This is a genomic window from Acidovorax sp. Root568 (assembly GCF_001427445.1).
In the GTDB taxonomy this organism is placed as follows: Bacteria; Pseudomonadota; Gammaproteobacteria; order Burkholderiales; family Burkholderiaceae_C; genus Acidovorax; species Acidovorax delafieldii.
Window position 1 is genome coordinate 113605 of the sequence record NZ_LMGP01000016.1, and the last position, 113564, is coordinate 227168.

104 protein-coding genes and 1 tRNA gene (2 of these 105 only partly in view) are annotated in these 113564 nt (G+C 65.3%); 47 read left to right on the top strand and 58 right to left on the bottom strand.

Annotated features, from left to right (window positions below; all coding sequences use genetic code 11):
• Positions 1–282, bottom strand: the 5' portion of a protein-coding gene (locus ASD75_RS15100) for a hypothetical protein (RefSeq protein WP_056746808.1). Its footprint begins 462 nt before the window's first position; only the first 282 of its 744 coding nucleotides appear in the window; it begins with the start codon at positions 280–282; the stop codon falls past the left edge of the window.
• Positions 224–1012 (bottom strand): SURF1 family protein, encoded by a 789-nt coding sequence (locus ASD75_RS15105; RefSeq protein WP_056746809.1) that lies wholly within the window; start codon positions 1010–1012, stop codon positions 224–226. Before ASD75_RS15105 ends, ASD75_RS15100 begins: the two co-directional genes overlap by 59 nt.
• Positions 1013–1027: 15 nt before the next feature.
• Between ASD75_RS15105 and ASD75_RS15110 the strand changes: the two genes are divergently transcribed.
• Positions 1028–1249, top strand: coding sequence for a twin transmembrane helix small protein (locus ASD75_RS15110; RefSeq protein ID WP_056746810.1), 222 nt, complete (start codon positions 1028–1030; stop codon positions 1247–1249).
• Positions 1250–1373: 124 nt separating this feature from the next.
• Here the strand turns inward: ASD75_RS15110 and ASD75_RS15115 are convergent, their stop codons facing one another.
• The 8 genes from ASD75_RS15115 to ASD75_RS15145 all read right to left on the bottom strand — a co-directional run bounded on the left by ASD75_RS15115 (position 1374) and on the right by ASD75_RS15145 (position 7742).
• Entirely contained in the window at positions 1374–2255 is an 882-nt protein-coding gene (locus ASD75_RS15115; protein WP_056065990.1) for a cytochrome c oxidase subunit 3, read from the bottom strand.
• A 65-nt stretch (positions 2256–2320) separates the two neighbouring features.
• Positions 2321–2548: a DUF2970 domain-containing protein gene (locus tag ASD75_RS15120; protein ID WP_056065993.1), complete on the bottom strand. Its 228-nt coding sequence runs from the start codon at positions 2546–2548 to the stop codon at positions 2321–2323.
• Positions 2545–3180, bottom strand: coding sequence for a cytochrome c oxidase assembly protein (locus tag ASD75_RS15125; protein WP_056746811.1), 636 nt, complete (start codon positions 3178–3180; stop codon positions 2545–2547). Before ASD75_RS15125 ends, ASD75_RS15120 begins: the two co-directional genes overlap by 4 nt.
• A gap of 17 nt (positions 3181–3197) precedes the next feature.
• Positions 3198–3308 carry a cytochrome oxidase small assembly protein gene (locus ASD75_RS24155; RefSeq protein WP_225581085.1) on the bottom strand — a complete coding sequence of 37 codons (111 nt, stop codon included), beginning with the start codon at positions 3306–3308 and terminating at the stop codon, positions 3198–3200.
• 11 nt (positions 3309–3319) lie between these two features.
• Entirely contained in the window at positions 3320–4951 is a 1632-nt protein-coding gene (gene ctaD, locus ASD75_RS15130; protein ID WP_056066001.1) for a cytochrome c oxidase subunit I, read from the bottom strand.
• Positions 4952–4981: 30 nt separating this feature from the next.
• On the bottom strand, positions 4982–6151 hold the full coding sequence (gene coxB, locus ASD75_RS15135; RefSeq protein WP_056746812.1) for a cytochrome c oxidase subunit II: 1170 nt from the start codon (positions 6149–6151) through the stop codon (positions 4982–4984).
• 59 nt (positions 6152–6210) lie between these two features.
• Positions 6211–6687, bottom strand: coding sequence for a DUF2244 domain-containing protein (locus ASD75_RS15140; protein WP_056066007.1), 477 nt, complete (start codon positions 6685–6687; stop codon positions 6211–6213).
• 152 nt (positions 6688–6839) lie between these two features.
• Positions 6840–7742: a hypothetical protein gene (locus tag ASD75_RS15145; RefSeq protein WP_056746813.1), complete on the bottom strand. Its 903-nt coding sequence runs from the start codon at positions 7740–7742 to the stop codon at positions 6840–6842.
• Between the two features lie 35 nt (positions 7743–7777).
• Here ASD75_RS15145 and ASD75_RS15150 point away from each other — a divergent pair, with 35 nt between their 5' ends.
• Together ASD75_RS15150 and ASD75_RS15155 are read left to right on the top strand one after the other, a co-directional pair.
• Positions 7778–8500, top strand: a complete 723-nt coding sequence (locus ASD75_RS15150; RefSeq protein WP_056066011.1) for a ComF family protein — start codon at positions 7778–7780, stop codon at positions 8498–8500.
• Between the two features lie 116 nt (positions 8501–8616).
• Positions 8617–9144 (top strand): tRNA (cytidine(34)-2'-O)-methyltransferase, encoded by a 528-nt coding sequence (locus tag ASD75_RS15155; protein WP_056066014.1) that lies wholly within the window; start codon positions 8617–8619, stop codon positions 9142–9144.
• Here ASD75_RS15155 and ASD75_RS15160 read toward each other — a convergent pair.
• From ASD75_RS15160 to ASD75_RS15175, 4 genes are all read right to left on the bottom strand, one after another.
• Positions 9137–10078 (bottom strand): LysR family transcriptional regulator, encoded by a 942-nt coding sequence (locus tag ASD75_RS15160; protein WP_056746814.1) that lies wholly within the window; start codon positions 10076–10078, stop codon positions 9137–9139. The genes ASD75_RS15155 and ASD75_RS15160 overlap by 8 nt on opposite strands.
• 32 nt (positions 10079–10110) lie before the next feature.
• On the bottom strand, positions 10111–10575 hold the full coding sequence (locus ASD75_RS15165; RefSeq protein WP_056066019.1) for a MaoC family dehydratase: 465 nt from the start codon (positions 10573–10575) through the stop codon (positions 10111–10113).
• A 96-nt stretch (positions 10576–10671) separates the two neighbouring features.
• Positions 10672–11289 (bottom strand): ParA family protein, encoded by a 618-nt coding sequence (locus ASD75_RS15170; protein WP_056746815.1) that lies wholly within the window; start codon positions 11287–11289, stop codon positions 10672–10674.
• Positions 11290–11418: 129 nt separating this feature from the next.
• On the bottom strand, positions 11419–12057 hold the full coding sequence (locus ASD75_RS15175) for a LysE family translocator (RefSeq protein ID WP_056066027.1): 639 nt from the start codon (positions 12055–12057) through the stop codon (positions 11419–11421).
• 257 nt (positions 12058–12314) lie between these two features.
• Here ASD75_RS15175 and kefC point away from each other — a divergent pair, with 257 nt between their 5' ends.
• The 8 genes from kefC (at position 12315) to ASD75_RS15220 (ending at position 21706) form a co-directional block, all read left to right on the top strand.
• Complete coding sequence (kefC, locus tag ASD75_RS15180) at positions 12315–14225, top strand: glutathione-regulated potassium-efflux system protein KefC (RefSeq protein ID WP_056746816.1); 1911 nt, start codon at positions 12315–12317, stop codon at positions 14223–14225.
• A gap of 785 nt (positions 14226–15010) precedes the next feature.
• Entirely contained in the window at positions 15011–17209 is a 2199-nt protein-coding gene (locus ASD75_RS15190; RefSeq protein WP_082565039.1) for a TonB-dependent siderophore receptor, read from the top strand.
• Positions 17210–17240: 31 nt separating this feature from the next.
• The gene (locus ASD75_RS15195) at positions 17241–18386 is read left to right on the top strand and encodes a PepSY domain-containing protein (protein WP_056746819.1); all 1146 of its coding nucleotides are present in this window, start codon (positions 17241–17243) and stop codon (positions 18384–18386) included.
• Between the two features lie 36 nt (positions 18387–18422).
• Positions 18423–19259 (top strand): hypothetical protein, encoded by an 837-nt coding sequence (locus tag ASD75_RS15200; protein ID WP_056746820.1) that lies wholly within the window; start codon positions 18423–18425, stop codon positions 19257–19259.
• Positions 19256–19624 (top strand): hypothetical protein, encoded by a 369-nt coding sequence (locus ASD75_RS15205; protein ID WP_056746821.1) that lies wholly within the window; start codon positions 19256–19258, stop codon positions 19622–19624. The genes ASD75_RS15200 and ASD75_RS15205 overlap by 4 nt, the downstream gene beginning before the upstream one ends.
• A 181-nt stretch (positions 19625–19805) precedes the next feature.
• Positions 19806–20453, top strand: coding sequence for a trimeric intracellular cation channel family protein (locus ASD75_RS15210; RefSeq protein WP_056746822.1), 648 nt, complete (start codon positions 19806–19808; stop codon positions 20451–20453).
• Positions 20454–20558: 105 nt separating this feature from the next.
• Positions 20559–21245: a transglutaminase family protein gene (locus tag ASD75_RS15215; RefSeq protein WP_056746823.1), complete on the top strand. Its 687-nt coding sequence runs from the start codon at positions 20559–20561 to the stop codon at positions 21243–21245.
• Positions 21245–21706, top strand: a complete 462-nt coding sequence (locus tag ASD75_RS15220) for a PaaI family thioesterase (RefSeq protein ID WP_056746824.1) — start codon at positions 21245–21247, stop codon at positions 21704–21706. Before ASD75_RS15215 ends, ASD75_RS15220 begins: the two co-directional genes overlap by 1 nt.
• 75 nt (positions 21707–21781) lie before the next feature.
• Here the strand turns inward: ASD75_RS15220 and ASD75_RS15225 are convergent, their stop codons facing one another.
• Positions 21782–22669, bottom strand: a complete 888-nt coding sequence (locus tag ASD75_RS15225) for a LysR family transcriptional regulator (protein ID WP_056066055.1) — start codon at positions 22667–22669, stop codon at positions 21782–21784.
• Between the two features lie 132 nt (positions 22670–22801).
• Between ASD75_RS15225 and ASD75_RS15230 the strand changes: the two genes are divergently transcribed.
• Positions 22802–23404, top strand: coding sequence for a short chain dehydrogenase (locus tag ASD75_RS15230; RefSeq protein WP_056746980.1), 603 nt, complete (start codon positions 22802–22804; stop codon positions 23402–23404).
• Between the two features lie 97 nt (positions 23405–23501).
• Here ASD75_RS15230 and ASD75_RS15235 read toward each other — a convergent pair whose 3' ends face one another.
• The 5 genes from ASD75_RS15235 to ASD75_RS15255 form a co-directional block, all read right to left on the bottom strand.
• Positions 23502–24506 (bottom strand): tripartite tricarboxylate transporter substrate binding protein, encoded by a 1005-nt coding sequence (locus ASD75_RS15235; protein WP_056746825.1) that lies wholly within the window; start codon positions 24504–24506, stop codon positions 23502–23504.
• 162 nt (positions 24507–24668) lie between these two features.
• Complete coding sequence (locus ASD75_RS15240) at positions 24669–25412, bottom strand: SDR family NAD(P)-dependent oxidoreductase (protein WP_056746826.1); 744 nt, start codon at positions 25410–25412, stop codon at positions 24669–24671.
• Positions 25409–26620: a 3-oxoadipyl-CoA thiolase gene (gene pcaF, locus ASD75_RS15245; RefSeq protein ID WP_056746827.1), complete on the bottom strand. Its 1212-nt coding sequence runs from the start codon at positions 26618–26620 to the stop codon at positions 25409–25411. The genes ASD75_RS15240 and pcaF overlap by 4 nt, the downstream gene beginning before the upstream one ends.
• Positions 26621–26655: 35 nt before the next feature.
• Positions 26656–27306, bottom strand: a complete 651-nt coding sequence (locus ASD75_RS15250) for a 3-oxoacid CoA-transferase subunit B (protein WP_056746828.1) — start codon at positions 27304–27306, stop codon at positions 26656–26658.
• A gap of 29 nt (positions 27307–27335) precedes the next feature.
• Positions 27336–28037, bottom strand: coding sequence for a 3-oxoacid CoA-transferase subunit A (locus tag ASD75_RS15255; RefSeq protein WP_056746829.1), 702 nt, complete (start codon positions 28035–28037; stop codon positions 27336–27338).
• A gap of 91 nt (positions 28038–28128) precedes the next feature.
• Here ASD75_RS15255 and ASD75_RS15260 point away from each other — a divergent pair, with 91 nt between their 5' ends.
• Entirely contained in the window at positions 28129–28929 is an 801-nt protein-coding gene (locus tag ASD75_RS15260; protein ID WP_056746830.1) for an IclR family transcriptional regulator C-terminal domain-containing protein, read from the top strand.
• Between the two features lie 139 nt (positions 28930–29068).
• On the opposite strand, the gene ASD75_RS15265 is transcribed toward ASD75_RS15260, so the two are convergent.
• On the bottom strand, positions 29069–29290 hold the full coding sequence (locus ASD75_RS15265; protein ID WP_199170782.1) for a hypothetical protein: 222 nt from the start codon (positions 29288–29290) through the stop codon (positions 29069–29071).
• A 207-nt stretch (positions 29291–29497) separates the two neighbouring features.
• Between ASD75_RS15265 and ASD75_RS15270 the strand changes: the two genes are divergently transcribed.
• On the top strand, positions 29498–29932 hold the full coding sequence (locus tag ASD75_RS15270; RefSeq protein ID WP_010459392.1) for a DUF1841 family protein: 435 nt from the start codon (positions 29498–29500) through the stop codon (positions 29930–29932).
• A gap of 105 nt (positions 29933–30037) precedes the next feature.
• Here ASD75_RS15270 and ASD75_RS15275 read toward each other — a convergent pair whose 3' ends face one another.
• The 8 genes from ASD75_RS15275 to ASD75_RS15310 form a co-directional block, all read right to left on the bottom strand.
• Entirely contained in the window at positions 30038–30913 is an 876-nt protein-coding gene (locus ASD75_RS15275) for an oxaloacetate decarboxylase (protein WP_056746831.1), read from the bottom strand.
• Between the two features lie 11 nt (positions 30914–30924).
• Complete coding sequence (locus ASD75_RS15280; protein ID WP_056746832.1) at positions 30925–32133, bottom strand: ABC transporter substrate-binding protein; 1209 nt, start codon at positions 32131–32133, stop codon at positions 30925–30927.
• A gap of 69 nt (positions 32134–32202) precedes the next feature.
• Entirely contained in the window at positions 32203–32943 is a 741-nt protein-coding gene (locus tag ASD75_RS15285; RefSeq protein ID WP_056746833.1) for an ABC transporter ATP-binding protein, read from the bottom strand.
• Positions 32927–33784 (bottom strand): ABC transporter ATP-binding protein, encoded by an 858-nt coding sequence (locus ASD75_RS15290; RefSeq protein WP_235511636.1) that lies wholly within the window; start codon positions 33782–33784, stop codon positions 32927–32929. The genes ASD75_RS15285 and ASD75_RS15290 overlap by 17 nt, the downstream gene beginning before the upstream one ends.
• Positions 33781–34752: a branched-chain amino acid ABC transporter permease gene (locus ASD75_RS15295; protein WP_056066094.1), complete on the bottom strand. Its 972-nt coding sequence runs from the start codon at positions 34750–34752 to the stop codon at positions 33781–33783. Before ASD75_RS15295 ends, ASD75_RS15290 begins: the two co-directional genes overlap by 4 nt.
• Before the next feature lie 9 nt (positions 34753–34761).
• Positions 34762–35625 carry a branched-chain amino acid ABC transporter permease gene (locus ASD75_RS15300; protein ID WP_056066095.1) on the bottom strand — a complete coding sequence of 288 codons (864 nt, stop codon included), beginning with the start codon at positions 35623–35625 and terminating at the stop codon, positions 34762–34764.
• 16 nt (positions 35626–35641) lie between these two features.
• Positions 35642–36175, bottom strand: coding sequence for a 3-isopropylmalate dehydratase (locus tag ASD75_RS15305; protein WP_056746835.1), 534 nt, complete (start codon positions 36173–36175; stop codon positions 35642–35644).
• The gene (locus tag ASD75_RS15310) at positions 36172–37440 is read right to left on the bottom strand and encodes an aconitase family protein (RefSeq protein WP_235511637.1); all 1269 of its coding nucleotides are present in this window, start codon (positions 37438–37440) and stop codon (positions 36172–36174) included. The genes ASD75_RS15305 and ASD75_RS15310 overlap by 4 nt, the downstream gene beginning before the upstream one ends.
• A 146-nt stretch (positions 37441–37586) precedes the next feature.
• Here ASD75_RS15310 and ASD75_RS15315 point away from each other — a divergent pair, with 146 nt between their 5' ends.
• Entirely contained in the window at positions 37587–38420 is an 834-nt protein-coding gene (locus ASD75_RS15315; protein WP_056746837.1) for an IclR family transcriptional regulator, read from the top strand.
• A 3-nt stretch (positions 38421–38423) separates the two neighbouring features.
• On the opposite strand, the gene ASD75_RS15320 is transcribed toward ASD75_RS15315, so the two are convergent.
• Complete coding sequence (locus tag ASD75_RS15320; protein WP_056746838.1) at positions 38424–39686, bottom strand: putative Na+/H+ antiporter; 1263 nt, start codon at positions 39684–39686, stop codon at positions 38424–38426.
• Positions 39687–39897: 211 nt separating this feature from the next.
• Between ASD75_RS15320 and ASD75_RS15325 the strand changes: the two genes are divergently transcribed.
• Entirely contained in the window at positions 39898–40380 is a 483-nt protein-coding gene (locus tag ASD75_RS15325; RefSeq protein WP_056746839.1) for a DUF3429 domain-containing protein, read from the top strand.
• Positions 40381–40448: 68 nt separating this feature from the next.
• Here ASD75_RS15325 and ASD75_RS15330 read toward each other — a convergent pair whose 3' ends face one another.
• On the bottom strand, positions 40449–41111 hold the full coding sequence (locus ASD75_RS15330) for a cytochrome c (RefSeq protein WP_056746840.1): 663 nt from the start codon (positions 41109–41111) through the stop codon (positions 40449–40451).
• Positions 41112–41217: 106 nt separating this feature from the next.
• On the opposite strand from ASD75_RS15330, the gene ASD75_RS15335 reads away from it, so the two are divergent.
• The 17 genes from ASD75_RS15335 (at position 41218) to ASD75_RS15410 (ending at position 59120) form a co-directional block, all read left to right on the top strand.
• Positions 41218–42072, top strand: coding sequence for a MoxR family ATPase (locus ASD75_RS15335; protein ID WP_055401588.1), 855 nt, complete (start codon positions 41218–41220; stop codon positions 42070–42072).
• Entirely contained in the window at positions 42073–42324 is a 252-nt protein-coding gene (locus ASD75_RS15340; protein ID WP_056746841.1) for a hypothetical protein, read from the top strand. It abuts the gene before it with no gap.
• A 20-nt stretch (positions 42325–42344) separates the two neighbouring features.
• Positions 42345–42941, top strand: coding sequence for a GNAT family N-acetyltransferase (locus ASD75_RS15345; protein ID WP_056746842.1), 597 nt, complete (start codon positions 42345–42347; stop codon positions 42939–42941).
• 24 nt (positions 42942–42965) lie between these two features.
• A complete protein-coding gene (locus ASD75_RS15350; protein WP_056746843.1) occupies positions 42966–44153 on the top strand; it encodes a VWA domain-containing protein in 1188 nt (395 codons plus the stop codon).
• Positions 44154–44297: 144 nt separating this feature from the next.
• Entirely contained in the window at positions 44298–46235 is a 1938-nt protein-coding gene (locus ASD75_RS15355) for an autotransporter assembly complex family protein (protein ID WP_235511638.1), read from the top strand.
• A gap of 5 nt (positions 46236–46240) precedes the next feature.
• Positions 46241–50629, top strand: coding sequence for a translocation/assembly module TamB domain-containing protein (locus tag ASD75_RS15360; protein ID WP_056746845.1), 4389 nt, complete (start codon positions 46241–46243; stop codon positions 50627–50629).
• A gap of 55 nt (positions 50630–50684) precedes the next feature.
• Positions 50685–50759, top strand: a tRNA-Arg gene (locus ASD75_RS15365).
• Between the two features lie 703 nt (positions 50760–51462).
• Positions 51463–51804 carry an AlpA family phage regulatory protein gene (locus ASD75_RS24200; protein WP_082565041.1) on the top strand — a complete coding sequence of 114 codons (342 nt, stop codon included), beginning with the start codon at positions 51463–51465 and terminating at the stop codon, positions 51802–51804.
• Positions 51801–52139: an ogr/Delta-like zinc finger family protein gene (locus ASD75_RS15375; protein WP_082565042.1), complete on the top strand. Its 339-nt coding sequence runs from the start codon at positions 51801–51803 to the stop codon at positions 52137–52139. Before ASD75_RS24200 ends, ASD75_RS15375 begins: the two co-directional genes overlap by 4 nt.
• 504 nt (positions 52140–52643) lie before the next feature.
• Positions 52644–52997: a hypothetical protein gene (locus tag ASD75_RS15380; protein ID WP_056746846.1), complete on the top strand. Its 354-nt coding sequence runs from the start codon at positions 52644–52646 to the stop codon at positions 52995–52997.
• Positions 52994–53140, top strand: a complete 147-nt coding sequence (locus tag ASD75_RS23750) for a hypothetical protein (RefSeq protein WP_156401031.1) — start codon at positions 52994–52996, stop codon at positions 53138–53140. Before ASD75_RS15380 ends, ASD75_RS23750 begins: the two co-directional genes overlap by 4 nt.
• Positions 53137–53862 carry a hypothetical protein gene (locus ASD75_RS15385; RefSeq protein ID WP_056746847.1) on the top strand — a complete coding sequence of 242 codons (726 nt, stop codon included), beginning with the start codon at positions 53137–53139 and terminating at the stop codon, positions 53860–53862. Before ASD75_RS23750 ends, ASD75_RS15385 begins: the two co-directional genes overlap by 4 nt.
• 10 nt (positions 53863–53872) lie before the next feature.
• Entirely contained in the window at positions 53873–56992 is a 3120-nt protein-coding gene (locus ASD75_RS15390) for a hypothetical protein (protein WP_056746848.1), read from the top strand.
• The gene (locus ASD75_RS15395) at positions 56989–57651 is read left to right on the top strand and encodes a hypothetical protein (RefSeq protein ID WP_056746849.1); all 663 of its coding nucleotides are present in this window, start codon (positions 56989–56991) and stop codon (positions 57649–57651) included. Before ASD75_RS15390 ends, ASD75_RS15395 begins: the two co-directional genes overlap by 4 nt.
• Positions 57648–58088 (top strand): hypothetical protein, encoded by a 441-nt coding sequence (locus ASD75_RS15400; RefSeq protein ID WP_056746850.1) that lies wholly within the window; start codon positions 57648–57650, stop codon positions 58086–58088. Before ASD75_RS15395 ends, ASD75_RS15400 begins: the two co-directional genes overlap by 4 nt.
• 85 nt (positions 58089–58173) lie before the next feature.
• Entirely contained in the window at positions 58174–58380 is a 207-nt protein-coding gene (locus ASD75_RS15405; RefSeq protein ID WP_056746851.1) for a hypothetical protein, read from the top strand.
• A 14-nt stretch (positions 58381–58394) separates the two neighbouring features.
• Positions 58395–59120, top strand: a complete 726-nt coding sequence (locus ASD75_RS15410) for a hypothetical protein (protein ID WP_056746852.1) — start codon at positions 58395–58397, stop codon at positions 59118–59120.
• 191 nt (positions 59121–59311) lie between these two features.
• Here ASD75_RS15410 and ASD75_RS15415 read toward each other — a convergent pair whose 3' ends face one another.
• Positions 59312–59893, bottom strand: coding sequence for a hypothetical protein (locus ASD75_RS15415; protein WP_056746853.1), 582 nt, complete (start codon positions 59891–59893; stop codon positions 59312–59314).
• Between the two features lie 163 nt (positions 59894–60056).
• Positions 60057–61577 carry a hypothetical protein gene (locus ASD75_RS15420; protein WP_056746854.1) on the bottom strand — a complete coding sequence of 507 codons (1521 nt, stop codon included), beginning with the start codon at positions 61575–61577 and terminating at the stop codon, positions 60057–60059.
• Positions 61578–61932: 355 nt separating this feature from the next.
• On the opposite strand from ASD75_RS15420, the gene ASD75_RS23755 reads away from it, so the two are divergent.
• Entirely contained in the window at positions 61933–62397 is a 465-nt protein-coding gene (locus tag ASD75_RS23755) for a hypothetical protein (protein ID WP_156401032.1), read from the top strand.
• A 7-nt stretch (positions 62398–62404) separates the two neighbouring features.
• Positions 62405–64999: a P-loop NTPase gene (locus ASD75_RS15430; RefSeq protein WP_056746856.1), complete on the top strand. Its 2595-nt coding sequence runs from the start codon at positions 62405–62407 to the stop codon at positions 64997–64999.
• Between the two features lie 94 nt (positions 65000–65093).
• Here the strand turns inward: ASD75_RS15430 and ASD75_RS15435 are convergent, their stop codons facing one another.
• The gene (locus ASD75_RS15435; protein ID WP_056746981.1) at positions 65094–66275 is read right to left on the bottom strand and encodes an integrase arm-type DNA-binding domain-containing protein; all 1182 of its coding nucleotides are present in this window, start codon (positions 66273–66275) and stop codon (positions 65094–65096) included.
• Between the two features lie 1081 nt (positions 66276–67356).
• On the opposite strand from ASD75_RS15435, the gene ASD75_RS15440 reads away from it, so the two are divergent.
• Entirely contained in the window at positions 67357–67911 is a 555-nt protein-coding gene (locus tag ASD75_RS15440) for a hypothetical protein (RefSeq protein WP_235511639.1), read from the top strand.
• Between the two features lie 24 nt (positions 67912–67935).
• On the opposite strand, the gene ASD75_RS15445 is transcribed toward ASD75_RS15440, so the two are convergent.
• On the bottom strand, positions 67936–68838 hold the full coding sequence (locus ASD75_RS15445) for an EamA family transporter (protein ID WP_056746858.1): 903 nt from the start codon (positions 68836–68838) through the stop codon (positions 67936–67938).
• Between the two features lie 100 nt (positions 68839–68938).
• Here ASD75_RS15445 and ASD75_RS15450 point away from each other — a divergent pair, with 100 nt between their 5' ends.
• A complete protein-coding gene (locus ASD75_RS15450; protein WP_056746859.1) occupies positions 68939–69430 on the top strand; it encodes an Lrp/AsnC family transcriptional regulator in 492 nt (163 codons plus the stop codon).
• A 40-nt stretch (positions 69431–69470) separates the two neighbouring features.
• Here the strand turns inward: ASD75_RS15450 and ASD75_RS15455 are convergent, their stop codons facing one another.
• The 3 genes from ASD75_RS15455 to ASD75_RS15465 all read right to left on the bottom strand — a co-directional run bounded on the left by ASD75_RS15455 (position 69471) and on the right by ASD75_RS15465 (position 72840).
• Entirely contained in the window at positions 69471–70463 is a 993-nt protein-coding gene (locus ASD75_RS15455; protein WP_056746860.1) for a 2-dehydropantoate 2-reductase, read from the bottom strand.
• Between the two features lie 228 nt (positions 70464–70691).
• The gene (locus tag ASD75_RS15460; RefSeq protein ID WP_056746861.1) at positions 70692–72056 is read right to left on the bottom strand and encodes an ATP-binding protein; all 1365 of its coding nucleotides are present in this window, start codon (positions 72054–72056) and stop codon (positions 70692–70694) included.
• A gap of 124 nt (positions 72057–72180) precedes the next feature.
• The gene (locus ASD75_RS15465) at positions 72181–72840 is read right to left on the bottom strand and encodes a response regulator transcription factor (RefSeq protein ID WP_056066148.1); all 660 of its coding nucleotides are present in this window, start codon (positions 72838–72840) and stop codon (positions 72181–72183) included.
• A 215-nt stretch (positions 72841–73055) separates the two neighbouring features.
• Here ASD75_RS15465 and ASD75_RS15470 point away from each other — a divergent pair, with 215 nt between their 5' ends.
• Positions 73056–74087 carry an ABC transporter substrate-binding protein gene (locus tag ASD75_RS15470; RefSeq protein ID WP_056746862.1) on the top strand — a complete coding sequence of 344 codons (1032 nt, stop codon included), beginning with the start codon at positions 73056–73058 and terminating at the stop codon, positions 74085–74087.
• A 51-nt stretch (positions 74088–74138) separates the two neighbouring features.
• Here ASD75_RS15470 and ASD75_RS15475 read toward each other — a convergent pair whose 3' ends face one another.
• The 10 genes from ASD75_RS15475 to ASD75_RS15520 all read right to left on the bottom strand — a co-directional run bounded on the left by ASD75_RS15475 (position 74139) and on the right by ASD75_RS15520 (position 85421).
• Positions 74139–75662, bottom strand: coding sequence for a DegQ family serine endoprotease (locus ASD75_RS15475; RefSeq protein ID WP_056746863.1), 1524 nt, complete (start codon positions 75660–75662; stop codon positions 74139–74141).
• A 266-nt stretch (positions 75663–75928) separates the two neighbouring features.
• Positions 75929–76912 carry a catalase gene (locus tag ASD75_RS15480; protein ID WP_235511640.1) on the bottom strand — a complete coding sequence of 328 codons (984 nt, stop codon included), beginning with the start codon at positions 76910–76912 and terminating at the stop codon, positions 75929–75931.
• 79 nt (positions 76913–76991) lie between these two features.
• Positions 76992–78104 (bottom strand): aldose epimerase family protein, encoded by a 1113-nt coding sequence (locus ASD75_RS15485; RefSeq protein ID WP_056746865.1) that lies wholly within the window; start codon positions 78102–78104, stop codon positions 76992–76994.
• 9 nt (positions 78105–78113) lie between these two features.
• The gene (locus ASD75_RS15490; RefSeq protein ID WP_056746866.1) at positions 78114–79043 is read right to left on the bottom strand and encodes a DMT family transporter; all 930 of its coding nucleotides are present in this window, start codon (positions 79041–79043) and stop codon (positions 78114–78116) included.
• An 83-nt stretch (positions 79044–79126) separates the two neighbouring features.
• On the bottom strand, positions 79127–80701 hold the full coding sequence (gene garD / locus ASD75_RS15495; RefSeq protein WP_233193686.1) for a galactarate dehydratase: 1575 nt from the start codon (positions 80699–80701) through the stop codon (positions 79127–79129).
• Positions 80702–80770: 69 nt separating this feature from the next.
• A complete protein-coding gene (locus ASD75_RS15500; protein WP_056066169.1) occupies positions 80771–82063 on the bottom strand; it encodes a TRAP transporter large permease in 1293 nt (430 codons plus the stop codon).
• A gap of 52 nt (positions 82064–82115) precedes the next feature.
• A complete protein-coding gene (locus tag ASD75_RS15505) occupies positions 82116–82604 on the bottom strand; it encodes a TRAP transporter small permease (protein ID WP_056746868.1) in 489 nt (162 codons plus the stop codon).
• Positions 82605–82693: 89 nt separating this feature from the next.
• The gene (locus ASD75_RS15510) at positions 82694–83671 is read right to left on the bottom strand and encodes a TRAP transporter substrate-binding protein (protein WP_056066174.1); all 978 of its coding nucleotides are present in this window, start codon (positions 83669–83671) and stop codon (positions 82694–82696) included.
• A 41-nt stretch (positions 83672–83712) separates the two neighbouring features.
• Positions 83713–84594 (bottom strand): SMP-30/gluconolactonase/LRE family protein, encoded by an 882-nt coding sequence (locus tag ASD75_RS15515; RefSeq protein WP_056746869.1) that lies wholly within the window; start codon positions 84592–84594, stop codon positions 83713–83715.
• A gap of 8 nt (positions 84595–84602) precedes the next feature.
• Complete coding sequence (locus ASD75_RS15520) at positions 84603–85421, bottom strand: NAD(P)-dependent oxidoreductase (protein WP_056746870.1); 819 nt, start codon at positions 85419–85421, stop codon at positions 84603–84605.
• Positions 85422–85543: 122 nt separating this feature from the next.
• Between ASD75_RS15520 and ASD75_RS15525 the strand changes: the two genes are divergently transcribed.
• The 7 genes from ASD75_RS15525 to ASD75_RS15555 all read left to right on the top strand — a co-directional run bounded on the left by ASD75_RS15525 (position 85544) and on the right by ASD75_RS15555 (position 95297).
• On the top strand, positions 85544–86272 hold the full coding sequence (locus ASD75_RS15525; protein ID WP_056746871.1) for a FadR/GntR family transcriptional regulator: 729 nt from the start codon (positions 85544–85546) through the stop codon (positions 86270–86272).
• A 300-nt stretch (positions 86273–86572) separates the two neighbouring features.
• The gene (locus tag ASD75_RS15530) at positions 86573–88012 is read left to right on the top strand and encodes an aldehyde dehydrogenase family protein (protein ID WP_056746872.1); all 1440 of its coding nucleotides are present in this window, start codon (positions 86573–86575) and stop codon (positions 88010–88012) included.
• 244 nt (positions 88013–88256) lie between these two features.
• A complete protein-coding gene (locus ASD75_RS15535) occupies positions 88257–88613 on the top strand; it encodes a DUF2946 family protein (RefSeq protein WP_056066189.1) in 357 nt (118 codons plus the stop codon).
• A gap of 135 nt (positions 88614–88748) precedes the next feature.
• The gene (locus ASD75_RS15540; RefSeq protein WP_056746982.1) at positions 88749–90962 is read left to right on the top strand and encodes a TonB-dependent siderophore receptor; all 2214 of its coding nucleotides are present in this window, start codon (positions 88749–88751) and stop codon (positions 90960–90962) included.
• A 19-nt stretch (positions 90963–90981) separates the two neighbouring features.
• Positions 90982–92538: a PepSY-associated TM helix domain-containing protein gene (locus ASD75_RS15545; RefSeq protein ID WP_056746873.1), complete on the top strand. Its 1557-nt coding sequence runs from the start codon at positions 90982–90984 to the stop codon at positions 92536–92538.
• A 59-nt stretch (positions 92539–92597) separates the two neighbouring features.
• Complete coding sequence (locus ASD75_RS15550) at positions 92598–94394, top strand: ATP-binding protein (RefSeq protein ID WP_056746874.1); 1797 nt, start codon at positions 92598–92600, stop codon at positions 94392–94394.
• Between the two features lie 30 nt (positions 94395–94424).
• Positions 94425–95297 carry a hypothetical protein gene (locus ASD75_RS15555; RefSeq protein WP_156401034.1) on the top strand — a complete coding sequence of 291 codons (873 nt, stop codon included), beginning with the start codon at positions 94425–94427 and terminating at the stop codon, positions 95295–95297.
• A gap of 116 nt (positions 95298–95413) precedes the next feature.
• Here ASD75_RS15555 and ASD75_RS15560 read toward each other — a convergent pair whose 3' ends face one another.
• Complete coding sequence (locus tag ASD75_RS15560) at positions 95414–97051, bottom strand: iron ABC transporter permease (protein ID WP_056746983.1); 1638 nt, start codon at positions 97049–97051, stop codon at positions 95414–95416.
• A gap of 284 nt (positions 97052–97335) precedes the next feature.
• Between ASD75_RS15560 and ASD75_RS15565 the strand changes: the two genes are divergently transcribed.
• A complete protein-coding gene (locus tag ASD75_RS15565) occupies positions 97336–98400 on the top strand; it encodes an ABC transporter ATP-binding protein (RefSeq protein WP_056066206.1) in 1065 nt (354 codons plus the stop codon).
• 84 nt (positions 98401–98484) lie between these two features.
• On the opposite strand, the gene ASD75_RS15570 is transcribed toward ASD75_RS15565, so the two are convergent.
• The 7 genes from ASD75_RS15570 to ASD75_RS15600 form a co-directional block, all read right to left on the bottom strand.
• Positions 98485–99717: a Yip1 family protein gene (locus ASD75_RS15570; protein WP_056746876.1), complete on the bottom strand. Its 1233-nt coding sequence runs from the start codon at positions 99715–99717 to the stop codon at positions 98485–98487.
• A 191-nt stretch (positions 99718–99908) separates the two neighbouring features.
• The gene (locus tag ASD75_RS15575) at positions 99909–100646 is read right to left on the bottom strand and encodes a 1-acyl-sn-glycerol-3-phosphate acyltransferase (protein ID WP_056066211.1); all 738 of its coding nucleotides are present in this window, start codon (positions 100644–100646) and stop codon (positions 99909–99911) included.
• Between the two features lie 33 nt (positions 100647–100679).
• On the bottom strand, positions 100680–101975 hold the full coding sequence (locus ASD75_RS15580) for a dihydroorotase (RefSeq protein ID WP_056066214.1): 1296 nt from the start codon (positions 101973–101975) through the stop codon (positions 100680–100682).
• Between the two features lie 79 nt (positions 101976–102054).
• Entirely contained in the window at positions 102055–103017 is a 963-nt protein-coding gene (locus tag ASD75_RS15585; RefSeq protein WP_056066217.1) for an aspartate carbamoyltransferase catalytic subunit, read from the bottom strand.
• 12 nt (positions 103018–103029) lie between these two features.
• Complete coding sequence (pyrR, locus tag ASD75_RS15590) at positions 103030–103554, bottom strand: bifunctional pyr operon transcriptional regulator/uracil phosphoribosyltransferase PyrR (protein WP_015015581.1); 525 nt, start codon at positions 103552–103554, stop codon at positions 103030–103032.
• Positions 103551–103982 (bottom strand): Holliday junction resolvase RuvX, encoded by a 432-nt coding sequence (ruvX, locus tag ASD75_RS15595; RefSeq protein ID WP_015015582.1) that lies wholly within the window; start codon positions 103980–103982, stop codon positions 103551–103553. The genes pyrR and ruvX overlap by 4 nt, the downstream gene beginning before the upstream one ends.
• On the bottom strand, positions 103979–104578 hold the full coding sequence (locus tag ASD75_RS15600; RefSeq protein ID WP_015015583.1) for a YqgE/AlgH family protein: 600 nt from the start codon (positions 104576–104578) through the stop codon (positions 103979–103981). Before ASD75_RS15600 ends, ruvX begins: the two co-directional genes overlap by 4 nt.
• A 21-nt stretch (positions 104579–104599) precedes the next feature.
• Between ASD75_RS15600 and ASD75_RS15605 the strand changes: the two genes are divergently transcribed.
• Complete coding sequence (locus ASD75_RS15605) at positions 104600–106084, top strand: deoxyribodipyrimidine photo-lyase (RefSeq protein ID WP_056746877.1); 1485 nt, start codon at positions 104600–104602, stop codon at positions 106082–106084.
• Positions 106085–106123: 39 nt separating this feature from the next.
• Here the strand turns inward: ASD75_RS15605 and ASD75_RS15610 are convergent, their stop codons facing one another.
• Both ASD75_RS15610 and ASD75_RS15615 read right to left on the bottom strand, forming a co-directional pair.
• Positions 106124–107296 carry a PilT/PilU family type 4a pilus ATPase gene (locus ASD75_RS15610; protein WP_056746878.1) on the bottom strand — a complete coding sequence of 391 codons (1173 nt, stop codon included), beginning with the start codon at positions 107294–107296 and terminating at the stop codon, positions 106124–106126.
• Between the two features lie 111 nt (positions 107297–107407).
• Positions 107408–113564, bottom strand: the 3' portion of a protein-coding gene (locus ASD75_RS15615) for an Hpt domain-containing protein (protein WP_056746879.1). 80 nt of this gene lie beyond the right edge of the window; the window shows 6157 of its 6237 coding nt (coding positions 81–6237); its start codon lies beyond the right edge, outside the window; it ends in the stop codon at positions 107408–107410.

Genomic DNA, 113564 nt, shown 5'->3' on the forward strand with positions numbered 1-113564 from the left:
TGGCACGGTGCGCTGGGGGTTGATCAGCTCGCCGTAAACGCGCCGCCCCTCCGGGCGGATCACGTAGTAGGTGAAGTACGAGGCGACCACCGGCGCGGCGCAGATCAGCAGCACGCCCAGCATCTTCCAGCGCCCATGGCGCGCACGCTGTGCGGTGGCGACCGCCTCCCCCGCCTCGGGCAAGGTGTGTACGGTCAACCCCAGCGGGTGCTCCGAACGCGCCTCAGGCGGCAGGCTGGCTGCGCGGGCGAATGAACCGTCGGACGATTTGGAACCAGACATAAAGGAGTGCTATCAGGCCGCAGAGCCCGAACCATTGAAATGCGTAACCGTAGTGTTTTTCGACACCTGCGCCGACCACAGGCCAGTCGCGTTGCAGGCCATCGCCCGCGTCGCCTGCCGGGCCTGTCTGCAACACCGTAAGGGGGGCGAACGCCAGACCGGTTTCGGTACGGAACGCTGCCAAGTCGAGATTTTGCCGGATGCGGGAAGACCCCTGTGCGCTATCGCCCCCTTGGAACTCATACAGCCGCGAGGGCGCCAGGGCCACGCGGCCTTGAACGCGCACCTCGGTATCAGCCGGCGTGGTCACGGAAGGCAGCTGGGTGCGGTCCTGAAAATTGCGCCCCGCCCATCCGCGCTGCACCAGCACCACCCCAGCACCCCCGCCAGAAAGCTGCAGTGGCGTGAGCACAAAAAACCCAGGGCGCCCCTGCATCTGCCGATTGTCCAGATACACCGTGTGTGCAGGCAACCAGCGCCCCTGCAGCACCACAGCACGGTGTACGAGGGCCTGTTGCGCCTCGGGTGTCTGGTTAGTCAGGTCGGTCAGCGTGCGTCCATCAATGGCCGGCAAGGCGGCCCGCGCATCCAGCATCGCCTGCAGCGACTCTTTCTGGGCGGCTCGCGACAATTGCCAGCGCCCCAAAGAGGCCGTGACCAGCATGCCCGCCACCGCAGCCAGGGTAATGAGCCAAAAACGCAGGTCCACAGGACGGCGAAGGGGGGTCACAGGATAATGCGCTCCATGAAATACCTCGTAGTGCTGGCGTTCCTCGCCATTTTGGCCAGCCTGGCATCGGCCCTGTTCTTCATGATGCGCAATGGGCGCGACGACAAGAGCAAGGGAAACCACATGGCCAAAGCGCTGGCGGTGCGTGTCGGGCTGTCCATCGTGCTGTTTTTGTGCATTCTGCTGGCCTGGCAGCTGGGATATATCCAGCCCACCGGCCTGCCCGCCACCCGTTGACCTGAGGGCTTGGTCCGCAGCCTGGGAGGCTTGGGCCCATCACAGGCCACCACTGGCCAGCACGCAGAGGGTGGAACAAAAAAAGCGCCGCGAGGCGCTTTTTTTGATGGCGTCAGGGTCTGACTTACATCCAGTAGACCAGCACGTACAGACCCAGCCACACCACGTCCACAAAGTGCCAGTACCAGGCCGCACCTTCAAAGCCAAAGTGCTTGTCGGCCGTGAAGTGGCCTTTTTGCAAGCGCAGCGTAATCACCAGTAGCATCAGCATGCCCAGGAACACGTGGAAGCCGTGGAACCCGGTGAGCATAAAGAACGTGGAGCCGAACACACCCGAGCTGAGCTTGAGGTTCAGGTCGGTGTACAGGTGGTAGTACTCATAACCTTGCACCAACAGGAACACGAAGCCCAGCAGCACCGTGGCCCACATGAAGCCGATGGTCTTGCCACGCTGGTTTTCACGCAGGGCGTGGTGGGCAATGGTCAGCGTCACGCCGGAGGTCAGCAGCAGCGCTGTGTTGATCGTGGGCAGCCAGAAGGGGCCCACCGTCTGGAAGGGCTCGATGATGCCGGCCGGCGAAGCGGTGGCGCCAGCGGCGAGGCTGGGCCAGACGGCCTTGAAATCGGGCCAGAGCAGCGCATTGTCCAGGCTGCCCAATGCAGGCACCGAGTGCGAGCGTGCCCACCACAGGGCTGTGAAGAACGCGCCGAAGAACATCACCTCGGAGAAGATGAACCAGCTCATGCTCCAGCGGTACGACAGATCGATCTTGTGACCATACAGGCCACCTTCGCTCTCACGCACTGCGTCGCCGAACCACTGGTACAGCGTGAACAGCCACCACACCAGCCCCACGGCCAGAGAATATTTACCCCAGTCGTGGCCATTGATCCACTGGCCTGCGCCGAGGATCACAAAGAACAGACCGGCCGCGGCCATCACCGGGTGGCGGGACTCGGCGGGCACATAGTAGTACGGGGTTCCGCCGTGGGTTGATGCACTCATTTCAGCTCCTGATTCTCAAAATCTTTGTTTTCAGTATTTGTTCGCACGAACCAGCCAACACACACTCACACAATCCAGTTCACCAGCCCTATCAGACCAATGACGAGCAAGAAAACCGCGATCAATCCCACCACGATGATGTGAATCGGATTGAGCTTTTCGACATCTTGCTGGTACTCGCTGCCTTTGCGCAAGCCAATCAGCGACCATGCCACTGCACGCACTGTGCGCAGCAACGAGCCCTTGCGTTGCGAGGGCTTGACGTCTGCCGATGGCTCCAGGGGCGCACTCATGACCCGGCTCCTTGCATGCCTGCAGAGCTGGGCGCGGGCAGCACCACCGCCGCCGTCGATTCGGGAGCTGCCGGTGTCTTGCCGCCCACCTCGAAGAAGGTGTACGACAGCGTGATCGTGGTGACGTCTTTGGACAATTTCGGATCAATCACGAACGCCACGGGCCAGGTTTTCTTTTCACCCGGCTCCAGGGTGTACTGATTGAAGCAAAAACATTCCAGCTTGTTGAAATGCGCAGCGGCCTGCCGGGGCGCATAACTGGGAATGGCCTGAGCGGCCATGCGACGGTTCTGCACGTTCTGGAACTCGTACATCACCGTCGTCAGTTCACCAGGGTGCACCTGCACAGAACGCTGCGCTGGCTTGAAGTCCCAGGGACCGCGCGAGTTCGCGTCGAACTCCACGGTGATGGTGCGCGACTTGTCCACCTGGGTGTTGGCGGGTACGCGTACATCCTTGCCAGCCACACCGTTGCCAGGCACCTGCCGCTCGGACAGCGACAGGATGTTGATGCCCGTCATCTCACAGATGTGCTTGTAGATCGGGATCAGCACGTAGCCGAAGGCGAACATGCCAGCCGCAATCACGACCAGCTTGCCGACCATCTTGGCGTTTTCGCGGTGCAGGCTCATGGGGTGGGCCAGTGGCTTCAGCGGGACAGCAACACCACCTTGACCATGAACCCGACAAAGAACACCACCGCCACGGACGCCAGAATCAGCGCCAGCCGCAGGTTGCTCTTTTTTTGCTCGGGGGTCATGGACATGGTGTTCAGCCAATCACGCGGGTTGCAGTGGCGTCCAGTTTGGGAGGATTCTCAAACGTGTGGAAAGGCGCGGGGGAAGGAACTTCCCACTCCAGGCCCTCGGCACCGTCCCATGGCTTGGCGGGGGCCTTGGCGCCGTTGCCACGCATGGCAGGCACAACGACCGCAAGGAAGAAGTACACCTGCATCAGACCGAAGCCAAACGCACCCACCGAGGCAATCGCGTTGAAGTCAGCAAACTGCATGGGGTAGTCGGCATAACGACGGGGCATGCCAGCCAGGCCCAGGAAGTGCATCGGGAAGAAGGTGATGTTGAAGGTGATCAGCGAACCCCAGAAATGGATCTGGCCACGGGTTTCGGAATACATCACGCCGGTCCACTTGGGCAGCCAGTAGTACACGCCAGCAAACATGGAGAACAACGAACCTGCCACCAGCACGTAGTGGAAGTGGGCCACCACGTAGTAGGTGTCCTGCAGCTGGATGTCGATGGGCGCCATGGCCAGGATCAGGCCGGTGAAACCGCCCATGGTGAACACGAAGATGAAGCCCACGGCAAACAGCATGGGGGTTTCAAACGTCATGGAGCCGCGCCACATCGTGGCGATCCAGTTGAAGATCTTCACGGCCGTGGGCACGGAGATCAACATCGTGGCGTACATGAAGAACAGCTGGCCAGTCACGGGCATGCCGGTCGTGAACATGTGGTGGGCCCACACGATGAACGACAGGATCGCGATGGACGAGGTGGCGTACACCATGGAGGCATAGCCAAACAGCTTCTTGCGGCTGAACGCGGGCACGATCTGGCTGATGATGCCGAAGGCCGGCAAGATCATGATGTACACCTCGGGGTGCCCGAAGAACCAGAAGATGTGCTGGTACATCACCGGGTCACCGCCACCGGCGGGGTTGAAGAAGCTGGTGCCGAAGTGACGGTCCGTCAGCGTCATGGTGATCGCACCGGCCAACACAGGCATCACAGCGATCAGCAGGTAGGCGGTAATGAGCCATGTCCAGGCGAACATGGGCATCTTCATCAGCGTCATGCCGGGGGCGCGCATGTTCAGGATGGTCACGATGATGTTGATCGAGCCCATGATGGACGAAGCACCCAGGATGTGCATCGCGAAGATGCCGGCATCCATGGAAGGGCCCATTTGCAGCGTCAGCGGTGCGTACAGCGTCCAGCCGGCAGCGGGAGCGCCGCCGGGCATGAAGAACGAGCTGACCAGCATCAGTGCGGCAGGAATCATCAGCCAGAAGCTGAAGTTGTTCATGCGCGCAAAGGCCATGTCGGATGCGCCGATCTGCAGTGGGATCATCCAGTTCGCAAAGCCCACGAAGGCCGGCATGATCGCGCCGAACACCATGATGAGGCCGTGCATGGTGGTGAGCTGGTTGAACAGCTCGGGGTTCACCAGTTGCAGGCCGGGCTGGAACAGCTCGGCGCGGATCAGCAGGGCCAGGATGCCGCCGACCATCAGCATGGTGAAGGAGAACAACAGGTACAGCGTACCGATGTCTTTGTGGTTGGTGGCAAACACCCAGCGGCGCCAGCCGGTGGGGCCATGGTGGTCGTGGCCGTCGTGTGCGTGGTCGCCAGCGTGCCCGTGGTTGTCGAGTACTGCGCTCATGGTGAATTCCTCAATACGATGGGGCGATGATTACTTGCCACGCTGGGCCACAACTTCAGCTGGCTGCACCAGCTGGCCGGTCTTGTTGGACCAGTTGTTCTTGGTATAGGTGACCACGGCGGCGATGTCGGTGTCGCTCAGCTGTGCCCATGCAGGCATGGCGCCGTTGTTCTGCCCCTTGAGCAGCACCTGGATCTGCTTTGCATGATCGGCATCCAGCACCACGGCAGCGCCGTCGAGGGGCTTGATGGGGCCAGCGCCCTTGCCGTTGGCCTGGTGGCAGGCGGCGCAGTTGGCCGCATACACCTTCTCGCCGCGCTTGAGAATGTCGTCCAGTGCCCACACTTTCGTGGGGTCGTCCAGCTTGGCTGCGGCCTTCTTCTTTTGTTCGGCCACCCAGGCGGTGTAGTCCTCAGCGGACACCACCTTCACGTGGATGGGCATGTAGGCGTGTTCCTTGCCGCACAGCTCGGCGCACTGCCCGTAGTAGTCGCCGATCTTCTCGGCGCGGAACCAGGTGTCACGCACGAAACCAGGGATCGCGTCCTGCTTGATGCCGAAGGCAGGCACCATGAAGGCGTGGATCACGTCGTTGGCCGTAGTGATGATGCGGATCTTCTTGTTGACCGGCACCACCATGGGGTTGTCCACCTTGAGCAGGTAGTTTGCGGGAGCGTCCTTGACGTTGCCGCTGTCGGACATCACGCGGTGGCTGCTGTCCAGCGTGGAGATGAACGCCAGGCCTTCGCCTTCGCCCGTGATGTAGTCATAGCCCCACTTCCACTGGTAGCCCGTGGTCTTGATCGTGAGGTCGGCGTTAGTGGTGTCTTTCTGGGCCACCAGCACCTTGGTGGCGGGCAAGGCCATCAGGATCACGATGATGAACGGAACAATGGTCCACACCACTTCAACCGTCACCGACTCGTGGAAGTTGGCAGCCTTCGCGCCTTTGGAGCGGCGATGCTTCCAGATCGAGTAGAACATCACGGAGAACACTGCAACAAAGATCACCGTGCAGATGATCAGCATCATCCAGTGCAGAAAGTGCTGCTCTTCTGCGATCTTGGTGACGGGCGGCGCCAGGTTCAGCTGGTTGACTGCAGGGCCGCCAGGCAGGTCCTGAACGGCATGGGCTGCGGAGCCCACCCATGCACCGGCAATCAGCAGCAGAGAAGCCAGCTTGTTGGAAATGCTCTTCATAGTTCTCACTTACTTCTAAGCCTCAATTTAACCAATCCCTTTCGCGCGCCTGCGTGGGGTCAGGCAGCGCGCAAGGCCATGCGGATCTCCGATGCCAAGGCCGGTCGGAGCTCTGGGCGCACATAGCGCCCCACCTCCACCGAACGGCCCTGCGCAGACAGCGTGATCAGCGAATGGTCTCCCGTCTTGGGCTCTACGCGAACCCGGCTCCGGTCAAACTCCGCGCGCTCCAGCCTGCCTGCTGTCTCCAGCTCCACCACAAGGCGTGAGCCCTGCAATGAAATCCTCTCGCCATCCGCCGCATGGCGACCGTACATGGCGAATGCAATCCCTACTGCCACGATTTCGAGCCAGGCGAAGGGCATCACCAGGTGGGCGCCGAGCATCCAGAAGAATGTCGCGATCCCCAGGGACACCACACACAGCGACAGGTACATCCAGCCCAATTGCGTCGGAGTGACCGAACAATTGCGAACCAGACGCCAGTCAATGCGCTGACCCGACACCGTGGCAAAACGAAAAACCAAGCCCGTCACCGTGAGTGCTCACAAGACTGCCGGCTGCAGCACACGTTGCGCCTTGGGCACAACAGGCACAGCCTGCCAAATTGCGCGGGAAGATGCCCGAAATCTCAATAACCAAGAATTGTAGCGTGCCTTGTTCCAAGTCATTGACACGCCGTTACAGGTTAGTTCTCAGTGCCGCCCTTGCGCAACATGGCGCGCATGTCCTGCAGCGACACCGCACTGCTGGAGCTGACGCGCACCCGGGGTGCAGGCTTGAAGGCATGGCCATAGATGATTTCAAAAGTCAGTGCCAACTGACCATCCTGGCCCGGATCGGCCAGACGCTCAGACAACACTTGGTAGAGCTTGTCGCGCCAGCGCCGTCCGCGCAATGAGGGAAAGCGATCAGGATGCAAATTGACACCCAGTTCGCGCAGCTCCTGAACCAGCCGCTCGGGAGTGGCAAATGTTAGCGTGATGCGCTCCATGTCCATGACCGGCTCTGCAAAACCTGCGTGCACCAGCATGTCGCCCCAGTCGTGCATGTCGGTAAAGGCATGGCCCGCAGGCGGCCAGCCCAAGGCGGCGTACACGCCATGCAGTTCGCGCAGCGTGTCCGGTCCGAGACACGAGAACATCAGATAACCGTCCACCGCCAGGGCGCGGTGCCAGCGGCCAATCAGGTCTTGCGGGTCGGCCGCCATGTGCAGCGCCATGTTGGACCACAACATCTGTACGCTGGCATCGGTCGGCGACCCCATTTGCAGGGCCCCAGCACCCCAGCGGGCGGGGTTCCACCAGGGCTTGGACAATGCCTGCCTCGCAACGGGTTCGCAATGCGCGCTGGTTTCGTACACCTGGCAGCGCGCCTGCGGGTAGCGAGCACTCACCAGGGCATGCGCCTGCAGACCGCCACGCACTGGGTCCCAGTGGCACCAAGACTCTGGGGCCTGGCGAATCCACTGCAGTCGGTCCTCCATGCGGCGCGCCACTTCTTCGTGCAGCCAAGGGGACGCAGCCGGGGCTGCGGCATGCCAGCGGGCGGCGGCAACAGGATCAATGGTGGGGGGACGCTCGGAGGACATGGGTGGTGCAGAAGGACGCGCGAGTATATTGATTCATGCTCTTTTTGGGTTTGCCAGGGATTTCACGCCGCCTCCACGCCTGGGTGGACAAAGTGCCCAGCCAGTGCGCCGTGTGCCACGCATGGCCATCGCAGCGTGTCTGCAACGCCTGCGTGATGCGGTTCGCCCAGCCCGCCACGCGTTGCCGGCGATGTGCACTTCGGGTGCCCGCAGGGGTTGACGTTTGCGGCGCCTGCCTGCAGAACCCGCCCAGCTTCGACGCCTGCATTGCCGCCGTGGACTACGCCTACCCTTGGGCCGACGCCCTGGCGCAGTTCAAGTTTCGCGGCGATCCGGGGTGGGCCAGGGCCTTGGCCACCCTCATGCGCAGCACACCCTGGATGGAGCCGGCACTGGACGCGGCCGACCGGGTACTGGCGGTTCCCCTGTCCACCGAGCGCCTGCGCGAGCGGGGCTTCAACCAGGCGGCCCTGCTGGCGAGGCAACTGGCTGGTGCCAAGGCAGACGGCCACACGCTGTTGCGCCTGCACGCCACCGAGGCACAAAGCGGCCTGCCCAGGGCGCAGCGGCTGCGCAACCTGCGTGGCGCCTTCGCCGTTGAACCCGCCCGCGCAGCCAGCCTGCGCGGCCAGCGGGTGGTACTGATCGACGACGTGATGACCACGGGCGCCACCCTGCATGCTGCTACGTTGGCACTGCGCGAGGCGGGTGTCGCGCACGTCACAGCCGCTGTGCTGGCGCGCACGGAGCTGGACTGAAAAGCACCAGACAGGTAGCGAACAGGAACCGAGGAGGTAGTGCACACCTACCAAAGGGATACTTTTGATTACGAGCGGTTGCTCAACTCACAGGTCCAACGATGACAATGGCGGTCATGTTCCATATCGTCCTCGTCGAACCCGAGATCCCGCCCAACACCGGCAACGTGATTCGCCTGGCGGCCAACACCGGATGTTCGCTGCACTTGATCGAGCCCCTGGGGTTCTCGATGGAAGACCGCCAGATGCGGCGGGCAGGGCTGGATTACCACGAATACGCCAGCGTGCAGGTCCATGCAGGCTGGACAGCTTTTCTGCGAGACACCCAGCCGGACCCGACCCGCATGTTTGCGATGACCACGCACGGCTCACAACCCGTGCACTCCACGTGCTTCCTGCCCGGCGACTGGATGGTGTTTGGCGCTGAAACGCGGGGACTCCCCCCCGAGTTGCGCGAGAGCTTCCCCCCGGCGCAGCGCCTGCGCCTGCCCATGGTGCCGGGTCAACGCAGCCTCAATTTGTCCAACGCGGTGGCGGTGACCGTGTTCGAGGCTTGGCGCCAGAACAGCTTTGCCATGCCCGACGGGCAGGTCATGGTCGAGCCCGAAGGCACGATCATCAGCGGGTTCGCGCAGCTCAACTGAGCTGGCCGGACTTTTCCGCCATGGCACGGGGCACGTGTTCGGTCAGGAAGTCCAGAAACACCCGCGTGCGCGCGGGCAGCATGCGGCCCGAGGGCAGCGCCGCATAGATCGTGTAACGCGAAAAGATCCAGCCGGGCAGGATGTGGACCAGTTCGCCGCGGGCCAGGTGCTCCTCGGCCAGCAGGCGCGACGTGACAGCCACGCCCGCCCCGTCCACAGCAGCACGCATCAGCAGCTCGGTGCTGACGGACTGCAACACCGCCGGCGCGTCCACTTCTTCGTCCGGCACGTCTGCCCGCAGCGACTGCAGGCGCAGCTTGCGGCCGGGCCCTGACTGCAGGCGCACGGGCGCGCTCGAATCGCGCAGGTAGTCGTGGTGAATCAGGTCTTGCGGCTCACGCGGAATGCCCCGGCGCTCCAGGTAGTCGGGGGACGCCACCACGATCGCCTCCCCCTGCACCAGGGGGCGCGCGACGATGTTGGCGTCAAAGTCCTCGCCCGCCACCATGATGGTCACATCGAACTCATCCACTCGGCTGGAGGCATAGGCGTCCATGCTGATGTCCAGCATGAGCTTGGGATAGTAGGCATGCCACACCGCCACCATGGGTGCCAGAAAGTTGGTGGCGAGCACTGGTGCCGCCACGATGCGGATGGTGCCGCGCAGATCGCGCGTACTGGCTGCGGCAGCGGCCTCGGCATCATCGATCTCGTGCAGGATGGCGCGCACCCGCTGCAGGTACGACTCGCCCGCGTCGGTCAGCGCCAGCTTGCGGGTGGTGCGTTGCAGCAGGCGCGTGCCCAGATGCTGCTCCAGCTCGGCCACCATGCGGGTGACCACGGGGGGTGACATGTCCATGGCGCGGGCAGCGGCGGCAAAGCCGCCCTCTTCCACCACGCGCTCGAAGATCTTCATGGCTTGCAGGCGGTCCATGGTTCAGACCTCCTGCCCGGTGGCGACCCGACTCAGGCCGGGGCGCCGAAGTTGCGTGCGAGCGATTCGGCCACGCACACCGGCTTGTCGCTGCCCTCGCGCTCCACGGTCACCAGCCAGGTCATCTGCATGCCATCGGGCGCCACGGGCTCGGCAGCCTGCAGCGTGAGACGCGCTCGCAAGCGGCTGCCCACCGGCACCGGCGCGGTGAAACGCACCTTGTTCAGCCCGTAGTTGACGCCCATGCGCGCACCCTCGATGGTCAGGCCCGTCTCGAAGAATTGCGGAATCAGCGACAGCGTGAGAAACCCATGCGCAATGGGCGCGCCAAACGGCCCGGCCTTGGCACGCTCGGGGTCCACATGGATCCACTGGTGGTCGCCCGTGGCCTGGGCAAACAGGTTGACCTGTTCCTGCGTGATGGTGATCCAGTCGGTCACGGCGACCTCCTGGCCCACGCAGGCGCTGACTTCGGAATAAGAGCGGAAGATTTTCATCGTTGCAATGTAGCCCTGCGCTCCGGCGCGCCTTGTCTGCCGGGTGACAGGTGTTTTCCCGGGGGATTGGATGTACGTCGTGCTTCACGCTGTCCTTCAAGAATTGAGCCACGTGCAGATCCCTTGCCACTGCTCCAGGTCGCGTGCCACGCGGCCAGGGGCCACGTCAAACAGCGTGAGGCCGTGTGCTGCCAGGTGGATGTAGTTCTGCGTGTCACGCAGATAGCCCAGCACCGGAAACCCCAGGCTGTCTACAAAATGATGCAGTTGCTCGGCCGCCTTGGTGCGCGCATCCACCCGCATGCCGACGATGCCCACGGGCACCCCGGCGGCGTGGCGGTGCTCGGCCAGCTGGTCCAGAAAGGCCCGCGTGGCAAAGATGTCGAACACGCTGGGCTGCAGCGGCACGATGACCTTGTCAGCCAGCTTGAGCACATCGTTCAGGCGCCAGCCGTGCAGGCCGGCGGGCGTGTCGAGTACCGCGTGGGTGGTGCCCTTGGGCGGGCGGCTGATGACGTCCGAGCTGGTGTCCCAGCTGCCGATGGGGCGCGCAGCGGGCGGGCGCAGGCCCAGCCACAGCCGGGCGGACTCCTGCCGGTCGGTGTCGCCCAGAATCACGGGATGCCCCTGGCTGGCAAAGTAGCCCACGATGTTGGTGGACAGCGTGGACTTGCCCACTCCGCCCTTCGGGTTGGCGACAACAACTACTGGCATGACAAGCTCCTTGGAATCTGCAGGTCCATGAAAATACAAGCCAAATCAGCCTCAAGCGCAATATTCATATGCGCTAGCAGCTATCAAATCAGAAGCACCCTCTGACACCCCAGCGGTGCCACAGCCGCCTCAGGCGTGCTGGCCGCCGCGCTTGACGAAGAACAGCCCCGCCCCCACCGCCATCAGCAAACCGCCAAACACGCGGTTCTGCGCTCGCACGGCCCGCGCACTGCGCATCAGGCGGCGCAGTGCGCTCGCCCCCGCAGCGTAGCCGTGCATGACCACCACGTCCACCGTCACCGTGGTGGCGGCCATCACCAGCAGCTGCGTCCACAGCGGGCGCGTGTCGGTCATGAACTGGGGCAGCACGGCCACCATGAAGATGATGCCCTTGGGGTTGGTGGCGTTGGTCAAGAAGCCGGTCAGGCAGCGTTTTTGCCAGGTGCCCGCCGACTCGGTCTCATCACCTTGTACCGGCGATTTATCACCAGCACGCCACTGGCAGAAGCCCACATAGATCAGATAACACGCGCCCAGCACTTTGACGATGCTGAACGCCACCTCGGACGCCAGCAGCAGCGAGCCCACGCCCGCCCCGGCAATCAGCAAAATCAGCAACAGCCCCAGCTGCAGGCCCAGGATGGTGGCGCCCGTCTTGCGCACACCGAACGACAGACCATGGCTCATCGACAACACAGCCCCCGAGCCCGGCGACACCGCAATCAGGCACGACGCCGCAAAAAAAGCCAGCCAAGTCTGCAAATCCATGGGTCACCGTGCCTGTGTGCGAAGAAGGGCCCGCATCTTAGCAACGCAGGGCTCCATGCACCATGATCTGCATAAAAACAGGCTCAGGCGCTAGATAATCATGCCTTAATAGCTATCAAATAAATAGCGCCATAGATCCAACCCACGGCACCCAACCCAACGCCTTGCAGCGGTGCCAGAATCTGCCACACCCGCCCCACTCCTCGGGGACGCGGTGTTCTGCCTCCCCACGACGACCCCCAAGCGCACGCCCATCCATGGAACACGCCCCCACCTGGCTCACCTACGGTTTCCTGTACCTCACCGCCGCCGTGCTGGCCGTGCCCATTGCCAAGGCGCTGGGCCTCGGCGCCATCATTGGCTACCTGGCAGCGGGCATCGCCATCGGGCCCTGGGGCCTGGGGCTGGTGAGCAACGTGCAGGACATCCTGCACTTCGCCGAGTTTGGCGTGGTGCTCATGCTGTTCCTGGTCGGGCTGGAGCTACAACCCAGCCGCCTGTGGGCGCTGCGCCGCCCCATTTTTGGCACCGGCACCGCCCAGGTGCTGGGCTGCGCGGCTGTGCTGTTCGCGCTGGGTGCGCTGGCCGGCCTGCCCTGGCGCGTGAGCCTGGTGGGCGCGCTGGGCCTGGCGCTGTCGTCCACCGCCATTGCGCTGCAATCGCTGGCCGAGCGCAACCTGATGCGCACACAAAGCGGCCAGGCCGGCTTCTCCATCCTGCTGTTCCAGGACGTGGCGGCCATCCCTATCCTGGCCCTGCTGCCCGTGCTGGGCGCGGCCGCCGGTGAAGGCGCAGGCCACACCCCGGGCGAGATGGTGCTGGAGGTGCTGAAGATCGTCGGCGTGATCGCCGCCATCATCCTCGGCGGACGCCTGCTGCTGCGCCCCGTGCTGCGCTGGATCGCCAAGAGCAACACCCCCGAGATATTCACTGCCGCCGCGCTGCTGCTGGTGGTGGGCATTGCCTACCTGATGGTGCTGGTGGGCCTGTCGATGGCGCTGGGCGCCTTCCTCGCCGGCGTGCTGCTGGCCGACAGCGAATACCGCCGCGAGCTGGAGGCCGACATCGAACCCTTCAAGGGCCTGTTGCTCGGGCTGTTCTTCATCGCCGTGGGCATGAGCATCGACTTCGGCGTCATCCTGCGCTCGCCCGGGCTCATGGCCGCCATCCTGGTCGGCTTTCTGGCGGCCAAGGCCGTGGTCATCTACGCCCTGGCCAAGGTGGTGGAGATTCCCTACCAGGAGCGCCCTGTCTTCACCCTGCTGCTGGCCCAGGGTGGCGAGTTTGCGTTTGTGGTGTTCCAGGCCGCGGCCGGCGCCAACGTGTTCCCGGCCGAGACTGCCTCGCTGCTGATTGGCGCCGTGGCGCTGTCGATGCTGATCAGCCCGCTGCTGCTGGTGCTGCTGGACCGGGTGCTGCTGCGCCGCTATGCCCAGCTCAAGACCGCCACGCCCCAGGCCGAGGAAATCTCCGAGCCCCAAGAGGCGCCCATCATCATCGCGGGCTTCGGCCGCTACGGGCAGATCGTCTCGCGCGTGCTGCTGGCCCAGGGCATCCCCACCACCGTGCTGGACCATAGCGTGGACATGCTGGAGGTGGCGCGCACCTTCGGCTACCGCGTGTTCTACGGCGACGCCACGCGGCTCGACCTGCTGCGCATCGCCGGGGCCGAACACGCACGCATCCTGGTGGTGGCCGTGGACGATGCCGAGCAGTCCCTGCAGATCGCCAAGCTGGCGCGCGAACACTTCCCGCACCTGCAGGTCGTGGCCCGGGCGCGCGATGTGACGCACTGGAACAAGCTGCGCGACCTGGGCGTGACGCTGGTGCAGCGCGAGCTGTTCGAGTCCAGCCTGCAAAGCGCCCACACCGTGCTGGAGCTGATGGGCCTGCCACCCGCGCAAGCCACCGCCATCACCCAGCGTTTTCGCACCCACAACATCGCCCTGGCCGACCGCATGTACCCGCACCACAAGGACCGCGCCAAGTTCATCGCCGTGGCGCGAGAAGGCCGCAACCAGTTTGCGGAGCAGATGGCGCGGGAGCGGCAGGAGAGTGCGGCGCTGGGCGCGGCCGCTGGTGCATACCCGGGCTACGGCGCAACGGAGGATGGCCCTGGCGGGGACGCCCCCTTGAACACCAGTACCTCTGACAAAAACAAACCTTAGCGCTTATCTTTATTGCCCACATTGCTATTCATTCAATAGCATCCAACAGCACCCCAGGAAAGCAGCCAACGCTATCGACGCAGGGCTGCAGCCCCTTGTGGCCTCAGTGCTTGCCCTCAACGCAGCCCGCTACCGCCGGCACAGGGGGGCGGCCTCATGGACCCGGCTGTATCCGAACACAGGGCTCAATGAAATACAGCCCGCCCCGGCATCACCGCTCGGCACCCAGGCAACGATGTCGGAGCTGCCCGGCGCTTGCTTCACAAACTCGCGCATGCGGCCATGCTCGTAGGACGCGTTGGCAGGCGATTCACAAAAGAGCTTCGTGCTCGTGTGCCGCCGTCCTTCCAAGACATACGAAAACTGCACGTCTGGTACGCCCACCCGGTTGCCTCCTCGGGGGTGCTGCCGGGGCACCACGGAGGTGAAGGTCACGGGAACGGTGTAGAAGTTGCACGCAGGTGGAGGGCCGTCGTGGAACAGCATCATGGCCGTGACCCACAGCAAGGGGCCCAGGACAAGGGTCAGTCCCAGGACTGCAGCAAAGCGTCTCACCAGACGTCCTCTCAACGATCAGCAGCCCGGGAGTTTGCCCCAATTCGCCATCCCCAAGAAAGGCTGGCGGCCGGTCGCACGCGACCAAAGCCGGAGCAAAGGAATGCAGTACCATTGTCGCAAAAGATAATCATTCGCATTACAATCCATCACCTTCAGCCAGCCAGCGTCCCGGGACATCACGCGAGCCAGTGCACTCCGCGTTTTGCCCACTCTCCAACGGGACACCCATGCCTTTCCAGCCCTCTCGCGCAGCCCTGGCGTCCAGCGCTGCCCGCACTTTGGCGCATGCCATTCCTTCGGTCTGCCAAGCCCGTCTGTTCGCCCTGACACCCCTTGCCCTCTGCCTGGCCCAGGCCGCAATGGCCCAGCAGGCTGACGCACCGGCAGCAGAGGCCGCGGCCTCTGCCCACAGCGCCACCGCGCCCCAGCTCCAAGAAGTCCGCATCAACGCCAGCACCGAAAAAGACATGGGCTTTGCACCCGTGGAGGCCCAAACCGCCAGCAAGGCGCCCATGCGGCGGCTCGAAACTCCGCAGTCCGTCAGCGTGGTCACGCGCGAGCAGATGGAATCGCGGCAGATCACCAATGTGCAGCAAGCGCTGCAGACCGTGGCGGGGGTCAGCCCTGTCAACTTTGGGCGCCGCGGGTTTGACGATCTGAATATCCGTGGCTTTCGCTCCACCGAGTCCATCCTGGTCGATGGCCTGGTGCAAAGCCCGGGCATGTGGGCCAAGCTGCAGCCTTATGGCTACGAGCGCTTCGAGGTGCTCAAGGGCTCGGCCTCGGTGCTCTACGGGCAGGTGCAGCCGGGCGGCATCGTCAATGCGGTGAGCAAACGGCCCAAGAAGGAGGCGATCAACGAAGTGGGCGTGGAAATGGGCAGCTTTGGCCAGCGCACGCTGCAGGCCGACATCAACCGGCCGCTGTCCGAATCCGGCAAGACGGCGCTTCGCATCAATGCGCAGGTGTCCAACGCCGACGACCCCACGCAGTTCGTCTACCGCAAGGACCGGTGGTTTGCGCCGTCGCTGTCCATCGACCTGGGCGCGCAGACCGACCTGGTGCTGTTTGCCACCTACAGCCAGAGCGAGTGGATGCGCCAGCAGGGCATCACGCCGTACGGCACGGTGCTGCCCAACCGCAATGGCACGTTGTCACGCACGATGTTCACGGGCGACCCGAGCTTCGGTGTGTATGACGTGGAAAGCACCACGGTGGGCTATGCGTTGGAGCATCGCCTGTCGGATGCCATGACCTTCCGCCAGAACGTGCGCTACGAGACCGAGAAGGGCACGGGCAACTTCGTCTCCAACCAGGCATTGCAGGCCAACCAGCGGCTGCAGAACCGCCAGGCCTCGCGCCAGTACATGGACTACGACCTGCTGGCCACCGACACCTCGCTGCTGTCACGTTTCGAGGCGCTGGGCGTAAAGCACCAGCTGGTGACGGGCCTGGATGTGCGCAGCGGCACCAGCCTGCTGGCCAGCCGCACCTGCCGCATCGGCGCGCTGGACTTGTTTGCGCCCGTGTACGGCATGCAGGCCACCTGCCCCGAGGCGCTGACCAGCGATGCGCCTTCCAAGCTCACCGTGGCGGGCCTGTATGCGCAGGACCAGATCAAGTTTGGCCAGGGCTGGACGGCCCTGGTAGGCCTGCGCCGCGATTGGTCCACCAACGACACCAACAACCGCGTGGCCAACACGCAGACGCGCCAGAAGGACAACGCCACCACGTTGTCGGCCGGCCTGGTGTACGAGTTCAAGCCGGGCTGGGCCGCGTATGGCAGCTATGGCGAGTCCTTCCTGCCCCAATCGGGCCTGACGTTTGGTGGATCGAACTTCGTACCCGAAACCGGCAAGCAGTGGGAGGCGGGCGTGAAGTACGAGGCCCCCGGCGGCCAGATCACCGGCGCGCTCGCCGTGTTCGACCTGGTGCGCCAGAACGTGACCACCGCCGACCCGGTGAACACGGGCTTCAGCGTGCAGACCGGCGAGCAGCGCGCGCGCGGGCTGGAGCTGGAGCTGGGTGCCGACCTGAAGAACGGCTGGAAGATCACCAGCGCCTACACCTACACACAAAGCAAGGTCACGCGCGATAACAACGCGGCGATTGTGGGCCTGCCGCTCAACCTCACGCCGCGCCACACGCTCACGGCCTGGGCCACCTACAAGCTGCCGCAGTACCAGCGGGTGACGCTGGGCCTGGGCGGACGTTATGTGAGCGAGCAGATCGGCTCGTACCCCTTCACGCTGCCGTCGTACTTTGTGGCCGATGCGTCCATCAGCTATGTGGGCGAGAACTACCGCGTGACGGCGGGCGTGAAGAACGTGTTCAACAAGGCGTACTACGACGGCGCGATCAACGCCAACGTGGTCTCGCCCGCATTGCCCCGCAGCTTCAGCCTGGGCGTGACGTACTTCTTCTGACGCAGCGCCCCTACCCCGCCGCCCACACGCCATGACCAGCCAGCGCACGCTCAACCGCCTCTTCACCCTGCACTCCTGGGCGGGCATCGTCACGGGGTTGCTGCTGTTCATCGTGTGCTTTTCGGGCGCGGTGGTGGTGTTCAAGAACGAGATCGACCTCTGGGCCAACCCTTCACTGGCCAAGCTGCCACGCTCCGAAAAGCCGGCCTCGCTCGACGCGGTGCTCACGCAGCTGCAGACCCGCTACCCAGGCGCCACGGTGGAAACCATTGCGCTGCCCGATGCCGTCAACCCCAGCTACTTCGCGTTCGTGCGCGAGCGCGGCGCGCCTGCCAACACCCGCACCAAGGTGGCCTTGCGCTCCGACACCGGCACGGTGGTGGGCCCGGTGGACAGCCAGCTCGGCCAGTACCTGCGCATGCTGCATGTATTCCTGTTCTTCGGGCCGCGCTGGATCGTGGGGTTCCTCGGCGCGGCGATGCTGGTGCTGATTGCCACCGGCATCGTCATCCATCGCAAGATCCTGGCCGAGCTGTTCACCCAGCGCTGGGGCCGCAGCTTTCGGGTGGTGATGTCGGACCTGCACAAGTCCGCAGGCATCTGGGGCCTGGGTTTTCATATCCTGATTGCCGCCACAGGCGCTTGGATGGGGCTGGCGCCGCTGTTCGAGCAGGGCTACAAGTTCATCACCACCCCTGCCGCAATGGCGCCCTCTCAGCCCGCGCGCAGGGCCGAGGGCAACGAGCCCGTGCTCATGCAGTCGCTGGATGCGATGTATGCCACCGCGCAGCAGGCCGTGCCGGGGCTGGAGGCGCGCTATGTGTCGCTGCGCCGCTGGGGCACGGGCACCGCCGAGGCGGGTTTCACCGGCAACCTGAGCGGCCACCTGGCCAGCACCGCGCGGGTGGACATCCATGCCGTCACGGGCGTTCCCAAGAAGGTGCACGACCCACGCACGGCGGGCTTCTGGTCGCTGGTCAACAGCCTGATGGAGCCACTGCACTTTGGCGACTTTGGCGGGCTGGCGCTCAAGTGGCTGTATTTCTTTCTGGGCATGACCCCGGCGTTTTTGTCGATCTCGGGCACGCTGATCTGGCTGGATGCGCGCCAGCAGCGCAGGCGCGAGGCCGACGCGGCACATCCGGCGTCCGCAGGCAACGCCATCGCGGCGGGCTGACGGGCACCAGCCCCCACCTTCCACACCACACCCACCATGCAACGTTTCTTTTTGGCCCTGCATGCCACCGTGCCCGCCGCGCTCCTCGTGGCGGTGTTCGTACACCTGTGGGGACCTGCGGGCTTGGCCCCGCTGGCGCAGCGGCCGGTGTGGACGGTGTGGGTGCTCATTGCCGTGTGGCTGCTGATGTCGGCCCTGGCCGCGTGGGCGCTGCGCACGCTGGCGCTGTGGCGGGTGGCGCTGGGCAGCACCGGGGCGCTGTTGGCTGTGGCGGCGCTCACCGGCCTGGCACTCGGTAGCGCCCTGGCACCCGCCATGGCCCTGGGCCTTGCGGCCACGGGTCTGGCCTGTGCGGGCGTGGCGGCGTTCATGGGCCCGCAGCGGGTGCAGCAGACTCATCGGCGCCGGGGGAGCCGCCCGTCCATTGCTGTCATCCCGGCGGCACCACGGCATGTGGTGTCCCACACGGGCCGCCCCTGGCCGTTGGCACAGCTGACGCACCTGCCCTTCTGGCTTTGCGCGGCGCTGGCGGTGGAGTCATTCCGTCTGGCCCACATCGTGGCGGTTGAGCCCGCTCGATCGGCCGGCATGCTGGGCCTGCTGCTGTCGTTTTTTGTCGGGTTGCCTGCGGCCACGGTGCGCACCTGGGCGCCCCGCACCAGCGCCCTGCTGTGGCTGCTGGCAGGGCTGGCCTGTGCCGGCCTGGCCGCCAAGGCGGGGCTGCAGCAAGGCTGGGTGGCTGCCATGCTCTGCACGGCAGCAGCCTGCAGCAGCGTGCGGCCGCTGCACCACCGGCTGGGGGCCCGGGGCCTGGCCCATCGCAGCCGCACCCGTCACACCCCGCGCCACCCACAGCCCTCGGAGACCGCATGAACGAACTGCTGGGCATTGCCGCCGCCTTGGCCTCGCTGGTGGCACTGGCCTGCTGGGCCCGCACAGTGCCCACCCGTGCGTGGGGCGATGACACACCCACGGGGGCGGCGCGATGGCGCGCCAAGGCGGTGGCGCTGGGCACCTTGCTGTTGCAGACCACCACCGCCAGCCTGGCTGCTGGCTGGGTCGCCGGTGTGGCCCTGGTGCTGGCCGCATGGATGGTGCTGGGCTGGTTGCTGGTGCTGGCCATGAACCTGTGGCCGCAGGCCACCCAGCGCTGGGCACTGCGGCTGGGGTGGCTGGGCCTGGGCGGATGTGTGCTGGCGCTGGTGGCCTGCGCATTGGGCGAGGGCCTGCTGCGCTGAGTGGACGCAGGCGAGTGCTGCACCGAGACCTGAAGGGGCCCACCGGGCATACACAACGCCCATCTGCACATTCTTTGCTCAAAATGCGCTCAAGCGCTACTGATTCATGCCTCAATAGCTATCAAATATATAGCAATCAACCTCCCATGGAATCGCCAGCGGCCACGGCACAATCGTCGCCATGGATTCGCTGATCATCAACGCCCCCTGGGTGCACACCCTGCGCTTTGTGCTGGAAGTGGCCGCCACCGTGGCTTTCGCACTGTCGGGCGTGATGGCCGCCGCGCGCAAGCGGCTGGATGCCGTGGGCGTGTGTGTGGTGGCCTTCGTGGCCGCGTTTGGCGGGGGCACACTGCGCGATTTGCTGCTGGACCAGCGGCCCTTTTTCTGGATTCGCCACACCGAGTTTGTGTGGGGCATTCTGGCGCTGTGCATCGGCGCCATGCTGTTCATGCGCCAGCGGCACTTTGAGCCCACCGAGCGCGCCATGCTGCTGCCCGACGCCATCGGCCTGGGCCTGTTTGCCGCTGTGGGCGTGGACATTGCCACCGCCATTGGCATGCCACCCATCATCAGCGTGATGATGGGCGTGACCACGGGCGTGTTTGGCGGTGTGCTGCGCGACGTGCTGTGCAACGAGGTGCCCCAGGCCTTCAGCGACCACCGCCCCTATGCGCTGTGCGCGTTTGCGGGCGGCTGGGCCGACGTGGCCCTGCGCCAGATGCAGGCTCCCGACTGGGCGCCGCTGGTGGTCTGCGTGCTGCTCACCGCCGGGCTGCGCGGGCTGGCGGTGTGGCGCAACTGGGAGCTGCCCGCATGGCGGGTGTGACCAAGGCTTCCAGCCCTGGCGCAGCAAGGCTGGCGCACCTGTGACAGCATCGGGTGCCCGAGGCCCGCACACTGGCCTCCGTCCGACTGCAGGAGACACACAACAATGACCACCGCCCCCACTCCCGCCCACCTGCGCGCCACGGCCCTCATCGACAGCGACGCCCCTGCTGTGACGGCCTTTGCCGCCGAACACGCGCGTGGCGCCACCGACCGCGAACGCGCGGTGGCCCTGTACCTGGCCGTGCGCGATGGTTTCCGCTACGACCCCTACCGCATCGACCTGTCGCCCCAGGGCATGACGGCCAGCACCGTGCTGGCCAACGGCTACGGCTGGTGCGTGCCGAAGGCCGCGCTGCTGACGGCCGTGTGCCGTGCGGCGGGCATCCCGGCGCGCATGGGATTTGCCGATGTGCGCAACCACCTGAGCACCGAGCGCATGCGCGAGACCATGAAGACCGACCTCTTCATCTGGCATGGCTACACCGACATCTGGCTGGACGGGGCCTGGCGCAAGGCCACACCCGCCTTCAACATCGAGCTGTGCGAGCGCTTTGGCCTGCTGCCGCTGGAGTTCGACGGCGAGAACGATTCCATCTACCACCCGTTCGACCAGTCGGGCGCACGCCACATGGAATACGTGCACCAGCGCGGCGCGTTTGACGACATGCCGCTCGCGCAGATCGTGGCCGACTTTCGCACGGTGTACGGCGGCTGGCTGCAGGGTGACGCCACCCGCAGCAGCCTGCAGGACGCCAGTTTTGCCAACGACATTGAAAAGGAAGCCCGCTGATGACGCACGCCCCCGAGAACGCCACCACCGCCCCCATCCCCGCAGGTTTTGCGCCGCTGGTGGCCGGGGGCCCTTACATCCAGCACAACGGCCCGCTGTATGTGCTGCACCAGGGCAACGTGGTGAAGTTCGGCTTTCGCGTGGAGCCGCGCCACACCAACCCCATGGGCAACCTGCACGGCGGCATGATGGCCACGTTCTGCGACATGCTGGTGCCGCTGTCGGTGCACCGCAAAAGCGATCAGGTGTCGGACCGCTTCTTGCCCACCATCAGCCTGCAGATCGACTACCTGGCCCCCGCCCCGCTGGGCGCCTGGGTGGAGGGCGAGGCCGAGCCGCTGCGCATCACACGCTCGCTGGTGTTTGCGCAAGGGCTGGTCACAGCTGATGGCGTGCCCTGCGCGCGGGTGAGCGGCGTGTTCAAGATCGGGCCCATGGCGCCCCGCGACGCCGTGGAGTGAGCGACCCTGGGCATCACGCCCAAGGCCCCAGGTCTCCAGCTGCACGCCCCGGCGCACAAGCCTGACCCGCACCGCTCAGGCTGCGCCCAGCGCGCCCACCACATGCTCCACAAACCGCGCCAGCTTGGGCAGTTGCCGCCGGTCGGGCGCATACACCAGGTGCATCGGGCGCGGCACGGGCAGGCAGTGCTGCATCACCGGCACCAGCACGCCACTGGCCAGGTCGTCGGCCAGTAGCACCTCGGGTTGCATGATCAGGCCCAGGCCGCGCAACGCCGCCTGGCGCAGGCCATCGCCCTGGTTGCACACAAAGCGCGCGTTCTCGGGCCAGAAGAAATCCTCGTTGCCGTCGCGCAAGGTCCATTCCACCCGGCGCTGCCACACCGAGTGGCTAAGGCACTGGTGGCGCGCCAGGTCGGCCGCGCGTTCGGGCGTGCCGTGGCGCTGCAGGTACGCGGGTGCTGCGGCAATCACCATGCGGTAGGGGCGCAGCGGGCGCGCCACCAGGCCCTCGTTCACCACCTGGCCAATGCGCACGGCCACGTCAAAGCCCTCGCCTGCCAGGTCCACCACGCTGTCGGTGAGCTGCAGGTCCACACGCACCTGGTCGTGGCGCTGCAGAAAGTCGGCCACCAGCGGCGCGATCACGTGGTTGCCCAGCGTGAAGGGCGCGCTCACTCGCAGCAGGCCCTGCGGCACGGCGCGGCTGCGCTCCACGGCGGACTCGGCCCAGCGCACCTGCTCCAGCACGCGTTTGCTGTCGTCGTAGAACGCGGCGCCCACCTCGGTCAGGCTGTTCTGGCGCGTGCTGCGCTGGAACAGGCGCGCGCCCAGGTGGGTCTCCAGCTGCTGGATGTGCTTGCCCACCATCACGGCGGAGATCTGCAGCTGGCGCGCGGCAGCGGCAAAGCTGCCGGCCTCCACCACGGCCACCATGACTTCCATATTGCGCAGCTTGTCCACGGCAACTCCCTCAATTCCTAATCAATGGTTAGCACAAGCATAACTTGAAGGTACTTTATGTTCCGATTGATTAGCAAAAGAATCGGGCTGTCAGTTCCTCATCAACCCTTTTTGACACCCAAGGAAAACACCATGTCCAAGATTCTTCTCATCGGCGCGAGCGGCACCATCGGCCAGGCCGTGCTGGCCAACCTGGGCGCACGCCACGACGTGATCACCGTAGGCCGCAGCAGCGGCACGCACCGTGCGGACTTCTCGCAGCCAGGGGCGGTTGCCCAACTGTTCGAGGCGGTGGGCAAAGTCGATGCCATCGTGAGCACCGCAGGCAACCTGCACTTTGGCCCGCTGGCGGAAATGACGGCCGAGCAGTTCAACCTGGGCCTGCAGGACAAATTGCTGGGCCAGGTGCAACTGGCGCTGGTCGGCCAGAAGTATCTGAACGATGGCGGCTCCATCACGCTGACGGCGGGCATCCTGTCGATTGAGCCCATCCGCAACGGCGCCAGCGCCACGGCCGTGAACGCGGCCATCGAAGGCTTTGCGGCTGCAGCCGCCATCGAGCTGCCACGCGGCCTGCGCATCAACGCCATCAGCCCCACGGTGCTGACCGAGTCGATGGGCAGCTACGGGCCGTTCTTCCCGGGGTTCGAGCCGGTGCCCGCCGCGCGCGTGGCGCTGGCCTACCAGCGCAGCGTGGAAGGTGCGCAGACGGGGCGTGTGTACCGGGTGCAGTGAGCCCGGCTGCCTGATGTGAAGCAAAAATAGCTGCTACCGCCCGATGCATGAGCGGTAGCAGCTATCAATCTGGTAGCCGCAAAAATCTCGACTGCGCTTAGTCCAGGCTCGCCCCAGACTCCTTCACGACCTTGCCCCACTTGACGGACTCGGCCTGGATGAAGGCAGCAAACTGCTCGGGCGTTTCGCTGTACGTCTCGGCACCCTGCTCGTTGATCTTCTTCTTCACCTCGGCCTGGTTCAGCACCTTCACCAGTGCGGTGTTGAGCTTGGCCAGCACCGGCGCAGGCGTGCCGGCGGGCGCAAACATGCCAAACCACGAGGTGGCTTCATAGCCGGGCACGCCGGCTTCGGCGATGGTCGGCACATTGGGCAGCTCGGGCGAGCGCTTGGCCGTGGTCACGGCAATGGGCACCAGCTTGCCACTGCGCACGTGTTGAATGGCCGAGGGCATGTTGTCGAACATGATGCCGATCTGGTTGCCCAGCAGGTCGGTCACAGCGGGTGCGCTGCCCTTGTAGGGCACATGCACCATGTCCACCTTGGCCAGGCTCTTGAACAGCTCGCCCGACAGGTGGATGGAGCTGCCGTTGCCCGAAGAGCCGAAGTTGACCTTGCCGGGGTTGGCCTTCGCGTAGGCGATCAGCTCCTTCACCGTCTTGTAGGGCTGTGCCGGGTTGGCCACGAGCAGGTTGGGCACGTTGGCCACGCGCGTGAGCGGTGCAAAGTCCTTGATGGGGTCGAACGGCATCTTCTTGTACAGGCTGGCGTTGATGGCGTGCGTGCCCACCGTGCCCATAAAGAGGGTGTAGCCATCTGCCGGGGCCTTGGCCGCCATGGCGCCGCCGATGTTGCCGCCCGCGCCCGCACGGTTGTCCACGATGACCGACTGGCCCAGCTCCGTGGTCAGCGCCTGGCCGATGATGCGGGCCAAGATGTCGGTGGTGCCACCTGCTGCAAAGGGCACGACGATGGTGACGGGCTTGCTCGGATAAGCCTGGGCGAGCGCAGTACTGCTGCCCAGCAGGCCGATACCGGCGAGGGCGGTGACTGCAGCGGCCGACAGCGCGAAGCGGCGGGTGGCGTGGATGGAACGGGTCATGGTTTGTCTCCTTCAAGAAGGTGGATGAATGAATGGGTCGGTGCCACCAGCGCCGCGTGGGCCCGCGTCTGGCCGCGCCGTGGCCTCAACCGGGCGCCGAGGCCTCCGGACGAGAACGGGGGGTGCCCCTTGCGGGGCGGCAAGGAAGATCAGTTCAGGTTGCTAAACAGGCGCCACTCCCAGCGTGGTGCCTCCGCACACGTACAACACCTGCCCGGTCACGAAACCGTTGTCGGGCGAGAGGAAAAACAGCGCGGCGCGCGCCACGTCGTCGGGCGTGCCCATGCGGCCCACGGCAATGCTGTTCAGGATGCGCTGCGTCTGCGGCGCACCGTCAGGGTTGCTCTGGCGGAAGAGTTCGGTGGCAATCGGCCCGGGACCAATCGCGTTGACGGTGATGCCGTCACGCCCCAACTCCATGGCCAGCGTGCGTGTCATGCCGATCATTCCGGCCTTGGTGGCGGAGTAGACGATGCGCTCGCCCTTGCCCAAAGCGGCGCGCGACGACATGTTGACGATGCGGCCCTGCCCGCTGGCGCGCAGCGTGGGCAGAAAGGCCTGCACCAGCAGCATGGGTGCACGCAGGTGCAGGCCCACCACGTCATCCAGCTGCGCGGTGGTGGCGGTGTCGATGGTGCCAGGGCGCGTGGCGCCCGCGTTGTTCACCAGTGCGGTGACGTTGTGCTTGGCCGCGATCTCGGCCGCGCGTTCGCGGGTCGAGTCTTCGTCGGTCAGGTCGCCCTGGTGCGAGGTGAGTTGCGGGTGGCTCCAGGTGGGCAGCACGTAGTCCAGGTTGACCACGGCGTGGCCCAGGGATAACACGGCTTCGGCAATCGCGCGGCCGATGCCGTTGCTGGCACCCGTGATGACAGTGACCGGTGTCGGGTTGCGCTCAATCACGGTCACACGCGCTCCAGGATCACGGCAATGCCCTGGCCCACGCCGATGCACATGGTGCACAGCGCGTACTTCCCGGCGTGTTCGTGCAGGCGGTTGACGGCAGTGGTGACCAGGCGCGCGCCGCTGGCGCCCAGCGGGTGGCCCAGCGCAATGGCGCCGCCCCAGGCGTTCACGCGGGCATCGTCGTCCTTGAGGCCCAGCGCGCGCAGCACGGCCAGGCCTTGCGCGGCAAAGGCTTCGTTCAGTTCGATCACGTCCATGTGGTCGATGGTCAGGCCCGTCTGCGCCAGCACCTTCAGGGTGGCAGGCGTGGGGCCAAAGCCCATGATGCGCGGCGCCACACCGGCCACGGCCATGCCGACCACGCGGGCGCGGGGCTTGAGGCCATATTTGGCAGCGTTGGCTTCATCGGCCAGCAGCAGCGCGCAGGCGCCGTCGTTCACGCCCGATGCGTTGCCCGCCGTCACCGTGCCATCGGGCCGCACCACGCCCTTGAGCTTGGCCAGCGCTTCCAGGCTGGTCTCGCGGGGGTGTTCGTCCTGGCTCACGATGATCGCGTCGCCCTTCTTTTGCGGGATGTGCACCGGCACGATCTCGCGCGCCAGATGGCCGGCCTTGATGGCGGCCACGGCGTTGAGCTGGCTGCGCAGGGCCATCTGGTCCTGGGCTTCGCGCTCAATCTTGAAGTCGGTGGCCACGTTCTCGGCGGTTTCGGGCATGGAGTCCACACCGTACTTTTCCTTCATCAGCTTGTTGACAAAGCGCCAGCCAATCGTCGTGTCATACACCGCGTTGTTACGGCTGAAGGCCGACTCTGCCTTGGGCATGACGAAGGGGGCGCGGCTCATGCTCTCCACACCGCCCGCGATCATCAGACCTGCCTCGCCCGCCTTGATCGCGCGCGCTGCGGTGCCCACGGCATCGAGCCCCGAACCGCACAGGCGGTTGATGGTGGCGCCGGCCACGTCGATGGGCAGGCCCGCCAGCAGGCTGCTCATGTGGGCCACGTTGCGGTTGTCTTCACCGGCCTGGTTGGCGCAGCCGTAGAGCACGTCGGTCACGGCCGCCCAGTCCACGCCGGGGTTGCGATCCATCAGCGCCTTGATGGGGATGGCACCCAGGTCATCGGTGCGTACGCTGGAGAGCGCGCCGCCGTAGCGGCCGAAGGGGGTACGGATGGCGTCGCAGATGAAGGCTTGGCGTTGTGGGCTCACGGTTTTGTCTCCTCGTTTCTGGGGGGTGGATTCGTTCAGGCGGCGGGGCGGATGGGCAGGCCCACCAGTTGCTCCAGCTCGGCGTGCGACAGGCCGGGCACCATGTCGATGAGCTGCAGCCCGGAGGGCGTGCAGGCCAGTGTGCACAGATCGGTATAGATACGCTTCACGCAGGCGACACCGGTGAGCGGGTAGGTGCATTGCGTCACGATCTTGCTCGCGCCCTGCTTGGTCAGCAGGTCCATCATCACCCAGGTCTGCTTGGCGCCGATGGCCAGGTCCATGGCCCCGCCCACGGCGGGGATGGCGCCGGGCTCGCCCGTGCTCCAGTTGGCCAGGTCGCCCGTGGCGCTGACCTGGAAGGCACCCAGCACGCAGATGTCGAGGTGCCCGCCGCGCATCATCGCGAAGCTGTCGGCGTGGTGGAAGTACGCGCCGCCGGGCAGCAGCGTGACGGGCTGCTTGCCCGCGTTGATCAGGTCATAGTCCTCCAGCCCCGCAGCGGGCGCAGGGCCCATGCCCAGGATGCCGTTTTCGCTTTGCAGGATGACTTCGCGGCCAGCCGGGATGTGGTTGGCGACCAGGGTCGGCTGGCCGATGCCCAGGTTGACGTAGGCACCGCCGTGGATGTCTTGCGCCACGCGTTTCGCCAGCTCGTCTTTACTACGCTTTTGATAGCTGCTCATGCTTGTTCTTTCTGCGCTTGGGGCCGATATCACGCGGATTTTTTGAATCCGCCCGCCTGCGTGGCCGTGCGGTCGATCTTCACCACATGCGTCACATAGATGCCCGGGGTGACGATGGCTTCCGGGTCCAGCGCGCCCAGCTCCACCACCTCGTGCACGGTGGCAATCGTGGTCTTGGCAGCCGTGGCCATCACGGGGCCAAAGTTGCGCGCCGACATGCGGTAGGTGAGGTTGCCCCAGCGGTCGCCCTTCTCGGCCTTGACCAGGGCCACATCGCCGTGGATGGGGTATTCGAGCACGTAGTGTTTGCCATTGATCTCACGCGTTTCCTTGCCCGCAGCCAGTTCGGTGCCATAGGCCGTGGGGCAGAAAAAGGCGCCGATGCCCGCGCCCGCAGCGCGCAGGCGCTCGGCCAGATTGCCCTGGGGCACCAGTTCCAGCTCCAGCTTGCCACTGCGATACAGGTCATCGAACACATAGCTGTCCACCTGGCGCGGAAAGCTGCAGATGATCTTGCGCACCTGGCCCGCCTTGAGCAGCGCGGCCAGGCCCTGGTCGGCATTGCCTGCGTTGTTGTTGACCACAGTGAGGTCGCGTGCCCCCTGGGCGATGAGGCCATCGATCAGCTCGCCCGGAATGCCGGCCGTGCCGAACCCGCCTATCAACACCGTGGCACCATCCTCCACCCCCGCAAGGGCCTGGGCCACCGAGTCCGCCAGTTTGTTGATCATTGCAACTCTTTCTTGGTTTCTCTGTTGTCTCTTTGAAATTTGTTCGTATATAGAACAAATGTTCGCTTAAAGAATTATAGTTGGCATACGTATGAATTCCCAAACCCCTGAAGCCAAAGACCCCAAACCGAGCGACAGCTATGTGCAGTCGTTCGCGCGCGGGCTGGAGGTGATCCGCTCGTTCAGCGCTGCCACACCGCAGCAGACCTTGAGTGAAGTCGCCGCGCAGACAGGTCTCACGCGCGCCGGTGCGCGCCGCATCCTGCTCACGCTGCAGACGCTGGGTTATGTGGAGACGGACGGCAAGCTGTTTCGCCTGAGCCCGCGCATTCTGGATTTGGGGTTTGCGTACCTGTCCTCGCTGCCCATCTGGAACCTGGCCGAGCCGGTGATGGAAGACTTGGTGGAACAGGTGCGCGAGTCGTCGTCGGCCGCCGTGCTCGACGGCCTGGACATCGTCTATGTGCTGCGCGTGCCCACGCACAAGATCATGCGCACCACGCTGGGCGTGGGCTCGCGCCTGCCCGCGTGCTGGACGTCCATGGGCCGCATGCTACTGGCCGGGTTGCCGGACGACGAACTGCAGGCCCGGCTGCAAGGCCACCCCACGCAGCGCTTTACCGAACACACCACCACCGATGTGGATGCACTGCTGGCCCACATCCGCCAGGCGCGTCAGCAGGGCTGGTGCCTGGTTAATCAGGAGCTGGAAGAGGGTTTGATATCGATTGCTGCGCCGCTGACCAACCGCACGGGGCAGACGGTGGCGGCGCTCAACATCAGCGGTCAGGCCAATCGCACAAGTGCGGCGGTGATGCAGGAGAGCCTGCTGCCCGCACTGCTGAGTGCGGCCCGGACCATCTCGCGCATGATGGGAGCGCCGAGGGGGTGACAGATAACGGCTGTCGGCAACCGGCACCAGGGATCACCCACCGCAACGAGCGGCCGGTGCTAAAGCTCCAATTTCCGTCTTACGTGGATAGGGCGAGAACCGGAGCCGCAACACCCGTCACTCGCCACGGTGGATGAAATCAGTTCTTGCGAAAGCCGAGCACCAGCACCACGCCGCCGAGAACCATCGCGCCCAGGCTCAACCATTGGGGGATATTCACGGATTCCTTTTCTTTCACGGTCAACTCCAGCGGACCGATCTTGGCCTGGGTGGTGTCCTTGGTAAAGCTGAACCCCCCGGTCAGAAACCCGGCAAGGCCCACCACCAACAACAGCACACCAACGATTCGCATTGCATTCATGACACTTCTCCCGATGCCGGGTTTGAAGGACTGCAGCAAAGTGGACCCGGCTCCCGACCCTTGCGCCAGCCCAATGTAGGTGCGCCGGCGCACAGCCCGCGTAGGACGCCGCCCCGGCGCGATGTAGCAGCCGGGCGCAATCCGCATCCCCTCCCCCGCCTCCACTCTGACGCCAGGCCCTTGCCCTGCGTGCTACCCTCACGCCCCATGTTCAGCCCCTCCCAAGCCGATGTGCGCCGCTTTCTGTGTGGTGTACACGCCAAGACCCAGAGCGGCGCCCCCATGGAAGCCATCGAGACGCTGGCCAGCCTGTGGATCGCCGAGCACCCCGAGTACCACGCCGACCTGTCCGACGCCGATGCTGCCGTGGCACGCAACTACGACGAAACACCGGGGCAGACCAACCCGTTCCTGCACCTGTCAATGCACCTGTCGATCAGCGAACAGTGCAGCATCGACCAGCCCCGTGGCATACGCCAGGCGGTGGAGCTGCTGACGGCGCGGCTCGACTCGCTGCACGACGCCCACCACGCTGCCATGGACTGCCTGGGCGAGATGCTATGGGAGAGCCAGCGCGCAGGCCGCCCGCCTGATGGCGACGCCTACATCGCCTGCGTGCAGCGGCGCGCGACGCGCGACTGAAGGTACAGCCCAGCGCCCGAGAGTCAGTCCAGGCAACAAAAAAGGCCAGCACCCGCGAGGGCACTGGCCTGCATCAACACCACGGCCCTTTCGGGCGTGTGGCGATCAACCCGCCTCGTAGTGCGCCTGGCGCTCTTCCATCGCCTTCCAGCCGATCACTTCCTTGAAGTCGGCCATGCTGGTCTGTCCGCAGGGCAAGCCGTCCACATCGCCCGTGCGGCGGGCCGACAGCGTGGCCAGGTTCTTCTGCAAGGCGTGCACCGTGCTCATCAGCGTGACCACCGGATAAGTCGCAAAAGCCGCCACCTCTTCGATCTGCGACCGCGTGAGACGCGACATCCACAGCCCTTGCATGAGCTGCAGCGACAGGCGGCGGCCCGAGGCATTGCGCAAGCGCACCAGGTCTTCATAGCCCTTGAAAGTGCGCGAGATAGGCTGGATCAGGTCCGCCCCCGCCTCCGCAAAGCGCACGGCGCGCTCGATGGCCTCCTCGGGGTCGGCCACATCGGTGCGTGCGACGATGAGGAAGTCCGGGTCCTGGCGGGCATCCACCGCCGCCTTGATGCGCGCCACGGCATCGGGGATGGACACCACAGGCGTCACCGCCGCCGCCGCCGGGCAGCGCTTGGGACTGATCTGGTCTTCGATCGAGATCGCGGCCACGCCCGCCTTCTCGAACTCGCGCACGGTGCGGGCCACGTTGATGACATTGCCGTAGCCGGTGTCGGCATCGGCAAACACAGGCTTTTTCACCACGTTGACGATGTGGTGCACCACACCCACGTTCTCGCTGAGTGTGTAGACCTCCATGTCTGGCTGGCCCAGCAGCGATGCCGAGATGCCAAACCCCGTGGTGAAGATGCCGTCAAAGTCCGACTGGTCCACCAGCAGGGCCGAGAGGGCGTCCTGCGCACCGGCCATCCAGAAGGTAGGGCCCGACTGGATGCGCGCACGCAGCTGTTGTCGCAAGCTTGTTGTCATGGCGGGTGTCCTCAACGTTTCACGGGGTCGATGTAGCTGCCCATGGACACGAACTTCTGGTCCTTGAGCTCCATCAGCGCCACACCCGTCTGGCCGCGCCGCGCATAGCCACCAGCACTGACGGGCTGGAAGGTGATCTTGGGGCCGATCTTCTGGTCAAAGTCCTTCATGCCATCCAGCTCGGCCACCACCTTAGCGCGGCTCGGTTCGGCGCCGGTGCGCTTCAAGGCCTCGACCGTCACAGCGGCCGACGAATAGCCCATGAGCGCCATCGAGGTGGGAGCCGACTTGGGATACAGCTTGGTGTAGCGCTGGAAGAACGACTGGATGGCTGGGTTGTTGCCATCCACCGCGTCGTAGTAAGAGGCCACATACAGCTTGGACTGCGTCTTGCCCAGCAGCTCGATGAACTTGGGGTCGTTGAGCCCCCCCGCACCAAACACCGTGGGCTTCCAGCCCAGCTTTTCGGCACCGCGGAAGAACTGCACCGCCTCCTGGCCCAGCGCGTAGACGATGACCACGTCCGGCTCAGCCTGCTTGAGTTTGAAGACCTGCGAGGTCAGGTCGGTCGCAAAGCGCTCAAAGGTCTGCGCCTCCACCAGCTTCATGCCGTGCTTTTCCATGCGCTGCACCGCAATGTCGTAGGCCGGTTTGCCCCAGCCGTCGTTCTGGTAGAGCATTGCGATTTTCTTGGCCTTGAGCACCTCCACCGCGTGGTCGATGTAGGCCGCCGTCTCGGTGGACTGGGGCGATGGCAGCACGTACAGCAGGTCGCGTGGTGGGTTGGAGGTCAGGTCGGAGATGCTCAGCGCGCCAATGGTGGGCACCTTCTTGGTGGAGCTGTATTCGTAGGCGCTGATGTTGGTGGCGTGGCCGATGTTGCCCACCATGGCAAACACCTTGTCGCGCTCCACCAGCAGCTTGGCGTTGGCCACCGACTTGGCGGGCTTGAGTTCGTCGTCATAGGTGATGAGCTTGATCTTGCGGCCATTGACGCCGCCCTGCTCGTTGACCATGTCGAAGTAGGTGCGCATGCCTTCGTCCACGGCCTTGCCCATGTAGGCCAGCGTGCCGGACAACGGCTGTGACGAGCCGAGCACGATCTCCTGGGTCAGCACGCCCTCTTCCTTGTTCTCAAAGGCATGCGCGCCCAAGGTGGCGGCCATCAGACTGGCAGCTGCAGCGGCCAGCAGGGTGCGGCGGGGAGTGAGGTGGGTCATGGTTTGTCTCCTGTGTTTATCGGTGGGAAGGGAACATGGGGGAAGGAACTTGCAAAGCCGAGCCTGCGGTCAGCCGCCCAGGTAGGCACGGCGGATGTCTTCGTTGCCTGCCAGCTCGGCGGCCGGGCCTTGCATCACGACACGGCCGGTCTCGATGACATAGCCTTCGTCGGAGATGTCGAGCGCGATGTCTGCGTCCTGCTCCACGATCAGCAGCGTGAGGTTTTCGCGGTCGCGGATGTCGCGCAGCGTTTCGAAGATGGCGTCTTTCAGGATGGGTGCCACGCCCATGGAGGGCTCATCCAGCATCAGCAGGCGCGGCTTGGCCAGCAGGCCCCGGGCAATGGCCAGCATCTGCTGCTCGCCGCCCGACAGCGTGCCGGCGCGGGACGTGATGCGTTCCTTGAGCCGGGGGAAGTAACCCAGCACCCGGTCGATGTCGTCGCGCACCTCGGCGGCTGGGCGGGTGTACCCACCCAGCACCAGGTTGTCGCGCACGGTGAGTTGCGCAAACACCATGCGGCCTTGCGGTACATGGGCAATGCCGCGCCGCACCAGCGCTTCGGCAGGCACGTTGGCGATGGACTGGCCGTCAAAAATGGCTTGCCCGTCACTGACGGGCAGCAGCCCCGAGAGTGCACGCATCAGCGTGGTCTTGCCCGCGCCGTTGGCGCCCAGCACACACACGATGCGGGCCTGCGGTACGCGCAGGCTCACGCCGTGCAGCGCGCGGATCTTGCCGTAGCCCGCGCTCAGGTTGTCCACGCTCAGCAGTGCGGGCGCACTGGATGGTTCAACGCCGTTTGCCACTCTTGCCTCCTCCGAGATACGCCTCAACCACGGCGGGATGGTTTTCGATCTCCCTGGGGGAGCCCTGCGCCAGGAAGGCGCCGTTGTGCATCACGGTGATCGTGTCCGAGATGGACATCACCAGGGGCATGCTGTGCTCGATGAGCAGCAGGGTCGCTTGCGTGCTGGCCTGCAGCCGCTTGAGTGTTTCGCCCAGGGCATCGATCTCACGGTTGTTCATGCCCGCTGCAGGCTCGTCCAGCAGCATCAGGCGTGGCTCCAGCGCCATGGCACGGGCCAGCTCCACCAGCTTCTGCGTGCCATAAGGCAAGTCGCGCACCACCGCATGGGCATGGGCTTGCAGGTTGAGCTTCTCCAGCACGGCCTCCACACGCTCACGTTCCTCGCGCTCCTCACGGCGCTGGCGTGGCAGGCCCAGCAGGGCTTCCACCAGCGTGGCGCGCATGGCCATCGACCGTGCAATCAGCACGTTGTCAAACACGGTCAGTTCGGCAAACAGCTCCAGGTTCTGGAAGGTGCGGGCAATGCCCAGGCGCGCCACCTGGTGCGCCTTGCAGCCCAGCAATTCCACGTCACCTGCGGCCGTGCGATACCGCATGGAGCCTTGCTGGGGCGTGTAGAAGCGGCTGATGCAATTGAGCATCGTCGTCTTGCCAGCGCCGTTGGGCCCGATCAATGCGTGCACCGTACCGGGCATCACGTCGAAGCTCACGTCCTGCACGGCCACGATGCCTCCGAACGCCATGCGCACGCCCTGAATGCTGAGCAATGGGGCTGCCCGACCGGGTGCTGCCGACACAGTTGCCTGCAACGGCAATGTCTTGTCGTCCAAAACTCTCATCGCGCCACCCCGCTTTGCGCCGCATCTGCGCCGGGCAGGCGCTTGCGCTTGAAGAGGCTGGCCAGCCCGTCGGGCAAGAACATCAGCGCCAGGATCATGGCCACGCCGTACAGCGCGCGCTGGAACTGATCAAACCCCAGGTAGGTGAGCAACTGTGGCGCACCGATGACGAACACCGCCCCCAGCACCGAGCCCAGGATGGAGCCCAGGCCGCCCACGATGACCATCGAGACGAAGCTGATCGACACCATGATGCTGAACAGCGATGGGTCGATGAAGCGCACCAGCGGTGCATACAACGCACCCGACAGGCCGGTGTAGAAGGCACAGACGCCAAACGCCACCAGCTTGAGCGCCGTGGTGTTCAGGCCCAGAGCGCGAGCTGCTGTCTCGCTGCCCTTGATGGCCAGAAAGCCACGCCCAAACCGGCTGCGCGCCAGGTTGCGCGCCACCCACAGCGCACCCGCCAGCACCACGGCGGTGAACACGTGGTACGCGCGCTCGTCCAGCGCCCAGCCGAACAGCGTGGGGCCGGGCGCGCCCATGCCGTTCTCGCCGCCCGACATGTCGCCGCTGGACTTGGCGATCTCCACCGAGATCATCACGAAACCCAGCGTGGCAATCGCCAGGAACACCTCTTCCAGCCGCAGGACGGGGAGCGCCAGCAGCAAGCCCACCACGGTGGCGATGCTGGCCGCAATGAACATCGAAAGCACCAGCGGCACACCAAAGTGCGTAGTCAGGATGGCCGAGCCATAGGCGCCGATGCCGAAGAACACGGCACCCGCCATGGAGATCAGGTTGGTGTAACCCGTGAGGATGTTGGTGCCAAACGAGGCCAGCGTATAGATGATGACTAGCGTGAAGATGTACAGCACGTAGCCACCGGGCACGAGCGGCGCCAGCACGAAGGCCAGCACGAACAGCAGCGGGCCGAGCCAGGGGTATGCGTCAAAGACTTTGGTCATGGCAGCTCCTTAGACCTTCTTGATCTGGGCGCGGGCCAGCAGACCGTGGGGGCGCAGGATCAGGATGACCAGCATCACGATGAAGGGCACCGCGTCCTTCCAGGCCGAGGACACATAGGCGCCCGTGAGGTTCGACGACACGCCGATGATCACGCCGCCCAGCAGCGCGCCCGGCATGCTGCCAATGCCGCCCAATACCGCGGCGGCGAACGCGAAGTGCAGGGCGTGCTGCATCATCGAAAAGTGCACGAAAGTCAGCGGCGCAATCAGCAAGCCCGCCGTGGCGGCGATCACGTGCGACAGCGCCCAGGCCAGCGCATAGATGCGCTTGATCGGAATGCCCATGAGGCGCGCAGCCGTGGGGTTTTCCATGGTGGCCTGCATGGCGATGCCCAACCGCGTGAAGCGAAAGAACGCAAACAGCAAACCTGCCAGCGTGGCGCACACGGCCACGATGCCCAGGTCGATGCCCGAGACGATCACACCGCCGATGTCGATGGGGGCAGCCGGGAAGATGCTGGGCAGCTCCTGCGTGTCCTTGCCCCATACCCAGATGGCCAGGTCGCCAAACACCAGGAACAGGCCCAGTGTGCAGATCGCAGACGACAGCAGTGCCTTGCCGATGAAGCGGCGGATGATGAACCGTTCGATCGCCATGCCCAGCGCCGCGCCAAAGAGCAGCGTGAGCGGCACCACCGCCCACAGCGGCAGGCCCAGCTTGAACAGTGTGTAGGCTACAAAGGCCGAGAGCATGGCCGCTTCGCCATGCGCGAAGTTGAGGATGCCCGTCGCCTTGAACACCATCACGATGCCCAGGGCGATGAGCCCGTAGATGGCGCCCAGGGCGACGCCGCTCACAATCATCTGCAACATGGTGCGCTCCTGCCCGTCATGTCGCCGCAGCGGCTGCACGCTCGCGCGCCAGCCGGGCTTTGAGATACGGCGTGAACCCGCCCGCCTCGATGGTGGCGCGCTCGGTGGACGACCAGGGCTCGAACGGCAGCGCCTGGCCCGTGCGCTCGTTGACGACCACACCGCGCTCCCAGTCCACTCGCAGAGTGTCCCAGCGCTGCGTGGCGGCGCGGATGCCCGGGCAGGTGATCAGCGGGAAGCCCATGCTGATCTCCCCCCGAAAGAAGCCGGGCGAGAAAGACTCGGCGATCACGCCGGCCACCCCGAGGTGGCGCATGGCGCGCATGGCCGGGTAATGCGGGTGGCCATAGCCAAAGTTCTGGCCGCCCACCAGTACATCACCTTTGGAGACGGATTGGGCAAAGCCAGGGTCGTAACTGGTCATGGTGACCGCCGCCAGTTCATTGATGTCGGTGATCTTGATGTTCTTGATGCCGACAATCAGGTCGATGTCGTAGTCGTCTTCGGTGAAGACCCAGGCCGCGCGGCCATGCAAGGTGGGCAATGTCATGCTGCGCTCCCTTCGGTGTAGGCGAGGTAGGGCCGGGGGTCGGTGATGCAGCCTTCCAGGGCCGATGCCGCCACCACGGCAGCGTTGCAGATGAAGATTTCGGAGTCGGCACTGCCCATGCGGCCGGGCGTGTTGAGCGTGCCGGTGGACACAGCGCGCTGGCCATCGGTCATGGTGGCAATGCGGCCATAGCAATAGTCACAGCTCGACGAGCTGATGAACGCGCCTGCATCCACCAGGGTGGAGATCAGGCCTTCGCTGGCGGCCTGCGACATGATGGCCTGGGAGGTGGGCACCACATGCAGCTGGAAGCCCGGCTTGATCTTGCGGCCCTTGAGCACCTGGGCGGCAATGCGCAGGTCCTCCAGGCGGCCGCTGGCGCAGCTGCCCAGGTAACCCATGTGCACTTCCAGGCCTGCGTATTCGGTCAGGTCCCGGGTATTGGCGGGGCTGGGTGGCGCCACCACGATGGGCGCCAGGTCGCTCACGTCCACGGTCACCACACGGTCGTAGTGCGCATCGGCATCGGGGTAGACCGGGTCCAGGGCGATCTTGGAGCGGCCCTTGGCGTGTTCCAGCGTCTTGGCATCGGGGGCAATCAGCATCGTGGTCGCGCCCAGGAACATGGCCTGGCCGCAGATCGTCTGGCGGCCCTCGATGCTCATGGCATCGATCACAGTGCCGCACAGCTCCACCACCTTGAAGCGGCAGGACGATGGCCCCATCACCCGTACCAGGTGGTGGAAGATGTCGCGCGCCATCACACCGGGCTGCACCGTGCCGGTGACTTCGATCTTGACCGTGCCCGGCACCACGAGCGCCATGCGCTCGGAGACAAAGGTCTCCAGCACACTCTTGCGCGCTCCGATGGCCAACGTGCCGAACGCACCCAGCTGGCTCACATGCCCGTCGAAATGCACCGCAAATGCACCCGGCGTGGCGTAGCCCAGCTCGGCCGACACTTGGTGGCCAATGCCCTCGCGCTCGTGCACGGGCACGCCCTGCTCCTTGCCCCAGGCGCGGGTGACCTTGTGCAGCTCTTCCTCCTTGGGGGCGGCGGCCGGGACCATGTGGTCGATGAACAGCACAAAGCGCTCGGGGCTGGGCACCTTGTCCACACCGAAGTCCTCCTTGGCCTCCTTGAAGAACACATCCGTGTAGCCCGGAAAGTCATAGGCAATCACGAAATCCGGCCTGGCCAGGATCTCGTCGCCCGCCCGGACCGCAGGCACCCCTGCAACCCGGGCGAGGATCTTTTCAGTCATCGTGTAAGACATGTGGCTTCACCCAGTTATCCACTATGTGGAAGTTGAAAAATAGTTTGATTACTTATTAAAAAATCAAACGACAGCTCAATCGCCTGGGTAAACCCTAGATTGCCCACTATGTGGATACAAACTACAAAGACAACATGAATAAAAACACCATAGCAGTCCCATCAGAGACAAATAAACCGCCACATAGTGGAAACTCGAAAACAGGAACTCAAAGCATCGAACGTGTCGTGCAGATGCTCCGTATCGTGGCGTCTCGTGGCAAAGGTGGCATGCGCATCGGCGAGATCGCCGCCACCAGCGGCCTGCCGCAGTCCACTTGCTTTCGCATGCTTCACCGGCTGGAGGCCGAAGGCCTGGTGGACCGGGATGCCCACACACGCAAGTACTACCTGGGCCCGCTGCTGTACGAGCTGGGATTGCTCGCGCGCCCCCGCTACCGGCTGTCGGAGCTGTGCGACAGCGCGCTGCAAAAGCTGGCCGAAGTCACCCAGGACACCATCTACCTGAGCGAGCGCAGCGGCCTGGAGGCCGTGTGCACCCACCGCGCACTGGGCGACTACCCCATCAAATCGCTGGCGCTGGACGTGGGCATTCGCCGCCCGCTGGGCGTGGGTGCGGGCGGGCTGGCGATCCTGTGCGCATTGCCTCCCGACGAGGCCGAATCCATCATCGATGCCAACGCGCCCAAGTACGAGAAGTACGGATTCGTCACAGCCCCCTACCTGCGCGAGGCGATCAAGGTGGGACGCGAGAAGGGCTATGCGTTTCTGGACAGCGTGGTCACACCAGGTACAGCAGCCATCGGTATCGCTTTTCCGCCAGACAACCCGATCGCCGCCATCAGCGTGGCAGCGATCTCGGGGCGGCTGGAGTCGCACCGGCGCGACGAGGTGGCCCGGCTCATGCGCCCGCAGATCCGCGCCATCTGCGAGGCCATGACCAGCCAGGCCGTGTTGGCCGAGCGGTAACGACTACAACAAGCGAAACGCCAGCACCGCCACCATCGTAGGCGGCAAAGCCCCGAGCAGCAGTCCGAGCGGGCGGATGGCGTTGTCAGCAAACTTCTCTTTCAGGATCGCCGCGCCTGCCGGGTTGGGCGCATTCGCGATCACGGTCAGGCCACCGCCGGTCACCGCACCTGCCACCAAGGCCACCTTGAACTCATGGCTGAGGCCTTCGACCAAAGAGCCCAGGTAAGTCAGCGCTGCGTTGTCCGTGAAGGCCGTGAGCGCCGCAGCACCAAAGAACACGGCGTTGGCATCCATCTTCATGAGCACCGGCTGTAACCACCACTGCTGCACGCCACCCAGCACCACCAGACCGGCCAGGAAGAAAGCCACGAGCAAGGCCTCGCGCAAGATCAGCGGGTTTTGATGGCGCTGGTAGGCCGTGGTGAAACCCATGAAAAACAGGAACAGGCCCAGGAACACAGCTGGATGGTGCGCAAAAAGCACTACCAGCGCCAAGAACACCAAGTGCACCAGCATGACGGACACAGGCACGGGCGCCTCATCCGTCGCGACCTTGCGCCCCATGTGCCCCACCTGGCGGCGAAACAGCAGCGTGGCGATGCCAGCGTTGACCACCACCGCCACGGCCGCCTTCCAGCCAAAGTGGGACACCATGAACCACAGATCCCAGTTCCACTGCGCCGCCACCATGAGCACCGGCGGCGCGGCGAACGGCGTGAGGGTGCCGCCAATGGAGATGTTGACGAACAGCACGCCAAGGGTCGAATACTTGAGTCGGTTCGACAAAGGCTGCGAAAACAGGATGTCACGCAGCATCAGTGCCGCCAGCGTCATCGCAGCAGGCTCGGTGATGAAGGAGCCCAGCAGCGGAACGGCCGACAACACCACAAAGTACACGGCCACACCGCGCTGAAAAGGCATGCACCGGGCAAACACCCGCACCGCAGAGCCTGACAACTGGAGGATTGGCCGGGTGGCGGCAATAACCATGATCGCAAACACGAACAGTGGCTCGGTGAAATTGCGCGAGTCCAGGTAGGCGGTGGCCTCCTGCTTGCCGCTGAGGGAGAAGGTGAACAGCATGAGCACCAGGGCCCAGAAGCCGAAGACGACCTCTACCTCACCCAGCAGATGCCAGATGCCCGCATGCTTGGGCTGCACGTGCGCCAGACGTTCGAAGTACTTGGTGGAGAAGGTATGGAGAATGGCCAGGCCGAACAGGACGGCACCAATCCCCTGGATCAGGGTGGGAGAGGAGTTCATGGGTCGCAGACAAACCGCGCGGCGGCCCGACCAGCGCATGAACCTGCCGGGCCACGATGGCGCCGACACCCATCTCCAATTTTACCGTGGCACTACGGCGACCCTGTGTAGGCGCAGCGCGCTTTGCACGCAGCGCACGGCGCACACAACCATGCAGCCCACTCGGGAGTCTCGCTTTCCAGACAATGCAGGCACCCCACCTGGAGGTCCCATGCACCATCATCCCACCGCACCACCCTTGTCTTCACCGCCCCCTGCGCCGATCCCATCGCCCGTGGCCTGGCTGGGCTATGGGGGCCTGCTGCCGTTTGTGGCGCTGGCGGTTGTGGGCCTGTGGGCGCCCGGCACGCCGTGGTGGAGCGCGGCGCTGCTGGCCTACGGCGCGGTGATTCTGAGTTTCGTGGGCGCGCTGCACTGGGGCTTTGCCATGGCACAAAGCGGGCTGAGCGCCGCAGAACGCACGCACTGCTTTGTGTGGAGCGTGGTGCCATCGCTGATGGCCTGGCCTGCCACGCTATTGCCCCCTGCAGCAGGGGCCGTGCTGCTGATAGCAGGCTTTGCAGCCCACCTGGTGCAAGACCACCGGCTGGCTGCGCGCACCTTGCTTCCCACGTGGTACTTGCCGCTGCGATGGCGCCTGACGGTCACGGCTTGCATATGTCTGGCGTTGGGTGCATGGGCCGCCAGCCGTTGACGATTCAACCGGCCAGCAAAAAGCCCGCCGAAGCGGGCTTTTTTTGTTGTAGTCAGCCAGCCTGCTGATCAACGGAAGCGCGACTGGGGCACCGTGTGCAGGTCGCCGTCAAGGCCGCTCACGTAATTGGCCAAGGCCTTCAGTTCAGCGTTGGTGAACTGCTTGGCCACACCGCCCATGATGGCGTTGCCACGACCCACGTTGGCGTTCTTCTCAACCTTGTAGGCCTTGAGCGCCACAAACAGGTAGTCGGCATGCTGGCCAGCGATCTTGGGGTAAGAGGGGTCGATGGGCTTGGCGAAGTTGTCGCCGTGGCAGGAAACGCAAGCGCCCTTCTTCAGCAGCTCGGCCACTTGCACGCTGGGTTCACGCGAGGGCTTGGCGGGCAGTTCGGCACCGGTCTTGCCGTGTTGTTCGTAGTAGGCCGACACGTCAGCGATGTCCTTCTCGGACAACGACTCGGCGATGCCGCGCATGGTGGGGTGCTTGCGCTCGCCCTTTTGGTAGGCGACCAGCGCTGCCGCAATGTACTTGGCGCTCTGGCCCGAGATCATGGGCACCTTGTGGATCTCAGGAAAGCTGGCCTGGTAGCCAACGATGCCGTGGCAACCAATGCACATGGCAATCTTTTGCTTGCCGGCTTCCACGTCGCCCTTGGCTTCCTGGGCGTGGGACAAGGCGGTCACGGAAGCGACAGCCAGGGCAAATAGCGTGGTCAACGTTTTGTTCATTTTGCGCGCACAATCTCGTGGAAGTTCAGCTCTGGGCTCTGATCAGCCGTCGATTATAGCCAGCGCCCTGTCAAGCCCATTCATCAACGATCCGGTGTTTTCCCCCATGAAATTCCAAGGCTCCCAGAACTACGTCGCCACCCAAGACCTGATGCTCGCCGTGAATGCTGCCATCACGCTGCAACGGCCGTTGCTGATCAAGGGCGAGCCCGGCACGGGCAAGACGATGCTGGCCGAGGAAGTGGCGCAGGCGCTGGACATGCCCCTGCTGCAGTGGCACATCAAGTCCACCACCAAGGCCCAACAGGGCCTGTATGAATATGACGCGGTGAGTCGCTTGCGCGACAGCCAGCTCAACGACGGCGACAGCGCCGAGCGCGTGAAGAACATCCGCAACTACATCATCCAGGGCGTGCTGTGGCAGGCCTTCACGGCCGACCGCCCCGTGGCGCTGCTGATCGACGAGATCGACAAGGCCGACATCGAATTCCCGAACGACCTGCTGCGCGAAATCGACCGCATGGAGTTCTACTGCTACGAAACGCGCGAACTCATCAAGGCCAAGCACCGCCCGCTGGTGTTCATCACGTCGAACAACGAAAAGGAGCTGCCCGATGCGTTCCTGCGCCGCTGCTTCTTCCACTTCATCAAGTTCCCCGAGGCCGACACGATGCGGCAGATCATCAACGTGCACTTCCCCACGCTCAAGAGCGAGCTGCTCAGCGTGGCGATGAAGACGTTTTATGACGTGCGCAACCTGCCGGGCCTGAAAAAGAAGCCCTCGACCAGCGAACTGATCGACTGGCTCAAGCTGCTGGTGGCCGAAGACATTCCACTCACCGCCCTGCAAAGCGCCGACAACAAGGTGGCCGTGCCCCCGTTGGTGGGAGCGCTGCTCAAGAACGAACAGGATGTGAGCCTGTTTGAAAAGCTGGTGTTCATGAACCAGAGGAACCGCTGAGTGAACAACGGCAACAGCAACGACGACACCCGCCAGCTGCTGGCCCACGGCGTCGCCGATGCCGTAGGCTTTGTGGGGGGCGCCCTGCTGGGCTTCTGGCTGGGCCAGCTGTTGGGGCTCGATATCTTCGCGCCCGGCTACGGCACCGGCAGCCTGGTGGGCATCGCCCTGGTGGGTATCGGTGGCGGCCTGGGCCTGCATGCGGCGCGGCGCTGGCAGAACAGCCGCCGCAGCCAACCGTCCAAGGATTGATGATTAGGGGATAGAGACCCATGGCTTTTGTAGAACCTGTCACGCTGCGCGATCGCGGAGTCCGCCTGGAACCGCTGGCGCTGGCCCATGAAGAAGGCCTGCGGGCCGCAGCCGCCGATGGCGAGCTGTGGAAGCTGCGCATCACCTCGGTGCCCGAGCCGCAGGACACCCGCGCGTACATCGAAGCCGCGCTCAAGATGCGCGAGGACGGCAACCGCTTTGCCTTTGCCGTGGTGGAAGACGCCACCGGCAAAGTGCTGGGCTCCACCAGCTACCACGACATCGTGCCGGCTGTGAAACGCGTGGAAATTGGCTACACCTGGTACGGCCAAAGCGTGCAGCGCACCCACGTCAACACCACCGCCAAGCTGCTGATGATGGGCCACGCCTTCGACACGCTGGGCTGCCATGTGGTGGGCTGGCGCACCGACAACTACAACTTTGCGTCACAACGCGCCATCGAGCGCCTGGGCGCCAAGAAAGACGGCGTGCTGCGAGGCCACGCGCTGCGCCGCGACGGCACCATCCGCGACACGGTGATGTACAGCATGCGTGCCGGCGAATGGCCTGAGGCCAAGGCGCAGCTGCTATATCTTTTAGAGCGTCATGCGCAATAAGCACTAGCGCTAGAGGCCAAAATCATGCTCATCGACTTCTTCTACACCCTGCGCTCGGCCAAGTTGCCCGTGTCGGTCAAGGAATACCTCACCCTGCTCGAAGCCCTGCAGGCCGGTGTGGTGGGCCCCAAGTCGGATGACGCATGGAGCCTGGACGACTTCTACAACCTCTCGCGCCTCACGCTGGTCAAGGACGAGAAGCACTACGACAAGTTCGACCGGGCCTTCGGCGCCTACTTCAAGGGCGTGGAGATGGTGGCCGACTTCACCAAGCAGATCCCGGCCGACTGGCTGCGCAAGATCCTGGAGAACGAACTCACGCCCGAGCAGAAGGCCGCCATCGAGAAGATGGGCTGGGACGAGCTGATGGAGACGCTGAAGAAGCGCCTCGAAGAGCAGAAGGAACGTCACGAAGGCGGCAGCAAGTGGATCGGCACCGGCGGCACCAGCCCGTTTGGCCACGGCGGCTACAACCCGCAGGGCGTGCGCATTGGCGGCGCGGGCAAGAACAAGAGCGCGGTGAAGGTGTGGGAGCAGCGCGCCTACAAGGACTACGACGACCAGCAGGAGCTGGGCACACGCAACATCAAGGTGGCGTTGCGCCGCCTGCGCAAGTTTGCGCGCGAAGGGCATGAGCTGGAGCTGGACCTACCCGACACCATTCGCAGCACGGCGGCCAATGCGGGTTACCTGGACATCAAGATGGTGCCCGAGCGGCACAACAACGTGAAGGTGCTGCTGCTGATGGACGTGGGTGGCACGATGGACGAGCACATCCAGCGTGTGGAAGAGCTGTTCAGTGCGGTAAAGAGCGAGTTCAAGCACCTGGAGTTCTACTACTTCCACAACTGCGTGTACGACTTCATGTGGAAGAACAACCGCCGCCGCTTTGCCGAGAAGTTCCCGACCTGGGACATCATCCGCAAGTACAACAAGGACTACAAGCTGATCTTTGTGGGCGACGCGACGATGAGCCCGTACGAGATCCTGCAGCCCGGCGGCAGTGTGGAATACAACAACGAGGAGCCGGGTGCCGAGTGGATCCAGCGCCTCACCCGCGCCTTCCCCAAGTTTGCGTGGATCAACCCCGAGCCCCAGGGCGTGTGGCAGTACCGCCAGAGCATTAGCATCATCCAGCAGCTGGTGGGCAACCGCATGTACCCGCTATCGCTCAAGGGGCTGGAAGAAACCATGCGGCTGCTGTCCAAATAGGCGCGGTACCGGGGTCAGATGCCTTGTGAGCATCTGTCCGACAGGGAGCGCTTCAATTTCAGGGCATAGTCGGGGATGAATGGGACAGGCTGGCAGGCTTGTCCGCCCCCCCCATACGACCTCCCTGACATATCCTTCCGCGCCGTGCCTCTCCGCGTTTTGCGCTCCGCCACCGCTACCACCCCAACGCCGGCCCTGTGGTCGGCGTTGCTGCTTTCCGGCGCACTGTGCCTGAGCGGCTGCAGCCTGCTGCCACGGGCCGACGAGCCCACGACCGGCGACACGGGCAGCGACGTTGCCAGCACCGCAGCCAGCAATAGCGCCGCGTCGTTTGACGTGGTGGTGCGCGCCCCCGACACGGTACGCGAGACGCTGGAGCGCCACCTGGAGCTGCAGCGCTTTCGCCAGCTGCCCGATCTGCAGGCCAACGAGCTGCAGCGCCTGCTGGGCGCCACTGATGCCAATGCGCGGGAACTGCTGGGCACCCTGGGCTACTTTGCGCCCACCATCACCGTGGAGTTGACGGAGGCGCAGGAAACCGCCGTTACCCGCAAGGGCGCGCCCCGCACCGTCACCGTCACCGTGGAGCCCGGCCCCCAAACCCGCATTGCCCGTGCCGACATCACTGTGGCGGGCACCGACGATGCCGACAAAGACAACCTGGCGCGACGGCAGCAGCGCCTGCAGCGCAACTGGTCTCTCTCCCCCGGGCAGCCCTTCACCCAGTCGGCCTGGGACAACGCCAAGGCCGACGGGCTGCGCCAGCTGCAGGCCCGGCGCTACCCCACGGCCCGCATCGCCAACAGCCGGGCCGAGATCGATGCCGACCGGCACGAAGCCCAGCTGGGAGTGAGCTACGACCCCGGCCCCGCCTACCGCTTCGGCCCCTTGCGCGTGCAGGGCAGCCAGCGCTACGACAGCGACGGTGCGCGGCGCCTGGCGCGCCTGCCCACCGGTGCGGTGTATGACGAAGCCGACATGCTGGACGCCCAGCTGCGCCTGGCCAGCAGCGGCTACTACGATGCCGTGTTCCTCACGCTCGATACCGAAGGCACCGACCCGCAGGCCGCCCCCGTGGTGGCCCAGGTGCGCGAGGCCTCGATGCAAAAGCTGGTGTTCGGCCCCGGCTTCTCGACCGACAGCGGCGCACGCCTGTCACTGGAGCACATCCACAACCAGATGCCTGTGCTCGGCTGGCGCGCGGTGACCAAACTCGCACTCGACCGCGAAACCAAGCTCGCCAACACCGAATGGACGGACCTGCCCAACGAAAACGGCTGGCGCTGGTTTGCAGGCGGCCAGGTGCTGCGCGAGGCCACTGGCGACTACGACGTCAACAGCGGCCGTCTGCGCGCAGGCCGCAGCAAGAGCACCAAATCCATCGACCGCAATTATTTTTTGCAGTACGACTACGCCAACAGCCAGGGCCTGACCGACAACGCGCGGTCGCCCTCCGACACCAGCACGGCCCTGAGCATCAACTACGGGTGGACGGGCCGCTACTTCAACAGCCTCACCGCCCCCACCCGGGGCCATGGCCTGGCGGTGGAGCTGGGCCTGGGCACCACCCTGCGGCCAGAGCGCGACCCGTTTGTGCGCACCCTGGTGCGGTGGCAGTCCGTCCTCCCCGCAGGCCGCGTGCAGGACGATGCAGGCATCGGCCGCAATGCCCGCGTAGCACTGCGGGCCGAGGCAGGCGCCGTGCTGGCGCGCGAGGGGGCGCAGATCCCCGTCACGCAGCTGTTTGTGACGGGCGGCGACACCACCGTGCGCGGCTATGGCTACCGCAGCATCGGCGCGCGCACCGACAACGGGCAACTCTATGGGGGCCGCTACCTGGCCGTGGGCAGCGTGGAGTGGCAGCGCCCCATCGTCTACAAGGGTGCCATGACCGACTGGGAAAGCACGCTGTTTGTGGATGCAGGCGCCGTGGCCGACAAGGTGGGTGACCTGAGCCCGCGCGTGGGCGTGGGTGCCGGTGTGCGCTGGCGCAGCCCCGTGGGCCCGCTGCAGGCCGACCTGGCCTACGGCGTCAAGACCAAGGAAGTGCGGCTGCACTTGCGCCTGGGGTTCAGCTTCTGATGGCAATGAACGCCCCGCACCTTCCCACACCCCGCGCCCGCGCATCGGACTTCAGCGCCGGGTCCTCGTCGGCCCCACGCCCTCCTGCGCCCCGTGCGCCGCGCGTGCTGCGGACTCTGGGCTGGCTGCTGGTCGCCCTGGTGGCCCTGCTGCTGGCGGCCAGCGCGCTGCTGTGGTGGTGGGCGGGCAGCGGCACATCACTGGCCACCACGCTGGCCCGCGCGGCGCAATACCTGCCCGCCAACCAGCAACTGGAAAGCCGCGAGGTCAGTGGCTCGCTGCGCAGCGGCGGGCGCATTGGCTGGCTGCGCTGGAGCAGCCCCACCCTGGTGGTGGAAGTGACTGACATCCGCCTGGGCTGGCAGCTGGCCCCCTTGCTGCAGCGCCGCCTGGAGCTGGGCGAGGTGCATGCCGCCCGCGTATTGATCACGCCCCAGCCACGCCCCGCCGACACGCCCGAGCCACCGCCCACGCCCCTCACCGACCTGGTGCTGCCGCTGCAGCTGGGCGCGCCGTTCCGGGTAGACCAGCTGCTGTGGGCCGGCCCCCCCGCCGTGGAGGCCCAGGGCCTGGTGGGCGACTACCGGTTTGACGGCCGCCAGCACCGCCTGAACATCGGCGCGGTAGAACTGGCCCAGGGCCAGTACAGCGTACGCGCCACGCTGGACGCACAAGCCCCCATGGCGCTGGATGCCACCGTGGACGGCACCGTGCAAACCGCCGTGCCCGGGGGCGGTGCCGCGCTGCAGGTGGGCGCCCACGCCACGCTACAGGGTACGCTGGCCACCGCCGCCGCCCAGTTGCAACTGCAGGCACGCCTGAAGCCCACACCGACCAGCGAAGCCGCCACACCGCCCGTGGCCGCGCCTGCCAGCAAACCGGGCGCATCCAAATCCCTGCCCCCACGCGCGACCCCTGCGCCTGCGGCCGACCCCATGCAGGCTGACCTGACCGCCACACTGGCACCGTGGGCACAGCAGCCCCTGCAGTCTGCCAACGCCACGCTGCGTGCCGTCAATCTGGCAGCCCTGTGGCCGCAGGCACCGGTCACGCAACTGCACGGCACGCTGCAAGCCGGGCCGACATCCGGTGGCACAGGCACGGCAGGCTGGAGTCTGCAAGCCGCGCTGCGCAACGACCTGCCCGGCCCCTGGGACACCACCCGCCTGCCACTGACCGCGCTGGACGCCAGCGCAAGCTACGACGGCACCCGCTGGACCGTGCCCAGCGCCACCCTGCAGGCGGGTGCGGGCAGCATCACCGCACAGGGCCACTACACCCCCGCCGCCCATGCCCTGGAGGGCCAGGCCACCCTGCGCGCGCTGCGTCCCGACGCGCTGCACACGCTGCTGGCCGCCGCCCCGCTCTCTGGCCGCGTCACCGCACAAACCCAGGGCGACGCCGTGCGCTTCAGTGCTGACGTGCGGGCAGACACCGGCACGGCGGCGCGTGCAGCAACCGTAAAGACCCCGGGTGCAGCGGGCCCACCGCTGCGCATCAATACCTTCAGCACACAAGGCACGTGGCAGGCCGCCGACGGCGGCACGGTGCGGCTGGACCGCTTATTGCTGGACGCACTGCAGGCCCGTGTGGAAGCCACCGGGCTGCAGGTCGCACTGGGCACGCAATCTGCGCAAGGCAAGGTCACCCTGGCAGTGCCCGGCGCCACCGCACAGGCACAAGGCACACTGGCCCCGCGCAGCGGCGCTGGCGACCTGCAGCTGCAGTGGGCCGATGCAGCACTCACGCAGCGTTGGCTGGCCGGCCTGCCCGTGGTGGGCACCACCGTACAGCGCACCCTGCAAGGGGCCAGCGTCCAGGGCGCCGCACAGATCGCCGCGCGCTGGAAGGGTGGATGGCAGACGCTGACTGAGCAACTTCAGACTGCCACAGCCAACAGCGCACCCGCCCGCAACCCCGACCGCTTTGATCTGCAGGCTACGCTGAACACCCCCCAGCTGGACCTGACGCTCCCGGCCACCACCAACGCCAGCGGCGGCACATCCGCCGGGCAAGCCCTGCAACTGCGCGCCTTCAAAGCCGAACTGGGGGGCAACCTGGCGCAGGCCTCTCTGGCGTTGACCGGCGAGGTCCGCACGCCAGCGCCCCAGGCCCTGCAGACCACGGTGCAGACCCGCCTTGCCAGCACCCTGGTGGGTGCCGGGCAATGGCAGTTGCAGGTCAGCGAACTGCGCCTGCAAGCCCAGGTCGCCCAGCGCCCCGGGCCGTGGACGCTGCAACTGGCTGAGCCCCTGGGCCTGACCGTGCGCACCGGCGCCCCTACACCTGGAGCCCCCAGGTCACCGGCCAGCGGGCGGGCGTCACCATCGCCCACCACCAGCTCCCTCAGCCTGCAGGCATCGGCCGGTCAGGCCCGCATCACCGGTCCCTTGCCGGGCACCGTCACCCTGCGCTGGTCGCCGGTGCAATGGTCAGCAGCGACGGCACCCGGCGCCCTCTCGCGCTTGCAGACGCAGGGCACGCTACAGGGCCTGCCCATGGCCTGGGTGGATGCGCTGGGCCTGGGCGAGACGCCCGCCGCCGCGGGCCGGCCCGCGCAGCCGTTGCTTGCGCGCATGGGGCTGGCCAGCAGCATTGTGCTCGACGGGCAATGGAGTGTGGACACCACGGGCGACGCCCTGCGCGCCAGCGCCAGCCTGCGCCGTGCCAGTGGCGACCTGCGCATCCTGGCGGGCGATGCCACGGCCGTCACAGCGGTGCAAAGCAGCGGCCAGGGCACCGGCGCCGGAGCCACCACCGTGCTGGCGACTGCGGCCACCCCGCCTGCAGGTGCATCCAGCACATCAAGCGCCCCAGGCACTCCCGCCGGCGTGCGCCAGGCAGAAATCACGGTCACCGCCGAAGGCGACACGCTACGCGCGCGCCTGCTCTGGGCCAGCGACCGCGCGGGCGAGATCGACGCCACCGCCAGCACGCGCCTCGCCGCCGCCAACGCCGATGCCCCCTTCACCTGGCCTGCCGACGCGCCACTGGTCGGCACCTTGCGCGCCCGCCTGCCCGACGTGGGCGTGTGGTCTGCGCTGGCACCACCCGGCTGGCGCGTGCGCGGCACGCTGGACGCCAGTGCGACCTTGTCGGGCACGCGCGATGCGCCGCGCTGGGCGGGCACCCTGGGCGCCGATGACATGGCAGTGAGATCGGTGGTGGACGGCGTGGACCTGCAAGGCGGCCGACTTCGCGCCACGCTGCAGGGCAACCAGCTCCATATCACCGAGTTCCGCCTGCAAGGCGGGCGGGGCAGCAGCGCGCGCATCGCAGGCTTCAGCGGCAACCGCACAGCCGCCGCGCAAGACGGCGGCACGCTGACCGCCACCGGCCGCGTGGCCTGGGGCGACAGCGCCACTGCAGGCACGGGCATGTCAGGCATCACCATGTCTCTGCAGGCCGAGGCCAAGGCCCTGCAGGTGCTGGTGCGTGCCGACCGGCAGGTCAGCGTGTCGGGCCAGTTGCAGGCCCAGTTGCAGCAGGGCCAGATCAGCCTGCGCGGCAAGCTCACCACCGACCGCGCCACCATCATCCTGCCGGATGAATCCGCGCCGCGCCTGGGATCAGACGTGGTCGTGCGCTCCGCCGCCAAGGACCGCGAAGACCAGGCCAAGGCCCAGGCCGCCGCCAAGGCCAACCAGGTGGCCGCGCAGGCAGAGACCGCCAAGCCGCCCGACATCGCCGTCACCCTCAACCTGGGGCGCGACTTTGCGCTGCAGGGCCAGGGCATCACCACCCGGCTGACCGGCGAGGTGGACGTCCGCAGCAGCGCCGTGCCCGGCGCCCCGCCGCGTGTGACCGGCGAGGTGCGCACCGACCAGGGCCGCTACCGCGCCTGGGGCCAGATGCTGGATGTGGAGACAGGCCTCATCCGCTTCAACGGCCCGTACAACAACCCCTCGCTCGACATCCTGGCCCTGCGCCCCAACATCAGCGTGCGCGCGGGCGTGCAGGTCACCGGCAGCGCGCAGGCGCCACGCGTCACGCTGTATTCCGACCCTGAACTGCCGGATGCCGAAAAGCTGTCGTGGGTGGTGCTGGGCCGCAATGCCTCGGCCGGAGGCGCCGAAGCGGCCATGCTGCAACAAGCCGCCTTGGCGCTGCTGGGCCGCAACGGCGGCCAAAGCCCCACGGCCAACGCCGCCAGCCGCCTGGGCCTGGACGAAATCGGCTTTCGCGGCGCCACAACGGGCGAAGACGCCAGCGCCGCCGCCCTCACCTTCGGCAAACGCCTGTCCAAAGACCTGTACGTGACCTACGAACGCAGCCTGTCGGGCACGCTGGGCACGCTCTACATCTTTTACGACCTCTCCCGCCGCCTCACCCTGCGCGGGCAAACCGGTGAGAAGAGTGCGGTGGACATCATCTACACCGTGAAATACGACTGAGGTCCAGGCGGCCAGAGAGACAGCCGCGCGCCACTACAATGCGCGGCTGCCTTGCCTCCTCGTAGTTCAATGGATAGAACGAGTGCCTCCTAAGCGCTAGATACAGGTTCGATTCCTGTCGAGGGGACCAGCGACCAGTCCGTAAGAGTCCAAACTCTTCCGGACTTTTTTATTTCTCCTTTGAAATCAGTATCTTAGCTGTCCAGACCCGTCCAACCCAATCCACCCCCATCCGCGCAAATTGGGGGCACATTTGGGGGCACATTTTTCAAAAGTGGGGGCACATTTCTTTTATGCCCCCACCCCAGGGGGAGATGCCCCATGGCAGAGGGCGGCCTCAGGGCGGTTTTACGCACGCCAGCAGGCCCAAACACCCCCTAAAGCCCACCGAACCCACACGCGGCAGCCGGATGTGCCTCCAGCCGCGCCGGTTTGTGCCCCACGCCTGACCCACAACCAGGCCTCCGTCCCGGGATAACTCCGCCGCGCACGATTGGGCCGAAGCACCCCCCTGAAACCCACCGAACCCACCAACCGCCCGCCGGTTGTGCCCCCAGTTCGGCCCGGATGTGCCCCCAGCCACTCCGGTTTGTGCCCCCAGAACTGACCGGCCGCCCTCGCCTCTCCGCCCGCTGAGCCAATTTTTGGGCGCGCGATTGGCCGTCCACAACCCCCCAAATCCAACCAAACCCACCACGCGGCGAGCTGCCCACCGGCCCAAAGTCCGCCTTTCGGAGTCCGCCCCGGCCACTTCGCCCAACTTCAGCATGTGTAGAGCGCACACACATGCAGCACTCGTTTGTCCACGGCCGTCCGTCCATGACCATAGAGGCATGCACACATCCACCGACATCCACCACGCAAAAAACACCCCTGCCTCTGAGCTGCGCCCTGTGCGCAATCGCCTGCTACGCCTGGCTGACGTGAAGCACATGACCGGCCTTGGCCGCAGCACGATCTATGCAGCCATTCGGGCCAAATCCTTCCCGGCCGCCGTGAACCTCACAGCCCACGCGGTGGCCTGGCGTGAGTCGGATATTGATGCGTGGATCGCTGCCCGCCCACCGGCCGCCCTGCCCATCGAACCGCCCGCACCCGTTGCTGCCAAGCCCGCGCCCAAGGCAGCGCGCACCCGCGCAACGGCCAGCGCTGCAACAAAACGGAGCCGCTCATGAGAATGCGCTGCCCCCACTGCAAGAGCTGGGCGAACGTTCGCAACAGCGTCGAAGTAACGCCCCTGCTGCGCGAGCTGTTCCTTGTCTGCAAGAACGCCGCCTGTGGCCACACCTTCGCGGCCGCGACCGAGATCAACCGCACGCTGTCCCCATCGGCTACGCCTGATCCGTCCATCCTGCTGCCCCTGAGTCCCCACGTCCGGCGCCGTGACGTGATGGAACAGATGGCACGACACCCTATCGCCCAATGCGACCGCCTGCCCCCGGCTGATGCCGACCGCCCGGGCACGGATACCGACGCCACAGAGACCGAATCGGCCGCCCTGGCGCCGTAGGTCAACCCCAAACCCAAAGCACCGCCTTGCGGAGCCGTTTTGCGGCCCTGCGGCCCGACCTACGCCCAAACAAACCCGCTTGCCCTTTTGCGCCCTTGATTCCCATGACTACAACCCCCAGCTCCCGCCATCCTGGCCAGGCCGCTTTCGGTCCGTGCAATACCGCACAAGCCGCGAACTTGCCGCGCCAGTTCGCCCCCAAACACCCACCAAAATCAACCAAACCCACCACGCGTCGCTATACTTCGGGCGTTACGTCACAAAAAGGCGTAATCGGGATTGGCGTCCCGTGTAACCCGCTGCGACGCAAGCCGCAGCCTCTCCCGCAGAGCAACTGCGGCTTGTTTGTTCGCGCCTCCAAGTTTTGGCGGCTCGGATGGGGAGCCGCAAGGCTCGCCGGTTCGCGCAAGCGGGTTCCCGGTACGCCAACCTGTTCGAGCCGCCGCCCCCAATTGGCGTTGGGAGTGACGGTTTTTGCAAACCGAACTCGCTTGGAGGCCTCCCATGGCTGACCGTACCCCCTCGGGCGCATCCGCGTCCGGCGCAGCTGCACGCGCGCATTCCTCTCCCTCTTGCTCTTGCCCTCCCCCGCTGTCTGACCGCGCCCCGCGTTCGCTGGCCCTTGATGCCGACGACAACGCAGGCGACCTGCGCACCACGCTGCAGGCCTATGGCGCCATCGAGAAGCTCATGAGCTGCCACGGCTCAAAGGACAGCCAGACCATCGTCGCCCATCGCGACGAACTGGGCGCCTTGCTTCGTCTGGTGAATGAGCGTTTCGCTCACGACCTGGACGCGCTCGATTCCACTCTGCAGACCCTGCACAGCGCCCTGGGCGCACGGGAGACCCTGCAATGAAGACCTACCTCATCAAGTGCATTGACGGGGCGGGCACATTCCACCGCTACACCCAGCAGGCCGCATCGCATGCGGCCATCGGCTCCAGCGCTTTCGAGCGCTTTGGAGACCTGCGTTTGCTGAGCGTGCGGAGGGTCTCATGAACGCGCCCGTTCGCATCAACCTCCAGCACGCCTACGAACAGAACCGCCAGCGCATCGCACAACTTTGGAGCGAGGCACAGGCCATTGCATCGGACGATGCAGCGAGCCGCTATCTGGTGCGGCAGGGCTTGCGGGGGCACGACGCCGCGAACTGGCCCGACGCTTTGCGCCTGCATCCATCGCTCGACTACTGGCACACCGACAGCCAGGGCAGCGCCGCGTGCATTGGCGCCTTTCCCGCGCTGCTGGCCGCGCTGGAGATTGATGTTCACCCGCACGGGTTGTTCAAGCCCGCCGTGCGGCACACCGTGGCCCTGCAGCGCTTTTATCTGACCCCGCGCGGCACGCCTGCGCCGGTGCCTTCGTTCATCAAGGCCACGGGCACCGATGGGCACATCAAGGGCGCGGCCGTGCGGCTGTCTGCACCGCGTGTGCAAACCGATGGCTTGGTGCTGGGCGTCGCCGTGGGCGTGGTGTCCGCGCTGCGCTTCTCCTCTGCACTGCGCATGCCAGTGTGGGCTGTTGCAGACGCTGCAGCGCTCGCGCATTTCCGGTGGCCACGCGAGGTCACGCACCTGCATGTGTTCACCGACACCAACGACGCGGCCCACGCGGTCCCGGCCTGCGAGCTGGCGCGCAAGGCTGCGCGCTGCGGTCTCAGCAGCTATGTGCAGACGGTCACGCCACGCACTGCCCACACCACCACCGCCCCCAACGTTTGAAGGAATCACCATGGCAAAGAAGAAGGCCAACGCCACAAGCACGGGCGCGGCATTGAACGACACCAGCGCACAAGCCGCAGTGCAAGCAGCTCCACAAGGAGCGGCACCAGCTCGCGCACCGGCGCTGCAGTTCACCGTGTTCACATCCACCGAGCCCGAACGGCTCACCAAGGTGCTGAGCCTGAACCGCGACGGCACGCTGAACAAACAGGCGGCCGCTTCGATGATGGCGGGCACCGCGCAGCGTGTGCGCCTGTCGGGGCTGCAGGCCCTGGCCCAAGCGCTGGACAGCCTCACACCGGCTCAAGCGGTGGGCTGGGGCATCTGCGCGCAGGAACAAGCGGCCATCGTGGCGGAGCGGGATGCGCAGGTGAACGATGGAGCGCATGGGGCGATATCACGCACGCGGCAGCACTTCGCGTTTCCGCGTGGCCCGGGCGTGCTGATGCTGGACCACGACGGCTGCCCGAATGGCGAACTGAACGCGGACGAACTGCGCCAGCGTTTGATTGATGCATGCCCCGCGCTGGCCGATGCGCCGATGCTCTGGCGGCCCAGTTGTTCGGCCGGTGTGCAGGCGCCCGATGGGCGGGTGCTGTCGGGCTTGGACCGGCATCGCCTTTACATCCCGGTGCGTGATGCCTCGCGCATTCCCGATGCGGGCAAGACGCTGTTCACACTGCTGTGGGCGTTTGGGCAAGGCTGGTATGAGGTGGGCCGCGCTGGGCAAGCGTTGGAGCGGTCCCTCATTGACGCCACCGTGTGGCAGCCCGAACGGCTGGACTTCTGCGCGCCGCCAGTGCTGCTTGACGGCCTGGACCGCCCTGGCGCTGCAGCGCGCACTTATGGCGATCCCGATGCACTGTTCGACCTGGGCTTGATCGAGTGCGACGGCGAGACCCGCAAGCAGGTGCAGAGCCTCAAGCGGGCGAAGCGTGAAGCGATTGCCGGGCAGTGCGCGGCGCAGCGTGAACGCTGGGCCAATGCGAAGGCGCCATCGCTCGCCATGCGGCGCGGCATCCCCTTGGAGAAGGCGCGCGATGTGCTGGTGCGGGCCAGTGAGAAACGGGTGTTGATGGGGCATTTCATGCTCACATCGGCGGAGGGTGAACCCGTGTCAGTGGGGGAGATTCTGGACGCGCCCGACCGCTGGCACAACACGCAGTTCGCGGACCCGCTGGACCCGGACACCGACCGCCGCGTGGCTGTCGTGAACCTCAAGAGTGGCCAGCGCCCGTACCTCTACACGCACCGCCATGGAGGGATGCGCTTTGAGCTGATGCGACAGTCCGCGCGCGTACAGATTGGGCGCGGGATGCGGGTAGCAACGACCGACGCTGTTCTGTCCGTTCTCAAGAGCCGGGGCGAGCTGTTCGACTATGGCGAGGGCGCGATTGCCTACGTCAGTGAGGGCAAGGCGCGGCCGGTATCGCCCGATTGGTTGACCGACCACATGGGCCGCGTGTGCGACTTCTATTCGGTGCGCAAGCGCAAGGACTCTGCAGGGGATGACCAGACCGAGGAAGGGGCAGAAGATGCGCCTCTCGGGGTGGCCCGCGCCATCCTGGCCAAGCATGGCGAGCGGGGATTCAAGAAGCTCGTCGCGGTCGTGACGGCCCCGACCTTGCGCCTTGACGGCTCGATCCTTGACCGCCCCGGGCATGACGACGTGTCGGGCCTGCTGTTCTACAGCGAGCATCCGAACCCGCCCAAGGTGCCCAGCAGTCCCACGCCAGCCGATGCACTGGCTGCGCTGCGGTTCCTGTGGCGGCCGCTGGCCTTGTTCCCCCTGGTGGACGATGTGGCGCGCGGTGTGGTGCTGCATGGCCTGCTGTCTGCTGCATTGCGCGCCAGCTTGCCCACGGCACCGGGCATCGGTTTGGACGCCCCGGCCGCAGGCAGTGGCAAGACCTTGTTGGCCCGTTGTATCGGGATTCTGGCGATGGGTGCAGACCCGGCCATCCTGCCGCCCGCAGACACCGACGAAGAAACCCGCAAGCGCCTGTTTGCCGTGCTGCGCGAGGGCCAGCGCGTGGTGCTTTGGGACAACGTGCGCGAGCCTTTGGGCTCTGCATCGCTCGATGCGTTTCTGACTGCCCCGACCTTTGCCGACCGCATCCTGGGCAGTAGTGAGACCGTGACGTTACCGAACCGCGCGCTGTTCATCGCGACCGGGAACAACCTGCGCATGACTTCGGACACCTGCCGCCGGGTGCTGACCGCACGCATCGATACGCAGAGCGAGAAGCCGTACACGCGGGACTTTTCTTTCGACCCGGCGCAGATGATGACGAACGACCGGCTGCAGTACGTGGTGGCGGCGCTCACCATCGTGCGGGCCTACATCACCGCCGGGCGTCCGAAGGTGGCCAAGGGGCGCACGGCAAGTTTTGAGCATTGGGATGATCTGGTGCGCCAGCCGCTGTGCTGGCTGGCGGGGCTGGTTCGGCAATCGGCTGACGCAGAGCTGCCCACGCTGGCGGACCCTATGGAGGCGGCCGCGCGGGCGTTCGAGCAGGACCCCGAGACCACCAAGCTGGCCGCGATGCTGGAGGCTTGGCACGAGGCCTTCGGGGGCATGCAAACGACGGTGGCGAGTGTCATCCGGCGCGGGGACACAGACGAGCGGCTGGGCGGGGCGATGGACGAGATTGCCGGGCAGGCCGGGAAGGTCAACTCGCGCATGTTGGGCCGTTGGGTGGAACGCATGACCGGGCGCATCGTGGGCGGCAAACAGTTCGTGCGGATTGGCCTTAGGGCCGGGGTGCTGCATTGGTCGGTGGGCAAGGTGGGTGCATCGCCCCCTGCCCCGACTTTGCAAACCCAAAACGTGAACGCGCCATCGGCCGCCGAACACCCACCAAAAGCCACCAAACCCACCAATCCGGGGCAGACAGGACACGAACCGGCCGATTCACAAAATCAAAACGTGAACGCGCCGTTGACCGGCAGACACCCACCAAAAGGCACCAAACCCACCAAAAACGGGGGTTCGGACACCGCCGGTGCACCCGGCGTGGTGGGTTTGGGGGGTTTTGGAGGGTTTTCTTCAGCCGATCCGTGTGCCAGCGTTCCGGGTGCGGGTGGCGCGGCAAGTTCGGCGGCGGACGATGTGGAGTTCTTCCAATGACGGCCCCGCATTCATCGCCTTTGGTGGGTTTGGTGGCTTTTGGGGGGTTTACTTCGGACGACCGGCGCACCGAGTTTTGCGAGTCGGGGGAAGAAACTGGCACGCAGGCCGACCCGGACTTGGTGGGTTTGGTGCGTTTTGGTGGGTGTTTGGCGGTCAACGGCACGCACAAAATTTGCGCCGAAGCCGATTCCAGCGAGCCCGCCGTGGTGGGTTTGGTGGGCTTTGGTGGGTTCCAGCCAGCGGATGGCGCGTCCACGTTTTGCGCTGACGCTGGTTTGACCGATGCCGACAAGGCCCTGGCCACGGCCGCCCGGGGCATTCTGCAGACGCTGGAATCAGCGGGTTTGACCCTGGCTGTGACGGACACCGGAGCGTTGCAGGTCTCGCCCGCAAGTGCCTTGCGCCCCGACCAGCGCGTGGCCATCCGCGATCACCGCGCGGGTCTTGTGGCCCTGCTGCGGCTGCGCGGCGCGCTGTTCATCGACGACGAGCGCCACCGCTGCCGCGACTGCGTGCATCTGCAGCGCAAGGGCTATTGCGCGATGGCGCAGAAGGGCCTGATGCCCGGGGTCAATCCGTGGTTCACGCCCGCGCCCCACGTGCTGCAGCACTGCCACTTTTTCCACCCGAACGCGGTGGAACTGGGGGCGCCATGAGCAAGGCCACTTTCGCCACCGGCGACACCACACCGGCCAAGGCTCCCATGTCCAACGCCGAACGCCAGCGCAAGCACCGCGAGAAGCGCAAGGCGGAGTTGCAGGCACTGCGCGCTGGCGCTGCGGCCCCGCTGTCGCTGCGGCTGGCTCTGCCCTTGCAATCGGCCGCACCTGTTGTGCCAACTGTTTCGGCCCGTGCCCTGCCCGATGACTCGCCATCCCTGCGCCTGCAGCTCGATGCAGCCCGCAAGCGCTGCGAAGCGCAGGCGGCAGAGCTGGCGGCCCTGCGTGCGGAGCATGAGCCCTTGGTGGCCCGTTTTCTGGCCTTGCGCACGGTATTGAGGGCCGTCCTCGGCAAGTTCTCACCGGCGGCCCGGCATGTGACGCGCAGCCACTTGCAGGAGACCGGGTTTATCGAGTGGCTGGACGCTGATTGAACGCTGCGGGGCACTGCCCCGCGCCTGTTGTTCCCTTCTGTTTTTTCCGTTGTTTTCTTCCTTTTTTCACCTCTGAAAGTTCACCATGTTCGCCAATGAATCCAAGGCCCGCGCGGCCTATGTGTCCGCCAATCGCAAGCTCGAAGCCGCCCTGTCGGAGTACACGCAAGCGCGCACCGAGCTGCACAAGATCACGGGGGAGTTCTCCGCCGTCGATCAGAAGCTGTCCCTGCAATTCAACACGCGCACGGGCCAGTCCCAGTCCGCAGAAATCACGCTCACCGACTGCTGAAAGGAATCCCCACCATGACGACCCAAACCACCAAGACCACCCCGATTCAAGACGAGTTGGCCCAGGCCCAGGCGGCCTACGACAGGGCGCTGCAGACGTTGCTCAAGGCCTGCGCGGATTTCAACGAGGGCTCGGGCAAGCAGTACGCGGAGTTGATGGAGCGCCATGCGGACCTGCGCGGCAAGATTGCAGCTCATGAGGCTGCGGCAGAGACCGCCACGCTGGAGTTCAAGCAGTTGCTCGCGGCTGCGAACTTCGAGAAGACGAAGGCGGTGAAAGAGGCGCTATTCAAGAAGAACGACGCCCTGGCCATTGCCGAAGAACTGCGCGAGGCGCTGGCCGATTCGGAGCGTACGACGTTGCCCCTGCGCGCCAGTGCGTCGCGCGCTGCGGAGCACTACGCCAACGCGCACGACGCGGCCTATGGGGCCTATGCGCGGTTGGAGGCCTACAAGGCCCTGGCGGAGTCCGAAGTGGCGCTCACGCGGGCCATGGCGCTTATGACGCATGCCTCGGAGCCCACGGGCATCGACCGGCAAGCCGACGATCCAAGGGCCTACCGGATGAAGTTCATCTGGCAGCGCCTGTCGGCCGTGGCGATGGAGCGGCCAGAGGCGCAGCAGCGGCCCGAAGTGGAGGCACTGGGGCCGCTGGAGCTGGGGGCGTTTGCGGGGCGTGCGTTCCTCACGCCGGTGAAGGTGATGCAGCTGCAGCGGGCGGAGGCGACCGCGACGGCCTGAGCATCACGATGAAGCGAGCCAGGCATGCGCCCTGGCGCTGAAAGACAAAAGGCCCCGGCAGTGATGTCGGGGCCTTTTTGCGTTGGTCGGTTAGGTACCGCCGGTGGCGGTTTCAGAAAGCGGAAGCTCAACGCTTGACATGAGCAGTGGCCGACCGGCGCAGTCGATTGGATATGCGTTCTATGGAAAGACTAGCCATCAACTTTTGCGTACGCGGAGGCGTGCCATTTGGTGCCGGACACTTGCCACGGGAGCGCCTCTTGCACACGCACCCTCTTATGGTTGCCGCCAGTAAAGACATAAGTCTGCAGCTCTTGAAAATGCCGCCGCTTCTTTGAATACGAGAAAGTCACGAGAAACACTATCAGCGGCTTGTCGATTCCTTCCCACTGCCGCCCAATGGCGTCGAGATTGAGCTGATGTGTGTCATTGTCAGTCCGGCTGTAGCCGACAAAGATGAATGTGTCAGCTTCGCTGGCTGCACTTGCCAGCTTCTCAATTTCATTTACGGTTTCAACCTTTGCCGGTGTCCATTCCCATTCTGCTTTCGCCCAGGCCTTCGCGTTTGAGTCTTGGATTACCGCGTCAGTTTTTCCGCCCGTTTCGAAGCATGTGTATAGACCGAGGTGGTCTGCAGCCATCTTGACCGTAGACGCGATATGTGTAGTCCAAAGCGCGCGACGACTGATGTCAATACGATCTGGCGTTATTGGAAAGTCCCGATACCAGAACGCATTGAACAAGGCGACGAAATCCTTAGTACGACTTTTCATGATTTGATGACAAACGTTTGAATTCAGCGGCCGCCGGGGGTGGTACTCAGGAATGAAGGCTAGACCACTGCTGGCGGCTCGCCCGGCAGCTCCTCCTTTGCGTGCACTAGTAGCTCGAAGACAGCGATGATGGCGCCCCACCAAGCAGAGAGTACGCGCCCCATCAGGGCGAATTTGACTCTGGACTCTTAAGTCCTGAGGGCAAAACACTATCTGGAAGGATTCTGTCCCACTCGTCCTTGAAGAGGTGGCGGTGAACAGTTCGTTGGTACACCTCGTTGAAGTGCTCTTTGGCAAAGTACTTGATCATCCAACGTTGTTGATCGCCGGAGTGCTTCAAGTTAAAGAACGCATGAATGCCTTCCTCGGCAATCGTTGGGCTCACGTCTTCGAAGTCCTCGCATGAGGCCACGGTATAGGGCATGGAGTCAAGCCATGAGAGGTCAAGATTCGCCTCAGCCATTTTCTTGCGCACGCCTTCTGCCAAAAGGTATGCTGACGTGCCAAACAAGTACCAATCTTCGAGCGTCACGACGAGCGGAAAGATTGGCCGATCGTTTCGCGGCCAATGCGTGTGGCCTGCCAGTGCATCAGCTATGTTTTTGTATAGCTGTATGACGGCTTTCGCCAGGTAGTCCACTTGCTGGCCAATGATTGCTGGGTCAACCGCCGACTTAGCACCCACGGTCATCCGCTTGGCCTTGCATTCGACAAACAAGTTCGCCCGGGCGTCGGTCACTATCCAGTCCACGCCGTCTTTTCGAGCGCGCCCCACCTTGTACTCACGCTCTTCGTAAATCGTGAATTGAGGGCTTGGGAATGTCTTGCTCAGCACCTCACCAAAGTAGGCTTGAAACGAAGCACCAAATGGGTCGTTGAAGCCTTCTGCTTGAGCGATTTCGTAGAAGAGGCCTTGGCTTACCCGGCTCATGACATAGTGGGGAATAGGGCAATGGAGGCGCTCAGGGTGCGTCAAGTCCAAGCCCACGAGCGGTTTGGCTTCGAGTGGGTTCCACGTGTACATCCAGGTGTCGTCGTACCTGGCTGCGTCATTGACTTTTGATTGGAGTTCTTCGAGAGGCTGCGACAGTTTGTCAAACACAGTTTTGGATCGCTCCAGCTCAATGGCAACCGATCGGTAGTCCTGGTGAGCGGAGATCGTGCATTTGTGCTGTAGAAGGCCCACAGTGGCAAAGCCCACGAGAAACCATTCCTTCGTGCTGACCCCAGTCTGGCGAATCAGTAGGCGCTCCACGTCGGGCTCAGAGAACACCTTGAAGTAACGCATGAGCGCATTGAGTTGGCGCGTGCGCTGCCATGGAAACTGAAGATGGCCTGTCGGGTTCAAGCTGTTGCAGGCCTGGTCCGGCGTCATTGCCGGCCCCACCATGTCATTGGTGACTGTGCGCAGCATATTGAGCACGCGTGCCATGTTGGGCCAGGGGCGAAGACGAAGCGTTCCCCTTGGCGTCGCGTTCAACGCGATTTCGCGCGCAAGAATGGCGATCTCCCACTTGTGAAGTTCGGCCTTTAGCTTTATGAATCCTTGGCCGGTCCATACCTTCTCATTCGAGGAATGATGGTCCACCGCTTGGAAATACCACCATATGTCGTCGATTGAATCCTGTAGGTTGTACTGGCGCAGGAGATTTCGAAGCGGCTTGTATCGAAGGTAGTTGTTCAAGGTCTGAGCCAGGTTGAAGCTACAGCGAGCTGACAGACCGCAATCCGCCTTGACGAGGGTTGATGCCCCCCTGGATGGTCGCCTCTCACCGAATGCTGACGCGCCATCATCATATGTCCGCAACGTAACCGGGCACTCGCCCTCACTTATGAACGGCCAGACAAAAGCCGTCAAATCCCGTCACCCGAAAATGCGCGAAGACCGCCCACCAAGCCGCACCGTGCCTCGCGCAGTCCATGGTCGGCAAGGTCGTCAATTGAGGGCCATTTAGCGGGCAGGTGAGGCGGGGTCTCCACTGCGCGCAATGAGGCTCAATTGATAACATGTCAAATACAAGGATCTCAGTTGATCCTTCATGGAAACGAATGCCGGGGAACGAATGAGCCAACACAAAACGAACATCCAAGCCTTTGTAGCCGCCGCGACATCCAGTGCCGACCAAGTAGTCCGTGCCTATTGCGGCATGGTTGCTATAGAACTGGTGCTCAAGCAAGCAACCCAGATGACCGATCACAATGTTCCCGGTGCACTGAATGTCTTCGCCCATCGTTTTGCCGTGGGTCACCAGCAAGGCTGCAAAATTCGGCTCATTGCTTTATCCACCCAGTTGAGCAATGCCTTGACGGCTATCAGCGTGCAAGGAAAAGACGGCGCAGCGCGGTTCGCTCCCGCAGGGTCTTACCCATACATCCGCTATACGCGACACAGCGCTGACGGATGGCCTGCCCCGGCGACGAGTACTCAACAGGCCAAGGCGCTGGCAGATGCCGTAGCCAGTACACGGTCTTACCTTGCAACCAAATTCCAAAAATCACTCTGATCCCGCCATGACAATATCTGAGTTCATTGAATCGATTGCTCGCTTGGATCACATCAAGGTCGAGGTTAAATATGCGCATCCAACGCTGTTTATCCTGTGTATCGCAGATTCGTTCGAGGGATTGTCTGCCGATGCCCGACTCATCGAGTTTTGTAGAGCTGCTGACATGTCAGCAGACGACGTCGCATCAGTTGCAGCCAGTCCGATGATCGAACTGGTACTCGTCACTGAAAAAGAACGTTTGCAACAGTTTGATTTTCTGGGTTCCGACGACGCTGGAACTAGCTGGCTGAGCGCGTTCGCCCCGCGCAGCAAAGCGGCCTCTCAGCCCGCCGTCGTTTTGACTGAACAGGTTAGGGATGCTTCGCCCAGCCAACGCAGTGCGAAAGCGGTTCATTTTTACGGGTACAAGGGTGGCCAGGGGCGATCGACCGTGCTGATGGCACTGGCGAAAGTGCTGGCGGATTCAGGCTACCGAGTGCTTACCGTGGACGCAGATATTGAGGCTCCGTCCTTAGACGCAATGTTTGGCGTTGCGGCTTCAGACATCAGCGCGACCTTAATGGGCCTGGCGACTCCGGGCACTCCACTGACTCCGCTTTCGCGAACGTACGTCGGCGCGTCAGTCACAGGATATGTTGACCTTGTTTCCGCACGGCCTGTTGCAGCCCGCTTTGACATGGACTTCGCAGCCTTCCTGCTGAATGCGTCGCTGGATGCGTCGGTGCTGCAACTGGCGATAGCATCACTCCGGCGACAGACCGAGACATACATCGAAAACGAACCGCGACGTTATGACATCGTGCTTTTTGATCATCGAACCGGGCTTGCACCTTCCGTTCTACCCATCATGGATGCGTGGCCAGGGCCTGCTGTAATTTTTGTCCGCCCAGATGGAATGGCGCGGCATATCCTGGATTCACGGCTGATCGATACCTTACTAGCCCACGATCCAGAATCCCCGGGGGCTTTCGTCAGTTTTTCGCTAGATCCCAAGAAGACTGCGCAGGACACACGTAGCCAGAGCGCACGATTTATTGATGGTTTGCTCGGCAAGGTAGCCGACGCGATGCAGATCGGGGATGCTATCGATCCTCAAGAACTAGATCCCTACTGGATATTTTGGAAACACGACCAGAGCTTCGTTGATGGACAGCAGCCGAATCCACGCGACATGTCGAACGGTAGCCTTGCGGCCCTCGGACAGCTGCGCTCAGTGCTGGGACTGAGTGGCAACCTTGTTTCTGCTCCCAAGCCGCTGAACACACTCACAAACAGTGGTTCAACGGATGCCGGAAAATTTATCCTTACGCCAGGGCTAGCCAAGTTGTTCAGCCCGGAGAGCCCGTATACGTATGTTTTTGGCCGTAAGGGAACGGGAAAGACAAGACTTCTGACTGAACTCGTGAACGGCGATCTTGCAGAACCATTGCTCGTGGCAAACGACTCAACTGGCGGAGGGTTACCCAGCGCAGGCCATATTTTTAATGCCGCGCTTGCCGCCTGTAACCGAGACTTTGAAAAATTCTGGTGGATGTTGCTTGGCGCGGCGCTCTCGACGCCGAACACTAAGGGCAATGGCGTTCTAGAAGACTCTCTTTCACAGAAGATCTCTCAGCTCACCACCCCAACAGAAGCTCCCGACCCCAGCGAACGGCAGGCTGCATCTAGCCAATCGGCAAAGCGAGTTTTCGCAATCGACGGAGTGGAAACCGCCGTTCCAGCGAAAGATCTTCGCCCTTTCGTTGAAGCCCTTTTCCGCTTTCTGGCGGCAGTCCAGTACGACAAGATCTATTCAAAGCAGGTAACGATACGACTTCTACTTCGCACAGACCTTGCAACTGGCGCTGCGGAGAACGTCGAACAGCAAATCGAAGGGGCTGTGCTCTATCTGCACTGGAATAAGACCACCATTCTTAATTTCGCCCTCGCGCGAATTGCCAGCCTGCCGTGGTTTCAACAGAATTTCGGGGACGTTTGCAAAAAAATTGAGACTAAGGCTGACAGCATCTCGCGTGGTGCATTGCCTGATGATGATTCAGAGTCTTTACTGCTAGAAATCTTTCCCGCAGGGCTGGAGCGCAATCGTCTGAAAACTACAACTTTCTTTTCCACCTACTTCTCTGATGCTGGAGGTGACGCTGGCACCGACTCCGCGTTTTATCCGAGGCTATTCGATGGATTTCTGCGGACGGTAGCTAGTAACGCTAGTGATGGAGCCGAATTGGTCGAAGGACGACTCTCAAGCAAAAGTGTGCTGCTTGCCTACGATCAGGCTTCGAAAGCGTTCATTAGCGAGGTTAGGACTGAGCTGTATTCATTCCTGAACCTCGAGTCAAATATCGATGCAAACAAATCGACCGTAGACCGGTTGCTTGCCGCCTTCGACGGACTTCAAACACCGTTTTCCATCGAGGAGATCATTCAGACGCTAGCGGGTCGCGCAAATATTTCAACAGATTTGGCCCGTAGCGCACTGAACAGCATGCAGAAGATTGGGATGTTCGAGGTCCGAGGAGGTTACCCAGGTGAATTGCGGGCGAGGCAACTCTACAAGGCAGGGCTCGGGATGAAATATGTGCGAAAGAAGGCGCAGGAATAGACGAGTTGTACGACTGGTTCAACAGCTCACAAAAATCGCACCGAGCCTACCGCCAAACCGAGAATGACCTTGCACATTTGTGAAGATGCAAGTCTTATGGATTCTCCTGACGCGCTCCCCCTAGGTAGTCCGCCCACCATTGCAACAGCTTCGTGCGGTCCGCCATGTAAGTGGTCCGGTGGTAGGCTGCCCTTATCTCGTTTTGCTCCCGGTGCGCGAGCTGTCGCTCGATGACATCCGGGTTCCATCCGTGTTCGTTGGCCACCGTCGAAAACAACGCCCGGAATCCGTGGGCCGTGGCAATGCTCTTGTAGCCCATGCGCGCGAGCGCTGAGTTGAAGGTGTTCTCACTCATTGGCTTGCTGGGGTAGTAGGGACTGGGGAACACCAGTTCTCGGCCTCCGCTGATGGCTTCGATCTTGTCCAGCACTTCGAGGGCCTGCTTGGACAGAGGCACGCGGTGTTCTTCCCTCATCTTCATGCGCTCTGCGGGGATGGTCCACAGGGCCGCCTTGCGGTCAAATTCCGCCCAGCGCGCGCCGCGCACTTCCCCGGGCCTGCAGGCCGTCAGCATGAGCATGCGCAGGCCCAGCACGATGCTGGGTGCGCCGTCATAGGCCGCGAGTTTGCGCATGAACTCGGGCAGCTCTTTTTCTGCCAAGGCGGCTCGGTGCTGGACGGAGCGAGGTTTGAGGATCTCGGAGGGCACGAGATCGAGCATGGGGTTGGTGTCGATGCGCTGGTGCGTTACGGCCCAGCGGTAGATGGCTTTCACGCGCTGCAGCACGCGGCCGGCCTGATCGCTGGCGCCACGCGCCTCCACCGCCTTGACCGCTTCCATGACCTCCCTGGCCTTCAGGCTGGCCATCGGCCGTGAACCGAGGGTCGGGAACACATCCGACTCAAGAGAAGCCCGGATGCGGCCCATGGTGACGGGCTCCCAGCGGGTGGACTGGTGTTCGAGCCAGTCGCGGGCCACGGCTTCGAGGGTGTTGCGGTTTTCGTGGACAACCCGGGCTTTTTGTTCCTTGCGAGCCTCCCCGGGATCTTGGTTGTCCTGAAGGAGCTTGCGGGCCTTGCTAGCGGACTCCCGGGCGGCCTTGAGGCTGATATCGGGGTATACGCCGAAGGCCAGGCGCTTTTCTTTTCCGGCAAAGCGGTACTTCATGCGCCAGTAGCGCCCGCCTGCCTTGGTGATTTCGAGATACAGGCCCAAGCCGTCGGCGTGTTTGCCAGGTTCAGAGAGGGTGCGGAGCTTCGTGTCGGTGAGTTTCAAGGGGGCACCAAAAAGGGCTGGGGGCACAAATGGGGGCACATTCTGCCCGCATGATTCAGGGAGCCAATATCCATGCGGCTTAGCGGCTAGAATTCGAGAGCTGTCGAGGGGACCAAATTCACAGCCAAAATGGCGGCAAGCGCTAGTGCAATATGCGCTGATAGCTATCAAATTTGTAGCAGGCTCACACGCTACGTACGCTGCACCAGCCAGCCTGTAGTGAGCCCCGCACACCCTACTTCGGGTCTGTCTTGCCTTCCGGCCCTCGCAGGGGTGGCGCAAGGTGTTCTGCGGCCACAGCATCGGCCGAAGGATCATCCGGGCTGACCAGGGTGCCCGCTGCGGCACCACCCAGCGCACCGGCGATGCCGCCCAAGGTGCCCCCACCACCACCCCCACCGGGCCCGCGACGGCCACGCCGACGGCGGCACCGGCTGCGGCGCCAGCCATCATGCCACCGCCCATCAAGGCGGAGTGGGCTTCGCGCTCTGCGTCTTCAGGCTCCAGCGCGGTCTGTGCGCCGGTGCGGGGGTCTTGCGATGGGATGCCGTAGCCAGGGCGTGCTTGCTCGGCCAGGTCTTCGTCCACCGGTATGGCGGTCGCAGCGGAATGGATGGTGGATGAAATCATGATCGGCTCCTTGGACATTGAGTGATGAAACACGAGCGGTCTCATCACTGTCTTTTGTATTCGCCGCTCCCCGCCACCGACGCCATCTTGTGGACCGTGAGACTGTCGGACAATGCCCAGTGCCCTGGAAGAGATGCAGATGTTCCAATGAACGCGGCGCTCCCCGCCTAAGATCGAGCCCATGCTGGCATCACTGAATCCCCCGTCCCTACCCTTTTCCCCCCAGCCATCCGCCACCGCACTGGCACAGGCGCTGGGGGTTCCTGTCTTTGCGCCCCAATGGCACATGCCACAGTACCCCGACGGTGCCGTGGGACCGTGGCAGATGAAGCGCATGGGGGTGGGGATGGACCGTGGTTATTACAGCGGCCCATGTGTCACATCCGGCTCGACGCTGCTCCTGCGCCAGGGCCCCGAGGGCAGATGGGAAACCTGGATGTCACTGTCACCAATGGAAGTTGAAAGCCAGGAGCTGGCCTGTCACCATGCACGAGGCCACACGGTAGTAATGGGCCTGGGCATGGGCTGGGTCGCTGCTAACATGGCGCTGCAACCCTCGGTGAACCGAGTGACCGTGGTGGAGCGGGATGGCGACGTGCTGGAGCTGTTTCGCCGCTGCCGGGTGCTGGAGGGACTGCCACAGTCCGCTGCAGCCAAGGTGGAGCTGGTGCAGGCCGATGCGCTGCAGTGGCAGCCCCCGGGCGCGCCCGTGGATTTTCTGTATGCCGACATCTGGCTGCACCTGGCCGAGCCGCAAGCGCTGGCCGAGGTGCAGCGCATGCAGGCCAATGTGCGCGCCGTGCAGGTCTACTTCTGGGGACAAGAACTGGTGCTGGGTGCCAAGGCCCGCGTGCAGGCGGAGCCCGGTACGCCCCCCTGGTCCGACGCAGTGGACCGTGCCGTGCACGACACAGGCCTGCCGTTGCTGACGCAGACCGAGGCGGGATATCCCCACCTCATCACACGCGTATTGGAATCGTGCAGCGCAAGGGCCGCCGTGCGGTAAGACCTACCCCGCCAGAGCCGCCGGTCAGGCCGCCTGCGGTGCCGCGCGGTCTGCAGCAGGGGGCCGCGCAGCCGTCATCGCACTGCCCATCGACGCGGCCATGATGCAGCCAATGGCCAGCCACTGCACCACGCTCAGGTGCTCGCCCAGCAGCGCCATGGCCACCAGTGCAGCCACCGCAGGCTCCATGCTGATCATGATGCCGAAGGCCTCCTTGGGCAGGCGCTTCAGGGCCATCATCTCCAGCGAGATCGGGATGGCGCTCGACACCGCCGCTACGGCCACGCCGATGAGCAGCACCGTGGGCGACAGCAGCGCAGCACCCGCGTGCACCACGCCCACGGGCACCACCACCAGCGCGGCCACCAGCAGGCCCAGCGATACCGAATGCCCCGCGTGCAGATGCCCGGCGCGCTTGCCGAACACGATATACAGCCCCCAGAACACGGCCGCGCCCAGGGCGTAGAAGACGCCCACCGGGTCCAGCGTGCTGCCGTTGAGCCCCAGCGGCAGCAGCATGCCCAGGCCCGCGATGGCCAGCGCCACCCACACAAAATCCACCGCGCGACGCGACGACCAGATCGCCACAGCCAGCGGCCCGGCGAACTCGATGGCCACCGCCAGGCCAAACGGCAGGGTGCGCAGCGACATGTAGAACATGAGGTTCATGCCGCCCAGCGCCGCGCCGTACAGCATGACGGCCCGCGCGTCGGCGCGCGACAGGTGCCAGCGCCAGGGCCGCCACAGCAGCAGCACCAGCAGCGCCGAAAAACCCACGCGCACGGCGGTGGTGCCCTGCGCCCCGACCACCGGAAACAGCCAGTGCTTGGCCCACGAGGTGCCAATGCCCAACGCGGTGACGGAACCCAGCACGGCCAGGAAGGGGAAGAACCGGTGCAGAAGAGAACGGAGGGGGGAAGCGCTCATGGGCTGAAAATATAGTGCGACCCCAGCGTGCTTTTGGCTCGAATTTCGGAGCTCGCGCGCAACTTTCGCTCACCCTGAGACCCCGTTCCAAGGAACCCCCATGTCCACCCCGGCAACACTTGACCGCTTCGACCTCGCGATCCTCGACATCCTGCAGGCCGACAACACCACGCCCCAGCGCGCGATTGCGCAGGCGGTGAACCTGTCGGCGCCTGCGGTACAGCGGCGCATTCAGCGGCTCAAGGACAGCGGCGTGATCCGCGCCAACGTGGCCGTGCTGGACCCGGTGAAGGTGGGCAAGCCGCTGACCATCGTGCTGGAGGTGCACCTGGACAACGAGCGCCCCGACCGCACCGCCCCGCTGCGCGCGCGCATTGCGGCGGAAGACGCGGTGCAGCAGTGCTACAGCGTGACGGGCGAGGCGGACTACCTGCTGGTGGTGAACGTGGCGTCGATGGCGGACTACGAGGCGCTGACGCGGCGGCTGTTTGAGGGGGACGACAACATCAAGCGGTTTCGGACCTCGGTGGCGCTGTCCAGCCTCAAGACCGGGCTGCGCGTGCCGCTGGACAGCGCAGCACCCGCTGCCTGATCACCGGTCACAACCCCAGTCCCGAATCCCAAATCCCAACTCACAGACCCAGCATCTGGCGCATCTGTTTGCCCGTGAAGCGCTGGCGCGGGCCGCCCAGCAGCTCGCACATGCGCGCATTGAGCGGTGCCGCCATGCCCTGTTGCGCCGCCAGCCGCACCACGGCGCCGCACAGCGCGTCGATCTCCGTGACACGCCCGGCCTCCAGGTCGTCCCACATCGACGAGCGCGCCGTGGCGTCGATTTGCAGCATGCGCTTTGCCAGTCGTGTGAACAGCCAGTTGGGCAGGCGCAGCACATGGGGCAGCAGCGTGGGCGCCACGGCGGTGACCTGGGCGGGGGTGATGCCCGCGCGCGCCATCACGCGCAGCGCCTCGGTCTGCAGCGCGGCAAAAACACGGCGGCAATCGCGGTCCAGCAGCTCTTGCCGCAGGGGCAGGTTGGACAGCGCGTTGACCGGGTTGTTGAGGTTGAGCAGCAGCTTGCCCCACTGCACGGCACGGATGTCTGGCGGCAGTGTGGTGGCCAGGCCGGCGGCGTTGAACAGGGGCGCAATGCGCTCGGTGACCGCGTCGCGCTGCAGCTGCAGATGGCCTGCGGTGGCGCGGTGCACCTGCGCGCCGCGCAGCACCACGTTGTACGGCACCATGCCCGCCAGCACGTTCAGGCCGGGCGCCAATGCGGCGATGCGGGCCACGTTGTCCACGCCGTTTTGCAGCGAGATCACCGGGGTGCCGGGCGCACAGGCCGCCGCCAGCTCGCGCGCGGCAGACTCGGTGGCGCCGCTTTTGACGCACAGCAGGATGATGCTGTCGGCACCGGGCGCGGCGTCGGCCAGCGTGGCAGCCAGTTGCAGCGCGGACGTGGGCACGGTGCGGTCAAAGCCGTCTAGGTCAGTGACCTGAAGACCGCGGAGCGCGATGGGCTCCAGCGCATGCGGCCGCCCCACCAGGCACACCGGCTGGCCGTGCGCGGCCAGGCGCCCACCCACATAACAACCAATGGCGCCTGCGCCCAAAACGATGAAGTTCATGCCGATGCGTGTGTACGGTGGTGGAAGTGGACGCAGGCGGACCAGGAACCGGCACAGCCTGCGCGCTACCCCCGCATTGTGCGGGGCAGGCCCCTGGCGGCGTGGCGCGCACGTGACGAGGCGCTTTGAAGCACTCAGCGGGTGCTTTTGAGGGATTTTGAGCCGATAGCGCTAGTGCAATATGCCTGGAAAGCTATGCAATTAATAGCAAACAGGGCATCACGCAGCTCAGGGCTTGGCAGCCGCAAACCGCACGGTCACCCGCAGACCGCCCAGGCGCGCCGAGCTGTCCAGCGCCACGGTGGCGCCATGGCTTTGGGCGATGGCCTGCACGATGGCCAGACCCAGACCGCTGCCAGGCGCACCGTCGGCGGTGACGCGCACAAACCGCTGCATGGCCCGCTCGCGGTGCTCGGGGGCGATGCCGGGGCCGCTGTCTTCCACGGTGAGCACGGCGTGGTCGCCCTCGCGGCGCACCTGCAGGTCCACCTGGCCGCCGGGCGGGCTGTATTTGATGGCGTTGTCCAGCAGATTGCGGGCCAGCATGCGCAGGGCCTCGGCATTGCCGGTGACGGTGGCGGCGTCCGATTCAAGCAGGCCCACATCCATGCTGCGCGCCTGGGCGGCGGGGGCCACGTCGGCCAGCGCCAGTTGCGCCGTGGCGCGCAGGTCCACCGGATCGTTGACGGCCGTGCTGGCCTCCTGCCGGGCCAGGGTCAGCAGCTGCTCGACCAGCCGCGTGGCGCGCTCGATGCCGGCCGACAGGCGTTCGATGGCGGCCGCCCGCGCGGCGTCGTCGCCCGCACGCTGCAGGCCCTGCAGTTGCAGGCGCAATGCGGCCAGGGGGGAGCGCAGCTCGTGCGCGGCGTCGGCCACAAAGTGCTGCTGCGCCTCGAACGCGTGCTGCACGCGCTCGAACAGCAGGTTGAGTTCGCTCACCAGCGGCTGCACCTCATCGGGCAGTTGTGCATCGCTCACGGGCGACAGGTCGTCGGCCTGGCGCTTTGCCAGCTGGCGGCGCACGCGCTCCACCGGGGCCAGCGACCGGCTCACGCCCCACCACACGGCCAGCACCAAGAGCGGCGCCATGATGGCCAGCGGCGCCAGCGTGCGCAGCGCCAGGCTGCGGGCCATGTCGCGCCGCGCAGCCATGTTCTGCGCCACCTGGATGACCTGCGAGCGCGTCTGCATCGAGAACACCCGGTAGGTGCCCCCGCGCGCCTGCACGTTGGTGAAGCCCAGCACGGCAATCTGTGGCAGGGCGGCGCCTACAGCGGACTCAAAAATGCGCAGGCCTTCGTTGGTCCACACCTGCACGATGAACTCGTGGTTCTCGTCCTCCGGGTCCAGGCCCGGGCCCAGGCCTTGGGCATCCACCGGCAGACCCGAGCGCAAAGCCAGCGCCGTCTGCTGCATGTGGTAGTCGAACAGCGCATCGGCCTCGTCCAGCGCGCCCCGGTAGGCCAGTGCGCCCTGCACTGCGCCTGCCAGCACGATGGCAGCCAGCAAAAACATCAGCAGCCGCATGCGCAGCGAGCGCGGGAGCATGGACTGCAGCGCGCTGCGCCAGGAGGTGGTTGGCACGTTCTTCATCTCTATCCATCCATCCCCGCCGCATGCTCAGGGCGGGAGATTGCGCGGGGGCAGCCAGCAAGGGCCGCCCCGCAGCAAAGGCTGTCGTCCCCTTGGGGGGAAGCGGCGAAGCCGCTCAGGGGGGTCATGCCTTCGGCACGAGGTAGCCCACCCCGCGCACGTTCAGCACCAGCTCGGGCCCCAGTTTCTTGCGCAAGCCGTGGATGTAGACCTCCACCGCGTTGCTGCTCACCTCGTCGCCCCAGCCGTAGAGTTTGTCCTCCAGCTGCTGGCGCGACAGCACCATGCCGGGGCGGGCAATGAGCGGCTCCAGCACCGCCCATTCGCGCCCCGACAGCACCACGGGCGTGCCGCGCACCGTCACCTCGCGCGTGGCGGGGTTGATGCTCACGCCCTGGTGCTCGTACACCGGCTCGGCCCGCCCTGCCGCGCGGCGCAGCAGGGCACGGATGCGGGCCAGCAGCTCATCCAGGTCATAGGGCTTGAGCACGTAGTCGTCGGCCCCGGCATCCAGCCCCTCGATGCGCTGCGCCACAGCATCGCGCGCGGTGGCCACCAGCACGGGGGTGCGGTTCTTGCGGGCGCGCAGGTCGCGCAGCACGGTCAGACCATCGCGTTGGGGCAGGCCCAGGTCCAGCAGCACCAGGTCATACGCCTGAGTGCGCAGGGCCGTGTCGGCCGCATCGCCATCGCGCGCCCAGTCCACCGCGTACTGCTCGGCGCGCAGCAGGTCCAGCACGGCTTCACCGATCATGGAATCGTCTTCAACAAGCAAGAGGCGCATGGCAAGGGGGCAGAAAGGTCGGTCGGTCAGGAGTGCAGGAAATGGGCTGGCTGCCAAGGATAGCGGCGGCATGGGCGCTGGCGCAGCACCGGGTTGCCAGAACGACTTAAATTTGACACATCACTGTCACAATGAAAGCGCCACGCGCACACCGCCCGCCCCAGGGGCCGGGCCACTACGACAAAAGACAAGGAGCAAGACCGATGGCAATTCCGATGGCATTCCCCCCTCTCCACCACGTTGCTGCGGCCGTTGCGCTGGCCGCACTGGCCTCCACTAACGCCCAGGCCCAGGGCGTGGTCAACGCGCTGTGCAGCACCGACGCGCCCTGGTGCGAAGCGGCCGCGAAGGAGTTCACCCGCAAGACGGGCATCAAGGTGAACCAGGCCCACAAGGGCACGGGCGAGATTGCCGCGCAGCTGCGCGCCGAGGCCAACAACCCCAAGACCGACATCTGGTGGGGCGGCACGGGTGACCCCTTCTTGCAGGCGGCGGAGCAGGGCCTGCTGGCCGAATACCGCCCCGCCTATCTGCATGACCTGCATGGCTGGAGCGTGCGCCAGTACGCCATGTCGGGCCACCAGGTGGGGGGCTTTTACAGCTCGGCCATCGGCTTTGGCTACAACACCGAAACGCTCAAGAAGAAAAAGCTGCCGGAGCCGCAGTGCTGGTCCGACGTGATCAAGCCTGCCTACAAGGGCGAGGTGGAAATCTCGCACCCTGCCTCCAGCGGCACGGCCTACACCGTGATCGCGGGGCTGGTGCAGCTGATGGGCGAAGACAAGGCGTTCGACTACCTCAAGGCCCTGCACAAGAACACCACCACCTACACCCGCAGCGGCCAGGCACAGGCGCCCAACGTGGCCAAGGGCGAGGTGGGTGTGGGCATCACCTTCATGTTCAACTTTGAGAAGTGGAAGGCCGACAAGTACCCGGTGAAAACCCAGGCGCCTTGTGAAGGCACCAGCTACGAGGTGGGCGGCATTGCGCTGGTCAAGGGCGCGCGCAACATGGACAACGCCAAAAAGTACTACGACTGGCTGATGAGCCCCGAAGGCCAGGCCGTGGGCGCCCAGGTGGGCAGCTACCAGGTGCCCGCCAACAAGACCTTCAAGATGGACCCGCGCATCCCAACGCTGGACAACGTGAAGCTCATCAAATACGACTTCGAGAAATACGGCAAGGCTGCCGAGCGCCGGCGCCTGATCGACCGCTGGACCAAGGAAGTGGAGGCGCTGCCGCGCTAATGTGCAGCGCCTGCCGCAGGGCCAGAGCCGACGGCAGGCGCAGGCCATGGATCAGCCCAGGCGCACGGGCACAAAGATCTTGTCGCCGTCGCGCTCAATCAGCAGCGCCACCGACTTGCCCGCCTTGGCCATGGCGGCACGCACCTGCGTGACGTCCTTGATGGGCGCGCCGTTGATGGCCAGCAGCACGTCGCCCGGCTGCACACCGGCCGCAGCGGCGGGGCCGCGCGCCTGCTCGATGACCAGGCCCTCATTGAGGCCTGCCGCGCGCCGCTCCTGCGGGTCCAGCGGACGCAATGACAGGCCCAGTTGGCCCTTGCCCACGGCATCGTCGTTGCGCGCCTGCTTGATCGCCTTGTCGCTGGCGTCGCCCAGGGTGGCGGTCAGCTCCAGCGGCTTGCCCTGGCGCCACACCGACAGCTTGGCCTGTTGGCCCGGCTGCGCCTGGCCCACCCAGGCGGGCAGGTCGCCCGAGGCGACGATGGGCTGGCCGTCCACCTGGCGGATCACGTCGCCCGCCTGCAGGCCGGCCTTCTCTGCGGGGCTGCCCTTGCTGACGCTGGCCACCAGCGCGCCTTCGGGCTTGTCGAGGTTGAACGACTCGGCAAACGCCTGGTTCACCTCTTGCACGGCCACGCCCAGCTGTGCGTGGCGCACCTTGCCGGTGGCAACAATCTGGTCCTTGATCTTGGCCGCCAGCTCGATCGGGATGGAGAACGACACCCCTTGGTAGCCACCCGAGCGGCTGTAGATCTGCGAGTTGATGCCGACCACTTCACCGCGTGCATTGAACAAAGGCCCGCCCGAATTGCCAGGGTTCACCGCCACATCGGTCTGGATGAAGGGCACCAGGCTGTCGTCGGGCAGCGAGCGGCCCTTGGCGCTGACCACACCCGCCGTCACGCTGTTTTCAAAGCCAAAGGGCGAGCCGATGGCCAGCACCCATTCGCCCACCTGCAGATCGCGGGTACTACCCAGGCGCACCGTGGGCAGGTTCTTGGCGTCGATCTTGAGCACGGCCACGTCGGTCTTGGGGTCGGAGCCCAGCACCTTGGCGCGGAACTCGCGGCGGTCGGTGAGCTTGACGATGACTTCGCTGGCACCCTTGACCACATGGGCATTGGTCAGCACCAGGCCATCGGGGCTGACGATGAAGCCGGAGCCCTGGCCGTGCGTGGGTACGTTGGGCTGGGCCTGTGGCCCCATGCCACCCGGAAAACCGAACTGGCGGAAGAACTGGTAGAACGGATCGTTCGGGTCCATTTGCGGCGCGCGGCCCTGGCGCGCGGCGGGCTGGCCTTCGTCTTCGCCGTCGTCATCGGCCATCGCGGCCTTGGTGCTGCCCGTCACGCTGATGTTGACCACTGCAGGGCCGTTTTGCGCGGTGATCTGCGCGAAGCTCGGCAAAGCCCCGCCGGGGGCCGCAGGCGTCTGGGCCACGATGGCGGGGGGCGGGGTCAGGGCGCGGGCCTGGTGCCCGGTGATGAGGCCTGCGCCCGTGGCACCCACCGCACCGGCGGCCACCAGGGCCAGGATGAGGCGGCGGGGGGTGGAGGTCAGCGTTGTCGTGTTCATGGTGTGGTGCCTTTCCAATCGGAGTTGCGATGGAGGGCAGTGTGGGCACCAACACTTAGACGAAACTTAGAGCGGCTAACAAAACTCCCCTGGCGTCGTTGTCTCGTCTTGTCGTACTGCTTGTACTGCCTGCGGCGAAACGCCTAGCCAGGGCCGCTTCGCTGAGTTTTGTGAGCCGCTCTCAGACCGGGATTCAACACCCTCACTGTTTTTCTGAGTACCGCGGGAGCTTCCTCACGAAGCGCCCGGTCGCCGCACCCCGCAGGTCACGCAGCGCCACGGCCTTTCTGGCTTTCGAAATACACCACCTTGCGGGCCCGCATCACGTCGCCCAGGGGCCGGTGCGCAGCCAGCGCCTGCCAGGGGTCGAACACGGCGGCCTCCACCTCGGCGGCCAGGGCTGCGTCGGCAGCCGGGTCCTGCCGTGGCAGGGTGAGCCGGGCCACGGTGGTGTAGGGCGTGGGCCAGTCCACGCTGGCGTCTTCAATGGGGGTGGTGGCCTCGTCCACAAAAGGCTGCAGCTGCAGGTCCCACTGCAGGTCTTGTTGGCGCAGGCGGCCGGAGAATTCGGCATCCCAGTCGTGCTGCACCTGCCTGACGGGCGCCCCATTGGACGCATGGGGCACAAGGCGCACACGCACGGCATAGGGCCCGCAGGCAATGGGTGCAGCGCTGAACATGGCATGCGATGCAAAGCCGCCAAAGGGCCGCCCAAAGGTCTTGACCGTCTTGGCGATCTGCCGGGCCGCACCCAGCAAGCCATGGCGCTGCACCAGGAACTTGATCAGCGCGCCGCCGCCGTGCGACGCAGCGACCACAAAATCCACAAACTCTGCGCTCTGGGGGAAGGCGAACTTTTCCTGGTTGATGAGCAGGAAGTCCTGGCTTTTTGCGGGCCCGTTGCCCAAGGCAGAGTCGCCCTGCACTCCCCGCACACTGATCGCAAAGCCCCGGATGTCGGGCTTGTGGTCCGCCGCCTTGTCCATGCCGCCGTTGCTCAGCCGTACCCGTACGTCGTACTGCGCAGGTTGCGCGAACAAGCCCTGGGCGGCAAACGCGGGCAAATCGCCCAGCACCTCCAGGCGGCCATACGCGACGGTCAGCTGCTTGCGATGCAGGCCTCGTCCGTTGCCATATTTTTGCGACTTGCGGGCCTGCAGCTCGGCAAACTGGCGCGCGTAGCCCGCAAAGCGCTGCGCTTCATCGGGGGCCACCACTTCTTTCCACTGGGTGCTGGGGGCGTTGGACATGTGCATGAGCCACCTTGGTTAAAAGCCAAGGGGCATGGTAGCGCGGCAGGGGCCTCCCATGCCACCCCGCTACTGGCCTTCAACCACTGACGAAGCGGTACACGATAGCGCCCCGCACCACCTCGCCCGGCTGCCACCAGCGCACCGGAAAGCCCGCGTGGTTGGGCGCATCCGGGTACTCCATGGGCTCCAGGCAGATACCGTCGCCCGGCTGCCAGAGCCAGCCGCCCTGCCCCACTCCACGCCCCCGGTCCCGCGCGGGGTCGGCCTTGAGGCCGTGGCCCGCATACACCTGCACGCCGGGCGCGGTGCTCCACACCTCCATCGCGCGGCCGCTCACCGGTTCGCCCAGCAGCGCGGCCAGTCGCAGGCCCGGTGGCGTGATGGATGACGACGGAGGGGCAAGGGGGGCCGCCTGTTCGTCCAGCACCAGGTAGTGGTCCAGCCCGCCCGCCACAGCCAGTTGCTCATGGGGTGTTGCGATGGCATCCGCCACACGGCGGGCCCGGCGGAAGTCGAACGGCGTGCCCTGCACCGCGCTCAGCATGCCCGTGGGGCACACATCGGCGGCCAATGGCACATAGCGGCTGGCCGGCACCTGCAGGGTGTGGCCGTGGGTGCTGCCCTGGCCTGCCAGGTTGAAGAACGCATGCCCGGTGAGGTTGAGCACCGTAGGGGCATGGAGCACCTCGGCCGTCCAGGCCATGTGCAGCGCGTTGTCGGCTGTGACCTGCAGGTGGAGCTGCAGGCGCACCGTGCCGGGCACCCCGTCGTCCTCTGTGCGGAAGGTGTGGCTCATGGTCAGTGCATCAGCCTGCACGTGTTCCACCGCAAACACCTGGAAGCGGCTCCCGCGCGGGCCGCCGTGGTGATGGTGTGGCCCGCTGTTGGTGGGCAGTTGCTGGCGCGATCCATCCGGCAGGGTCAGCGTGCCCGCACGCAGACGCCCCGCCCAGCGGCCAATGAGCGCGCCCATGGAGAGCTGGCCGTCCAGGTAGCCCTGCAGGCTGTCGTAGCCCAGCGCCACATCGGCCAGGCCGCCCTGCCCATCGGGCACCGCCACCTGCACCAGGCGGGCGCCGTAGTTGCTCACCGCCACCTGCAGGCCGCCGGGGCTGCGCAGGGTGAACAGGTCGGTGCGCTGGCCGTGCAGGTCGCGCTGGAATGCGTCGCGGGAAAGTGTGAAAGCCATGGGCCGAGTCTATTTGGTGGCACTGGCCGTATCGCGCGTGACGAGCCAGATGCCCGCACACACCAGCACCAGGGCCAGCAGGTTTTTCCACTCCCACAGCGCCTCGCCCAAAAACAGTGCTGACAACGCAGCGCCAAAGATCGGCACGGTGAAGTTGAACACCGTGATCTGGCTCACGCGGTTGTGCTTGAGCAGGATGCTCCACAGCGAAAACGCGGCCGACGACAGCAGCGCCAGGTACACCAGCAGCACCGCAGAGCCCCAGGTGAAGCCCGTGAGCGAACCACCCAGCGACCAGCCAATGGCCAACAACGCCACACCGCCCAGGCCCAGCTGCCAGCCCGTCATCACGACGGAATCCATGCGCTGCGACACCTGCTTGCCGTAAATGCTGGCCGCGGCCAGCACCAGGGCGGCGATCACCACGAAGCCTTCGCCCAGCAGGGTGACGTCCAGGTCCAGCGTGCCGCGCCCCAGGTTGACGACCATCACGCCCGCAAAGCCCACCAGGCAGCCCCAGAGCTTGGAATGGCTCAGACGGTCGTTGTGATAGACCCAGTGCGCCAGCAGCACGCTGAAAAACGTGCCCGTAGCATTCATGATGGAGCCCTTGACGCCCGTGGTGTGTGCCAGGCCCACGTAGAAGAACACGTACTGCAGCGTGGTCTGCGCTAAGCCCAGCACCACAAACTGGCGCCCGGCCCCGGGCCCCAGGCCCCAGATGACCTTGCGCGTGGCTACAGCCCAGGCCAGCAGGATCAACCCGGCGCCCAGAAACCGCCAGCCTGCGAATACGAGCTGCGCGGGGACGTCATTGCGTGAGATGCCGAACCAGGCGTACCCGGTCTTGATGGCGGGGTACGAGCTGCCCCAGAGCAGGCAACACAGCAGCGCCAGCGCCACCACGACCTTGCGGTCAGAAAATCGGGAATGCCCCATGAGATGCGGTCTTTCAAGGACAACAGCCCTTGCAGGCAAGGGCTGTTGAAGGGGGAACACAAAGGGCCAGGGCCCGGCAGGGTTTAGGTAACGGGCGCCGGGTTGAACAGCACCAGCGCGTTGTGCAGTTGCCACTGCTCGGCCCAGGTCTTCTTGCGACCGCTGGCCACGTCGAGCAGCAGGTGGAACATCTCCCAGCCCAGCTGTTCGATAGTGGCCTCACCATCGGCGATCTTGCCAGCGTTGATGTCCATCAGGTCGTGCCAGCGGCGCGCCAGATCAGTGCGCGTGGCCACCTTGACCACAGGGCACTCGGCCAGACCGTAGGGTGTGCCCCGGCCGGTGGTGAACACGTGCAGGTTCATGCCGGCAGCCAGTTGCAGCGTACCGCAGATGAAGTCGCTGGCGGGCGTGGCGGCATACACCAGGCCGCGCTGGTCGCGGCGCAGCTTCTCGCCCGGGGCCAGCACATGCGCAATGGGCGCGGTGCCGCTCTTGATGATGGAGCCCATGGCCTTCTCGGCGATGTTGGACAAGCCGCCCGCCTTGTTGCCCGGCGTGGTGTTGGCCGCGCGGTCCACGCGGCCCCGGTCCAGATAGCGGTCGTACCAGCCCAGCTCCCGCACGATGGATTCGGCCACTTCGGGCGTGGCTGCGCGGCTGGTGAGCTGCTCCACGGCGTCGCGCACTTCTGTGTTCTCGCTGAACATCACCGTGGCGCCCGCGCGCACCAGCAGGTCGGCGCAGAAGCCCACGGCCGGGTTGGCGGTGACGCCCGAGAACGCATCGCTGCCACCGCACTGCACACCCAGCACCAGCTCGCTGGCGGGGATGGTCTCGCGGCGGCGGGCGTTCAGGCGTTCCAGGTGCGGGCGCGCGCTTTGCACGATGTGGTCGAGCATGGACATGAAGCCCACATGCTCGTCGGCCTGCAGGCACACCGTCTCGGGGCCCAGCGCCGCGTCGCGCTCGTCGGTGATGGGGAAGCTGCCCGGGGGCAGCAGCCGGTCGGGCTGCAGCTTCTCGCAGCCCAGACTGACCACCATGACCTCGCCCCCAAAGTTGGGGTTGAGGCTGATGTTGCGCAGCGTGCGGATGGGGATGATGGCGTCGGGCGCATCAATGGCCACGCCGCAGCCGTAGGTGTGCTCCAGGCCGATCACATCGTTCACATGGGGAAACAAAGGCAGCAGCTCGGCCTTGATGCGGCGCACGGCCTGCGCCACCACACCAGCCACACACTGCACGGTGGTGGTGATGGCCAGGATGTTGCGCGTGCCCACCGAGCCATCGGCGTTACGGTAGCCCTCGAAGGTGTAGCCCGTCAGGGGTTCAAGCACCGGCGGTTGCACCGTGGCCATGGGCAGGCCTTCGAGCGCGCGGGCCGAAGGCATCTGCAGCAGGCGCTCGTGCACCCAGCTGCCCGCCTCGATGTCTTTGAGCGCATAGCCGATGGGCACGTTGTAGCGGCGCACCACGCCGCCTTCAGGGATGTCCGCCAGCGCCACCTTGTGGCCCTGCGGCACCTTGTCGCGCAGCGCGATGCCCGCGCCCGGCACACCGTCTGGCAACAGGGTGCCCGCAGGCAGGCCACCGTCGTTGGCGACGATGGCGACGTTGTCCTGGGCATGCATACGGATGGTGAGAGCTTGTCGCATAGGTCCGTTCAATTCACAAGGTACGCGGGTTTCAATCCGCCCGGTGGCTGAGCCATCACTCCTGCCGGGTCAGCCGCCGCCCTTGAGCACCAGGTCTGGCAGCCACATCGAGAACTGGGGCACATAGGTCACCAGCATCAGCGCCACGATGAGCGCACTGTAGAACGGCCAGATGGTCTTCATCACCTCGCCCACCGACACGCCCCCGATGGTGCAGCCGATGAACTGCGTGGTGCCCACGGGAGGGGTGTTCAGGCCCAGCGCGCAGTTGATCAGCATGACGATGCCGAACTGCTCCGTGCTCATGCCGAACTGCTGGCAGATCGGCAAAAAGATGGGAGTGCAGATAAGGATGGTGGCCGCCATGTCGAGAAAGGTGCCCAGCACGAACAGGATGATGTTCACCGACAGGAAGATCACCCAGGGCGAGGTGCTCATGGACTTGAGCGCATCACCCGTGAGCTCGGCCACACCGTAGAGGCCGATGAGGTAGCCGAACATGGACGAGATGCCGATGAGCAGCAGCACTGTGCCCGTGGTCTTGACGGCCTTGGACGCGGCCTTGAGGAACTGCTCGCGCGTGAGCTTCTTGTAGACGAAGACCGACAGAATCAGCGCCCACAGCACTGCGACCGACGCCGACTCGGTAGCGGTGAACGCCCCCGACAAAATGCCCGCGATGATGATGACTACCACGGCGAGGCCTGGTACCGAGGCGCGGAACGAGATCCACACAATCTCCCAGCCCGGGAAGGTGCCTGCGGGGTAGCCGCGCTTGACAGCCACGAAGTAGGCGGCAGCCAGGTTGCAGATGGTCAGCAACAGGGCCGGCACGATGCCTGCAAGGATCAGCGCCGCAATACTCACCTTGCCCCCAGCCGCCAGCGTGAAGATGATGAGGTTGTGCGAGGTGGGCATGAGCGCGCCCACCAGCGAGGCGTGGGTGGTCACGTTCACCGCGTAGTCAGCGTGGTAGCCCTCCTTCTTCATCTGCGGGATGAGCACGGCGCCCATGGCCGACACGTCGGCCACCGGCGAGCCCGAGACACCGCCAAACAGCGTGCAGGCCAGCACATTGCTCATGCCCAGGCCGCCGCGCACATGGCCCGCCACGCTCTTGGCAAAGTTGACGATGCGGTCGGCAATGCCGCCGTACATCATGATCTCGCCTGCAAAGATGAAGAACGGGATGGCCAGGAACGAGAACGGGTTCATGCCCGAAATCATTTGCTGGAAACCCACGGCCAGGGGCAGGCCTTCGTACAGGATGGTGGCCAGCGAGGACAGGCCGATCGAGAAGGCCACGGGCACGCCCAGCAGCAGCAATAGCGTGAAGCTCACGCACAGGATGGTCAACGCCATGATGGTGGAATCTTTGTAGGGACGTTAGGGGGCGGAGAGACAGTGAGGCCGCTCAATGCCAGGCGGGCTCTACTTCCGTGCCACGCAGGATGGCGATGATGTGTTCCAGCGAGAACATGGCCACCAGTAGGCCAGCCATGGCGGGCGGCACGTACTTGAAGGCTTCGGAGATGCCCAGCGTGGGGATCTTGTACGGTGCCACCGACTCGGCCAGCACGCCGCAGTTCCAGGCCATGACGATGCCGAACAGCAGCACCAGCGCGTGGATCAGCAGCTCGAGCTTGGTGCGCAGCCAATCGGGCGCCAGCACCAGGAACGATTCCAGACCGATGTGGCCCGCGTCACGCACGCCCACGGCCATGCCCAGCATGGTCACGTAAAGCACCAGCAGTACGGCGCCGCTCTCGGCCCAGGTGGGGGTGTCATTGAAGATATAGCGGCCTATGACCTGGTAGAGCACGGCACAGACCAGCAGGACCAGCCCCCCCACCCCGAGCTTCAGGCAGGCGCGCGCAATGAAAGCGCAGAGTCGCGTGTACATAGTGGACATTCAAAAACAACAACAACTGGAAACGGGCAGGCGGCGGGCTGTTCCCGGTCCCGCCTGCCCTGGAGGCTCTGGCTTCTGGCTTATTGCACCGCGTCGATGCGCTTGACCATGTCCTGCAGCTTGGGGTCCTTGAGGAACTTGTCGTACACCGGCTTCATGGCAGCCTTGAAGGCCACCTTGTCGATATCCACCACCTGCGCGCCGCCAGCCTTCACCGTGGCCAGGGATTTCTCTTCGCGCTCGTCCCAGATCTTGCGCATGTAGCCCACCGACTCCTTGGCGGCGGCGCGGATGGCCTTCTGGTCGTCTGCGCTCAAGGTGTCCCACACTCGCTTGCTGAACAAGAGGATCTCGGGCGCCATGGAATGCTCGGTCTTGTTGAAGTATTTGGCGACTTCGAAGTGGCGCGAGCTTTCGTAGCTGGGGTAGTTGTTTTCTGCAGCGTCCACCAGGCCGGTCTTGAGCGCGGTGTAGACCTCGCCGAACGGCATGGGGGTGGCGTTGGCGCCCATGGCTTCGAGCAGCGAGACCCACAGGTCGCTCTGCTGCACGCGCACCTTCAGGCCCTTGACGTCGGCCAGGGTCTTGATGGGCTTCTTGACGGTGTAGATCGAGCGTGCACCGCTGTCATAGAACGCCAGGCCCACGAAGCCCTGCGATTCGCAGTCCTTCAGGATCTCGTCGCCAATGGCGCCGTCCAGCACCTTGCGCATGTGCTCCTTGTCGCGGAACAGGAAGGGCATGGTGGGCACCATGGTGGCGGGGCAGATGTTGTTCATGGGCGCGACGTTCACGCGCGTCATGGCAATCGCCCCCAGCTTGGTCTGCTCGATGGTGTCCTTCTCGATGCCAAGCGACCCCTTGGCGTAGACCTTGATGCTGTGCTTGCCGCCGGTGGCCTTGGACAGCGTCTCACCCATGTGGCGCACGGCCAGCACGGTGGGGTAATCCTCGGGGTGGATGTCGGACGAGCGGAACTCGGTGGCCTGCGCGGCCAGGCTGCCGAGCAAGATGCCAGCGGCGATGGCCACGCGGCCAAAGAGGTGTGGAACGTTCATGGTGCTTTGTCTCCGGGGTTGAATCGGTTGGGGTGCCGCGCTCAGGCGGGCGGGTACGGGGCCTCTGCGAGCCCTTGGGCGCCCGGGCGGGTCACGAAGACCGCGCCGCCATGGGCTACATCGTTGCCCTGCGGCTGGCCGGGGCGGATGGAGGTGATGAAAAGCAGGTCCATGTCGGGCCCGCCAAAACTGCACATCGAGGGCTTGCTGACCGGCACGGCCAGCGAGCGGTCCAGCACGCCCGATGGGGTGAAGCGATGCACCATGCCAGCGTCGTTGGCGCAGATCCAGTAGCAGCCATCGGTGTCGATGGCCGCACCGTCCGGCCGGCCGGGCAGCTCGCGCATATCCACCAACAGACGGCGCGTCCCCAGGCTGCCGTCTTCGTGCAGGTCCAGCGACCAGATCTTTTGCACGCTGGGGTGGCTGTCGCTGAGGTACATGGTGGCGCCATCGGGGCTGAACGCCAGGCCGTTCTGGGTGACCAGGCCTTCGATCAGCGGCGCCGAAAGGCCGCGCGCGTCCTGCCGGTACAGGCCGCCAGCGGGTTGCGCCAGCGACATGTCGCGCACCATGGTGCCGGCCCAGAAGCGACCCTGGCGGTCACAGCGCCCGTCGTTGAAGCGCATGCCAGCTTGCGGGTGCTGCACGGCAGAGATGAGGGTGCAGACCAGAGTGCCGTCATCGGCAGGCTGAAGGTGGAAGATGCCCGTGTCCATGCCAGCGATGAGCCCGCCGCTGGCATGCAGCGCAATGCAGGCCAGCCGCTCCGGCGTCGCCCAGCTCATCAGTTGCCGGTCGGCCCAGCGCAGGCGGCGCAGCGCTCGGCCTTCGATGTCCACCCAGTACAGCGCCTGCTCGGCCGTGCTCCACAGGGGGCTTTCGCCCACCTGGTCCTGGTGGTGAGGCAACAGGAGTTCCATGGCCCCACTCACTCGAACGGACCGGTGCGCACAAACGGCCCGCCCTGGTAGATCACGGCTGGGTCCGTCAGGTCGGGCTGCGGGTCTGCAGCCTCCACCTTGACGCGGAAGGGCTCGGAGCTGTCCTGCGGGCGGTAGCCGATGTGGCGGGCGAGTGTGTTGTCCCACCAGGTGGTGGTGTTGTCGCCCATGCCATAGATGATGCTGTGGCCTACCACCGGCGCTGTGAGGCTGGCCACGACCAGGCGCTCCAGGTCGTCGTAGCTCATCCAGGTGGCCAGCATGCGGCGGTTGCGCGGCTCGGGGAAGGAGGAGCCGATGCGCAGGCACACGGTTTCGATGCCGTAGCGGTCAAAGTAGAAGCGCGAAAGATCCTCGCCAAACGCCTTGGACAGGCCATACAGGCCATCGGGCCGCGCAGGGTCGCGCAGGCCCACCACTTCGTCCTGGCGGTAAAAGCCGGTCACGTGGTTGGAGCTGGCAAACACCACGCGCTTGACGCCTTGCTTGCGAACGGCCTCATAGAGGTTGTAGGCACCAATGATGTTGGCCTGCAGGATGGGGTCCCAGGGCTGCTCGGTGGACACGCCGCCCAGGTGCACCACAGCGTCCACCCCCTCCAGCAGCGGCAGCATGGCACTGGCGTCTTCCAGCCGCGCGGGGCGCAACTCTTCGCCGGGCGCCTCGCTGCCCAGGTCGGCGACGTCGGACAGGCGCAAGGTGGTGCAGTACGCCTTCAGGCGCGTGCGCAATTCACGCCCCAGTCCGCCAGCGGCCCCGGTCAATAACAAGCGTTGAAAACGGATCGGCGTCGGGTGACAGGGCATGGCTTTTGCGGAGGTTCTTGGTACAGTGGCGTTACAAGCGGTTGAACGTCATCAGTTGTCATACAACGAGGAGGCAATGTACTCCTTTCAACCCGTCCAACACATAGGGATAACACCGAGACATGAGCACCGACATCGCCCCACGCCGCAAGCCCCGCACCCTGGCCCTGGAGCTGGTGGACTCCCTGGGTGACCGCATCCGCGACGGGCGCCTGGCACTGGGCGACAAGCTGCCCACCGAGGCCGCGATCATGGCCGAGTTCAACGTCAGCCGCACGGTGGTGCGCGAGGCCATTTCCAAGCTGCAGGCGTCGGGCCTGGTGGAGACACGGCATGGCATCGGCACGTTTGTGTTGGGCCTTGGGCAGGCCCCGGGCTTCAAGATCACGCCCGACCAGTTCAGCACCCTGCGTGACGTGATTGCGGTGCTGGAACTGCGCATCGGCGTAGAAACCGAGGCCGCCGCGCTGGCCGCGCAGCGCCGCACGCCCGCCAACCTCAAGACCATGCGCGAGGCGCTGGACACTGTGGCGGCGGCCGTGGACGCCGGGCGCGACGCGGTGGCGGCGGACTTCCAGTTCCATCTGGAGATCGCCCGCGCCACGCAGAACAGCCACTTCGCCGAGCTGATGGGCACATTGGGCAGCATGATCATTCCGCGCGCGCGGCTGGATTCGGTCGAAGCCCCCAACGACGAACGCAGACAGTACCTGCGCCGCGTGAATGGCGAGCACGAGAGCATCTACGACGCCATCGTGGGCCAGGACCCCGACGCAGCCCGTGCAGCCATGCGCACCCACCTGGCCAACAGCCGTGAACGCCGCCGGCGTGCACAGGCCGAGGCTGGCTGAAGGCCAGGGGTCGTGTCGATGCGCCCCACCCCATGCGCCGACCTGTCGCCCTGCGGGTCCGAGGCACCCGGCGGGCCCAGGCGGCAGGAAGTGATCCCATGAGTAGTTACCCGGGGTGCCCAAAAATGCACTTATGTTGTACGATGACATACAACAAATCCGCAGCGGCCATGCCATGGCGTACGGCCTTGCCTGAATGGGCAGCCCCTGTGGTGGCCAGCGCTCCTGGCCACGCCATCCCGGCACCGGGGCTGTGATTCGAATTTCTTCAACCACCCACCCTTTCACACCACCACCGCCATGCACGCAAACCTGATCGCCGGCAACTGGACCGAAGGCGTCCGCACGTACCAGAACACCAACCCCTCCGACACACGCGACGTGATCGGCGACTACGCCGTGGCCAGCCGCGAGCAGGCACTCGAGGCCGTCGCCGCAGCCCACGAGGCCTTTCCGGCATGGAGCCTGTCCACGCCCCAGCAGCGCTTTGACATCCTGGACGCGGTGGGCAACGAGATCATCGCCCGCAAGGCCGAGCTGGGCGACCTGCTGGCCCGCGAAGAAGGCAAGACCCTGCCCGAAGCGATTGGCGAAGTGGGCCGCGCCGCCGCCATCTTCAAGTTCTTTGCCGGCGAGGCGCTGCGCCCCGGTGGCGAGATGATCCCGTCCGTGCGCCCTGGCGTGGGCATTGAGATCACACGTGAGCCGCTGGGCACCATCGGCATCATCACGCCGTGGAACTTCCCCATCGCCATCCCGGCCTGGAAGATCGCGCCCGCATTGGCCTACGGCAACACGGTGGTGTTCAAGCCCGCCGAGGTGGTGCCCGGCTCTGCCTGGGCGCTGGCTGACATCCTGCACCGTGCGGGCCTGCCCGCTGGTGTGTTCAACCTGGTGATGGGCCGGGGTTCGGACGTGGGCGCCGTGCTGCTCGAAGACGAGCGCATTGCGGGCGTGAGCTTTACCGGCTCCGTCGGCACCGGCCAGCGCGTGGCAGCGGCCTGCGTGCCACGTGGCGCCAAGGTGCAGCTGGAGATGGGCGGCAAGAACCCGTTTTTGGTGCTGGACGACGCGGACCTGAACGTGGCCGTGGGCGCGGCCATCAACAGCGGCTTCTTCTCCACCGGCCAGCGCTGCACCGCCAGCAGCCGCGTGATCGTGACCGAAGGCATCCACGACCGCTTCGTGGCCGCCATGGTCGAGAAGATGAAGACCCTGAAGGTGGATGACGCGCGCAAGACCGGCACCGACATCGGCCCCGTGGTGGACGACCGCCAGCTCGCACAAGACCTGGAATACATCGGCATCGGCCAGCAGGAAGGCGCCAAGCTGGCATTTGGCGGTGAAGCACTGGAGAAGAACGCCGACGGCGCCCCAGGCTACTACCTGCGCCCCGCCCTGTTCACCGAGACCACGCCCGGCATGCGCATCAACCGCGAAGAGATCTTCGGCCCCGTGGTGAGCGTGTTGCGCGCCAAGAACTACGAAGAGGCGCTGGCCCTGGCCAATGACACGCCCTTCGGCCTGGCCAGCGGCATTGCCACCACCAGCCTCAAGCACGCCACACACTTCAAGCGCCACGCCCAGGCCGGCATGGTGATGGTGAACCTGCCCACAGCGGGCGTGGACTACCACGTGCCGTTCGGCGGCCGCAAGAGCAGCAGCTACGGCCCGCGTGAGCAAGGGCGTTACGCGGCAGAGTTCTACACCACGGTGAAGACCGCGTACACGCAGGCCTGAGACGGGCGCGACACAAGCCTGCGCCCGCGACGGCACTCCAGCCCCGGAGTGGCGATGCCAAGCGCCTGCACCGCGCCGGCGCGCACCGGCACTGCACAGGTCGTTCGCCAACGGTTTTTCAGGCAAATCGACCGCAATCGCTAGTGAATCATGCGCTGATAGCTATTATTTGTATAGCAAAAATAATCCACCGGCTCTGCGCCGCTGATTCCGGCCACGACGGCAGCCGCTATCATCGCGCCCCATGACCGCCCTCCGAACCTTCTCTGCGCTGCGCCTGTGGGTGCTCGCATGGTTCGTGGCGTCGATGGGGGTGGCCATTGCGTCGCCACTGGTGCACCCCCAGGCCTTTGAGGTGATCTGCTCGGGCGCGGGCGCCATCAAGCTGCTGGTGCAGACCGACGATGGCACCGTTGAAATGGGCGCGATGGGCATGGACTGCCCGCTGTGCTCCACCCCCAGCGCCCCGCCCCCCACACCGGTCGCCGCCGTGCTGCCGCCCCACCCCCTGGCCCATGCGCTGCAGCCCGTCGAGGCCGCCCGCATTGCGGCCGTCACTGCAGCCCCCCTGCCCGCACGCGGGCCCCCATCGCGCTCTTGATCTGAAGCTTGTTGGCAGTGCCCGGTACCTGGTGGTCGGGTGCTGCCTCGTTCCCGCTGGTTTCCAGATGGCGCAGCCCTGCGTGCACCCCACGCGGGCGTGGCTGCGCTGTCGCTTCAAGACAAGAGCGTTTTCATGTCCCGTATTTCCTTTGCTTCGCGCAGCGCTGCGGCCTTGCCGCGCCTGCCCCTTTCCCCTCTGTGCCTTGGCGTACTTGCCACCTGCGCACTGTCGTCTGTCGCAGCCCACGCACAGACCAACACCCCACCCACAATGCAGGCCGTGGATGTGGTCGATGCCGCCGCATCGCCCAACGGCAAACTCAACCTGGACACGCCCGTGGACACAGGCAGCCGCATGGGTCTGACGGTGCGCGAGAACCCCGCCTCCGTCACTGTGGTGGACCGCGCCACCATCGACGCACGCGGCGCGCAAGACACGCAGGAGATCCTGCGCGCCGTGCCGGGCGTGGTGGCGCACAACGCGCCGGGCTCCATGTCCGCGCACTACCGGGGCTTCACCAGCAACTCGGTCGCGCAGCTGTACAACGGCATCAACCCGCAGTACGGCAGCGCCACACGCGCGGTCGATAGCTGGATCTACGACCGGGTCGAGGCCATCGGCGGCGCGTCGAGTTTTCTGTACGGATCGGGCGGCGTGGGCGGCTCCATCAACTACATCACCAAGGCGGCCGAGCGCAGCGACTTCACCGAGGGCCAGCTGCGCCTGGGCTCCTACGACCTGAAGGAAGTGTCGGTAGGCCTGAACCGCCGCATTGCAGGCGGCGATGGCAGCGCAGGTCCTGCGCACTACGCGCGCATCGACCTCAACCACCGCAACGCAGGCAGCTGGATCGAAGGCACCAGAACACAGTCCACCCAACTGGCGACCTCGCTGCTGTCCGACCTGGGCGGCGGCTTCACGCACACACTGGCCTACGAATACCAGAGGGACCACGTGGACCGCCCGTACTGGGGCACACCGGTGCTCAACCCCGCCGTGGGCGCGCTGGCCATCGACCCGGCCACGCGCTTCAAGAACTACAACAGCGCCGACGGGATGTACGAGCAGCGCGTGCAATGGCTGCGCTCGGTGGCGCAATGGCGTGTGTCGGATGCGCTGCAGCTCAAGAACACGTTCTACGTGTACGACGCCCTGCGCGACTACCGCAACGTGGAGACCTACACCTTCAATGCCACCAACACTGCGGTCACGCGCACGTCCCCGCTGTTGCAACGCCACGACCAACAGCTGGTGGGCGACCGGCTGGAGGGCACGTACCAAGGCCAGCTCGCAGGCCGAAAGAGCGACTGGGCCTTTGGCCTGGACGTGAGCGTGAACAAGCAGACGCGCTTCCCGTTCGGCCCCTCGGTCACCGTGGGCACGGTCAACCCCTACCACTTCTCCACCGAGAACTTCTTCGACATTCCCGGCATGTCGCCCGTCCTGAACCCTGACAAGGACAACAAGATCACCAACACCGCGCTGTACCTGGAAAACCGCACGGCCGTGGTGCCTGGCGTGAATCTGATCACCGCGCTGCGGCACGAGCGCATCGACCTCGACCTGGTGAACCGCCGCGCCGTCACAGCCACCGCGCCCGCCACCTTCAGCCGCAGCTACAGCCCCACCACTGGCCGCCTGGGCGTGGTGTGGGACATTGCACCCGGCGCCAACTTGTATGCACAGGCCTCCAACGCGGCCGACCCGCCATCGGGCTCGCTGGCCTCGGCCTCGTTTGCCGATGTGCGCAACAACAGCGAACTGACCACGGGCCGCCAGATCGAGGTGGGCAGCAAGTTCGACTTCTGGGACGGCAAGGGCAGCGCCACGGTCGCGGCCTTTGAGATCCGCCGCAAGAACATCGCTTCGCAAGACCCGTCCAACCCCAACTTCACAGTGCTGGTGGGCGAGCAGTCGTCCAAGGGCATCGAACTGTCGGCTGGCATTCGGCCCACGCCGCAATGGCAGTTGCAGGGCAACCTGGCGCTGACCCGCGCGCGGTACGAGAACTTTGTGCAGGGCGGTGTCTCGCGCGCGGGCAATGTGCCCCAACTGGTTCCGCAGCAGGTGGCCAATCTGTGGGCCTCGTACGCGATCACACCCACCGTCACGGCCAGCGCGGGCGTGCGCCATGTGGGCAAGGTGTACGGCAACGCAGCCAACACCAAGTTCTGGCCGTCGTACACGCTGCTGGACCTGGGCCTGGCCTGGAAGATCAACAAGACCACCACGCTCACCACCCGCGTGCGCAACGCCACCGACCGCATCTACGCGGCCGAGACGCGCGACCAGGTCTACCTGGGCGCACCGCGCACGCTGGACGTGACGCTGCACACCGCGTTCTGACGCAGGCGGAGCACCGGACATGCCACACGCCAAACGCTGGCTGTACCTCGTCCACCGCTGGCTGGGCGTGTTGCTATGCGCCTTCTTCGCCATGTGGTTCGTCTCGGGCGTGGTGATGATGTACGTGGGCTACCCAAAGCTCACCCAGGCCGAGCGCCTTGCCCATCTGCCGCCCCTGCGCAGCACCATGCTAGGCCCCGAGCGCCTGCTGGAACCCGCCGATGCCCTGCAGCGCGCGGGCCTGGTAGGCCCGCTGCAGGACCTGCGGCTGGCGGTGGCCACCGGCGGGCGTGCCGTGTACGTGGTGGTGCCCGCAGCACCCACCGGCGACACCGCACCAAGCCCGCGCAGGGCACCGGCGCCTGCGGTCATCGACGCCATCACCGGCGAGCGATTGCAGCGTGTGGACGCCACGCACGCCATCGCCTCGGCCCGCGCCTTTGCGCAGCAAGCCAACCCGTCCATCGACTACCAGGGCATGATCGACGAGGACGCCTTCACCCACTCGCGCGCACTCGATGTGCACCGCCCCCTGCACCGCCTGCACCTGGGCGACAGCGCGGGCACCGTGGTCTATGTGTCGGGCACCACCGGCGAGGTGGTGCGCGATGCACCGCGGCAGGAACGCGCCTGGAACTACGCAGGCGCCTGGATCCACTGGCTCTACCCCTTCCGGGGCAATGTCTTCAATGACTACTGGACGGACATCGTGAACTGGCTGTCCGTCGCAGGCATCGTGCTCGCGGTGACGGGCACGGTGGTGGGCGTGCTGCGCTGGCGCTTCCGGGGCCGGTACAAGACGGGCGCGCGCACGCCGTACAGGGGTTACATGATGCGCTGGCACCATGTGTTTGGGCTGGTATTTGCGGTCATCACGTTCACCTGGATCTTCAGCGGCCTCATGTCCATGAACCCGTGGAAAATTTTCGACAGCGGCGCAATGCCACTGCGCCAGCAGGCCATGAATGGCGGGCCCCTGCAAGTGCCCGCGCAGGCAGCAGCGGTGCAAGCCTTGCTCTCTGCGGCGTCGCCCTACACCCGTGAACTGCGGTGGGTGCGCCATGCCGGCCACACGCTGGTGCTGGCCCACAGCCCCACAGGCGCCCCGACGGTGCTGGACGCCATCTCCGCCGCCGCGCACGTGTGGGCCCCAGGTGCTGTGGCCGAAGCCGCCGCGCGCCTGTTGCCCCACGCGGTGGTGCGCACCGACACCCTGACCGCCTACGATCTGCACTACTACGACCGCGCTGCCCACACCATGACTGGCGGCGCCGAGAAGCCTTTGCCCGCGCTTCGCGTGGTGTTCGACGACCCGCACGCCACCTGGGTGCACATCGACCCGCACACAGGCGCCGTACTGGGCCGCACCGACAGCCACCGCCGCACGAGCCGCTGGCTGTTTGCCATGCTGCACAGCTGGGACTGGCTGCCGCTGCTGGAGCGCAGACCGCTCTGGGATGTGATGCTCATCGCGCTGAGCCTGGGTGGGGCGGTGATGAGCGTGACAGGCGTCATACTGGGGTGGCGCAGGCTGGGTACGAAACTGCAAGGACCGCAGTGGCGCAGCAGCCGCTAGTGACCAGGGCGCAGTGCGCGCCTATGATGGCTATCGTTGCGCTTGGAAACATTTTGCCCATGACGGCCCCTAAACCGCCCTCCGCCACCGCCCCCGAGCGTTCTGCCACCAGCAGTGCGGCACCGCACCTCAAGCGGCCATCCAGCCTGCCTTTGCGTGCCATGGTGACATGGGGTACGGCCTTGGTCTTGATCATGGCCTGGGGTACGGTGGCTCTGCTTATGGATGTGTCACGGCGCGATGCCATGAACGCGCAGGTTCGCCAGAACAGCAATCTCGCGCTGAGCCTGGGCGAACAGACCGTACGGGTGATGGCGGCCGTAGACCAGGCGACCCTTCGCATGCGTGACACTGTGCTGGCCAACGACTTTGAAAAGGCAGACTTCACGCGGTTCGCCAACGAGACCGGGCTTGCCCCCTTGATCCTGACTCAGCTCTCACTGGTCGGCTCCGACGGCCGGTTCGTTGGAAGCAACATCGACCCCACCGGCGAGAAAACGGGTCACGTTGACCTGTCCGAGCGTGAGCATGTGCAAGTGCACCTCCATCCCTCCGCGTCGGAGACGGTACGTCTGCAGCAGACGCCTAGCGGACTGTTTGTGGGCAAGCCCGTGATTGGGAAGGTGTCCGGCAAGGCCACCATCCAGTTGTCGCGCAAGATTCAGGACGCTGGCGGTGGCGGTGGCGTAGCCAGCGTGATTGTTGCCTCCGTGAACCCCGGTTACTTTGAGGACGTCTATCGCGGAGTTCAATTGGGGCGAACTGGCGTCGTGACACTTATCGGAAACGACCGCACCATTCGAGCAAGAGTGATGGGAGGACAGAGCGTCGGAATGGGAAGCGTAGTGCCGCGCAGTCCGGACAACAACGCAGAAGAACGCGGCCCCAGCGGCCACTACGTGCGCTCCAGCGGCATCGACGGTATCGAACGCATTTATGCCTACAGCCGTGTTGGCACCTACCCTCTGATGGTGGTGGTGGCCACCAGCACCGACGAGGCCTTGCAGGAATGGCGCGCTAGCCGCAATGTGGCCCTGTTCACCATGGCGCTGTTCAGTGTGGCGCTGGTGGGTGCAGCGCTGATCTTTGTGCGCAGCGTGCGCCAGTTGGAGAGCACCAACGCCGCACTGCGCATCAGCGAGGCCGAGGCCCGCTCGGCCAGCCAGGCCAAGAGCGAGTTCCTGGCCGCCGTCTCGCACGAGTTGCGCACGCCCCTCACCAGCATCCGCGGCTTCGCAGAACTGATGGAGCTACGGCTGGAGCAGCCCCGCTTCAAGGAACAGGCCAGCCTGATCCGCAAGGCGGCAGACCACTTGAACGCCCTGCTCACCGAGATCCTGGACCTGGCCAAGGTGGAAGCAGGTGCCATGCCCCACATGCCCACCGAACAGAACGTGACCGAGATTGTTCAGTCCACCGCCGACTTCTTTGCCGTCACGGCCGCCAACAAGAACCTGGCGCTCCATGTGCGCATTGCCCCTGACGCCCCCCACACTTTGATGTGTGACGGACTGCGGCTCAAGCAGGTGCTCAACAACCTGCTGTCCAACGCCATGAAATTCACGACCGCAGGCTCGGTCACCATCGAAGTGGATGCCAGCAACGACGCCGTCCGCTTTCATGTGGTGGACACCGGCCCGGGCATCCCGGCGCACCTGCACGAAACGATCTTCGAAAAATTCCGCCAGGGCGACGACCAGGTGAGCTACCAGCACGGTGGCACCGGATTGGGCCTGGCGTTGTCGCGGGCGTTGGCGGTGCTGATGGGGGGCACGCTCACGCTGTCATCCGCAGAAGGCCAAGGCGCGCGCTTTACGCTGACCCTGCCGCGCAACCGGGGCACTGAGCCTCAGTAATCAGGTTCGTACTGGTGGGACGCTACGGCGTTGTGGAGTCAGTGCCGGCTGCGCAACGTACGGCTGAGCAAAATCACCGGCACCGGCACCGGCACCGGCACCGGCACCAGCGCCGGCGGCGACAATCCGCCTCGCCAGCGCGATGATGGTGTCCCCACAGGCAGGGGCGCCCCACGCTATTGGGAACATCAAGTGAAGAAATTTTGGCTCAGTGCGACAGTAACTCTCTATTTCTCATTGGCCGCATCGCATGCGGCGAGCAATTCCGCTCACCACGCCATCACCCAGGTAAGCACGCAAAACCCTGCTTTGACGGCCGCATTGACGGATCTGAAGATGGCGCTTTTTGCCCCGAGGACCGCTTTGCTGTTTGACAACGGGGGCGTGGCAAATAACTGCGCGCAGTACTCCAACCTTTTGTCTTCCGGTGCGCCGGACGAATCCACACGCAGTGCTGAGATTCGCAGTGAATACTTGGTGTGCGACGCAGTTCAGATGCTCGGCCTCCAGCCGTTCATCGTGACCCAAGCATCCTTACCTGCCAACGCGGCCAGAACGCTTTTCGAGCGATTGGACATGCGCTCCTTCCCGTCATCGCTGCGCAACCGGGCCGACGGTCAAACACACACGCTCAACACTCTTTTGGCCTCGGGCAAAGTGACAATGACCAGAGACACGGTGGAGGTCGAAACGAACACACAATTCTTCAGCCTGAAGATCGTCGGTGTGGTGAAGCGCCCGGCCAACGAATTTGGTGGTAGACGCTTGCAGAAAGAATGGATTGTCTGGGTTGGAGATGAGCTGAAAGACGGCAACTACAAGTCTTACCGTACGTTGATAGTGCGCCTGCCCAGTGACTCGCGCGGCGGTCAGTACACGGGATCCATCCACCCGATGCAGTGACGCCAGGGCGAGGACAGCGGTACGATAGATTGGAGTGATCTGTCAGGGGAATTGGGAAGGCTATGCATCAGCAACGCCCCCTCCCCCCTCTGCCTCGGCTGCTTTGTGGCCTCGGTCTACGCCCGACTGCGCAACGTACGGCTGAGCAAAATCACAGGCACCAGCCCCACCGCCACCAGCGCCAGTGACGGCAAGGCCGCCTCGCCCAGGCGCTCGTCGCGGGCCAGCTGATAGGCCACCACGGCCAGGGTGTCGCTGTTGAAGGGGCGCAGCACCATGGTGGCGGGCAGCTCCTTCATCACATCCACAAACACCAGCAGCGCTGCGGCGGCGGTAGAGCGCTTGAGCAGCGGCCAGTGCACGCGCGCCAACAGGCCTGCGCTGCCCATGCCCAGCATGCGGGCAGAGTCGTCCAGGCTGGGCGGAATCCGCGCGTAGCCGCTCTGCATGGATTGCAGGGCGACTGCACAAAACCGCACCAGGTAGGCCCACACAATGCCAAAGGCCGTGGCCGTGACCAACGCGCCCACACCCCACTGCGGCATGGCCGCCTGCAGCCAGCCTACGGGCAACAACAGCCCCACCACGATGACGGCGCCCGGCACGGCATAACCCACGCTGGCCAGCTGCACCACGCCACGCGTGATGGCGTCGGGCTGGCGGCGCACCGCAAAAGCCAGGGCGAGCGCGATGGCGACGGCCAGCGCCGCAGTGATGCATCCTAAGCGCACGCTGTGCCAGGCCCATTCCATGAACCGCTCCCACGGCAGCACCGACCAGTCGGCCGCCAGCGGCCGCAGCATGAAGACCACCGGGGCGACAAAACCCATGACCACCGGCATCGTACAGACCGCCCAGGCGGCCCACCGGCGCGCACCCTGGAGCCGCAGCGGCTGCGCCTCGGCCGAGCCTGCGCGCCCGCCGCCGGTGGCAAAACGCATGCGCTTTTGCGCGCGGTGCTCCAGGTGCAGCAGCGCCATCACCACCACCAGCAGCATGGTGGCCAGCTGCGCGGCGGCCAAGCGGTTGTCCATGGACAGCCAGGCCTTGTAGATGCCCGTGGTGAAGGTCTGGATGCCGAAGTAGCTGGCCACGCCGAAGTCGGCCAGGGTTTCCATCAGCACCAGCGCCACGCCCGCCGCCACAGCCGGGCGCGCCAGCGGCAGGGCCACGGCGCGGATGCGGCGCGGCAGCGGTGCACCCAGCAGGCGTGCGGCCTCCATGAGGTGGGCAGCACGCTCACCCAGCGCCGTGCGCGCCAGCAGGTACACGTAGGGGTAGAGCGAGAAGATGAACACCCACACCGCGCCGCCCAGGCTGCGCACCTCGGGCAGCAGGCGGCCTTCCAGGCCGAAGGTGTTGCGCAGGCCCACCTGCAGCGGGCCGCTGAACTGCAGAAAGTCGGTGTAGGCGTAGGCCGTCACGTAGGCGGGCATCGCCAGCGGCAACAGCAGCAGCCATTCAAAGGTGCGGCGGCCCGGAAAGTCGAACAGCGTCACGGCCGCAGCCGCCAGCGTGCCCACCACGGCCGCGCCCAGCGCAACCAGCACGCTGAGCCACAGCGTGGTCCACACATAGCCGGGCAGCACCGTGGCCGCCATTTCGCGCAGGATGGCGCCCGTCTGCGCATCGCCCTGCCCGGTGGGCGAGAACGGCAGCCACGACGCCAGCACCGCCAGCACCGGCAAGGCCAGAAAGCCTGCAAACAGGATCAGCGGGATGCTGCGAAAGGCAGAGGACGGCGTGCGGCGCAAGGCGATGGGCTCGGGAGAGGAAAGAAAGCGCACACCTGCCGAAAGGCATGGGCACCCTGGTGCAGTGTTGCACGCTATCTGGCACTTAAAAACCGCGTCTTTTCGGCCAGGGCTGCGTAGCAAATCCTAGCGATACCTCCGGGTATCGCAGTGGTTTGCGCCTTGCCCTGACCAAAAATCCATCGGTTTTCAATGTGCCATCTAGCGCGCAACACTACACCAGCACCCAGGAATGCAAATGCGAATTTTAAGCATTCACTCCACCCCGCCTAAAATGCACAGATATGTTTCTTGAGGTCTCCCAACTCGAAGTGCACTACGCAGGCCGCGCACAGGCCGCCGTGCAAGGCGTCACGCTCAGCCTGAAAGCGGGTGACATCGGCGTGCTGATCGGCCCCTCCGGCTGCGGCAAGACCACCCTGCTGCGCGCCGTGGCCGGGCTGGAGCCCGTGACGGGTGGCGAGATACGCCTCACCAAAAGTGTGGTCAGCAGCGCCCGCCTGAGCGTGCCACCCGAGCTGCGCCGTATCGGCATGGTGTTCCAGGACTACGCGCTGTTCCCGCACCTGTCGGTGGGCCGCAATGTGGCGTTTGGCATCCACCAGTTGCCCAAGGCCGAGCAGGCCGCGCGGGTGGCTGAGGTGCTGCAGCTGGTGGGCCTGACGGGCAGCGAGCACCGCTACCCGCACGAACTCTCTGGCGGCCAGCAGCAGCGTGTGGCGCTGGCGCGTGCGCTGGCGCCGCGCCCACAGCTCATGCTGCTGGACGAGCCGTTTTCCAACCTGGATGTGGACCTGCGCGAGCGCCTGGCACACGAGGTGCGCGGCATTCTCAAGGCCGCAGGCGCCACGGCGCTGTTTGTGACGCACGACCAGTTCGAGGCGTTTGCCATCGGCGATGTGATTGGCGTGATGAACGAAGGCCACCTGCACCAGTGGGACGATGCATACACCCTGTACCACCGCCCCGCCACGCGGTTTGTGGCCGACTTCATCGGCCACGGCGTGTTTGCCCCCGCCACGCTGGTGCAGCGCGGCAACAACGTGGTGGCCCAAACACCCTTGGGCGACCTGACCGACCTGGATGAGTGCCCCCTGCCCAGCAGCTACCCTGCGGGTGAATGTGATGTGCTGCTGCGCGCCGACGACATCGTGCACGACGACCATGCGCCCGTGCAGGCGCAAATCGTGCGCAAGTCGTTCCGGGGGTCGGAGTTTCTGTACACCCTGCGCCTGGCCAGTGGCCACACGGTGCTGGCCCATGTGCCCAGCCACCACGACCACGCGCTGGGCGAGTGGATCGGCATCCGCGCCCAGGTCGACCATGTGGTGACGTTTCCGCGTGGCTGAGGCGGTGATGGAATCAAAATCGGCTGGATGCGCTAGTCGAACATGCCTGAATTGCTATTGAATCAATAGCAATTACCCTCCAGCTCAGGACTTGCCCTTGCGCTGCAGGCCTTCCAGCCCGTTCAGGTCCACCTGCGACATCAGGCCTCGCAGCTCTTTCACACCGATCTTGTCGCCCTCAATGCTGACCACAAGGCCGTTCTTCAGGATGGTCTTGAACTCTGCGTGGCTGCCATCCTTGTCGTAGCGCTGGTGCAGGGTGCGGCCCCCCTCTTGCCACGTCTTTTCGGCGCTGGTCTGGTCTTCTTTCTCGCCCTGCGCCATGCCCATGGCCATCACCGCCATCTGCCCCAGGCCGCCCACGTCCACGATCTCCAGGCGCAGCTGCTTGTCGTCGTTGCCGTATTGCGCGCTGGCCTGGCTGGTGGGTAAGCCCAGGGCGGCACCGTCCTGCACGTCAAAACCCGTGCGGGGCAGGCCCGCCAGCTTCTCGGGCAGGGCCGCCTTGAGCGTCTGGGCCGCAATGGCCTGACCCCCACCCAGCACACCCGCAGCGGCCTTGGCGGCATCGCCCGTGGCGGCTGCGATGGCGGCCGGATCCTGGCTCTTCTGGGCCTCTTCCATCTTGCGGGCGGCTTCTTCCATCTTCTTGCCGGCAGCTTCCAGACCGGCGGTGTCGATGGACACCTTGCCACCGGGCGTGTTCATGGTGATGGCAGGGGCATCGGCACCGCCAAACAGCGCACCGCTGCGCGGCATGAACAGCGCACTGACGGCACCGATGACCACACCCACCACGATGGCCGCAATGATGACCACCACCGTGTAGCCCACCGACTTTTCGGGCGCACTGCGCATGAGCACAGGCAGGCCGGTGTAGAGCAGGTAGATGGAGTACACCGCCGCCAGCAGGCCCAGCATGGCCAGCGATGGCAGCAGGCTGAACACTCCGCCCAGCAGGGCGGCCGTGCTGGCGTACACCGCCACCTTCTGTGCCTGGATGGCATTCTTTTGCCCGCCGAAGGTGGGCGCCAGCGCATCGATGATGAAACCGAGCACCAGCAAGCCCACCAGGCTCAACCCGTATGACACGACCATGTTCACCAGCCCGGAGACAAAAGGCACGCGGATGGTGACCCCAAAACCGCCAAAGCCGATCAGCGACATGCCGATGAAACCGCAGACCGCCGGAATGGCGGCCAGGATCATGGCGTAGCGGGTGAACAGGGTGGCGGTGTCGGTGGCCTCCGCATCGATGGTGGCCCAGGCCTCCTTGGGTTGCAGAAGAATGCTTTTGGCGCGTTCAATCAGGTTCATGGTGCCCTCCCGGCAGTGTGCAAAGGCCTGCGATGAACCGCAGGCAAATGGAAAGCGCGGACGATACGGGACATTGCGCCGGGCAGACCACCTGGACGACCACCTGCAGGGCCCAAAGCGTGGAATATGCACGCTTTTGCCGCACAAAGACAGCTCGTTGGGAACCCAGGGCCCGGAACCTGTGTGCGTTCTCAGGCCTTGCGCAGCTGATCGACCGTGTCGTGCAGGTGCTGCGTCCAGGTGCGGCGGTCGCGCTCGCCTGCCAGCTCCGGGGGGCCGTAGTGCACCACGGCCTCGATGGGCGGGGCGCTGAGCGTGCGCCAGATCGAGCCCACCAGGGTTTCGTCGCCGATGTAGCTGGGAGCAAAACTGGTGGCGCCCGTGGCCTTGTCGGCAAAGCGCAGGCCTACGGGCTGCACGGGCGCCTTTGCAGCCACGGCGGCCTGCAGCAGGTTGGCGTGGAAGGGCAGCATCTCGCGCCCGTCGCCCGTGGTGCCTTCGGGGAACACGGCCAGCACCTCGCCGCGCTCCAGCGCCTCCTGCATCGAGCGCACCATGCGCAGCGCATCGCGGCGTGAGCTGCGTTCGATGTAGAGCGTGCCCGCCGCCGTGGCCAGGGTGCCGATCAGCGGCCAGGCCTGCACGTCGGATTTGGAGACAAAACGGCAGTGCCGCGCCGCATGCATCACCGGGATGTCGAGCCACGAGATGTGGTTGGCCACCAGCATCACCGGGCCAGTCACCGGGGGCTGCCCCAGGATGCGCAGGCTGATGCCCGCATGGGCCAGCAGCTCCAGCGACCACACCTGCACGCGGGCGTGCTGCTGGTCGGGCGACAGCGCCGGAAACCGCAGCGCCACAATCCACAGGCCTTTGGCAATGTGGCCCAGCAGCCGCAAGAGGCGCCAGCTGGCGCGCAGGAACTTCACGGCCGGGCCTTGCTATCGCAGCGTCGCGCCGTCTCAGCCGCGGTCAAAAGCGACCTGTCCGCCGACCAGGGTCATGCGCACGCGGCCGGGCAGCTCGTAACCCGAGAACGGCGTGTGTTTGCCCTGGCTGGCGAGCGCGTCGTCCTGCACCGTCCACGCTGCCTGCGGGTCGAAGATGCAGAGGTCGCCCACGCCGCCTTCCACGATCTGGCCGACGCTGGCCTGCAAGGTGCCCAGCGCGTTGCCCAGCACGCGTGCGGGCTCTGCCGTGACCACGGCCAGCGCGCGCTGCAAAGGCACACCACTGTCTTGCGACCACTTGAGCGCCAGCGACAGCAGCAGCTCCAGCCCCGTGGCGCCGGGCTCGGCTTCGGCAAACGGCAGGGTCTTGGCGTCTTCATCCACCGGGGTGTGGTCGGACACCAGCGCATCGATGGTCCCGTCGAGCAGCGCCGCGCTCAGGGCGTCGCGGTCACGTTGCTGGCGCAGCGGCGGCGTCAGGCGCGCGCGGCTGTCAAAGAAGCCGATGTCGTTTTCGGTGAGGTGCAGCGAGTTGATGCTGACATCGGCGGTGACCTTCAGGCCATCGGCCTTGGCGCGGCGTACCAGCTCCACGCCCGCAGCGCTGCTCAGGCGGCACAGGTGCACGCGCGCGCCGGTGGTCTTGAGCAGTTCAAAAATAGTGTGCAGCGCAATGGTCTCTGCCGCCACGGGCACGCCCGACAGGCCCAGCCGCGTGGCCAGCGCACCGCTGGCGGCCACGCCCTTGCCCAGGTGCATCTCTTGCGGGCGCAGCCACACGGTGTAGCCAAAGGTGGCGGCGTACTGCAGCGCGCGCTGCAGCACCTGGGTGCTGGCCAGCGGCACCTCGGCCTGGCCAAAGCCCACGCAGCCGGATTCGGTCAGCTCGGCCATCTCGGTCAGCACCTCGCCAGCGAGGTTGCGCGTGAGCGCGCCCAGCGGGAACAGGCGCGACTGGTGCAGCTTCTCGGCGCGGAACTTGAGCATCTCCACCAGGCCGGGCTCGTCGAGCACGGGGTCGGTATCGGGTGGGCACACCAGGCTGGTGACGCCACCGGCCACAGCGGCGGCCATTTCGGATTCGAGCATGCCTTCGTGCTCGTGGCCGGGCTCGCGCAGGCGCGCGGCCAGGTCCACCAGGCCGGGCAACACGATGCAGCCAGCAGCGTTGATGGTGCGGTTGGGCGCAAAGTCGGGCGGCACGCGGTTGACCCCCACGATGCGGCCCGCCGCCAGCGCGATGTCGCAGGTCTGGTCAAGGCCCGAGGCGGGGTCGATCACACGGCCGTTCTGGATCAGTATCTTCATGATTTCAAGCCAAATTGGCTGCTAGCGCTTGATTGATAAGCACAAACAGCTATGAAAACAGGAGTATTCATCCTCAAGGTCACGCCTCGTTCCCTGCGACGATGGACATGACAGCCATGCGTACCGCGATGCCGAAGGTCACCTGCGGCAGGATCACGCTCTGCTTGCCATCGACCACGGCGGAGTCGATCTCCACGCCACGGTTGATGGGGCCGGGGTGCATGACGATGGCGTCGGGCTTGGCCAGTTGCAGCTTTTCCTGCGTGAGGCCGAAGCTCTTGAAATACTCCTGGCTGGAAGGCAGCAGCGCACCGCTCATGCGCTCGTTCTGCAGGCGCAGCATGATGACCACGTCGGCGTCCTTGATGCCCTCTTCAAGCGTGTGGCACACCCGCACGCCCATTTGCGCCATGTCCGACGGCACCAGGGTGCGCGGCCCCACCACACGCACTTCGGCGCAGCCCAAGGTGGTCAGGCCGTGGATGTCCGAGCGCGCCACGCGCGAGTGCAGCACGTCGCCCACGATGGCCACGGTGAGGTTGCTGAAGTCCTTTTTGTAGTGACGGATGGTGTACATGTCCAGCAACCCCTGCGTGGGGTGGGCATGCCGTCCGTCGCCGGCGTTGATCACGTGCACATGCGGCGCCACGTGCTGCGCGATCAGGTAAGGCGCGCCGGACTCGCTGTGCCGCACCACGAACAGGTCGGCGGCCATCGCGCTCAGGTTGGCGATGGTGTCGAGCAGCGACTCACCCTTGCTGGCCGAGCTGCGCGCGATGTCCAGGTTGATCACGTCGGCCGACAGACGCTTGGCCGCGATCTCGAACGTGGTGCGCGTGCGCGTGCTGTTCTCGAAGAACAGGTTGAACACGCTCTTGCCGCGCAGCAGGGGCACCTTCTTCACTTCGCGGTCGTTCACGCTCACGAAGTTGGCTGCCGTGTCGAGGATGTGCGTGACGATGTCGCGCGGCAGGCCCTCGATGGACAGCAGGTGGATGAGTTCGCCGTTGCCGTTGAGTTGGGGATTGCGCTTGTGCAGCACGGTCAGGCCTCTTTAGTCTTTGTCTTGGACTTGGAATTGGAAGGTACCGCTGTCGCCTCGCGCCAGGGCAAGCGACTGGGCGGCAGGCAGAGCCACGCGCGCAGCGGCAAAGTCGGCCTGCACGGGCAGCTCGCGCCCGCCACGGTCCACCAGCACGGCCAGGCGCACACTGGCGGGGCGGCCGTAGTCGAACAGCTCGTTGAGCACGGCGCGGATGGTGCGGCCGGTGTAGAGCACGTCGTCGAGCACCAGCACGTCGGCGCCGTTCACGTCAAACGGCAGCGCGGTCTGCGCACTGGCCGACAGGCCACGCTGGGCGAAGTCGTCGCGGTGCATCACCGATGACAACACACCGGCCGGGCCTTCCAGGCCCAGGTCTTTTTGCAGGCGCTCGGCCAGCCAGGCGCCGCCGGAAGCGATGCCCGCCAGGCGCGTGGTGGGGGTCAACATGCTGCGCACGCCGCGCAGCAGTTCGCGGTACAGCGCCTCGGCATCAAGCACCAGGCTGCCGGACATTCCGGGGGATGGGGTGGTCATGGGAGATTCCTCAAAAACTGTTCCAGGATGATGCAGGCCGAGGCCGCGTCGGCATCCTTGGCACCACCTGCAATGGCTTCGGTGGTGCTGTAGCGCTCGTCCACCTCGAACACCTGCAATCCAAAGCGCCCGCGCAACTGGCGCCCGAACTTGAGAGCACGCGCGGTGTTTTCGTGGGCCGCACCGTCGGGGTGGTAGGGCACGCCGATCACCAGCGCATCGGGCTGCCATTCCTTGATGCGCTCGGCCACCTGGGCAAAACGGGCGTCGCCCTCGGCCTGGATGGTGCGCTGGGGTGTGGCGCTCTTGAGCATGCGGTTGCCCGAGGCCACGCCCGTGCGCTTGAGCCCAAAGTCAAAAGCAAGAAAGGTCTGGAAATGCGCAGGAACGGCTGGCGGCTGAATGGACTGAGCGGGCGCGCCAGTCATGCGTGCCCCGCCTCCGGCGACAGCATCCAGGCCTGCAAGCCCAGAAGCGACAGGGCCCGGTCGTACCGCTCGGGCACGGGCGTGTCGAAGATCACCGACAGATCGGCGGCCACCGTGAGCCAGGCGTTCTCGGCAAGCTCAGACTCCAACTGACCCTCGCCCCAGGACGAATACCCCAGCGTGATGAGCACGCGGCGGGGACCTGCGCCAGTGGAAAGGGCTTCGAGCACGTCCTTGGAGGTGGTCATCTCCAGGCCACCGGGGATGGTCATGGTGGAGGCGTAGGCCGACTCGTCGGTTTCCCCCTTGTCCATGAGCATGGGTTCGTGCAGCACAAATCCGCGCTCGGTCTGCACCGGGCCGCCCTGAAAAACGGGCTCTTTGGTGAGGTCCTCGCGGCGCAGCGACAGGTCCACCTTGTCAAACAGGCCCTTGAGGGTGATATCGGTGGGCTTGTTGATGATGAGGCCAAGCGCACCGCGTTCGCTGTGCTCACACAGATAGACGACGCTGCGCGCAAAAGACTCATCTTCCAGGCCGGGCATCGCGATCAGGAAGTGATGCGTCAGGTTGATGGGCGCAGAATCGAAAGACATCCCGCAATTTTAACGGTGAACATGCCCCCCTCCCCCGAGCCCACTTACTCCCGTGGCCTTGTCTGGTTCCGCCGCGATCTGCGTGCCCACGACCAGGCGGCCCTGTACCACGCGCTGACGCGCTGCGAGCAGGTGTTCTGCGCCTTTGTCTTTGACAAGCACATCCTCGACGCCCTGCCCCGCGCCGACCGCCGGGTGGAGTTCATCCGCGAGTCGCTGGTGGAGCTGGATGACACGCTGCGCGCGCTTTCGGGGCAGAAAAGGGGCGGCCTCATCGTGTGGCACGCGGTGGCTAGCGATGCCATTCCGGCCCTGGCCAGCGCCCTGGACGTGCAGGCTGTTTTTGCCAACCACGATGACGAGCCCCAGGCGCTGGACCGCGACAGCTTGGTACGCACGCGCCTGGCGGCGGCCGGCAAGGCCTTTCACACGTTCAAGGAACATACCCTGCTCGAGCGCAGCGAAGTGCTGACGCAGACCGGCAACCCGTACAGCGTGTTCACGCCGTACAAGAATGCGTGGCTCAAGAAGATCGATGAGTTCCAGCTCAAGAGCTATCCGGTGGAGCGCCACGCCCACCATCTGGCGGCGCGCCCAGAGGCTCATTGCCAGCCTGTGCCCACCTTGCAGGACCTAGGGTTTGAGCCCACAGCGCTGTCCCAGCTGCGCCTGCCCACCGGCGCCCAGGGCGCACAGCAGTTATTCGACGATTTTCTCGGCCGCATCGAGCGGTATGAGGACACGCGCAACTTTCCAGCGGTGAAAGGGCCTAGCTACCTGAGCGTGCACCTGCGTTTTGGCACCATCTCGCCGCGCTTGCTGGCACGCACGGCGCACCGCCTGATGCTGGAGGGCAACCCGGGCGCCACTACCTGGCTCAGCGAACTGATCTGGCGGGACTTCTACTTCCAGATCCTGCACCACCACCCGCATGTGGTGGGCCAGAGCTTCAAACCGGCCTACGATGCCATCGCCTGGGAGACCGGCCCCGAGGCCGATGCCCTGTTTGCCGCCTGGTGCGAGGGCCGCACCGGCTACCCGCTGGTGGATGCCGCCATGGCGCAGATCAACCAGACGGGCTACATGCACAACCGCCTGCGCATGGTGGTGGCAAGCTTTCTGGTGAAAGACCTGGGCATTGACTGGCGCCGCGGCGAGGCCTACTTTGCCACGCACCTCAATGACTTCGACCTGGCCGCCAACAACGGTGGCTGGCAGTGGGCCAGCTCCAGCGGGTGTGATGCCCAGCCGTATTTCCGCATCTTCAACCCGGTGAGCCAGAGCGAGAAGTTCGACCCGGAGGGCAAGTTCATCCGCCGTTACCTACCCCAGCTCGCAGCGCTCCCCACCAAGGCACTCCACGCCCCCTGGCTGGCGCGCCCGCTGGAGTTGCAGGAAGCGGGCGTGCGCCTGGGAGACACCTACCCCTTACCCGTGGTGGAGCACGATGCCGCAAGGCAACGCACGTTGGAGCGGTATGCCGTGGTGAAGACGGCTGCAGGGTGACAACACACGGACCCACAGACTCAAGCAGGTCGCCGAGGGCTAACGATGCGCCGTGGGCGGCGGGTCGTCCGGCGGGGGCTCCTCCGGCGCCATCTGCATGCTCTCACCGCCCAGCGAGGCACCGGCGGCCAGCCTCAGTCGCAAACGCACATCGGTGCGGTTGTCGGCGTTAGCGATGGCTTCTTCGGGCGATATCGTGCCCGCCTCCACCATGCCCAGCAGTGACTGATCAAAACTCCACATGCCCTGCTCACCACTGCGGGTGATGGCGGTCTTGAGTTCGTCGATCTGCCCCTTCTGGATCAGTTCGGCCACATAGGGCGTGAGCAGCATGATCTCGGTGGCGGGCACCAAGTGGCCTGCAAGGCCCGGCACCAGGCGTTGCGCCACCACCGCCCGCAGGTTGAGGGACAGGTCCATGAGCAGTTGGCGGTGCGCGTCCTCGGGGAAAAAATTCACGATGCGCTGCACCGCCTGGTTGGCATTGTTGGCGTGCAGGGTGGACACACACAAGTGGCCGGACTCTGCGTAGTGCAGCGCGTGCTGCATGGTGGCCCGGTCGCGGATCTCGCCGATCATGATCACGTTGGGCGCCTCGCGCATGGCACGGCGCAGCGCCTCGTCATACGACAGGGTGTCGAGACCCACCTCGCGCTGCGTTACCAGGGATTTTTTGTGGCTGTGCAGGTATTCGATGGGGTCTTCTACCGTGAGGATGTGCCCGCCAGTGTGCGTGTTGCGATGGTCCAGCAATGCGGCCAGCGTGGTGGTCTTGCCCGAACCTGCGGAGCCCACCGTCAAGACCAGCCCCCCTTTGAGAAACGCCAGCCGCTGCAGCACGGGCGGCAACCCCAGTTCTTCCAGCGTCGGGATCCGCGCTATCACATGGCGGATCACCATGCCGACCTGCCCCCGCTGCATGTGCACGTTCACGCGAAAGCGCTCCCCATCGGCGGTCTGCAGCGAGAGGTCGCACTCCATCGTGGTCTCGAACTCCTTGCGCTGGGCCTCGCGCAAGATGGAATAGGCCATATGCCGCACATCGTCGGCCGCCAGGACTTGCTGTGTGATGGGGACAAAGGCACCCTGCCGCTTGATGGTGGGCGCGGCACCCGCCAGCAAAAACAGGTCCGAAGCCCGCTCGCGCGCTACCAGGGCCAGGCAGGCCAGCAGCCGGGGGTCAGGGGAAGGGGATGGAGCCAGCGGGTCCATCACGGTGACTCGGTCCGCCCTATCGATGCACAGGACACCACAAGGCAAGGCAACAAGAGAGCACTCCCGACCCAGGCTGACTCGCAGGGTCGGGAGTGGGCCAGCATGGTGTCAGGCCTCAGCCGCTGCAGCGATGCGGGCGTAGTGCTGGATCAGGCTCAGCAGCTCTTCGTCCGAATACGGCTTGCCCAGGTAGTGATTCACACCCAGCTCCATCGCGTGCTCGCGGTGCTTTTCAGCAATCCGCGAGGTGATCATGATGATGGGCAGATCACGCAAGGCACCGTCTGCACGGATGTTGCGCGCCAGATCGAAGCCGTCCATGCGCGGCATTTCGATGTCGGACAGAACCACCGTCGGGCGTTCTTCCTGCAGACGCTCCAGCGCCTGCAGGCCATCGGCCGCCAGGGCCACACGGTAGCCTTCGCGCTGCAGCAGACGCTGCGTCACGCGGCGCACGGTGATGGAATCGTCCACCACCAGCACCAGCGGCACCTGGCTCGGTCCCGACAACTGCTGAGACACGACGGCCTTACCCGTACCGCCGGCAGCGGGGGTGTCGGGTGCTGGCGCCATGTCGGCACTGGCCGCACGCACCTGGTCGCCATACACCGTGGCCAAGGCCACCGGGTTGTAGATGAGCACCACGGCACCCGATGCCAGCACGGACATGCCCGCCAGACCCGGAAGACGGGACAACTGCGGCCCCAGGTTCTTCACCACCACTTCCTGGTTGCCCAGCACTTCGTCCACGTGCATCGCAACACGCTGGGCAGCGCTTCGGAAGATCACCACCGGGCGGGTCTTGCCCGCCGGCTCGGTGCTGCGGCTGGACGACTGCAGCAGGGCTCCCGACCAGAAGAACGGGATTTTCTCCATGCCGTCGTCAAACACGCCGGTACGGTAAGCCTCTGCCAAGTCAGGGGCCGAGGTGCGGCGGACGATCTCGACGACGTTGGCCGGAACGCCGATCGCCAGGTCACCCGAGCGCAGCATCACCACCTGCGTCACCGCGGTGGTCAACGGCAGCACCATGCGGAATGCCGCGCCCTTGCCCGCCTCGGTGGAGGTTTCGATGCGGCCGCCCAGCGCATTGATCTCAGCACGCACCACGTCCATGCCGATGCCCCGCCCTGCCAGACCAGTCACTTCGGAGGCCGTCGAGAAGCCCGGCATGAAGATCAGGTTGGCCGCATCTGCATCGCTCAGCTCCACGCCGGGCTCCACGATGCCCTGAGACACGGCCTTTTCGCGAATGCGCGGCAGGTTCAGACCCGCTCCGTCATCGCGGAACTCGACCGATACGTCATTGCCTTCGTGGTGCAGGTCCACCGTGATGGTGCCCGACGCCGGCTTGCCGGCCGCCGTGCGCACTTCAGGCTCTTCGATGCCGTGGGCCACGCAATTGCGCAACAAGTGCTCGAAGGCGGGCGTCATGCGGTCCAGCACGCCGCGGTCCATTTCGATGGAGCCACCGGTGATGTCCAGCTTGATCTGCTTGCCGGTTTCCTTGGAGGCCTGGCGCACCACCGCGTACAAGCGCTCGGCAATCCCCTCGAACTCCACCATACGTGTGCGCAGCAGATCCCGTTGCAGCTCACGCGCCTGGCGGCCTTGGGCAATCAAGTCGTCTTCAGCGCCTTCCATGGCGCGTTGCAGATTGCGCTGCACCGTGGCCACGTCGTTGACCGACTCGGCCATCATGCGGGTCAACTCCTGCACCCGTGTGAAGCGGTCGAACTCCAGCGGATCGAAGCCCGCAGCAGAGTCCTTGGACAGCGCCAGACGCGACTGCATTTGAGATTCGGCCTGCACCTCGATGTCGCGCAACTGCTGGCGCAAGCGGTCCAGATTGCCCGACAGATCGGTGAGTGAGCTGCGGAACTGGCCCAGGCGCGCGTCCAGGCGCGAACGGCTGATCATCACCTCGCCCGCCTGGTTGACCAGGCGGTCCAGCAGCTGTGCACGCACGCGCACCGACTGGTTGGCTGCCACTCGCAGGGGCGCCAGCTGGGATGGTCCTGGCAGGCGCACGGCCGGAGCCGTTATCGCCAGCGGCTTGGCAGAAGATGCTGCCGCCGAGGGGACGGAGGCTGCGGCCGCATCCACCACATTGGCACGCAAGGCGGGCGTGGCTTCGACCGGCAGAGTAACCACCGTGTCGGAAGGACTCTGACCAATGGCACGCAGCGCCTCGAAGTTGGCTTGCAGTCCATCGAAACTGCCTTGCAACGGCTCAATCTGGTCGGCCGTGACGGTTTCTGCGTCCAGCTGCTCGATCGCAGATTCCAGCCGGTGGGCCATTTCGCCCAGGCGCATCGCCCCGGCCAGTCGTGAACTGCCCTTGAGCGTGTGCAGGGCTCGCAATACTTCGCTGCGGGCGCTGAGGTTGTCGGGGCGCGACGCCCATTGGCGCAACGCACCACCGAGCTGGGGCAGCAACTCGGCCGCCTCTTCCTCGAAGATGGGGAACAGGTCGGGATCGATAACGTCGATCGCATCGATGTCATCGTCCGCGTCCGGGATCGAGGCAATGGCGTGCGCAATGGCATCGTCAATGTGCTGATCGTGGTCGTGGATGACTGCAGACAGCGCGGGCGCCACATGGCCCACCACAGGGGCAGGCACAGCCGGTGCAACAGCCTCAGGCTCTGCATCCACCCCAGGCACCTCCGCCACCGGCTCAGGCGCCAACTCGGCCGCAGCAACTTCGGACGCTTCCTGCTCTGCGGCGTCGAGGTAGGCCTGCGCATCTTCCTCGGGTGGAGACTGGGTGCTGACCACCTCGGTTTCCAGAATCTGGCGCAGCTGGGCCAGCACTTCCGGGCTCGGCTCTTTGAGGAACCCGGCAGCAAACTGGTGCAACAGGCGACGGATGTCTTCCGCTGCAGCCATGAACGCTGCCGCCTGCTCCTCGGTGCCACCCGACTGCAGCTGCACATGCTGCAGCGTGTGCTCCAGCACGCGGGCCATTTCGGACAGCGCGGTGAAGCCCACCGTGGCCGAACTGCCGGCGAGCGAGTGCGACAGGGCCACGGCCGTGTCAGGCAGCGGCTCATGCAGTTCCAGCGCCCATTCCTGCAAACAGGTCACCAAGCGACGAGACCATTCATCGGCCTCATTCAGGTACACGTTGTACAGCGGGATACCGATGCGCAGCGTGTCGATGACCTTCACCGCATCGTCGCTGCCGCCTTCTTCCTGCGGCAGGGCATCGAGCAGATGCGCCACTTCTTGCGCGGGCTCCACTTCAGCGATCAGGTCGTCTGGCAACGCTTCGGAACCGGCCACAGCCACGTCCTCGGGGGCAGGTGCAAGCAGTTCGGCAGCCTCGGCCGACTCGGCCTCCAGCAGCTTCTCCAGCTCAGCCACGTCCAGGGCTTCCAACCCATCCGAAGGAATGGGGGCCTCTGTATCCACCGCGTTTTGCGGTTCGGCGGCATCGAGCACCAGGTCTTCTGGCAGCAATAGTTCGTCGCCCAGGGCGCCTGCGGGCGCTTGCAGCGGCGCATCGACAGCTTCTGCGTGATCCACTGCAGGCACAGGCGCTTCCGCAGACACAGGTTCCAGGTCAGGCAGCTCCAGGTCGAGGACAAAGTCCACGCTGGACGGATCGACCACAGGTACAGGCTCGTGGGCAGACTCGTTCAATGCTGCAGTGAACACCGAGAAGTCGATCTCCTCGGCCACTTCCGGGGCAGTGTTGGCGCTCTCGACGGGCTGTTCGGGCACATGCTCGGAGATCTCGGTGGCCTGGAAATCCGGCACCGTCAGTTCTTCGTTGAGCACTTCAGCGGAGAGGGCATCCACCGGCTCTGCCGCGGCCTCGGAAAGCTCCGGCGCGGCCTGTGGTGCTGTAGGTTCGGGCGCCATACCGCCACCCGATGGCATCGCCAGCGGTACCAGCGTGCCATCCAGGCGCATGGCGTCTGCCGACCGGCGGAAGGACTCAGGGTCCCAGCCCGTCGCGCGGCCTGCGGCGATGTCGTCTGCCCAGCTGCTGAAAGCATGCAGTGCGTCGGTGGACAACTGCAACAAGGTCGGCTGCATGGGCTTTTGTTCGGCCAGCCAGACGTTGAGCACCTGCTCCATCGACCAGGCTGCTTCGCCAAAGTCATTCAGCCCCACCATGCGCGAGCTGCCCTTGAGCGTATGGAACGCACGGCGCAGTGTGGTCTGCTCGCTCAGGTCACCAGGTTCACCCCGCAGCTGCTCAATGGCAGCCAAGCCGTTGACCACCACTTCGCGTGCCTCTTCGAGGAACACGTCGAGCAGTTCATCTTCGACATCGGGCACTGGAGCGGGCGCAGCCGCCAGAGAAGCTGCTTCCAGCGGTACGGGCGCGGCAACGGCGGGAACGTCAAAGGAGATATCCGGGGCCAGGCCTGCGGGCTCTGCCGCCACGCTGGCATCGGCTGCGGGGGCCGACTCAAAATCAGGGAACGGTGCAAAGTCCGTGGGCTCGCTGACAGGCTCCTGCACCGGAAAGCGGGGAATCACGTCTGGCACCAAGGTGGCAGAACGCTCTTCCAGCTTGGCAGGCGCTTCTTCCACAGCATCAGAGGCGCGCGCACGGGTTTTACCCATGAGGATGCGCAGTTCGCCCAGTTCTTCGTCGTACACAAAGAGCTTGCGCGCCATGGTGCGCTGATAGCTCAGCATGTCGATCAGGAAACCCAATGCGCCCAGGCTGTTACCCAGCTTTTCAAACGCGCTTTGGCGTTCTTCTTCGGGCACCTCGTTGATCAGCAGACGCTCCACCGTGTCGCGCATGCGGACCACCGCCAGTGATGCCTGATCCAGCCCCAGCACCGACAGCACGCCGCGCATCTGCGCAAGATGGCCTGGCACGGTCGCCAGCACACCAGTGTCCTTCGGGTTGCGGAAAAACTGGTCCATGGCCTTTTCGGCCTCGCCCAGGGTCACCCGGAGCTCATCGACCACGCTGCCCATGGTCTGGTTGTCGCTGACCCGGCGGTACAGCTCTTCCATCCAGTGTTCAAGGGGTTCGGGTTCGGCACCCGCCGTGACCGCATCCAGACGCTCTGCAAGACGGCTGGCGCGGGCTTCCATCTGTTCGTCTGCCGTGTCCAGCTCTTCAAAAGCTGCCTGCAGGTACAGCACGGAGGTAGCCACTTCCATCGCCAATGCGGGCGACGGGGGTTCGCCCGACCGGGTGGTTGAATCCAGGGCACGCGTCAGCGCCTGCGCCAGGTTCTCACTGCCCGGATGGAGCTTGCGCAGCGAATCACACACCAAGCTGAACTGGTCTGCCGCTGGCTTGAGTTTGTTGCGGTCGCCACCCGCCAGGGCAGACCAGGTTTCCGTGGCCGAGGCAATGCGCTTGCGCGCCTGCGTCAACACCGCCGGGTCAAACCGTCCGAAGCGGGCAGTCTCGTAGTCCACCGGCTTGAAGCGGTCCAGCGCAAAGGCCTGACGGACAGCACGCAATGAGGGCGCTGCGTCCTCTGCCAGATCGGCCACCTTGGCCTGCGAGCAGAAGAACAGCAGGTCCTGCACCAGCCGGTCGGCGATCGTCGGATCGCCCTTGGCCAAGGTGGCGTACTGCATGAGCACACGGGATGCCACGCGCTTGACGTACACATCTGGCGGCAAAAGGCCCGAGCCAAACGCATCGAAGAAACCCGCGCAAATTTTCCAGAACGCACGCGCCTGCCGATCTGTTTGTGCAGCCACAAAGCCCAGGCAGGTGTCGCGCAGGCTCAGGGCGGCCTTCAGGTCCCCCGACTTGACGATGCGCAGCACAGCTGCATCCAGCCGCGCCCGCGCCTCGGGACCGTAGGGCAGAGGTGGGCGCGATACCGCACCTTCGGGTTCACGGAAACGGCGCTCCACCGGCCAGAGATCAGCGGGATGAACGCGATCAGCGCCTGCCAGTGCCTGGGCATCGCGGTACTGCGGAAACAGGGCCACGGGCGATACGGCTTTGCCCGCCAGCACGGTTTCCAGGTATTCGATCAGCGCAAAACTGGCGCGCTCGATCACGGCGGCAGCGTCATCGCTGCAGGTTTCGGGGCGCTGAACAAACTTCTGCACCGCCGATTCCATGGACCGCAACACCAGCGCCGGAGGGCCCATGCCCACCATTTCCAGCGCACCACAGGCTTGGTGCAGTTGCTGGCGCGCAATGCGCAGGGGGCCAGCGTCCAGCGCCGCCAGATCAGACTCGCGTGCTACCTCTGCATCACGCACAAAGCGCCGCATCGCCTTGACAGCACCGTCCAGCGATTTGCGCAGCTCGTCAAGC

Excerpts from the sequence above, each read along its gene's own strand:
- ASD75_RS15545 (WP_056746873.1), top strand. The coding sequence starts at position 90,982 with ATGCCACACGCCAAACGCTGGCTGTACCTCGTCCACCGCTGGCTGGGC.
- kefC (WP_056746816.1), top strand. The coding sequence starts at position 12,315 with ATGGAACACGCCCCCACCTGGCTCACCTACGGTTTCCTGTACCTCACC.
- garD (WP_233193686.1), bottom strand. The coding sequence starts at position 80,701 with ATGCGACAAGCTCTCACCATCCGTATGCATGCCCAGGACAACGTCGCC.
- ASD75_RS15550 (WP_056746874.1), top strand. The coding sequence starts at position 92,598 with ATGACGGCCCCTAAACCGCCCTCCGCCACCGCCCCCGAGCGTTCTGCC.
- ruvX (WP_015015582.1), bottom strand. The coding sequence starts at position 103,982 with ATGACTGGCGCGCCCGCTCAGTCCATTCAGCCGCCAGCCGTTCCTGCG.
- ASD75_RS15215 (WP_056746823.1), top strand. The coding sequence starts at position 20,559 with ATGACCACCGCCCCCACTCCCGCCCACCTGCGCGCCACGGCCCTCATC.
- ASD75_RS15600 (WP_015015583.1), bottom strand. The coding sequence starts at position 104,578 with ATGTCTTTCGATTCTGCGCCCATCAACCTGACGCATCACTTCCTGATC.
- ASD75_RS15255 (WP_056746829.1), bottom strand. The coding sequence starts at position 28,037 with ATGATCAACAAACTGGCGGACTCGGTGGCCCAGGCCCTTGCGGGGGTG.
- ASD75_RS15250 (WP_056746828.1), bottom strand. The coding sequence starts at position 27,306 with ATGAGCAGCTATCAAAAGCGTAGTAAAGACGAGCTGGCGAAACGCGTG.
- ASD75_RS15470 (WP_056746862.1), top strand. The coding sequence starts at position 73,056 with ATGGCATTCCCCCCTCTCCACCACGTTGCTGCGGCCGTTGCGCTGGCC.
- ASD75_RS15465 (WP_056066148.1), bottom strand. The coding sequence starts at position 72,840 with ATGCGCCTCTTGCTTGTTGAAGACGATTCCATGATCGGTGAAGCCGTG.
- ASD75_RS15200 (WP_056746820.1), top strand. The coding sequence starts at position 18,423 with ATGCAACGTTTCTTTTTGGCCCTGCATGCCACCGTGCCCGCCGCGCTC.
- ASD75_RS15115 (WP_056065990.1), bottom strand. The coding sequence starts at position 2,255 with ATGAGTGCATCAACCCACGGCGGAACCCCGTACTACTATGTGCCCGCC.
- ASD75_RS15265 (WP_199170782.1), bottom strand. The coding sequence starts at position 29,290 with ATGAATGCAATGCGAATCGTTGGTGTGCTGTTGTTGGTGGTGGGCCTT.
- ASD75_RS15320 (WP_056746838.1), bottom strand. The coding sequence starts at position 39,686 with ATGAACTCCTCTCCCACCCTGATCCAGGGGATTGGTGCCGTCCTGTTC.
- ASD75_RS15510 (WP_056066174.1), bottom strand. The coding sequence starts at position 83,671 with ATGAACGTTCCACACCTCTTTGGCCGCGTGGCCATCGCCGCTGGCATC.
- ASD75_RS15380 (WP_056746846.1), top strand. The coding sequence starts at position 52,644 with ATGGCTGACCGTACCCCCTCGGGCGCATCCGCGTCCGGCGCAGCTGCA.
- ASD75_RS15160 (WP_056746814.1), bottom strand. The coding sequence starts at position 10,078 with ATGGACCGCCTGCAAGCCATGAAGATCTTCGAGCGCGTGGTGGAAGAG.
- ASD75_RS15360 (WP_056746845.1), top strand. The coding sequence starts at position 46,241 with ATGAACGCCCCGCACCTTCCCACACCCCGCGCCCGCGCATCGGACTTC.
- ASD75_RS15145 (WP_056746813.1), bottom strand. The coding sequence starts at position 7,742 with ATGTCCTCCGAGCGTCCCCCCACCATTGATCCTGTTGCCGCCGCCCGC.
- ASD75_RS15440 (WP_235511639.1), top strand. The coding sequence starts at position 67,357 with ATGGAAGTTGAAAGCCAGGAGCTGGCCTGTCACCATGCACGAGGCCAC.
- ASD75_RS15315 (WP_056746837.1), top strand. The coding sequence starts at position 37,587 with ATGAATAAAAACACCATAGCAGTCCCATCAGAGACAAATAAACCGCCA.
- ASD75_RS15390 (WP_056746848.1), top strand. The coding sequence starts at position 53,873 with ATGGCAAAGAAGAAGGCCAACGCCACAAGCACGGGCGCGGCATTGAAC.
- ASD75_RS15195 (WP_056746819.1), top strand. The coding sequence starts at position 17,241 with ATGACCAGCCAGCGCACGCTCAACCGCCTCTTCACCCTGCACTCCTGG.
- ASD75_RS15450 (WP_056746859.1), top strand. The coding sequence starts at position 68,939 with ATGTCCACCCCGGCAACACTTGACCGCTTCGACCTCGCGATCCTCGAC.
- ASD75_RS15310 (WP_235511637.1), bottom strand. The coding sequence starts at position 37,440 with ATGACTGAAAAGATCCTCGCCCGGGTTGCAGGGGTGCCTGCGGTCCGG.
- ASD75_RS15455 (WP_056746860.1), bottom strand. The coding sequence starts at position 70,463 with ATGAACTTCATCGTTTTGGGCGCAGGCGCCATTGGTTGTTATGTGGGT.
- ASD75_RS15120 (WP_056065993.1), bottom strand. The coding sequence starts at position 2,548 with ATGAGTGCGCCCCTGGAGCCATCGGCAGACGTCAAGCCCTCGCAACGC.
- ASD75_RS15415 (WP_056746853.1), bottom strand. The coding sequence starts at position 59,893 with ATGAAAAGTCGTACTAAGGATTTCGTCGCCTTGTTCAATGCGTTCTGG.
- ASD75_RS15205 (WP_056746821.1), top strand. The coding sequence starts at position 19,256 with ATGAACGAACTGCTGGGCATTGCCGCCGCCTTGGCCTCGCTGGTGGCA.
- ASD75_RS15170 (WP_056746815.1), bottom strand. The coding sequence starts at position 11,289 with ATGCCAGTAGTTGTTGTCGCCAACCCGAAGGGCGGAGTGGGCAAGTCC.
- ASD75_RS15485 (WP_056746865.1), bottom strand. The coding sequence starts at position 78,104 with ATGGCTTTCACACTTTCCCGCGACGCATTCCAGCGCGACCTGCACGGC.
- ASD75_RS15535 (WP_056066189.1), top strand. The coding sequence starts at position 88,257 with ATGACCGCCCTCCGAACCTTCTCTGCGCTGCGCCTGTGGGTGCTCGCA.
- ASD75_RS15410 (WP_056746852.1), top strand. The coding sequence starts at position 58,395 with ATGACGACCCAAACCACCAAGACCACCCCGATTCAAGACGAGTTGGCC.
- ASD75_RS15490 (WP_056746866.1), bottom strand. The coding sequence starts at position 79,043 with ATGGGGCATTCCCGATTTTCTGACCGCAAGGTCGTGGTGGCGCTGGCG.
- ASD75_RS15235 (WP_056746825.1), bottom strand. The coding sequence starts at position 24,506 with ATGACCCGTTCCATCCACGCCACCCGCCGCTTCGCGCTGTCGGCCGCT.
- ASD75_RS15525 (WP_056746871.1), top strand. The coding sequence starts at position 85,544 with ATGAGCACCGACATCGCCCCACGCCGCAAGCCCCGCACCCTGGCCCTG.
- ASD75_RS15150 (WP_056066011.1), top strand. The coding sequence starts at position 7,778 with ATGCTCTTTTTGGGTTTGCCAGGGATTTCACGCCGCCTCCACGCCTGG.
- ASD75_RS15605 (WP_056746877.1), top strand. The coding sequence starts at position 104,600 with ATGCCCCCCTCCCCCGAGCCCACTTACTCCCGTGGCCTTGTCTGGTTC.
- ASD75_RS24155 (WP_225581085.1), bottom strand. The coding sequence starts at position 3,308 with ATGACCCCCGAGCAAAAAAAGAGCAACCTGCGGCTGGCGCTGATTCTG.
- ASD75_RS15290 (WP_235511636.1), bottom strand. The coding sequence starts at position 33,784 with ATGAGAGTTTTGGACGACAAGACATTGCCGTTGCAGGCAACTGTGTCG.
- ASD75_RS15175 (WP_056066027.1), bottom strand. The coding sequence starts at position 12,057 with ATGGATTTGCAGACTTGGCTGGCTTTTTTTGCGGCGTCGTGCCTGATT.
- ASD75_RS15335 (WP_055401588.1), top strand. The coding sequence starts at position 41,218 with ATGAAATTCCAAGGCTCCCAGAACTACGTCGCCACCCAAGACCTGATG.
- ASD75_RS15220 (WP_056746824.1), top strand. The coding sequence starts at position 21,245 with ATGACGCACGCCCCCGAGAACGCCACCACCGCCCCCATCCCCGCAGGT.
- ASD75_RS15515 (WP_056746869.1), bottom strand. The coding sequence starts at position 84,594 with ATGGAACTCCTGTTGCCTCACCACCAGGACCAGGTGGGCGAAAGCCCC.
- ASD75_RS15505 (WP_056746868.1), bottom strand. The coding sequence starts at position 82,604 with ATGTACACGCGACTCTGCGCTTTCATTGCGCGCGCCTGCCTGAAGCTC.
- ASD75_RS15610 (WP_056746878.1), bottom strand. The coding sequence starts at position 107,296 with ATGGACCCGCTGGCTCCATCCCCTTCCCCTGACCCCCGGCTGCTGGCC.
- ASD75_RS15350 (WP_056746843.1), top strand. The coding sequence starts at position 42,966 with ATGCTCATCGACTTCTTCTACACCCTGCGCTCGGCCAAGTTGCCCGTG.
- ASD75_RS15430 (WP_056746856.1), top strand. The coding sequence starts at position 62,405 with ATGACAATATCTGAGTTCATTGAATCGATTGCTCGCTTGGATCACATC.
- ASD75_RS15295 (WP_056066094.1), bottom strand. The coding sequence starts at position 34,752 with ATGACCAAAGTCTTTGACGCATACCCCTGGCTCGGCCCGCTGCTGTTC.
- ASD75_RS15125 (WP_056746811.1), bottom strand. The coding sequence starts at position 3,180 with ATGAGCCTGCACCGCGAAAACGCCAAGATGGTCGGCAAGCTGGTCGTG.
- ASD75_RS15305 (WP_056746835.1), bottom strand. The coding sequence starts at position 36,175 with ATGACATTGCCCACCTTGCATGGCCGCGCGGCCTGGGTCTTCACCGAA.
- pyrR (WP_015015581.1), bottom strand. The coding sequence starts at position 103,554 with ATGACCACCCCATCCCCCGGAATGTCCGGCAGCCTGGTGCTTGATGCC.
- ASD75_RS15165 (WP_056066019.1), bottom strand. The coding sequence starts at position 10,575 with ATGAAAATCTTCCGCTCTTATTCCGAAGTCAGCGCCTGCGTGGGCCAG.
- ASD75_RS15530 (WP_056746872.1), top strand. The coding sequence starts at position 86,573 with ATGCACGCAAACCTGATCGCCGGCAACTGGACCGAAGGCGTCCGCACG.
- ASD75_RS15500 (WP_056066169.1), bottom strand. The coding sequence starts at position 82,063 with ATGGCGTTGACCATCCTGTGCGTGAGCTTCACGCTATTGCTGCTGCTG.
- ASD75_RS15300 (WP_056066095.1), bottom strand. The coding sequence starts at position 35,625 with ATGTTGCAGATGATTGTGAGCGGCGTCGCCCTGGGCGCCATCTACGGG.
- ASD75_RS15570 (WP_056746876.1), bottom strand. The coding sequence starts at position 99,717 with ATGAACCTGATTGAACGCGCCAAAAGCATTCTTCTGCAACCCAAGGAG.
- ASD75_RS15475 (WP_056746863.1), bottom strand. The coding sequence starts at position 75,662 with ATGAACACGACAACGCTGACCTCCACCCCCCGCCGCCTCATCCTGGCC.
- ASD75_RS15385 (WP_056746847.1), top strand. The coding sequence starts at position 53,137 with ATGAACGCGCCCGTTCGCATCAACCTCCAGCACGCCTACGAACAGAAC.
- ASD75_RS15480 (WP_235511640.1), bottom strand. The coding sequence starts at position 76,912 with ATGTCCAACGCCCCCAGCACCCAGTGGAAAGAAGTGGTGGCCCCCGAT.
- ASD75_RS15445 (WP_056746858.1), bottom strand. The coding sequence starts at position 68,838 with ATGAGCGCTTCCCCCCTCCGTTCTCTTCTGCACCGGTTCTTCCCCTTC.
- ASD75_RS15460 (WP_056746861.1), bottom strand. The coding sequence starts at position 72,056 with ATGAAGAACGTGCCAACCACCTCCTGGCGCAGCGCGCTGCAGTCCATG.
- ASD75_RS15395 (WP_056746849.1), top strand. The coding sequence starts at position 56,989 with ATGACGGCCCCGCATTCATCGCCTTTGGTGGGTTTGGTGGCTTTTGGG.
- ASD75_RS15400 (WP_056746850.1), top strand. The coding sequence starts at position 57,648 with ATGAGCAAGGCCACTTTCGCCACCGGCGACACCACACCGGCCAAGGCT.
- ASD75_RS15520 (WP_056746870.1), bottom strand. The coding sequence starts at position 85,421 with ATGCCCTGTCACCCGACGCCGATCCGTTTTCAACGCTTGTTATTGACC.
- ASD75_RS15210 (WP_056746822.1), top strand. The coding sequence starts at position 19,806 with ATGGATTCGCTGATCATCAACGCCCCCTGGGTGCACACCCTGCGCTTT.
- ASD75_RS15565 (WP_056066206.1), top strand. The coding sequence starts at position 97,336 with ATGTTTCTTGAGGTCTCCCAACTCGAAGTGCACTACGCAGGCCGCGCA.
- ASD75_RS15405 (WP_056746851.1), top strand. The coding sequence starts at position 58,174 with ATGTTCGCCAATGAATCCAAGGCCCGCGCGGCCTATGTGTCCGCCAAT.
- ASD75_RS15275 (WP_056746831.1), bottom strand. The coding sequence starts at position 30,913 with ATGACAACAAGCTTGCGACAACAGCTGCGTGCGCGCATCCAGTCGGGC.
- ASD75_RS15260 (WP_056746830.1), top strand. The coding sequence starts at position 28,129 with ATGAATTCCCAAACCCCTGAAGCCAAAGACCCCAAACCGAGCGACAGC.
- ASD75_RS15190 (WP_082565039.1), top strand. The coding sequence starts at position 15,011 with ATGCCTTTCCAGCCCTCTCGCGCAGCCCTGGCGTCCAGCGCTGCCCGC.
- ASD75_RS15230 (WP_056746980.1), top strand. The coding sequence starts at position 22,802 with ATGTCCAAGATTCTTCTCATCGGCGCGAGCGGCACCATCGGCCAGGCC.
- ASD75_RS15345 (WP_056746842.1), top strand. The coding sequence starts at position 42,345 with ATGGCTTTTGTAGAACCTGTCACGCTGCGCGATCGCGGAGTCCGCCTG.
- ASD75_RS15110 (WP_056746810.1), top strand. The coding sequence starts at position 1,028 with ATGAAATACCTCGTAGTGCTGGCGTTCCTCGCCATTTTGGCCAGCCTG.
- ASD75_RS24200 (WP_082565041.1), top strand. The coding sequence starts at position 51,463 with ATGCACACATCCACCGACATCCACCACGCAAAAAACACCCCTGCCTCT.
- ASD75_RS15375 (WP_082565042.1), top strand. The coding sequence starts at position 51,801 with ATGAGAATGCGCTGCCCCCACTGCAAGAGCTGGGCGAACGTTCGCAAC.
- ASD75_RS15325 (WP_056746839.1), top strand. The coding sequence starts at position 39,898 with ATGCACCATCATCCCACCGCACCACCCTTGTCTTCACCGCCCCCTGCG.
- ASD75_RS15330 (WP_056746840.1), bottom strand. The coding sequence starts at position 41,111 with ATGAACAAAACGTTGACCACGCTATTTGCCCTGGCTGTCGCTTCCGTG.
- ASD75_RS15280 (WP_056746832.1), bottom strand. The coding sequence starts at position 32,133 with ATGACCCACCTCACTCCCCGCCGCACCCTGCTGGCCGCTGCAGCTGCC.
- ASD75_RS15270 (WP_010459392.1), top strand. The coding sequence starts at position 29,498 with ATGTTCAGCCCCTCCCAAGCCGATGTGCGCCGCTTTCTGTGTGGTGTA.
- coxB (WP_056746812.1), bottom strand. The coding sequence starts at position 6,151 with ATGAAGAGCATTTCCAACAAGCTGGCTTCTCTGCTGCTGATTGCCGGT.
- ASD75_RS23750 (WP_156401031.1), top strand. The coding sequence starts at position 52,994 with ATGAAGACCTACCTCATCAAGTGCATTGACGGGGCGGGCACATTCCAC.
- ASD75_RS23755 (WP_156401032.1), top strand. The coding sequence starts at position 61,933 with ATGGAAACGAATGCCGGGGAACGAATGAGCCAACACAAAACGAACATC.
- ASD75_RS15580 (WP_056066214.1), bottom strand. The coding sequence starts at position 101,975 with ATGAAGATACTGATCCAGAACGGCCGTGTGATCGACCCCGCCTCGGGC.
- ASD75_RS15155 (WP_056066014.1), top strand. The coding sequence starts at position 8,617 with ATGTTCCATATCGTCCTCGTCGAACCCGAGATCCCGCCCAACACCGGC.
- ASD75_RS15540 (WP_056746982.1), top strand. The coding sequence starts at position 88,749 with ATGTCCCGTATTTCCTTTGCTTCGCGCAGCGCTGCGGCCTTGCCGCGC.
- ctaD (WP_056066001.1), bottom strand. The coding sequence starts at position 4,951 with ATGAGCGCAGTACTCGACAACCACGGGCACGCTGGCGACCACGCACAC.